At 62.6% G+C, this 115,343-nt stretch carries 94 protein-coding genes, 1 tRNA gene and 3 riboswitches; of the genes, 63 read left to right on the top strand and 32 right to left on the bottom strand.

From position 1 onward, the window contains the following. Positions 1–5: 5 nt before the first annotated feature. Genes ACIQH5_RS17740 through ACIQH5_RS17730 form a run of 3 tightly spaced genes read right to left on the bottom strand, consistent with a single transcriptional unit; the run spans position 6 to position 4,401 of the window. Positions 6–1,664, bottom strand: coding sequence for a DNA repair helicase XPB (locus ACIQH5_RS17740; RefSeq protein ID WP_400405898.1), 1,659 nt, complete (start codon positions 1,662–1,664; stop codon positions 6–8). Continuing rightward, a complete protein-coding gene (locus ACIQH5_RS17735; protein ID WP_400405897.1) occupies positions 1,661–4,132 on the bottom strand; it encodes a helicase-associated domain-containing protein in 2,472 nt (823 codons plus the stop codon). The genes ACIQH5_RS17740 and ACIQH5_RS17735 overlap by 4 nt, the downstream gene beginning before the upstream one ends. 53 nt (positions 4,133–4,185) lie before the next feature. Next, positions 4,186–4,401, bottom strand: a complete 216-nt coding sequence (locus tag ACIQH5_RS17730) for a hypothetical protein (RefSeq protein WP_400405896.1) — start codon at positions 4,399–4,401, stop codon at positions 4,186–4,188. A 217-nt stretch (positions 4,402–4,618) separates the two neighbouring features. On the opposite strand from ACIQH5_RS17730, the gene ACIQH5_RS17725 reads away from it, so the two are divergent. Genes ACIQH5_RS17725 through ACIQH5_RS17715 form a run of 3 tightly spaced genes read left to right on the top strand, consistent with a single transcriptional unit; the run spans position 4,619 to position 6,940 of the window. Further along, complete coding sequence (locus ACIQH5_RS17725) at positions 4,619–5,002, top strand: cold-shock protein (RefSeq protein ID WP_026543217.1); 384 nt, start codon at positions 4,619–4,621, stop codon at positions 5,000–5,002. Between the two features lie 8 nt (positions 5,003–5,010). After that, positions 5,011–5,589, top strand: coding sequence for a DUF3027 domain-containing protein (locus ACIQH5_RS17720; RefSeq protein ID WP_400405895.1), 579 nt, complete (start codon positions 5,011–5,013; stop codon positions 5,587–5,589). Positions 5,590–5,632: 43 nt separating this feature from the next. Further along, on the top strand, positions 5,633–6,940 hold the full coding sequence (locus tag ACIQH5_RS17715; protein ID WP_400405892.1) for an MFS transporter: 1,308 nt from the start codon (positions 5,633–5,635) through the stop codon (positions 6,938–6,940). 66 nt (positions 6,941–7,006) lie between these two features. Here ACIQH5_RS17715 and serC read toward each other — a convergent pair whose 3' ends face one another. Continuing rightward, entirely contained in the window at positions 7,007–8,137 is a 1,131-nt protein-coding gene (gene serC / locus ACIQH5_RS17710; RefSeq protein WP_400405889.1) for a phosphoserine transaminase, read from the bottom strand. A gap of 293 nt (positions 8,138–8,430) precedes the next feature. On the opposite strand from serC, the gene ACIQH5_RS17705 reads away from it, so the two are divergent. From ACIQH5_RS17705 to ACIQH5_RS17660, 10 genes are all read left to right on the top strand, one after another. Then, a complete protein-coding gene (locus ACIQH5_RS17705) occupies positions 8,431–9,126 on the top strand; it encodes a metal-dependent transcriptional regulator (protein WP_400405887.1) in 696 nt (231 codons plus the stop codon). A gap of 182 nt (positions 9,127–9,308) precedes the next feature. Then, positions 9,309–9,550: riboswitch (cyclic di-AMP (ydaO/yuaA leader) on the top strand. Positions 9,551–9,554: 4 nt separating this feature from the next. Then, positions 9,555–10,391: a M23 family metallopeptidase gene (locus tag ACIQH5_RS17700; protein WP_024819808.1), complete on the top strand. Its 837-nt coding sequence runs from the start codon at positions 9,555–9,557 to the stop codon at positions 10,389–10,391. Between the two features lie 138 nt (positions 10,392–10,529). Continuing rightward, a riboswitch (cyclic di-AMP (ydaO/yuaA leader) is annotated at positions 10,530–10,698 on the top strand. A 4-nt stretch (positions 10,699–10,702) separates the two neighbouring features. Further along, on the top strand, positions 10,703–11,446 hold the full coding sequence (locus ACIQH5_RS17695; RefSeq protein WP_400405885.1) for a C40 family peptidase: 744 nt from the start codon (positions 10,703–10,705) through the stop codon (positions 11,444–11,446). 97 nt (positions 11,447–11,543) lie between these two features. After that, a complete protein-coding gene (locus ACIQH5_RS17690; protein WP_400405883.1) occupies positions 11,544–12,341 on the top strand; it encodes an NlpC/P60 family protein in 798 nt (265 codons plus the stop codon). 216 nt (positions 12,342–12,557) lie between these two features. After that, positions 12,558–13,058: an HNH endonuclease gene (locus tag ACIQH5_RS17685; protein WP_011773756.1), complete on the top strand. Its 501-nt coding sequence runs from the start codon at positions 12,558–12,560 to the stop codon at positions 13,056–13,058. A gap of 42 nt (positions 13,059–13,100) precedes the next feature. Further along, on the top strand, positions 13,101–14,045 hold the full coding sequence (locus tag ACIQH5_RS17680) for a DUF6457 domain-containing protein (RefSeq protein WP_400405880.1): 945 nt from the start codon (positions 13,101–13,103) through the stop codon (positions 14,043–14,045). Then, complete coding sequence (locus ACIQH5_RS17675) at positions 14,042–15,400, top strand: molybdopterin molybdotransferase MoeA (protein WP_400405878.1); 1,359 nt, start codon at positions 14,042–14,044, stop codon at positions 15,398–15,400. The genes ACIQH5_RS17680 and ACIQH5_RS17675 overlap by 4 nt, the downstream gene beginning before the upstream one ends. A 51-nt stretch (positions 15,401–15,451) precedes the next feature. Further along, positions 15,452–17,758 carry an FdhF/YdeP family oxidoreductase gene (locus ACIQH5_RS17670; protein WP_400405875.1) on the top strand — a complete coding sequence of 769 codons (2,307 nt, stop codon included), beginning with the start codon at positions 15,452–15,454 and terminating at the stop codon, positions 17,756–17,758. A gap of 1 nt (position 17,759) precedes the next feature. Then, a complete protein-coding gene (gene fdhD, locus ACIQH5_RS17665) occupies positions 17,760–18,668 on the top strand; it encodes a formate dehydrogenase accessory sulfurtransferase FdhD (protein WP_400405873.1) in 909 nt (302 codons plus the stop codon). A gap of 131 nt (positions 18,669–18,799) precedes the next feature. Further along, positions 18,800–21,829, top strand: a complete 3,030-nt coding sequence (locus ACIQH5_RS17660; protein ID WP_400405870.1) for an alpha-mannosidase — start codon at positions 18,800–18,802, stop codon at positions 21,827–21,829. A gap of 18 nt (positions 21,830–21,847) precedes the next feature. Here ACIQH5_RS17660 and ACIQH5_RS17655 read toward each other — a convergent pair whose 3' ends face one another. From ACIQH5_RS17655 to ACIQH5_RS17625, 7 genes are all read right to left on the bottom strand, one after another. Next, positions 21,848–22,855 carry a hypothetical protein gene (locus ACIQH5_RS17655; protein WP_400405869.1) on the bottom strand — a complete coding sequence of 336 codons (1,008 nt, stop codon included), beginning with the start codon at positions 22,853–22,855 and terminating at the stop codon, positions 21,848–21,850. A gap of 2 nt (positions 22,856–22,857) precedes the next feature. Continuing rightward, positions 22,858–23,754 (bottom strand): hypothetical protein, encoded by an 897-nt coding sequence (locus tag ACIQH5_RS17650; protein WP_400405867.1) that lies wholly within the window; start codon positions 23,752–23,754, stop codon positions 22,858–22,860. Between the two features lie 64 nt (positions 23,755–23,818). Beyond that, entirely contained in the window at positions 23,819–24,625 is an 807-nt protein-coding gene (locus ACIQH5_RS17645) for an amino acid ABC transporter ATP-binding protein (RefSeq protein WP_400405865.1), read from the bottom strand. Then, positions 24,612–25,271 carry an amino acid ABC transporter permease gene (locus ACIQH5_RS17640; protein ID WP_400405862.1) on the bottom strand — a complete coding sequence of 220 codons (660 nt, stop codon included), beginning with the start codon at positions 25,269–25,271 and terminating at the stop codon, positions 24,612–24,614. Before ACIQH5_RS17640 ends, ACIQH5_RS17645 begins: the two co-directional genes overlap by 14 nt. Next, positions 25,272–26,087 (bottom strand): amino acid ABC transporter substrate-binding protein, encoded by an 816-nt coding sequence (locus ACIQH5_RS17635; protein WP_400405859.1) that lies wholly within the window; start codon positions 26,085–26,087, stop codon positions 25,272–25,274. A 230-nt stretch (positions 26,088–26,317) separates the two neighbouring features. Further along, positions 26,318–27,025 carry a hypothetical protein gene (locus ACIQH5_RS17630; protein ID WP_400405856.1) on the bottom strand — a complete coding sequence of 236 codons (708 nt, stop codon included), beginning with the start codon at positions 27,023–27,025 and terminating at the stop codon, positions 26,318–26,320. Beyond that, entirely contained in the window at positions 27,022–27,744 is a 723-nt protein-coding gene (locus ACIQH5_RS17625; protein WP_400405853.1) for a hypothetical protein, read from the bottom strand. Before ACIQH5_RS17625 ends, ACIQH5_RS17630 begins: the two co-directional genes overlap by 4 nt. Positions 27,745–27,953: 209 nt before the next feature. Between ACIQH5_RS17625 and ACIQH5_RS17620 the strand changes: the two genes are divergently transcribed. Both ACIQH5_RS17620 and ACIQH5_RS17615 read left to right on the top strand, forming a co-directional pair. After that, positions 27,954–29,615, top strand: a complete 1,662-nt coding sequence (locus ACIQH5_RS17620; RefSeq protein WP_400405850.1) for an ABC-F family ATP-binding cassette domain-containing protein — start codon at positions 27,954–27,956, stop codon at positions 29,613–29,615. Positions 29,616–29,617: 2 nt separating this feature from the next. Continuing rightward, positions 29,618–31,531 (top strand): ABC transporter ATP-binding protein, encoded by a 1,914-nt coding sequence (locus ACIQH5_RS17615; RefSeq protein ID WP_400405847.1) that lies wholly within the window; start codon positions 29,618–29,620, stop codon positions 31,529–31,531. A gap of 57 nt (positions 31,532–31,588) precedes the next feature. On the opposite strand, the gene ACIQH5_RS17610 is transcribed toward ACIQH5_RS17615, so the two are convergent. The 3 genes from ACIQH5_RS17610 to ACIQH5_RS17600 form a co-directional block, all read right to left on the bottom strand. After that, positions 31,589–32,002: an NUDIX domain-containing protein gene (locus tag ACIQH5_RS17610; RefSeq protein ID WP_400405844.1), complete on the bottom strand. Its 414-nt coding sequence runs from the start codon at positions 32,000–32,002 to the stop codon at positions 31,589–31,591. Further along, positions 31,999–32,457 (bottom strand): DUF6314 family protein, encoded by a 459-nt coding sequence (locus tag ACIQH5_RS17605; RefSeq protein ID WP_400405842.1) that lies wholly within the window; start codon positions 32,455–32,457, stop codon positions 31,999–32,001. Before ACIQH5_RS17605 ends, ACIQH5_RS17610 begins: the two co-directional genes overlap by 4 nt. Before the next feature lies 1 nt (position 32,458). Beyond that, a tRNA-Arg gene (locus tag ACIQH5_RS17600) sits at positions 32,459–32,531 on the bottom strand. 108 nt (positions 32,532–32,639) lie between these two features. Here ACIQH5_RS17600 and ACIQH5_RS17595 point away from each other — a divergent pair. Next, positions 32,640–33,425: a DUF998 domain-containing protein gene (locus tag ACIQH5_RS17595; protein WP_400405839.1), complete on the top strand. Its 786-nt coding sequence runs from the start codon at positions 32,640–32,642 to the stop codon at positions 33,423–33,425. 87 nt (positions 33,426–33,512) lie between these two features. Here the strand turns inward: ACIQH5_RS17595 and ACIQH5_RS17590 are convergent, their stop codons facing one another. After that, the gene (locus ACIQH5_RS17590) at positions 33,513–34,139 is read right to left on the bottom strand and encodes a hypothetical protein (RefSeq protein WP_400405836.1); all 627 of its coding nucleotides are present in this window, start codon (positions 34,137–34,139) and stop codon (positions 33,513–33,515) included. Positions 34,140–34,172: 33 nt separating this feature from the next. On the opposite strand from ACIQH5_RS17590, the gene ACIQH5_RS17585 reads away from it, so the two are divergent. The 7 genes from ACIQH5_RS17585 (at position 34,173) to ACIQH5_RS17555 (ending at position 41,256) form a co-directional block, all read left to right on the top strand. Continuing rightward, a complete protein-coding gene (locus ACIQH5_RS17585; protein ID WP_400405833.1) occupies positions 34,173–35,018 on the top strand; it encodes an inositol monophosphatase family protein in 846 nt (281 codons plus the stop codon). 171 nt (positions 35,019–35,189) lie between these two features. Continuing rightward, positions 35,190–36,479: a choice-of-anchor G family protein gene (locus ACIQH5_RS17580; RefSeq protein WP_400405831.1), complete on the top strand. Its 1,290-nt coding sequence runs from the start codon at positions 35,190–35,192 to the stop codon at positions 36,477–36,479. A 42-nt stretch (positions 36,480–36,521) separates the two neighbouring features. Further along, on the top strand, positions 36,522–36,704 hold the full coding sequence (locus tag ACIQH5_RS17575) for a peptidase (RefSeq protein WP_105691551.1): 183 nt from the start codon (positions 36,522–36,524) through the stop codon (positions 36,702–36,704). Positions 36,705–36,794: 90 nt separating this feature from the next. Continuing rightward, positions 36,795–38,156 carry a glycosyltransferase family 2 protein gene (locus tag ACIQH5_RS17570; RefSeq protein ID WP_400405828.1) on the top strand — a complete coding sequence of 454 codons (1,362 nt, stop codon included), beginning with the start codon at positions 36,795–36,797 and terminating at the stop codon, positions 38,154–38,156. A 5-nt stretch (positions 38,157–38,161) separates the two neighbouring features. Continuing rightward, positions 38,162–38,752 carry an exosortase S gene (xrtS, locus tag ACIQH5_RS17565; protein ID WP_400405826.1) on the top strand — a complete coding sequence of 197 codons (591 nt, stop codon included), beginning with the start codon at positions 38,162–38,164 and terminating at the stop codon, positions 38,750–38,752. Beyond that, positions 38,742–39,635: a septum formation family protein gene (locus ACIQH5_RS17560; protein ID WP_400405824.1), complete on the top strand. Its 894-nt coding sequence runs from the start codon at positions 38,742–38,744 to the stop codon at positions 39,633–39,635. The genes xrtS and ACIQH5_RS17560 overlap by 11 nt, the downstream gene beginning before the upstream one ends. Continuing rightward, a complete protein-coding gene (locus ACIQH5_RS17555; protein ID WP_400405822.1) occupies positions 39,628–41,256 on the top strand; it encodes a hypothetical protein in 1,629 nt (542 codons plus the stop codon). The genes ACIQH5_RS17560 and ACIQH5_RS17555 overlap by 8 nt, the downstream gene beginning before the upstream one ends. An 8-nt stretch (positions 41,257–41,264) precedes the next feature. Here the strand turns inward: ACIQH5_RS17555 and ACIQH5_RS17550 are convergent, their stop codons facing one another. The 3 genes from ACIQH5_RS17550 to ACIQH5_RS17540 are packed head-to-tail and all read right to left on the bottom strand — an operon-like array spanning position 41,265 to position 44,307. Then, complete coding sequence (locus tag ACIQH5_RS17550; RefSeq protein WP_400405819.1) at positions 41,265–41,933, bottom strand: LuxR C-terminal-related transcriptional regulator; 669 nt, start codon at positions 41,931–41,933, stop codon at positions 41,265–41,267. Further along, positions 41,927–43,075 (bottom strand): hypothetical protein, encoded by a 1,149-nt coding sequence (locus tag ACIQH5_RS17545; protein WP_400405816.1) that lies wholly within the window; start codon positions 43,073–43,075, stop codon positions 41,927–41,929. The genes ACIQH5_RS17550 and ACIQH5_RS17545 overlap by 7 nt, the downstream gene beginning before the upstream one ends. Further along, complete coding sequence (locus tag ACIQH5_RS17540) at positions 43,072–44,307, bottom strand: sensor histidine kinase (RefSeq protein WP_400405814.1); 1,236 nt, start codon at positions 44,305–44,307, stop codon at positions 43,072–43,074. The genes ACIQH5_RS17545 and ACIQH5_RS17540 overlap by 4 nt, the downstream gene beginning before the upstream one ends. Before the next feature lie 72 nt (positions 44,308–44,379). On the opposite strand from ACIQH5_RS17540, the gene ACIQH5_RS17535 reads away from it, so the two are divergent. The 6 genes from ACIQH5_RS17535 to sucD all read left to right on the top strand — a co-directional run bounded on the left by ACIQH5_RS17535 (position 44,380) and on the right by sucD (position 52,300). After that, on the top strand, positions 44,380–45,057 hold the full coding sequence (locus tag ACIQH5_RS17535; protein ID WP_400405811.1) for a response regulator: 678 nt from the start codon (positions 44,380–44,382) through the stop codon (positions 45,055–45,057). A 53-nt stretch (positions 45,058–45,110) separates the two neighbouring features. Then, on the top strand, positions 45,111–47,657 hold the full coding sequence (pcrA, locus tag ACIQH5_RS17530; RefSeq protein ID WP_400405808.1) for a DNA helicase PcrA: 2,547 nt from the start codon (positions 45,111–45,113) through the stop codon (positions 47,655–47,657). A 150-nt stretch (positions 47,658–47,807) separates the two neighbouring features. Then, positions 47,808–49,244 carry a putative Ig domain-containing protein gene (locus ACIQH5_RS17525; RefSeq protein ID WP_400405806.1) on the top strand — a complete coding sequence of 479 codons (1,437 nt, stop codon included), beginning with the start codon at positions 47,808–47,810 and terminating at the stop codon, positions 49,242–49,244. A gap of 8 nt (positions 49,245–49,252) precedes the next feature. Next, positions 49,253–49,942, top strand: a complete 690-nt coding sequence (locus ACIQH5_RS17520) for a hypothetical protein (protein WP_400405803.1) — start codon at positions 49,253–49,255, stop codon at positions 49,940–49,942. A 273-nt stretch (positions 49,943–50,215) separates the two neighbouring features. Beyond that, positions 50,216–51,385, top strand: coding sequence for an ADP-forming succinate--CoA ligase subunit beta (sucC, locus tag ACIQH5_RS17515; protein WP_062070670.1), 1,170 nt, complete (start codon positions 50,216–50,218; stop codon positions 51,383–51,385). 12 nt (positions 51,386–51,397) lie between these two features. Further along, positions 51,398–52,300 (top strand): succinate--CoA ligase subunit alpha, encoded by a 903-nt coding sequence (gene sucD / locus ACIQH5_RS17510; protein ID WP_091465756.1) that lies wholly within the window; start codon positions 51,398–51,400, stop codon positions 52,298–52,300. A 137-nt stretch (positions 52,301–52,437) separates the two neighbouring features. Here sucD and ACIQH5_RS17505 read toward each other — a convergent pair whose 3' ends face one another. Both ACIQH5_RS17505 and ACIQH5_RS17500 read right to left on the bottom strand, forming a co-directional pair. Beyond that, positions 52,438–55,371 (bottom strand): chitobiase/beta-hexosaminidase C-terminal domain-containing protein, encoded by a 2,934-nt coding sequence (locus ACIQH5_RS17505; RefSeq protein ID WP_400405799.1) that lies wholly within the window; start codon positions 55,369–55,371, stop codon positions 52,438–52,440. 137 nt (positions 55,372–55,508) lie between these two features. Continuing rightward, positions 55,509–56,300 carry a gamma-glutamyl-gamma-aminobutyrate hydrolase family protein gene (locus ACIQH5_RS17500; protein WP_400405796.1) on the bottom strand — a complete coding sequence of 264 codons (792 nt, stop codon included), beginning with the start codon at positions 56,298–56,300 and terminating at the stop codon, positions 55,509–55,511. 76 nt (positions 56,301–56,376) lie between these two features. Between ACIQH5_RS17500 and ACIQH5_RS17495 the strand changes: the two genes are divergently transcribed. After that, positions 56,377–57,510 (top strand): LOG family protein, encoded by a 1,134-nt coding sequence (locus ACIQH5_RS17495; protein ID WP_400405793.1) that lies wholly within the window; start codon positions 56,377–56,379, stop codon positions 57,508–57,510. A 19-nt stretch (positions 57,511–57,529) separates the two neighbouring features. On the opposite strand, the gene ACIQH5_RS17490 is transcribed toward ACIQH5_RS17495, so the two are convergent. The 3 genes from ACIQH5_RS17490 to ACIQH5_RS17480 form a co-directional block, all read right to left on the bottom strand. Then, the gene (locus ACIQH5_RS17490) at positions 57,530–58,465 is read right to left on the bottom strand and encodes a matrixin family metalloprotease (RefSeq protein WP_400405791.1); all 936 of its coding nucleotides are present in this window, start codon (positions 58,463–58,465) and stop codon (positions 57,530–57,532) included. A gap of 120 nt (positions 58,466–58,585) precedes the next feature. After that, positions 58,586–59,422: a matrixin family metalloprotease gene (locus tag ACIQH5_RS17485; protein ID WP_400405915.1), complete on the bottom strand. Its 837-nt coding sequence runs from the start codon at positions 59,420–59,422 to the stop codon at positions 58,586–58,588. Positions 59,423–59,580: 158 nt separating this feature from the next. Next, positions 59,581–60,747, bottom strand: a complete 1,167-nt coding sequence (locus ACIQH5_RS17480) for a VIT1/CCC1 transporter family protein (protein ID WP_400405914.1) — start codon at positions 60,745–60,747, stop codon at positions 59,581–59,583. A gap of 266 nt (positions 60,748–61,013) precedes the next feature. On the opposite strand from ACIQH5_RS17480, the gene ACIQH5_RS17475 reads away from it, so the two are divergent. Beyond that, positions 61,014–61,205: a hypothetical protein gene (locus tag ACIQH5_RS17475; RefSeq protein ID WP_400405789.1), complete on the top strand. Its 192-nt coding sequence runs from the start codon at positions 61,014–61,016 to the stop codon at positions 61,203–61,205. Here ACIQH5_RS17475 and ACIQH5_RS17470 read toward each other — a convergent pair. Both ACIQH5_RS17470 and ACIQH5_RS17465 read right to left on the bottom strand, forming a co-directional pair. After that, a complete protein-coding gene (locus ACIQH5_RS17470; protein WP_400405787.1) occupies positions 61,202–61,534 on the bottom strand; it encodes a hypothetical protein in 333 nt (110 codons plus the stop codon). The two genes, ACIQH5_RS17475 and ACIQH5_RS17470, sit on opposite strands and share 4 nt — an antisense overlap. 16 nt (positions 61,535–61,550) lie before the next feature. Then, a riboswitch (SAM riboswitch) is annotated at positions 61,551–61,670 on the bottom strand. Positions 61,671–61,855: 185 nt separating this feature from the next. Further along, positions 61,856–63,391 (bottom strand): sodium:solute symporter, encoded by a 1,536-nt coding sequence (locus ACIQH5_RS17465; protein WP_400405785.1) that lies wholly within the window; start codon positions 63,389–63,391, stop codon positions 61,856–61,858. 266 nt (positions 63,392–63,657) lie between these two features. On the opposite strand from ACIQH5_RS17465, the gene ACIQH5_RS17460 reads away from it, so the two are divergent. After that, positions 63,658–64,233 (top strand): helix-turn-helix domain-containing protein, encoded by a 576-nt coding sequence (locus ACIQH5_RS17460; protein WP_024819844.1) that lies wholly within the window; start codon positions 63,658–63,660, stop codon positions 64,231–64,233. Here ACIQH5_RS17460 and ACIQH5_RS17455 read toward each other — a convergent pair. Both ACIQH5_RS17455 and ACIQH5_RS17450 read right to left on the bottom strand, forming a co-directional pair. After that, on the bottom strand, positions 64,172–64,798 hold the full coding sequence (locus ACIQH5_RS17455; RefSeq protein WP_400405783.1) for an endonuclease domain-containing protein: 627 nt from the start codon (positions 64,796–64,798) through the stop codon (positions 64,172–64,174). The two genes, ACIQH5_RS17460 and ACIQH5_RS17455, sit on opposite strands and share 62 nt — an antisense overlap. 575 nt (positions 64,799–65,373) lie before the next feature. Then, positions 65,374–67,347 (bottom strand): APC family permease, encoded by a 1,974-nt coding sequence (locus ACIQH5_RS17450; RefSeq protein WP_400405781.1) that lies wholly within the window; start codon positions 67,345–67,347, stop codon positions 65,374–65,376. Positions 67,348–67,575: 228 nt separating this feature from the next. On the opposite strand from ACIQH5_RS17450, the gene speB reads away from it, so the two are divergent. Beyond that, positions 67,576–68,631 (top strand): agmatinase, encoded by a 1,056-nt coding sequence (gene speB / locus ACIQH5_RS17445; protein WP_400405779.1) that lies wholly within the window; start codon positions 67,576–67,578, stop codon positions 68,629–68,631. Next, positions 68,628–70,331 carry a thiamine pyrophosphate-binding protein gene (locus tag ACIQH5_RS17440; protein ID WP_400405776.1) on the top strand — a complete coding sequence of 568 codons (1,704 nt, stop codon included), beginning with the start codon at positions 68,628–68,630 and terminating at the stop codon, positions 70,329–70,331. Before speB ends, ACIQH5_RS17440 begins: the two co-directional genes overlap by 4 nt. A 67-nt stretch (positions 70,332–70,398) precedes the next feature. Here the strand turns inward: ACIQH5_RS17440 and ACIQH5_RS17435 are convergent, their stop codons facing one another. Then, positions 70,399–71,733, bottom strand: a complete 1,335-nt coding sequence (locus ACIQH5_RS17435; protein ID WP_400405773.1) for an MFS transporter — start codon at positions 71,731–71,733, stop codon at positions 70,399–70,401. A gap of 34 nt (positions 71,734–71,767) precedes the next feature. Continuing rightward, a complete protein-coding gene (locus ACIQH5_RS17430; RefSeq protein ID WP_400405771.1) occupies positions 71,768–72,796 on the bottom strand; it encodes an MBL fold metallo-hydrolase in 1,029 nt (342 codons plus the stop codon). Positions 72,797–72,890: 94 nt separating this feature from the next. Here ACIQH5_RS17430 and ACIQH5_RS17425 point away from each other — a divergent pair, with 94 nt between their 5' ends. The 15 genes from ACIQH5_RS17425 to ACIQH5_RS17355 all read left to right on the top strand — a co-directional run bounded on the left by ACIQH5_RS17425 (position 72,891) and on the right by ACIQH5_RS17355 (position 96,928). Beyond that, entirely contained in the window at positions 72,891–73,790 is a 900-nt protein-coding gene (locus ACIQH5_RS17425; protein ID WP_400405769.1) for a LysR family transcriptional regulator, read from the top strand. Positions 73,791–73,963: 173 nt separating this feature from the next. Beyond that, entirely contained in the window at positions 73,964–74,446 is a 483-nt protein-coding gene (locus tag ACIQH5_RS17420; RefSeq protein ID WP_400405766.1) for a MarR family winged helix-turn-helix transcriptional regulator, read from the top strand. A 10-nt stretch (positions 74,447–74,456) separates the two neighbouring features. Beyond that, positions 74,457–76,529, top strand: coding sequence for an MFS transporter (locus tag ACIQH5_RS17415; RefSeq protein WP_400405763.1), 2,073 nt, complete (start codon positions 74,457–74,459; stop codon positions 76,527–76,529). Between the two features lie 227 nt (positions 76,530–76,756). Next, the gene (locus ACIQH5_RS17410) at positions 76,757–78,490 is read left to right on the top strand and encodes an ABC transporter ATP-binding protein (protein WP_400405760.1); all 1,734 of its coding nucleotides are present in this window, start codon (positions 76,757–76,759) and stop codon (positions 78,488–78,490) included. Continuing rightward, positions 78,487–80,565 (top strand): ABC transporter ATP-binding protein, encoded by a 2,079-nt coding sequence (locus tag ACIQH5_RS17405; RefSeq protein ID WP_400405757.1) that lies wholly within the window; start codon positions 78,487–78,489, stop codon positions 80,563–80,565. The genes ACIQH5_RS17410 and ACIQH5_RS17405 overlap by 4 nt, the downstream gene beginning before the upstream one ends. Before the next feature lie 73 nt (positions 80,566–80,638). Continuing rightward, complete coding sequence (locus ACIQH5_RS17400; RefSeq protein WP_400405754.1) at positions 80,639–81,055, top strand: acyl-CoA thioesterase; 417 nt, start codon at positions 80,639–80,641, stop codon at positions 81,053–81,055. Positions 81,056–81,135: 80 nt separating this feature from the next. Continuing rightward, positions 81,136–81,900, top strand: coding sequence for a copper homeostasis protein CutC (locus ACIQH5_RS17395; protein WP_400405751.1), 765 nt, complete (start codon positions 81,136–81,138; stop codon positions 81,898–81,900). A 144-nt stretch (positions 81,901–82,044) separates the two neighbouring features. Then, positions 82,045–85,119 carry a glycoside hydrolase domain-containing protein gene (locus ACIQH5_RS17390; RefSeq protein ID WP_400405748.1) on the top strand — a complete coding sequence of 1,025 codons (3,075 nt, stop codon included), beginning with the start codon at positions 82,045–82,047 and terminating at the stop codon, positions 85,117–85,119. 1 nt (position 85,120) lies between these two features. Next, positions 85,121–87,058, top strand: a complete 1,938-nt coding sequence (locus ACIQH5_RS17385) for a DUF5107 domain-containing protein (protein ID WP_400405745.1) — start codon at positions 85,121–85,123, stop codon at positions 87,056–87,058. A gap of 186 nt (positions 87,059–87,244) precedes the next feature. Beyond that, a complete protein-coding gene (locus tag ACIQH5_RS17380) occupies positions 87,245–91,534 on the top strand; it encodes a family 43 glycosylhydrolase (protein WP_400405742.1) in 4,290 nt (1,429 codons plus the stop codon). A 96-nt stretch (positions 91,535–91,630) separates the two neighbouring features. Continuing rightward, a complete protein-coding gene (locus ACIQH5_RS17375) occupies positions 91,631–92,254 on the top strand; it encodes a hypothetical protein (RefSeq protein ID WP_400405739.1) in 624 nt (207 codons plus the stop codon). Positions 92,255–92,278: 24 nt separating this feature from the next. Further along, positions 92,279–93,352 (top strand): WxL protein peptidoglycan domain-containing protein, encoded by a 1,074-nt coding sequence (locus ACIQH5_RS17370; protein ID WP_400405736.1) that lies wholly within the window; start codon positions 92,279–92,281, stop codon positions 93,350–93,352. A gap of 233 nt (positions 93,353–93,585) precedes the next feature. Continuing rightward, a complete protein-coding gene (locus ACIQH5_RS17365; RefSeq protein ID WP_400405733.1) occupies positions 93,586–94,902 on the top strand; it encodes an ABC transporter substrate-binding protein in 1,317 nt (438 codons plus the stop codon). Between the two features lie 116 nt (positions 94,903–95,018). Continuing rightward, positions 95,019–96,029: a carbohydrate ABC transporter permease gene (locus ACIQH5_RS17360; RefSeq protein WP_400405730.1), complete on the top strand. Its 1,011-nt coding sequence runs from the start codon at positions 95,019–95,021 to the stop codon at positions 96,027–96,029. Further along, positions 96,026–96,928, top strand: a complete 903-nt coding sequence (locus tag ACIQH5_RS17355) for a carbohydrate ABC transporter permease (RefSeq protein WP_400405728.1) — start codon at positions 96,026–96,028, stop codon at positions 96,926–96,928. Before ACIQH5_RS17360 ends, ACIQH5_RS17355 begins: the two co-directional genes overlap by 4 nt. 31 nt (positions 96,929–96,959) lie before the next feature. Here the strand turns inward: ACIQH5_RS17355 and ACIQH5_RS17350 are convergent, their stop codons facing one another. Beyond that, on the bottom strand, positions 96,960–98,090 hold the full coding sequence (locus tag ACIQH5_RS17350; protein ID WP_400405913.1) for a LacI family DNA-binding transcriptional regulator: 1,131 nt from the start codon (positions 98,088–98,090) through the stop codon (positions 96,960–96,962). Between the two features lie 90 nt (positions 98,091–98,180). After that, the gene (locus ACIQH5_RS17345; RefSeq protein WP_400405911.1) at positions 98,181–99,167 is read right to left on the bottom strand and encodes a LacI family DNA-binding transcriptional regulator; all 987 of its coding nucleotides are present in this window, start codon (positions 99,165–99,167) and stop codon (positions 98,181–98,183) included. Between the two features lie 169 nt (positions 99,168–99,336). Here ACIQH5_RS17345 and ACIQH5_RS17340 point away from each other — a divergent pair, with 169 nt between their 5' ends. The 13 genes from ACIQH5_RS17340 to ACIQH5_RS17280 all read left to right on the top strand — a co-directional run bounded on the left by ACIQH5_RS17340 (position 99,337) and on the right by ACIQH5_RS17280 (position 112,696). Beyond that, positions 99,337–100,254: a carbohydrate ABC transporter permease gene (locus tag ACIQH5_RS17340; protein WP_400405725.1), complete on the top strand. Its 918-nt coding sequence runs from the start codon at positions 99,337–99,339 to the stop codon at positions 100,252–100,254. A gap of 3 nt (positions 100,255–100,257) precedes the next feature. Next, on the top strand, positions 100,258–101,214 hold the full coding sequence (locus ACIQH5_RS17335; RefSeq protein WP_400405722.1) for a carbohydrate ABC transporter permease: 957 nt from the start codon (positions 100,258–100,260) through the stop codon (positions 101,212–101,214). A gap of 69 nt (positions 101,215–101,283) precedes the next feature. Then, the gene (locus ACIQH5_RS17330) at positions 101,284–102,639 is read left to right on the top strand and encodes an ABC transporter substrate-binding protein (protein ID WP_400405720.1); all 1,356 of its coding nucleotides are present in this window, start codon (positions 101,284–101,286) and stop codon (positions 102,637–102,639) included. 72 nt (positions 102,640–102,711) lie between these two features. Further along, complete coding sequence (locus ACIQH5_RS17325; RefSeq protein ID WP_400405718.1) at positions 102,712–104,481, top strand: beta-galactosidase; 1,770 nt, start codon at positions 102,712–102,714, stop codon at positions 104,479–104,481. 1 nt (position 104,482) lies between these two features. Next, positions 104,483–105,478, top strand: coding sequence for an aldose 1-epimerase family protein (locus ACIQH5_RS17320; protein WP_400405716.1), 996 nt, complete (start codon positions 104,483–104,485; stop codon positions 105,476–105,478). 2 nt (positions 105,479–105,480) lie between these two features. Further along, entirely contained in the window at positions 105,481–106,455 is a 975-nt protein-coding gene (gene galE / locus ACIQH5_RS17315) for a UDP-glucose 4-epimerase GalE (RefSeq protein ID WP_400405714.1), read from the top strand. Between the two features lie 30 nt (positions 106,456–106,485). Beyond that, positions 106,486–106,701, top strand: coding sequence for a hypothetical protein (locus ACIQH5_RS17310; protein WP_400405712.1), 216 nt, complete (start codon positions 106,486–106,488; stop codon positions 106,699–106,701). Positions 106,702–106,792: 91 nt separating this feature from the next. Then, positions 106,793–107,179: a hypothetical protein gene (locus ACIQH5_RS17305; protein ID WP_400405710.1), complete on the top strand. Its 387-nt coding sequence runs from the start codon at positions 106,793–106,795 to the stop codon at positions 107,177–107,179. Between the two features lie 269 nt (positions 107,180–107,448). Then, on the top strand, positions 107,449–108,072 hold the full coding sequence (locus ACIQH5_RS17300; protein WP_400405707.1) for a hypothetical protein: 624 nt from the start codon (positions 107,449–107,451) through the stop codon (positions 108,070–108,072). Between the two features lie 133 nt (positions 108,073–108,205). Further along, on the top strand, positions 108,206–108,808 hold the full coding sequence (locus tag ACIQH5_RS17295; RefSeq protein ID WP_400405705.1) for a DUF1349 domain-containing protein: 603 nt from the start codon (positions 108,206–108,208) through the stop codon (positions 108,806–108,808). 86 nt (positions 108,809–108,894) lie between these two features. After that, a complete protein-coding gene (locus ACIQH5_RS17290) occupies positions 108,895–111,129 on the top strand; it encodes an McrB family protein (RefSeq protein WP_400405703.1) in 2,235 nt (744 codons plus the stop codon). A 79-nt stretch (positions 111,130–111,208) separates the two neighbouring features. Further along, on the top strand, positions 111,209–112,417 hold the full coding sequence (locus ACIQH5_RS17285) for a restriction endonuclease (RefSeq protein WP_400405910.1): 1,209 nt from the start codon (positions 111,209–111,211) through the stop codon (positions 112,415–112,417). A gap of 33 nt (positions 112,418–112,450) precedes the next feature. Further along, entirely contained in the window at positions 112,451–112,696 is a 246-nt protein-coding gene (locus ACIQH5_RS17280) for a PLDc N-terminal domain-containing protein (protein ID WP_400405700.1), read from the top strand. 3 nt (positions 112,697–112,699) lie between these two features. Here ACIQH5_RS17280 and ACIQH5_RS17275 read toward each other — a convergent pair whose 3' ends face one another. Beyond that, positions 112,700–114,370, bottom strand: a complete 1,671-nt coding sequence (locus ACIQH5_RS17275; RefSeq protein ID WP_400405697.1) for a sensor histidine kinase — start codon at positions 114,368–114,370, stop codon at positions 112,700–112,702. A gap of 99 nt (positions 114,371–114,469) precedes the next feature. Between ACIQH5_RS17275 and ACIQH5_RS17270 the strand changes: the two genes are divergently transcribed. After that, positions 114,470–115,210, top strand: a complete 741-nt coding sequence (locus ACIQH5_RS17270) for a response regulator transcription factor (RefSeq protein WP_400405694.1) — start codon at positions 114,470–114,472, stop codon at positions 115,208–115,210. Positions 115,211–115,343: the final 133 nt, after the last annotated feature.

Genomic DNA, 115,343 nt, shown 5'->3' with positions numbered 1-115,343 from the left:
GCTTCCTACTGCTCCTGCCCAACGTCCTTGCCCACGTCCTTGGCGTCCATGATCCGGTAGGCGTAGCCCTGCTCAGCCAGGAACCTTTGACGTTTCGCCGCGAAGTCCTGGTCCAGAGTGTCCCGCGCCACCAGGGAGTAAAAACGGGCTGCGCGGCCGTCCTGCTTGGGGCGGAGGAGGCGTCCCAAGCGCTGGGCCTCTTCCTGCCGTGAGCCAAAGGAACCTGAGACCTGGATGGCGACTGACGCTTCGGGGAGGTCGATGGAGAAGTTGGCTACCTTGGACACCACCAACGTGTGAATCTCGCCTTTGCGGAACGCATCGAAGAGTTTCTGCCGTGCCTTGACGCTGGTTTCGCCCTTGATGAGGGGAGCGTCCAACCGTTCGGCGATCTCATCCAGTTGATCGATGTATTGACCGATGACCAGCAGCTGCTCACCTTTGTGGACTGCCACAAGCTCTTCCACCAGGTTGGTCTTTGTCTCCGACGTGGCGCAGAGCCGGTACTTGTCTGCGTCTTCAGCCATGGCGTAGGCAACCCGTTCGTCCCTGGGGAGGTCAACCCGGACCTCAACACAGTCGGCAGGTGCAATGTAGCCCTGCGCCTCAATGTCCTTCCACGGTGCGTCGTAGCGCTTGGGCCCGATCAGGCTGAACACCTCGCCTTCACGTCCGTCCTCACGCACCAGCGTTGCCGTGAGCCCCAGCCGGCGCCGGGCTTGGAGGTCGGCGGTCATCCGGAAGATGGGTGCGGGCAGCAGGTGGACTTCGTCGTAGATGATGAGGCCCCAGTCGTGCCCGTCCACGAGTTCCAGGTGTGGGTAGAGCCCTCCGCGCTTGGTGGTGAGGACCTGATAGGTGGCGATGGTGACGGGCCGGACCTCTTTGACGGCGCCGGAGTACTCGCCGATCTCGTCTTCGGTCAGCGACGTCCGCTTGAGCAGTTCGTCCTTCCACTGCCGGGCGGAGACGGTATTGGTGACCAGGATGAGCGTGGTGGTGGACGACGTAGCCATCGCTGCCGCACCCACCAGTGTTTTCCCCGCACCACAAGGAAGCACGACGACGCCGCTGCCGCCGGCCCAGAAGTTCTCCGTGGCCAGCTTTTGGTACGGACGCAGCTGCCAGCCGATTTCGTTCAACATGATGAGGTGCGGTTGCCCGTTCACATAGCCGGCAAGGTCCTCCGCTGGCCACCCCAGTTTGAGGAGCAGCTGCTTCAACTGTCCGCGCTGGGAGGAGTGCACCACCACGGTTTCGCCGTCGATCCGCGGCCCCAGCAGGGGAGCAATCTTCTTGGCACGGATGACTTCCTCCAGCACGGGGTAGTCATCGGTCCGCATCACCAGTCCGTGCTGGGGGTCCTTCTCAAGCCTCAGCCGGCCGTAGCGGGACATGGTCTCTTCAATATCGATCAGCAGGGAATGCGGTACTGGGAAACGGGAGTACTTCAGGAGGGTATCGAGCACCTGCTCCGCATCCAGCCCTGCAGCCCGGGCGTTCCATAGGCCCAGGGGAGTCAGCCTGTAGCTGTGCATATGTTCGGGGGCGCGCTCCAGTTCGGCGAAGGCGGCGATTGCGTGCCGGGCCTCGGTGGCCAGCTCGTGGTCCACTTCCAGGAGGATGGTCTTGTCACTTTGTACGATCAGCGGACCGTCGGTCACTGTTGAATCCTCACTTCTCCTGCGGGTTCCACATCGATGATCCGGTGGATGGACAACACTCGTTCGGTGTCCTTGGCAGGATCGAACACCCTGACGCGCCCACCGGAGACGGATACAGGAACAACGGTTTCAGTGTTGGCATTCCCCAGGCTGTCCACCACATTCATGGTCACCGCCTGTTTGAGCCGGATGGCCGTTTGCAGTGTCTCCAAGCCGAGCTGGGTGGACGCCTCGCCCGTCGCTTCAGCCGGGACTGCGCGGTGTTGCCGCAGGACCGAAAGCTGGGCCTCGACGTCGTCGTCCGGCGGAGCCGTTCGGGGCGCCGTATAAACCGGGCGGGCGCTCCCGGGCAGGGCCGTTGTCCGTTTGAAACGCACGACGGCGGTTTCGGCCTCCTGCACTGCAGGCGAAAGTCCCAGCTCGCGAAGGACGCGTGCAGTTTCGCGCGGGCTGGCAGAGGAGGTCAGAACAGTGGGTGCGATGCGCACCAAGCTCAGAGCCGACGTCCGTGCCTCGAGAAGAAGATCGGTAATGGCGGTTTCATCGTCGCTCTGGATGAAGCTGGCACTCGTGCCGATTCGAAGGCGGCCATGCCGGGAAGCGGTGTCCTGGATCAGGTACTCCAACGGTTGGGGCACGTCCGTGGCCGAATGCTCACGGAGGAACGCCAACAGCGATTCCGCATCCTGTCCGGCGTCGAGCGCCCTCCGGATGGAGGTGGCCGAGAACCGGTAGATGGACGCCGGACCCTGGCCCTCGGCGTCGGCCATCAACACCAGCGTTTCGCTCAATTCCGGGGCCAGGTATCCGGGTGCCACAGCCGTGAGATCGGCCTGGAGGAGGATGTGGTTTAAGGCAGCCGGCAAGTGCTCACCAAGGATGGTCATGGCCTTTTCCGGCTGGCCGTCAGCCATGGCCGAACCAAGCTGCGTTAACGCTCCGGATCCCATCAGCCCCAGGAGCGTGGCTTCCTCAAGGATGCCGCGAACCAAGGAACTGAACCGGCGGGACATTCGCGGCTGGGCCCACTCGGCCCGCTGCAGCACAGCTCGCGCATCCAAAACGGGCGCTTTGCCATCAGGTGCCGCAGCCTCCGCCGTGAGCTCATTCAAAATTTCCAGGACCCGACGACGCACCACCGGGGCGTCGGGCCGTTGCGCTTCCGCGGACAAGGCGTTGATGGTGGTACCGGCCGCGCCCTGATGGGCTGGCGATGAGGACGATCCGGTGAGGGGCTGCCCCACGAGTGAAGGTGCCCGCTCGCTGGCCAGCCAGGCATTGACCAACCACAGCCATTGTTCTTGCCGGGGCAGGTTGAGCCATTCGAGGGAGGGCGGTTGAACCCAGGTGGAACTGTCCACATCCAAGCGGAGCAGCCCGGCCATGGCGCACAACTCAAGGAGCACCGCTGTCTCGTGGACGCCTAATCGGATGGATTCGGCCAGACGCCTCAGCTCGCGCACGCCCACACCGCCGCTCCGAAGCGTGGCCAGGGGTTGTTCCCGGATTGCGAACAGCAGCTCCGCGGCCAGCCGCAGGAGCTCGGCGATAGCTCCCATGGCCGCGTTGCGCCGCAAGGCAGCACTCGTGTGGCCGAGTTCCGGAACAGGCGGAGTCAGCGTGAAATCATCCACGATCGCACCCCCGCGCAGGGCGAGGCCCACACTGTGGGGCAGCTCCACATGGCCGGCATCCAAGGGGACCAGCAAACCGCGCGCCAACAGCCAGTCAATAGGGCCGACGTCGTGACTTTCGTGGGTGACCGAAGCGCGGCGCTGAGCTTGAGGTACTGCACCCATGGCCCAGCTGCCGAACTTGTCCAACAATCCCACCGTCCGGTCCGGGGCTGAGGCGAGGATGGCGCGCAGACTTTCCGGGGTAGAGGTCCACCGTTGAAGGGCGAGGGCTGCATCCATCGGTGTACTGGCGGGGTGGATGCCGGCACCGCTGTGATGAAGCTCGGCCACCAACTGCACTACCCGCTGGGCAAACGCCGGCTGAAGCCGCACAAGTTCCGTGTAGCTCCGGCCGAGGCCCGCCGGGTAGATTCCGATGACGTCCTTAAGGCTGCCCACCGGAAGGTAAAAGCGCTGACGGGACGAGGTTGCCGGTGATCCCGCCGGCGGTTCCGCCCTATGGACCAGCGCCAACTCCTGCAGCTTTGCGAGGATGGGATCCAGTGCCGAAAGAGTGGAACCGGCGATGACCTTCTTCAGCCCGGCCGCCGAAATACTGTGGCCGGTATCGGCATTGGTGCACAGATGAAGTGTTTCCAGGACCTGCATCTCAGGCTTGTTCAGCCGTTCCAAGGCCCGCTGTACGCTGACCCGCGCGCCCGCCCTCGCAGCAAGGGCTGCAAAGTCGGGAGCCATGGGGGAGATGAGGTCCGGCCGCGCGGCAAACAAGGCCCGCAGCGAATTGTCGCTGCGCGCTTCAAGTTCCTTGCTGAGCGCGCGTATAAGGGACATCAATCCAACGTTACCGCCCCGGGGCCGCTGGTGCCCGTCGGTGGAGCCGGAGGTTAGTGCCGGCGGCGCTGGCGAACTGCGTCAAGGACCAGGAAGATGGCCAGCATGAAGGCCACCGGCAGTCCGTAAAGGGCCGTCCAAGTCACCCATACCGGCGGCACGTCCTCGTTCAAAGCCACAGCCATGACCGTGCCAACGGCTGCCAGGGAGATGACGGCAATGACGGCGGCGATGATTATGAGGGGGCGGCGGTAACCCGGGGAAGTCATGGTCACAACGCTAGCAGCAGCCCGTGGCGCCGCCATCGTGATCTCTGGTTCCGGTACTGCATGATCGCGGCAAAGCGGGAATAGGGGGTCCGGCAGGATAACCTTGAAGCAACAGACCAACACGGACCGGGCTGTCACCCTCGATCCCGCAGATCCCTGCGGATGCGGTGATGGGCCCGACGTGTCTCCCACAGCAAGAACGAAGAAGGTTGATTACGTGCCTACCGGCAAGGTCAAGTGGTATGACAAGGAAAAAGGCTTCGGATTCCTCGCAGCTGAAGACGGCCAGGAAGTATTCCTGCCCAAAACGTCCCTGCCCGCGGGCGTAACGGAGCTCAAAGCCGGAACCCGGGTTGAGTTCGGTGTGGCTGACGGCCGCCGTGGAGCACAGGCGCTGGGACTGCGTGTCTTGGAGAAGACGCCCTCCATTGCCAAGGCCAAGCGCATGAACGCCAAGGACCTCGCACCCATGGTGCAGGACCTGGTGACGGTGCTGGACAACCTCTCCGGCTCCTTGTCCTCAGGTAAGTACCCGGACGGCAACAAGGCCAAGGCCATTAGCCTGGCCTTGCGCAAGGTTGCCGACGAGCTGGAAGCTTAGGACCGGCCATGACATCGGAATCCGCACAGGACACCACGGCCGGCCCTGAAGCTGCCCAGGCTCCTGGAAACGGGGACGCCCCCGCGCGGAAACCCGGCGCGGACAAATCCCGCACCGGTTTACCCGTGTGGCGCACCGGCAAGCCGGACGCGTTCCTGGCCGCCGCCGTCGATGCTGCTCGTGTTGCAGTGGAAGGCATCGCCAACCCGGGTGAAGTCGGGTCGCACCTCGGCGCCAAGTCTGAGGGCGACCGCGTGGTGACCCACCTGTTCGAGTCCCGCCTGGCCGGCTACGGCGGCTGGCAGTGGTACGCAGTGGTGACCCGCAACTCGCGCTCCAAGATCGTGACGGTGAGCGAGCTCGGTTTGCTGCCTTCCGAGGATTCCATCCTGGCCCCCGAGTGGGTGCCGTGGGCCAAGCGCGTCCGTCCCGAGGATGAGACGCCGTTGGTGGAAGAGACCGTTGAGGACGTCACGGAAGAGTCCGTGCAGGCGGCCGAAGACGAGGCCACCGAAACCGCTGATTCGGTTGCGGATACCGATGAAGCTGACGACGACGCTGACCACGACGAAGCCGGGGCTGAATAGGCATTGCGGAAACCCGGGGTGACCACAGTGAAGGCGGACGCTGATGTCCACGTTTAGGTCACTCGGAATCCTCAACTACCGCATCTGGTTCTTCGGTGCGCTGATCTCCAACATCGGCACCTGGATGCAGCGGACGGCGCAGGACTGGTTGGTCTTTGACCACTTGACCGCGCACGACGCCGGGGCCATGGGCATCACCCTGGCACTCCAACTCGGTCCCCAACTTTTCCTCGCTCCGTGGGCGGGGCTGCTGGCCGACCGTTACAGCAGGCGCAGGCTCCTGCTCATCACCTTGGTGGCAATGGCCCTCCTCAGCACGGGGCTTGGCGTGTTGGTACTGCTGGGTATCGCTGAACTCTGGCACGTTTATCTTTTTGCCCTCATGCTCGGAATTGTTACCGCCGTGGACGCGCCCGTGCGCCAGACCTTCGTCTCCGAACTGGTCACCGACGATTACCTGCCCAACGCGGTTGCTCTCAACAGCGCCTCCTTCAACGTGGCCCGGATGATCGGCCCCGCCGTCTCCGGTGTGTTGACGGTGGTGGTGGGCCCCGGCTGGGTGTTCCTCATCAACACCCTGTCATTCGTCGCCATGCTCTGGGCCCTGAAACTCATTCCCACTTCTTCACTCCGCATCCAACCCAAGGCACCCGCGGGCAAGGGACGCATCCGGGAGGGTTTACGGTACGTCCGGAACAGGCCGGACATCCAAGTGGTGTTGGTGGCGGTCTTCATTGTGGGAACGTTCGGACTCAACTTTCCCTTGTTCATTGCCGCGATGGTGGGGACCCAATTCGGCATGGACGCAGGCGCATTCGGAGCGTTGAACTCGGTCATGGCCATTGGCTCGGTGACAGGTGCCCTGTTGGCTGCCAGACGCGGAAGACCGCGGCTCAGGCTGATCTTCGGGGCTGCCGGGGGTTTCGGCGTGGCAAGCGCACTGGCCGCAATGGCACCGAACGCCGTGCTTTTCGGGCTGGCCCTGATTCCTTGCGGGCTCTTCGCGCTCACCCTGATCACCAGCGCCAACGGCTACGTACAGTCCACCACCGAGGCGGTCATGCGCGGGCGGGTCATGTCCCTCTACATGGCCATCTTCATGGGCGGCACCCCCATCGGGGCGCCATTGGTGGGTTGGGTGGCCAACGTCGGTGGCCCACGCTGGGCCGTTGGCGTCGCAGCGGCTGCCGGCGTCAGCACCGCCGTCGTGGGTTTGCTGTGGATCATCCGCGCGAAGCAGCTGCGGCTGCGTTTTGACCGGCGGGCCCGCGGACTGAAGCACTTCCGGGTGGAGTCGCTGAATGCGCGTCCGGAAACTGACGACGGCGATGCCCGCCGGCAGGGCGCGTAACGCACCTTAAACGGCGGCGGCGCCGTCCGGGAACTACCCGAACGACGCCGACGACAGCCAGTGGTGCTACTTCTTCAGTTCGCCCACTACGTAGTCGATGCTGGCGAGCAGTGCGGAAACGTCGTCCGGCTCGATGGCGACGAATGTGGCAATGCGGAGCTGGTTGCGGCCGAGCTTGCGGTACGGCTCGGTGTCCACCACGCCGTTGGCGCGCAGGACCTTGGCAATGGCCGCGGCGTCAATGGAGTCGTCGAAGTCGATGGTGGCAATGACGTTGGAGCGGTCTTCGGCCTTGGCGACGAAAGGCGTTGCGTACTCCGAGGCCTCAGCCCAGGAGTAGATGCGGTTGGCGGAATCTGCCGTGCGCTTGCTGGCGAAGTCCAAGCCGCCGTTGCTGTTAAGCCACTGCACCTGGGCATCCAGGGTCACCAAGGTGGAGAGCGACGGGGTGTTGTACGTCTGGTTCAGCTTGGAGTTGTCAATGGCGGTCTGCAGGTCCAGGAAGTCCGGGATCCAGCGGCCGCTGGCTTTGATACGGGCGGCGCGCTCCAAGGCGGCGGGGGAGAAGAGACCCAGCCATAGTCCACCGTCGGAGGCGAAGTTCTTTTGCGGGGCGAAGTAGTAGACGTCCGACTCGGCAACGTCAACGTCCAGTCCACCGGCCGCTGAGGTGGCGTCCACCAGGACGAGGGAGCCTTCGTCAGCACCCTGGACCCGCTTCACGGGAGCGGCTACGCCCGTTGACGTTTCGTTCTGGGGCCAGGCGTAGACATCAACACCGGCTTCGGCCTGTGACACGGGGCGGGTTCCGGGTTCGGCTTTGATGATGGAAGAAGCTTCAAGGAAGGGTGCCTTGTTGGTGGCGGCGGCGAACTTGGAACCGAACTCACCGAAGGAGAGGTGCTGTGCCTTCTTCTCCACCAAGCCAAACGCAGCCACATCCCAAAATGCCGTTGAACCGCCCACTCCGAGGACCACTTCATAGCCTTCCGGAGCGCGGAAGAACTGGCTGAGTCCTTCACGGACCGAACCAACCAGGTTCTTGACGGGAGCCTGGCGGTGGGAAGTGCCGAGAATGGTGGACGATGCTGCAGACAGCGCCTCGATCTGTTCCGGGCGAACCTTGGACGGTCCAGCGCCGAAGCGTCCGTCCTTGGGCAGCAGGTCGGCGGGAATGGTGATGCTGTTGTCGCTCACGTGGCGCTCCAATGGGTGTCGGCTAGAGATGGGAGGTGGCATAGGGCAGCAACTGCCCCTTCGACACCCCAATTCTGCCTGACACGGCCCGCGCGCAGGAACCTGCGGCCGTCATAGTCCGCTACGTGGAATGCGGGCTCACCGAATGCGACCGGAATTATCCAGAGTAATTCCAAATAAGCTAGGCTGGGGGTTGGCGTTCAGGGGGCGGCGGTGTACACCGTCCGCCCTGGCAAGGGACGCGGTACGGTGGAGATTACGCAAGAAACTGCGTTCGAGGAGAGCTGAGCTGGATGACGGATCTGATCGATACCACTGAGATGTATCTTCGGACCATTTTGGAGCTTGAAGAAGAAAACATTGTGGCTCTCCGGGCCCGCATCGCCGAGCGCCTGCGCCACTCCGGACCCACTGTTTCCCAGACCATCGGACGCATGGAGCGCGATGGCCTGGTGATTGTGTCCAACGACCGCCACCTTGAACTGACGGAAGTGGGCCGGAAGCGCGCCACCGAAGTCATGCGCAAGCACCGCTTGGCGGAGCGCCTGCTGGCTGATGTGATCGGGTTGGATTGGGCTTACGTTCACGATGAAGCGTGTCGCTGGGAGCATGTCATGAGCGAGCGCGTGGAGCGCCGCCTCTACGAGCTTCTGGAGCATCCCACGGAATCGCCTTACGGCAACCCCATCCCCGGACTTGAGGCGCTCGGTGGCCTTGCCAGCCAGCCCTTCCCGCGGCTCGACGTCAACCTGCTTCAGGCCATGGACGGATATGCCCCCGACTCGCGCGTGGCGGTCACCCGGCTCGCCGAACCCATCCAGGTGGAGCCGGAGCTCCTGACCCAGCTGGACGAAGGCGGAATCCGCCCGGGCGCAAGTGTCTCGCTGGAACGCGTTGGCGAGTACATTTCGGTCCGGGTCCCCGGTATTGAAGGCGCTTTGGAATTGCCTCCCGAGGTGGCTGCGCACGTTTTCGTCTCCGTCAGCTGACCGGAGCCGGAAGGCGCCGTGCCAAACCTCACTTCTGCGCCTGTTCTGCGCGTGTGACCTGCGGTTTTCTGAAAAAGATGATAAAGGCCTTCCGCGCTGAGTGCGTTCCTGTTGATAACGAATTTATTACCGAAGGCCTTAATCCCCTATAGTTATCTACTAGCGCCGATACCAAAGCGTTACCTGATCCGGAGCCGAGCTCTGCCAGCGGATCAGGTGTGTCACCCACCACTGGCAGAGGCGGGGGAACCACAAGCGGCTGTCTAAAGAAGCAGCCTTGGGGTGAAGTCCGCAGCAGAAGTGCCCACGTATGCAAGTCCCTCTTGGGATACCTGTGTGCCGTGAGCGCCTCGTGCGGACCGGGTCTTTGTACTCTCTGACCCGAATCCGACAGCTAACTTCGCAGGCTTTTGAGAGAGGAACAGAGTTTGACATCGCAGAACGTCAGGGGCCGCCGCCGTGCGTCCGGCCCCGCTGCTGAGCTGCGGCCAGCCACCGTCGTAACGGAGATCCGGCCCCGCGACACCGAGCGTCAGGTGCGCCGCCGTAAGAGCCCCTTGCGCCAGGTTGCCGACTTCGCCGCTGCCAGCGGCGTCGGGCAGAAGGCCGGTGTTGCGCTTGCCGCCACCGGACTCGCCCTGACTGTCGGACTGCCGGCCACCAGCCCGGTCATGGCCACCTCGGAATCAGGCCAGACCGAATCCGCCCTTGCCGTCGCAGCCCCCGCCGGCAGCCAGCCGGAGGTCTCCGCCGCCGCTTCGGCCAAGATCGACTTCAGCCGCGCCGCCGTCGCCACTGCAGCTGACCCCGATGGGAAGCTGAAGCAACTGCTCAGCGCCCAGTCGGCCGGAAGCATCCAGCGCGCCTCATCCGTTGGCACCATGGCCAGCCCGCTTGATTCGCTCGCCACGGCATCCCCCTTCGGCTACCGTGTCAGCCCCCTCACGGGCGGCGCCGGCGATTTCCACCGGGGCCAGGACTTCGTAGCCCAGTGCGGCACCGCTGTGCACGCAGCAGCCACCGGCAAGGTCACCTTCGCTGGATGGCACGAGTACGGCGGAGGCAACCGCGTGGTCATTGACCACGGCAACGGCCTCGAAACCACGTACAACCACCTGTCGTCATTCACCGTCCAGGTGGGCCAGACCGTCAACCGTGGCGATACCGTCGCGCTGAGCGGCACCACGGGCGCTTCCACCGGCTGCCACCTCCACTTCGAGGTCCAGGTCAACGGAGAAGTAGTAGACCCCATGGGCTGGCTCTAAGCCAGCTGATGGTCGCCTCTCGCATATGCGGGACGCCCCGTGACCTGAATGTGACATTCGCGTTCAACTGTTGTAGCGTACAGAGCGCATCGGCTTTTTAGGGGGCCGGTGCACTTGAGTGGATTGCCTAGCTCTGCCACCGCTCAAGGTCCGTTCGCATAAATCGTCTGGCAGGGGCGGGGGAACCACTTCTGGTCTTCGAGAGAAGGCCTTGGGGTTAAGTCGCAAAACTTCTTTGGAAGCAGAGCGGCCGGATGACTCCCATCCGAATCCGACAGCTCACCTCGCAGGCATTGGGAGAGGCTACCTACGTGTCATCACGCACTACCCCTGCGCGCCATCGCGCCCAAACGGTTCGTACGAACCCGTTGAACACGCTTTCCAAGGCTGTTTCCTCCAACGCCGGAACTGTGGGCCGCCAGGCCGCCGTTCTCGCAGCAGCCTCAGGCCTCGTCCTCACTGTCGGATTGCCCGCACACGCAGCAGACGCCGACGTTTCCAAAACCGAAGCCTCCAGCACCCAACAGCTGGTTGTTACGGCAGTGGTCACAGCAGAGCCAACAGCCACCGTTTCCTTCGAGAGCCCCACCGTGGCCACCAAGGAAGCCCCCAAGGTAGTCCAGCGCGCAGCCCAGGTTACTGAGCGTGCAGCGGCCACCACCGAAGATGCGTCTGAAGCCGTGACGGCGAAGTCCTCCGAAGCCAAGGACCCGGCTGCCAGCGCAGCTGCCTCCGGCTTGGCCGCCATCGCCTACACCGGAATCGGTTCTCCCTACGTTTGGGGCGGCACAACGCCCAACGGTTGGGATTGCTCCGGCTTCACCCAGTGGGTTTACGCACAGGCGGGCATCAGCATCCCCCGCGTGAATGCCTGGACGGCCATGACCCCCACCAGCACTCCTTCTCCCGGCGACCTCGTCATGCAGAACGGCGGAGCCCACGTGGGCATCTACGTCGGCAACGGCATGATGATCAGCGCTTTGAACCCCGGTCAGGGAACGCTGCTGCACTCAGTAGCTTCCACCGGCACTTCCTCGTTCTACACCCTCCGCTAAAACAATCCGGTTCGGGGTCGGCCGGCATGCCCACAGTGCCTGCCAACCCACTACCCGTGTGCACCCCAACTGCACTCGGATACGAAAAGAGAAAATCATGACCAGTGCAAACAAGCTTGCACGGCACCGCGCCGAGGCCCCTAAGACCAGCTCGATTGCCGTCATCGCCAAGGCTGTCAGCTCCAACGCCGGCGGCGTTGGCCGCCAGGCAGCAGTGATCGCCGCAGCTTCAGGCCTGGTCCTGACCAGTGGCATCGCTGCCAACGCTGCAGACACCAATGTGGACCGCGAGTCGACCTCCACGTCCACTCTGGACGTTCAGTCGGTAGTTCAGGCCACCATCGCAGCGGACTCCACCGTGGCCATCTCCTACGAGCGCCCCGTGGTCACCACCGTGGAAGCCCCTGCTCCCGTAGTGGTGGAAGAAGCCCCGGCCAAGGTTGAAGCAAAGGTCGAAGCCAAGGAAGCAACTGCGGTTGCCGCCAAGGCCGCTCCGGCTGCCAACGCTACTGTGGCTGTCAGCAATGCAACCCCTGCACCGGCAGCTCCGGCCGCTTCCAGCGGACTCGGCGCAGCCATCGCAGCAGCTGCTTACGCCCAGCTCGGCGTCACCCAGGACTGCACCATGCTGGTCACCAACTCCCTTGCAGCCGTGGGCATCAACTTCCACGACTGGCCTGCAGGCTACCTCTCCTTGGGCCGCACGGTCAGTGCAGCAGAAGCCCAGCCCGGCGACCTCGCCTACTACGCCAACGGTGGTTTGGCTGGACAGGCCCACATCGCTGTCTACGTGGGCAACGGTCAGGCGGTTCACGGTGGATGGAACGGATCCACCACGGCACTGTTCAGCGTCAACGTGGGCTCCGGCCCGGTTTTCATCCGCGTCAACGGCTGATACACCCTCTTCTGAACACCCCGCAGGCTTCGGCCGGCGGGGTGTTCTGCTTTAACCGCGCGTGAATTCTTGCCGACACTGTGAGCGAAACGACAGAAAAATTCGTTGATACGGCATATAAGTGCTTACCCTTATGGTGTCGATCCACAGCCCGTACAAGCAGAGGGCAGCCGGCCCTCGTGCCCCTGACGGGTGCGGCCGTGAAGAGGTACGTGCATGCGCACACTCGTTCTGAATGCTGGATATGAACCGCTGGCGGTAATAACATTCCGCCGGGCGCTGGTCCTTGTGTTGACGGGGAAAGCTAGCGTAGTGGCCGAAGGCGACGAGCCTGTCGTCGGGCCACAGGAAGTTCTCGGACGTCCATCCGTGATTCTTCTCAACCGCTACATCCGCCCCCGGTACAACAGGATTACCGCCGTGAGTCGTCGTGGAGTTCTTCGCCGCGACGGACACCGCTGTGCCTATTGCGGGAAAACAGCCCACACCATAGACCACGTCCACCCCAAGTCCAGGGGCGGCGCGGATTCCTGGGAAAACCTGGTTGCGGCGTGCTTGAAATGCAACAACGCCAAGAGCGACCACACGCTGGCTGAGATGGGCTGGAAGCTCCGTTTCAAACCCGGTGTGCCCCAGGGAACCATGTGGCAGATCAAAGAACTCGAGAAACCTGCGCCGGACTGGGACCCGTTCCTGTTGCCGGAATCCGCTGCCTGATCGATTTCTGCTGAGCCCCGAACGCCCGGGTAATCTGGGCGGATGGAGTTCAATGCCGTGATTTTGGCGGGTGGGAGGGCCACCCGCCTCGGTGGCGTGCCCAAGCCAACCTTGAAGTACGACGGCGACACCCTCCTTCAGCATGCACTGCACGCTGCCCGGGGTGCTTCGGCGGTGGTTGTGGTGGGGCCGGATGTACCCGGTTCAGGAGGCGGTGGCGAGGCTGTAATCAGTGGACGGGCGGGCGCCGGCGGACAGCTCCCGGGCAGGATCCTGCTGGCACGTGAGGAGCCGGTGTTTGCCGGACCTGCGGCAGCCATTGCAGCAGGCCTGGCTGCGCTGACGAAAAATGGTGAAAGCAGTCCGTGGACGCTGGTTCTGGCTTGCGACATGCCGCATGCCTCCCGCGGAGTTGGTCTTCTGTGGGCCGCGCTGGAGTCCAGTCCTGGGGCGGAAGGCGCCATGGCTGTCTCTGTGGACGGGCGAAAGCAACCACTCCTGGGGGCCTACAGTACGGCCGCCCTGGAAAGGGAAGTGGGCGTAGCTTCAGAAGGTTCGGGGTTAACGAACTCTTCAGTGTTCCGGCTGCTTGCTAGGCTGAACGTGCTGGACGTTGAGGTCCCTGCGGGGTCCACGGATGACGTGGATACGTGGGAGGACGCGGCGGCCTTGGGCATTGACTACGAGTTGGAGGCGGACGTGAAGAGCCAGGAAGAGACGCTCGAGGAATGGTGCCGGACACTGCTTCAGGCTTTCGAGCTGGAGGGCGTGGAGGTGGACATCAACGAGGTCCTAGCGGTGGCAGGTGTTGCAGCGCACTCAGTGGTGCGCCCCGCCGCGCCCTTGACAACGTTCATTGCCGGATATGCGGCTGGCATGGCCCGCGGGATCGGCCAGGCCAGCGATGACGCGTCCATGAACGCTGCCTTGGAACTTGCCCGCAAAATTGCCAAGGAGTACTCGGAGTCCGGGACCGGCACGGAATGACGGTGGCCCCCAACGAGGGCCATCACGCGGCACACACATGGCATGAAGCCCGGCAGCGCGCGTTTGATGTCGCCGCTCCCATTCCGTCAGGCCCTGTCCCGCTTGGTACAGCCCTTGGGCGCACCTTGGCCTCGGATGCCGTGGCCGTGCAGGACATGCCCCACTATGCCTCGTCCGCCATGGACGGGTGGGCCGTCAACGGCAGTGGTCCATGGATACTCAACGAGCCGGGGCAGCGGCTGACGCCGCACCAAGCCAGTCCCATAGTCACGGGCGGGCTGATTCCGCCCGGGGCCAAGGCAGTCCTGCGCAGCGAGAGCGGTGTGATAACCACCGACGACGACGGCCTGCCGGTGCTTGCGCTCGGCGGCAGCGCCAAACCGGGGGAGCCCCGCAACGGCCAACACATCCGTAAAGCCGCTGGAGAAGCCGCCGAGGGTGACATCCTGCTCAACGCCGGGACGGTTCTGAATCCGGCACACATTGCCTTGGCAGCGCTTGCTGGGCTGGATCACCTCGAGGTTCTCGGAAAACCGCTGGTCCGGTTCCTCCTGACGGGTTCGGAAGTGGTCACCCGGGGTGTTCCGCTTCCTGGCCAGGTCCGGGATACCTTCGGTCCGCAGCTGGGCGCCGTGGTTGAGCTTTTGGGCGGCATCGCAGGGGAACAACTCAGGGTGGGCGACAACTATGAGGAGTGGATCGACGCACTCCAGGATACCGAGCCAACGCTGGACGAACTGACCCCCGACGAACCGTTCGTTGAAGCGGAGCCGCCTGCCGACGTCGTGATTACTACGGGCGGGACGGGACGCTCGGGGACCGACCACCTGCGGAAAGCCGTAGCTGAACTGGGTGGCAGTCTGCTGATTGATGGCATCGCCATGCGCCCGGGACATCCGGCAGTGTTGGCGGAACTGCCCGACGGCCGGTTTGTGTTGGGCCTGCCGGGAAATCCCCTGGCTGCCATGATGGCTTTGTTTACCGTAGGCGCACCCTTGCTGGCGGCTTTGGGTCACGGCCGTCTGGAAGAGGTGGGTGAGGTTCCCTGCGGCACCACCATCGATCCCGAGCTTGGACGCACCCGCTTGATGCCGTTCAAGCTGGTGTATGGACTGGCGTCTCCAACCCAACATGCCGGCCCTGGAATGATGCGTGGCCTGGCCGGCGCGGATGGGGTGATGGTGGTGCCACCACACGGAGTCCAGCTGGGTGAGATGGTGCCTGCGTTCGCACTGCCTTGGGGCAAAGCACTGCCCGTGCCCAAGGCCCCGGAAGAGAAGGCCCGGAAAGCGGCGCCGCGGCAACAAAGAAAGGCTCCTTCCGGTCCCGTGGACTGGAGCGCGCTGGACGCTTGAGGCGTGTCATAAGGGGCTTTGGGTCTGGTGACAAAGTGCAATGATGGACTCATGAACAGGCATGCTCCAGAACAGGACATCAACGAAGATGACCTGCAGATCCACCCGCCCAAACAAGCAGCGGCCGGCCTCAAAGCTGTCACGGTTGCCCTCGAACGCGGTTATGCCCAAGCCGGCGTGAGCCGTACGGTCCGTTCCATGCTCAGGGTCAACCAGCATGACGGTTTCGATTGTCCGGGATGCGCATGGCCGGAATCAATCACGGGCAGGCGGAGTCCCGCAGAGTTCTGCGAGAACGGTGCAAAAGCGATCGCCGAGGAGAGCACCACCCGTACGGTGGGCGCCGAATTCTGGGCCAAGCATTCCCTCGCGGACCTTGAGGATAAGACCGAGTACTGGTTGGGAAGCCAAGGTCGACTTTCCGAGCCTGTGGTCATCAAACCGGGGGACACCCACTATTCGCCCATCACGTGGGCCGACGCTTTCGCCCTGATCGGGGAGCACATCAACGCCTCCACTCCGGACAAGTGTGTGTTCTACACGTCCGGCAGGACGGCCAACGAGACCGCCTTCATGTACCAGTTGTTTGCCCGGAGCCTCGGCACCAACAACCTTCCCGATTGCTCCAACATGTGCCATGAGTCTTCCGGCAGTGCCCTCAACCCCACCATCGGAATCGGAAAAGGCACCGTCTCACTGGAGGACATCCACCACGCGCAGTTGGTCCTGGTGGTGGGCCAAAATCCCGGAACCAATCACCCACGCATGCTGTCCGCCCTCCGTGACTGCAAGAACAACGGCGGCAAAATCATCGCCGTCAACCCGCTTCCCGAAGCGGGTCTCCTGAACTTCAAGGATCCCCAGTCCCTGAACGGTGTCATCGGTGGCGGCACCACCATCGCTGATGAGTTCTTGCAGATCAAAGTAGGCGGCGACCTCGCCCTGTTCCAGGCTCTGGGCCACCTGCTCCTGGAGGAAGAGAAGCGCAACCCGGGCACGGTAGTCGACCATTCCTTTATTGATGAGCAGACCGAAGGGTTCGCTGCCTACAAGGAAGCCCGTTCGGTGCTGGATTGGGCCGCAACGGAGCGGGCAACAGGGCTGAGCCGTGAAGAGATTACCCAGGCGGCGGCGATGATGGCTGCGTCGAAGGCAACCATCATCTGCTGGGCTCTCGGTCTGACCCAGCAGCCCCACTCGGTGGATACGCTCCGCGAGATCATCAACCTTTTGCTGCTTCAGGGTAACTTCGGCAAACGTGGTGCCGGTGCCTGCCCTGTCAGGGGGCACTCCAATGTCCAAGGCGACCGCACCATGGGCATCTGGGAGAAACCCAAGGAACCGTTCCTCGCCGCGCTGGATGCGGAGTTCGGCTTCCACATGCCCCGGGATCACGGCTACGACTCCGTGGAAACCCAGCACGCCTTGGAAAAGGGCGAGGTGGATGTTTTCGTCTCCATGGGCGGAAACTTCGCAGCGGCGGGATCGGACACCGCAGCCTTGGAGGAAGGCTTGAAGAAGGCCGGACTGACTGTCCATATTTCCACCAAGCCCAACCGCGCCCACGTGGTACACGGCAAAACGTCCCTGGTCCTGCCCACGCTGGGCCGGACGGACACTGATGACAAACACCCCAAGGGCAAGCAGTTCCTTTCCGTGGAGGACTCCATGTCCGTCATCCACAAAACGCAAGGGCGCTTGGAGCCGGTGTCCGAGCACCTGCTGAGCGAACCGGTGATCGTGGCCCGCATGGCGCAAGCGACGCTGGGGGACAACCACAGTGTGGACTGGCGCGCCATGGCCGAGGACTACGACGTCATCCGGGACCACATCTCGCGGGTCATTCCCGGCTTCGAGGACTTCAACGCCAGGGTTCGAACCAAGAACGGCTTCGTCCTGCCCAATCCGCCCAGGGATACCCGGACCTTCGCCACGGACATCGGCAAGGGACGTTTCTCCGTGCGGCCGCTTGAGTACCTTGAGGCACCGGCGGGCCACCTGATCCTGCAGACGGTTCGCAGCCACGATCAGTACAACACCACGTTCTATGGTTTGGATGACCGGTACCGTGGCGTCTCGGAGGGCCGCCGTGTGATCCTGGTCCACCCGGAGGACCTGAAGGAACTGGGCTTCGAAGACCGTGACCTGGTGGATGTCATCTCCACCTTCGCGGGAACGGAACGGCGGGCCGACAAGTTCCGGCTCATCGGATACCCCACAGCCAAGGGCTGCGCCGCAGCATACTTCCCGGAAGCCAACGCGCTGGTCCACCGCGAACTGGTGGCACGGGAATCCAACACCCCCGGCTACAAAGCCATGACGGTACGCTTCGTCAAGCATGAGGAGAACGGATCCTGATATGGGACGTGTAACCCAGCGCCGCAAGGTGCACAAATTTGTCTTGGACGGTTCGCCTCAGGCATTGGAACATCCCGTACGGTTCAAGGAAGACGTCCTGGCGGTGGAGGAGCCACTTGAGATCCGCTTGGGCGAGATGTCGTTCTCCGTGACCATGCGGACCCCCGGAGACGACTTCGACCTCGTCGCGGGATTCCTGGTGTCGGAAGGAATCATCTGGGAGCCGGGACAGCTGGTCTCCGAACGGTTCTGCTCCGGAGAGGACGAAAACGGCGTACAGACCTTCAACGTGGTGGACGCGCAGCTTCGGCCGGACGTGGAACGGCCGGACACCGGCCGCAACGTCTACACCTCCAGCTCCTGTGGAATCTGCGGCACGGACTCGATCGAGGCTGTCCGCAAGTCCTCACACCACAGTCCGCGGGAGGACAACGTCACGGTCCCGGTCCGGGCCCTCGCCGCACTGCCGGACCGCCTCCGCGAGGCGCAGGCGGTCTTTGACAAAACCGGTGGCGTGCACGCTGCCGGACTCTTCAGGATCCACGACGACGGCAGCACGGAGCTGCTGTGCCTGCGGGAAGACGTAGGCAGGCACAACGCCGTGGACAAGGTGGTGGGCTGGGCCCTGCGCGCCGGTATGCTCCCGCTGAAGGGCACGGTGCTTCAGGTATCCGGCCGGGCATCGTTCGAGCTCGTTCAGAAAGCAGCCATGGCGGGCATTCCTGTGCTGGCTGCCGTGAGCGCGCCGTCCAGCCTTGCCGCGGAACTGGCGGAGGAAACGGGGATCACGCTGGCTGGCTTCAGCCGCGGGCTCAGCCTTAACGTGTACGCCGGCCGGGACAGGATTGTTGCGGACGCCCCTGCTGCAGAACTGGAGTCCGTTGGCGATAGTGGTCAGTCACTTGGCTAATAAGATGGAACAACGTAGATTTTATCCATCGATTGGAAGCGCGGCGATGCCACCTTCGCCCTCCGCGCCCGGCACTTAAGGGCCGCGGTTAACGAGACTTGCCACCCAGCGAACGCCCAAAGGGGAACTCATTGCACGACGACCGCCGGATCACTGAAGAGCGTCTGGACCGATTTGTTCGGGAACGCATTCTTCCGGCTATTTATGGCCGGGCGATCCCGCTTCAGCTGAGCAGTTGGGACGCGCCCGGCGAGCCCGTGCCGGCCGCCGAAGCGCTACGCCAGGTCTATGCACAGCAGGAGCCCGGAGCTCCATGGGGCAAGGCTTGGAGCACCAAATGGCTGCGCCTGCAGGGCGAGGTGCCGGAGGACTGGGGCATGGCTGAGTCCACCACAGTGGAGATCATTGTTGATCTTGGCTTCAACAGCGAAGTCCCCGGTTTCCAGTGTGAAGGCACCGCCTGGCGCTCCGATGGAAGCATCATCAAGGCGATTTCGCCCCGGAATTACCACGTGCCGCTCAAACTTCTGGGCGGAGGCCACTCCGTGGACTTCTATGTGGAGGCCGCAGCCAATCCTGATGTCGCACAGGGTTGGTCGTTCGCGCCCACGCCTTTGGGTGATAAGGCGACCTCCGGCGAAGAGCCCCAGTACAGACTGGGCCGCATCGCCATCGCTGAAATGAACGAAACTGTGTGGGAACTCAACCAGGACGTCTGGACCCTCAGCGGCTTGATGCACGAACTTCCCATCGAAATGCCACGACGCCACGAGATCCTGCGTGCGCTTGAGCGCATGCTGGACGTCATGGACCCGGACGACGTTGCCGGAACCGCCGCCGCCGGCCGCGCAGAGCTGACACAGGTCCTCAGCCGACCCGCTTACGCCTCGGCCCACGAACTGCTGGCTACCGGCCATGCGCACATCGACTCGGCCTGGCTGTGGCCCGTACGCGAAACCATCCGCAAGTGTGCCCGCACCTTCTCCAATGTGGTGGCCTTGATGGATGAAGACCCCGATTTTGTGTTCTCTTGTTCTTCGGCACAGCAGATGGCGTGGATGAAAGAGTTCTTCCCTGAGCTCTTTGTGCGCATCCGGGAAAAGGTGAAGGCCGGCCAGTTCGTTCCAGTGGGTGGCATGTGGGTGGAATCGGACACCAATATGCCAGGCGGCGAGGCCATGGCCCGCCAATTCGTGGAAGGGAAGAGCTTCTTCCTGAACGAGTTCGACATCGAATGCCAGGAGGCTTGGCTCCCCGATTCGTTTGGTTACTCCGGAGCCATCCCGCAGATCGTCAAGGAAGCCGGTTCGCGGTGGTTCCTCACCCAAAAGATCTCCTGGAACAAGGTCAACCGGATGCCTCACCACACCTTCGCCTGGGAAGGCATAGACGGCACCCGCCTGTTTACGCATTTCCCGCCGGTGGACACGTACAACGCTGAGCTGCACGGACGCGAACTGGCCCACGCAGAGCGCAATTACCGTGATCACGGCCGCGGGACCATGTCACTGGTGCCTTTCGGCTATGGCGACGGCGGTGGCGGACCTACGCGCGAAATGGTTGCCGCTGCGCACCGCACGGCAGATTTGGAAGGCTCCCCGAAGGTCCGCATGGGCACAGCCAAGGACTTCTTCATGAAGGCCGAAGCCGAGTACACCAAGCTGCCCGTATGGGTGGGTGAGATGTACCTGGAAATGCACCGTGGAACGTACACCAGCCAGGCGAAGACCAAGCGCGGCAACCGTCGGAGTGAACACCTTCTGCGCGAAGCGGAGCTGTGGTGCGCCACTGCCGCCGTCCGCTTGGGCGGAGCCTACGCGTATCCCGCAGGCGAGCTCAAACGACTCTGGCGGCTGGTTCTCCTCCAGCAATTCCACGACATCCTGCCTGGCAGCTCCATTGCCTGGGTCCATCAGGACGCCGAACGGAACTATGAAGCCATAGCCAGGGACCTTGAGGCGATCATCAGCCATGCAGCCCAAGCACTGGTAGGCGAAGGCGTTCAGCAGTTCCTGCTGAACGCCGCCCCGCATCAGCGTAACGGCGTCCCCGCGCTGGGGGCGGCCGAGGCAACGGAGCCCGGGCCCGGAGTCACGGTGGACGAGCTGGAGGACGGCTACGTTCTGGATAACGGCATCATCCGGGCCGTCCTGAACCATGACGGCCTGCTGACCTCGCTAGTGGACCATGCCAGTGGCCGCGACGCGATCGCCCCCGGGCATACCGGCAACCTGCTGGAGCTGTTCCGCGATACCCCGAACGAGTGGGACGCCTGGGACATCGAAGAGTTCTACCGCCGCAACGTCACTCCCTTGACCCAAGCGGATGCGCTTGATGTTGAGCGGTCGCCGTCTGCCGTCGTCGTGGTGGTCAAGCGCAAGGTGGGTGCCTCCACCATTTCGCAACGCCTGACTCTCGACGCCGGTGCGGCGTCGCTGGGGATCAGCACCACGGTGGACTGGCAGGAACGCGAAAAGATGCTCAAGATCGCCTTCCCCCTGGACGTCAGGGCGGACCGGTCAGCGTCCGAGACCCAATTTGGCCATGTCTTCCGCCCGACGCACACCAACACATCCTGGGAAGCAGCCAAGTTCGAAATCTGCGCCCACCGCTGGATCCATGTGGCCGAGCCCGGCTACGGCGTGGCCGTGAGCAACTCCTCCAGCTACGGTCACGACGTCACCAGGGCGGTCCGAGCCGATGGCGGAACCACGACGACGGTCCGCACCTCGCTGCTGCGCTCCGCCCGGTTCCCGGACCCCGAGGCAGACCGGGGCGAACACACGCTGGAGTTGTCCATCCGGCCCGGCGCTGCGATCGCTGATGCCGTGGAAGAGGGTTACCGCACCAACCTGCAGCCGAGGTTCATCACTGGCGGACGGCCTGTGGAGCCGCTGCTGTCCGTGACCAACCCCGCGATTGTGGTGGAGGCGGTGAAGCTGGCAGAGGATGGCTCAGGCGATGTGATTGTCCGGCTCTATGAATCGCTGGGGGAGCGTTCAACAGGAATCCTGAGTGCCAACTTTGAGTGCTCAGATGTGATTGCCACGGATCTGCTGGAACGCCCCGCCGAAGCTCCCGGCGTGACCGTGGAGAAGGGCTCCGACGCCAAGCTGGTGCTCCGGCCCTTCCAATTGGTCACGCTGAGGTTGATTCGCTGATAGAAGTGGTTCGCTGAGTTACTCCGCCAGTTCGGCGTCGATGGCATCTTTGAGCACCTGGACCCGAAGGGGGATCACGGTGTCGTGGTGTTTGATCTGGGCGGCCACGTTCTTGGAGAACACTTCCTCAACCAAAGTGGGCATTTCCTTCACGCCGTTCAGGTAGCGTTTGGCCGCAAAGTCGAACTCTGACCTGTTGTTCTTTATCCGGGTGTTGAACGCCTTGACTTCGTCCGCGATCTTGAGAAGTTCCTCTTCTGAGGCATTCCGGGCGGCGGCGTCATCAGCTTTCTTGACGAACTCATCCTTCAGCCGAACAAATTCGTTGTAGTTCTCCTCGGACTTTGCGGTTGTTTCCGCGTGCGATTCCAGCTGTGCAATCTCGTTGTCCAAGGTGCGGGCAAACTCCACGTAGGAGATGTTCTTGGACTGCTTGAGTTGGTTGACGGCTTCACGGCAAGGGACAGCGGCCTGTCCAAGGAGTGTTTGGCGTTCCCGGAGGTTGGCTGCTTTGGATCCCACAAAGAGTCCGCTGCACCCTGCGTCCTCCCTGAAGAGGCCTTCGAACTGAGCGTATGACTCCACGAGGCCTTCCATGGAATCGAGGTATGCCTGGTAGGAGTCGCCAAGGAGGTCTACGGCCCCAGTGACCGTGACTGCTTCTGCACCGGCGGTGTTGCTGGCCTGCACCTCGGCCAAGGCCGTGCGGGCGGAGTTGATGGTCTGCTGGAACTCGTCCCGCTCCGTGGCGGAGCTCTTCTCAGCCTCCTCGCGTGATGCGGGGGCGTTGCGGGCCTTCTTGTACGCGGCCAAGTACTTGTTTACTGCGGGCTGGACTTTGCCTCTAGCATCAACGAGTGCCGTCAGGCGCTCATCCTTGAGGAGGGCCAGGCTTTCCCTGCGCTGCTGAGCGGCCATGGTGGTCAAGGAAATCACCACTACCGAGGCAACCACCGCCAGCACAACGGCAATGGCAAGGGCAATAAGGACTGGGCGGCGCTTACTGCGAACGGGCTCCATGGTCATCGCTATTTCCCCTCACCGGATGCTGCATCAAACTTTTCCAGGCTCTTCTTGAGGACGCCTTCGAAGTCGGAATTCGAGCTGTTGGCACTCTCGATGATCTTTGAGTATTTGTCCTTGGTGGCCGTCTCATATGTTGTTTGCGCCTTGGCGAAAGCATCATTGATATCCAACAGAGCAAGTCCGGCAAGCATGCTCTTGCTCAGGCGCTCAAAGTTGTCCTTGCTATTGAGTACTTCCTGTTGCTTGTCCCGCTGCCCGCGGATGACTGCCTCAACCTCTGTGAGCAGGGTGGTGGTCTCGGCGTCAGCACCGTCCTTGGCGGTGACCAGCGCGGCCAGGCACTCATCAGCACTCTTGACGTAGTCCTGGGCGTAGGACTCGCTCGAAACGTTCAGGGATGAATGCAGGGCTGCACAGGGCCCGCCCACAGACCGGTAGATGTTGGTGGTGTTGATCAACAGTTGATCGTTGTAGGCGATCACCGCACCGTACTGATCCTTGAAGCGGTTGAAAGACTCGGCGACTTCCTGGTCCTTGAGTACCGGCGATTCCGCCATGTGTTGCAGGCGGTCGCGATTTGCCTGGGACTCGCGCACTATGCGCTCACGGTCCTGGCTCAGGACTTTCTCCTCTTCCGATTGTCCCGCTTTCCCGGAAATGGCGTTCGAGTACCGTCCCGAAAACTGTTCCACCAGGGGATCGTAGAGGTTCATCGAGTTGTCCACCATCATGCGGTGCTTATCCAAGCGGACAACGTCGGCACGGCCTGTTTCGGCAGGCCGGGAGAGGGCAAACCAGGTGCCAAGCCCGGCGGCCACCAAGGCCGCTACGACGGCAACAACAATGATGACCGTGCGTCGGGAGCGGGCCCTGGGGGGCGCGCTGATTGTCTCTTCCAAGGATTTATCCCCCATATTTGTGTACTACCTGGATCCTGCGAACCACTCACATCCTGCGAACCACTTAGACGTCGTGCTGGAGCCGCTTCACAAAGAGCTTGGTCCGCTCCTGACGCGGTTCCCGCAACACCTCAGCTGCCGGCCCGCGTTCCACCACGACGCCGCCGTCCATGAAAATTACCTCGTCTGCCACATGCTGGGCAAAGGCCAGCTCATGGGTCACGATCACCATGGTCCACCCCTCTTCGGCGAGTTCCTTGATGACGCCGAGGACGTCGCCAACGAGCTCGGGATCCAACGCCGAGGTTGGCTCGTCGAACAGGAGCAGTTGGGGCTTGAGCGCCAAAGCCCGGACGATTCCCACGCGCTGCTGCTGTCCGCCGGAGAGCTCAAAGGGGTAGGCATCGCGCTTGTCCGCGAGGCCAACGCGCTCCAGCAGGCGTTCGGCGTCGGCAATTGCCTCTGCCCGTGGCCGCTTTTGGACCTGGACGGGCCCTTCAATGATGTTCTTCAGGACCGTCATGTGAGGGAACAGGTTGTAATGCTGGAAAACCATGGCGCTGCGGTCCCGGAGGGCAGCCACCTCTTTCTTCCCCACCTTGGCGCCGAAGTCGATGGCGAGCTCGGCTGAGGCATCGCCGCTACCAAAGGTGACAGTGCCGGCGTCGGGAATTTCCAGGCCGTTCAGGGACCGCAGGACCGTGGTCTTGCCGGAGCCTGAAGGCCCGATCAGGGCCACCACCTGGCCGCGCCGGATATCGATGTCGATGTCCCGCAGAACAACGTTGCTTCCGAAGGCCTTAGCCAGGTTCCGCGCCACCAGGACCGAGGCGACGCGGGGTTCCTGTGCGGATTCGTTAGTGGGCGACATAGCGGTCCAATCTCTTTTCCACGGCGGATTGCGCTGTGGAAAGGACCAGGCAAATGACCCAGTAAACCAGGGCTGCCTGCAGGTAGAGGGCCATGAACTCCTGGCTGAACGCCGCGATTTGCTGGGCGTTGCGGAACAGTTCGGTGACCAGGATGAGCGAGGCGAGGGACGTGTCCTTCACCAGCGAAATGAAGGTGTTGGACAACGGTGGAACGGACACCCGTGCTGCTTGGGGAAGGATGATGCGCACCAGCGCCTGCGGCCGGGACATACCGATGGTGTGACCGGCTTCCCACTGGCCCTTGGGGACGGACAGGATGGCCGCACGGATGATTTCCGCGGCGTACCCGCCCACGTTCAGTGAGAAGGCAATGATGGCGCTGGGCCAGGGGTCAAGCCGGATGCCGATGCTGGGCAGTCCAAAGAAGATCACAAAGAGCTGCACCAGCAGGGGAGTGCCGCGGATGACCGAGACGTAAAAGCGGCCAATGCCTGACAGGAACCAGTTGGGGCTCAGGCGCATCAGGGCAACCACCAGTGCCAGAACCAGGCCGAAGGCAAAGGACGCGAGCGTCAGCGGAATGGTCCCGGTGACGGCGCCGGTGATCAGCGGCCCGAAGGAACTCCAGATGAGGTCCCAGTTCATCTATTTGGTGACGTCCGCACCGAAGTACTTTTCCGAAATTTTGGCCAGTGTGCCGTCAGCCTGGAGGTCGGCCAGGGCCTTGTCCACGGCTGCTGTGAGCTCCGTGGAGCCCTTGCGGAACACCATGGCGCTCTCGGTCTTCTCGGGTGCCTCGGCGGCCACCTTCAGGCCGGAGTCGGGAGTGTTCTTGGCGTAATCCAAATACGTGAGTTTGTCGTTCACGGTGGCGTCCACGCGTCCTTGCTGCACCAGCGTGGCGGACTGGGCCCAGCCTTCCACTGCCTGGACGTTGGCGCCTGCTTCTACGGCCATCTTGTAGAAGTTGCTGGTCAGTGACTGGGCGGTGGTCTTGCCCTTGAGGTCCGCGAAGCTGTTGATGCTGTTGTTGTCCGATTTGGTGACTACCACGCCGGTGGAGATGGTGTACGGCGTGGAGAAATCGTACTTGGCCTTGCGCTCGTCGTTGATGGAGATCTGGTTGGCGATGGTGTCGAATCGCTTGGATTCCAGGCCGGCAAAGATGCCGTCGAACTGGGTCTCCTGGAAGGTAGCCTTCACGCCGAGTTTCCCGGCCACAGCCTGGGCGATCTCGACGTCGAACCCGGTGAGCTCCCCGGCGCCGTCAGCGTGGAAGCTGAAGGGGCGGTAGGTGCCTTCGGTGGCGATAATGAGTTCACCCTTCGATTTCACGTCTGAAAGGGACGTATCACCGCCGGACTGGGCGGGCGCAGATCCTCCGCCGCACGCGGAAAGCGCAAGGGCGGCCGCGGCCACAGTAGCTGCAAGGACAGAGCGGCGGGTACGAAGGCTGTTCATGGAGCCATCTTAGTCACCGCGCAGGCCAGGCTTGGTGGGCGGCGTGCGAAAGTGCCCTTAAAAAGGCTGAGTGGGGGCGGTCCCCAACAGCCCGCCACCACTCATCCCCCCAATTGTGATCACGTGGGCGCCACATCCACCGGAAACCCGTTCTCTGATTCCGGTGTCAGGCTGCAAGCCGCGTTCACACATTCATGATTGTGCCACGATCTAATGGTTTTGTGAAAGTCTTACGCCGAGAGACGTTGCTTTCTTCGCGCAAATGACTTGGAGAACCAGATGCCGGCCAGTCCGAGGCACGTGAAGAGAGCCGCCGAATAGTTGATGAGGACCCGCAACCAGGCCTCCGAAAAGGGAATGAGGGGAAAGAGCTGGGAGGACAACAGCAGCGATAGTCCCAGGAGGAGAAACGCCGAGGCGACACGGAGCAGGACAGGGGCAGTGCTCACCACCGTCCGCCAGATGGCGGGCACCAGACAGGCGGCCACGAATCCCGGATACAGGCGGCCCATGGCCGCGTAGCCGTCCAAAGAAGGTCCCCATTTCAGCCCGCTCATTCCGGCCGAGGATCCCTGCGTGTCCGTGATGACGAAGAAATAGATGGTCAGGGCGCCGATAATTACCGCGGCGGTAATCCCCAGCGGTCCCCGAATGGCACGCACAGCAGAGGGTGAGCCGAAAGCCGTGGCGATCTTGATGCCCATGAAGAAGAAGGTGCCGTAGAGCAGGAAGCGGAGAATCAGATTGCCGATATTCATCCCGCCCAGCCAGCCATCGATCACCAGGTAGGGCGCTTCGATACTGATGAAGATGCTCAATGAGATCAGGGCGAAAATGTAAAAAACTTCGCGGTTCTCCCCTCGGAGTGCGCTTGGAACCCGGGCGAGGGTGATCGCCAGGCACACCACCAGCGTGATCCAGGGCAGGACAGCCGTCATCCGAGGTTCTCCCAAATTCGTTCAGTTCGTTCGTGGTCTTGTTCCTGGCGCTTCAACGTCTTGCCCAACGCCAGAAGCCGCTCACCGGCGAGGGTGGCCAAGGCACTTTGGGACATCCTGTCCAGCGCTTCCTGCCGGGCATTGGGCGGCCATCCCGCTTCAGCCTCCGTAATCAGCCCACCGGCCACCAGCCCTCCGGCCGGCCCCACCCCGGCAGCGCGGGAGGTGGCGATGGCCAGTTCCGGCGGGAGCCTGTTGGCCGTCAGATGTGCGGAGAAATTCTGCGGCGCAATCCCGGTGGTGTGGCTGACCCGGTGCCGCAACTCGCCGTCGTCGATCGCGTCCACCCAGTTCCGCACGGACGTAGGGTGCGGTGGCTCCGAAAGGCGCGGGGCGGGAGTGGAACCGGGTTCGCTGCGGTCCACCACTGCTCGCAGCAAGTCGATGGTGGCCACCTGGCTGACGAGTTCGCAGGACGTGGGCGGAATGGGGGCGCCCTGAAGGTCGGCGTAAAGATCAAAAGTGGAGAGGGCCTGTACGGGATTGATGTTGAAACCGCGGCTGATACTCACCAACGTGGACTCGGCAACCTTGCCGCGGACCAGCTGCTGGGCCAAGGTGGTTCGCTTGATGCCCGCGATCCTGCAGACGTCAGCGGTGCTGGCCTCGGGTGCAACACCGTGAAGCCAGCGCTGGAACGCCTTGGACTGTAAGGGCATGGAGAACTTTCCTGGAGGGGCCGCGAAGGCGAAACAAGCTGGGGACCTAAGTGGGAGTACGAAACGATTTTACGCTGACGCCACATTGAATTATGCTTGATGATTGAACCCGCTGGTCCGTACACCCCCCAAGTCCGGACCAGCGGGTTTTTCCATGCCCGCGGGAATCGCGGCCTGAAATTCTGCGTTCCCTTGGTGGAGGATAGACAATGACTGCAACTTTGGTTGCCAAGGATCTTGCCGGTGGTCATGGCCATCGCACACTTTTCTCGGACCTTTCCCTGACCGTTGCGCCCGGCGATGTTGTGGGCGTGGTGGGAGCCAACGGCGCCGGTAAATCCACGCTGCTGCGCATCCTCGCCGGAGTGGACCAGCCACAAGCGGGGAACGTCAGATTTGCTCCTTCGGATGCCTTTGTGGGCTGGTTGCCGCAGGAACACGAGCGCACCGCCGGCGAAACAATCGCGGCGTACATTGCCCGGCGAACCGGCTGCGCCCGGGCAACACATGAGATGGAATCCACGGCCGAAGCTCTCGGCTCGGGAGCTCCCGGATCCGATGACGCGTATTCCCTGGCGTTCGATCGCTGGATGGCCTCCGGTGCAGCGGATCTGGAGGACCGGGTCCCTGCTGTCTTGGCAGACCTCGGCCTGGAGCTCGGCGCCGACGCCCTGATGACCAGCCTTTCCGGAGGGCAAGCTGCACGCGTAGCCTTGGCCGCGTTGCTGCTCAGCCGTTTCGACGTGGTCCTCCTCGACGAACCCACCAACGATCTTGACCTTGACGGGCTCGCCCGGCTGGAGTCCTTCGTCCAAGGCCTGCGCGGTGGTGTGGTCCTGGTATCGCACGACCGCGAATTCCTGGCCCGCTGCGTCACCACCGTGGTGGAACTGGACCTCGCCCAGAACTCCGTTGCCGTCTACGACGGCGGCTATGAAGCCTTCCTCGAAGAACGCGACGTAGCCAAGCGCCACGCAAGGGAGCGTTACGAAGAGTTCGCCAACACCAAAGCTGACCTCGTCTCCCGGGCACGCACCCAGCGTGAGTGGAGCTCCCAGGGCGTCCGGAACGCGATGAAGAAAAACCCGGACAATGACAAGATCCGGCGCGCCGCGAGCAGCGAATCGTCCGAGAAGCAGGCCCAGAAAGTCCGCCAGATGGAGTCCCGCATTGCCCGGCTCACCGAGGTGGAAGAACCCCGCAAGGAATGGCAGCTGCAATTCAGCATCGGCCAGGCACCCCGCTCAAGTGCCGTCGTCGCCACCTTGCGCAACGTCGTCGCCCGCCAAGGTGACTTCACGCTGGGTCCTGTGAACCTTCAACTCAACGGCGGCGAGCGCATAGGCATCACCGGGCCGAACGGGGCGGGGAAGTCGACGCTTTTGCGCTTGTTGTTGGGGACGCAGGAACCTGACGACGGCGATGCCTCCATGGGTGCTTCGGTTGCCATCGGCGAGATTGACCAGGCGCGTGGACTGCTCGACGGCGGTCTGCCGCTCGGTGACGCTGTTGAAGCTGTGTTGATGGATTGGAACAGCGCGGATGTCCGCACCCTTCTGGCCAAGTTCGGCCTCAAAGCCGATCACACCTCCCGCACCGTGGACTCGTTGTCCCCGGGGGAGCGGACCCGTGCTGCGCTTGCGTTGCTGCAGGCCCGCGGCGTGAATCTGCTGGTGCTGGACGAGCCCACCAACCATTTGGATCTTCCGGCCATTGAGCAACTGGAGGAGGCGCTGGAAAGCTACGAGGGCGCGCTCCTGCTGGTCACCCATGACCGACGGTTGCTGGAAAACGTTCGGCTCGATTCGCGTTGGCACTTGGACAACGGTCAAGTGCAAGAGCTTCATCACACCCCAAGCCAGGAGAAGTAACCATGAGCATGGACCGCGTGGCCTGGAGCTCGCTGTACAACATCACTACTGCCAAGAGCGGTTCGAAGCCGTTCTCCAAGGAAACCCTGAAAAGGGTCATGGCTTTTGCTGCGCCGCATAAAGGCAAGCTCATTGCGTTCGTGATCGCTTCGATTGCGGGTGCTTTCCTGGCTGTGGCTACTCCTGTGCTGGCTGGCCAGGTGGTGGATGCCATCATTGCCAACGCCGGCGTGGGCACGGTGATCTGGTTGGCGGTCCTGATTGCCATCGTCGCCGTTGGCGAGGCCGGTGTTGGCTTGGTGACCCGTTGGTTGTCTTCGATCATCGGCGAGGGCGTCATTGTTGACCTTCGCACGCGGGTATTCGATCACGTACAGCGCATGCCCATCGCGTTCTTCACCCGAACGCGGACCGGAGCCTTGGTCAGCCGCCTGAACAATGACGTCATTGGGGCTCAGTCGGCTTTCGCGGGCACACTGTCCGGGGTGGTCAGCAATGTGGTGGCTTTGGTCCTGACACTCGCCGTCATGCTGAATACGTCCTGGCTCGTGACCGTGCTGGCCATGGTGTTGCTCCCCATCTTCCTGATCCCGGCCCGGCGGATGGGTTCTAAACTGGCGGACCTCCGCCGTGAGGCTGCTGCGCACAACGCTGCCATGGGCACGCAGATGACCGAAAGGTTCTCTGCCCCGGGCGCCACGCTGGTGAAGTTGTTCGGCCGCCCGGACGAGGAATCCCGTGAGTTCGCGGCACGTGCGGGCAGGGTCCGGGACATCGGAATCCGGACTGCCATGCTGCAGTTCACGTTCGTCACGGCCCTGACTTTGGTGTCGGCTTTGGCCTTGGCCTTGGTGTATGGCTTGGGCGGTTGGCTGGCGATCGGCGGGCAGCTCGCACCCGGTGACGTGGTGGTTCTCGCGCTTCTTCTGACAAGGCTCTACGCTCCGTTGACTGCGCTGTCCAATGCCCGTGTGGAAATCATGAGTGCTTTGGTCAGTTTTGAGCGGGTCTTTGAAATCCTTGACCTGAAGCCGCTGATTACCCAGAAGCCTGACGCCGTGGACGTTCCGGCGGGCCCGGTTGCCGTGGAATTCGACGACGTCCGTTTCTCCTACCCCTCCGCCGAGAAGGTGTCACTGGCGTCCCTTGAGGATGTTGCCACCTTGGACACCCGGGGCGGGGAGGAAGTCCTGCACGGGGTAAGTTTCAGGGTTGAACCCGGGCAGACTGTTGCCCTGGTGGGCTCCTCTGGCGCCGGCAAGTCCACGGTGGCCCAGCTGCTCTCGCGCTTGTACGACGTCGACTCCGGTGCCGTGCGCCTGGGCGGGCAAAAACCTGGAACGGGCGTGGACGTCCGTGATCTCAGCTTCGATTCCCTCCGCGACACCATGGGCATGGTGACCCAGGACGGCCACCTCTTCCACGAAACCATCGCCTCCAACCTGCGCCTTGCCCGGCCGGAGGCCACCGAAGACGACATGTGGGATGTGCTCAGGCGCGCACGCCTGGAACCGATGATCCGGTCCCTGCCCGATGGCTTGGAAACCGTGGTGGGGGAGCGCGGCTACCGGCTCTCCGGTGGTGAACGCCAACGGCTCACCATTGCACGGCTCCTCATCAAGCAGCCCCGCGTTGTGATCCTCGACGAAGCTACTGCTGCGTTGGACTCCACCAATGAAGCCGCCGTCCAGGCGGCCTTGGGCGAGGCACTTGCGGGGCGTACCGCCGTCGTGATTGCGCACCGCTTGTCCACCATCCGTGCCGCAGACGCCATTTTGGTGGTTGAGGACGGCAGGATCGTGGAGCGTGGCACGCACACCGAGCTGCTTGCTGCCGATGGACGCTACGCGGAGCTCTACCAAACCCAGTTCGCTGAAGCCACCGCCGTGGCGCAGGAAGCGGTCCCGGAGCTGTAGCCCAACTGGGTAGCAGATCAGGCCGTTCTGAGCGCTCAGAACGGCCTGATCTGCTACCTACTTGGGCGGGGTCAACAGCGGGATGACGTGGTCCGTCAGCAACGGTGCCAGGTCAGTGGGAAGCGGGGCGTCCAGGTCCAGCCAGCGGATCTCCGCTATCTCTGCGGAGGGGTGCGCCTCCCACGTTCCGGGGGCAGTGAAAACGGTGGCTTCGATGGTGGTGGCTGCCTCGTTGGCGGCCACAGCAAACCACACGCCGAACGGCTCGAGGAGGTTTGGCGCTACCTCGATCCCGACCTCCTCGAAGAGCTCCCGGGAAGCAGCCTCGGCAGCGGTTTCGCCGGGCTCGGGCTTGCCGCCCGGGTGCATGAACTTGTCCGTCCCGCGCTTGCGGACGGTCAGCAGGTGACCTTGCTGGTTGTAGACGCAGACCGCGCTCACAATGATCAGGTCCGTGCCGGTTCCACTCATGCTTGCCTCCCGGCATCGATACGAACCAGATGCGATTCCAGCAGCAAATCCTTTGCGGGCCCGCGGACATCCCAGGTGAAACTGAACGAGTCAGGTCCCTCACGGACGTACTCCACACGGTAATCGTCGGGATCGCACCAGTGCTTATCCTGGTTGCCGTCGTCGGCGAAGCTCATCACATGGAACGGCCGGCCGTCGGGAAAGAAAACGTCCATCGAATCCGGCCCGGCGCCCGGTTTCAGAAGGTACTCGCGGAAGGCCGGCCCCGAATGGGTAGGCCAGTGCATGGTTCCGTCTTCGCGGTAGTCCAGGCCGCCGTCGGGGTTCCGGGTATAGCGCACGACGCCGGTAAAGGTTCCGTTGGTGCCGGACGTCCGGTCCAGGAGGGTCCGCTCCACGCGCCAGCTGCCGGCCAGGTAGGCCTGCAAGTCCGGGGTGGGCTGCTGGTAATTCAAGTGCCCTCGATTGGAATCGAACCAACGACACCGGCTTTAGGAGAGCCGTGCTCTATCCACTGAGCTACGAGGGCCTGTGTGTCCATGGCTCTAAATCCCACTGCTGGAGCTCAAGGGCCCGGACACGACTACAAGCATACAAGCTGCCGGGGCGCTGCCCGAACACCGCTAGGCTGACGTTCATGAAAGGGCACGCGACTGCACCGGCAACAGCTGGATCCTTCCTTCCGGATACCCGTAGCATCAGGGCGAATATCGGAGGCTGGGCGCAATTAAGCGTGGTCCAATACTTCGTGGCCGAGGCTGCCGTGATCGCGGCGTGGGCAGGCCCGGAACCCTACAGCAGGGCCACCGGATTCATCAGCGACCTTGGTGCGGTTTCCTGCGGCATCTACGAGGACAGGGCAGTTTGTTCGCCGCTGCATCTGCTGATGAATGCCTCGTTCGTGGTGCAGGGCCTGGCCTTGGTCCTCGGCGCGCTGTTCCTGACGGCCGGGCTGTTGAGCGTTGCGGCGCGGCCCGGTGTGCAAGCCCGGCGTTTTCGGGCCGTTGCCGGAGGATCCGCTCAGACCCGCGTGTTGACCGTGCCGTGGATCCTGGCTGTCACCATCCGGATCCTCACCGGTATTGCCGGGGTGGGAACGGTGATTGTGGGGCTGGTGCCCGAAGACCTGGGCTCACCCTGGCATTTTGCGGGGGCCTTGATGTTCTTCATCGGCGGCGGTTTTGCCCTCCTGCTGCTGGGAGTCCTGTGGTGGCGGCAGACGCCGGTGAGCTGGTTCCTCGGTGCCTGCGGGCTGATCTGCATCGGGGCACTCGTCATCGGCGCCATGACAGGGATGGAAGTACCGCAGCCGGGATTGCTGGAACGATTTATGGGCTACCCCGTGACCGTGGGCCTCGCAACCGCCGGCCTGGTGATTGCCCAGCGTGTTCACACGGAAAGGCGAGGGCTCCGGGCTCTGTGAGTTTTGCGCACCCGTAGCCGCCGTCCGCGCCCGTAACCACTGGTGCGCCGGGCGGGTAGGGGTGCGGCGCCGCGTAGGGGCGGAGCGTCAGGAGGCTTTGGAGGTCTTCCTGCCCAGGAACACGGCAAGCACCCCGCACAGGAGACTGATCAGGAACAGTACCCAGGACGCAACGGTGACTGCTGACGCCAAGGCCACCGAACCGGCGTCGGGCGCTTCGGATGCCAGCACCGAGTCGATGGCCACGTTGGACCACAGATGAGCCACCGCGAACAGCAGGGGAGCGGCCCACAGTGCCCAACGCCACGACTTTCGCGCCACGTTGGTGCCGATCAGCAGGAGCCAGCTGAAACCGAAGATCAGCGGAAACAGGGTGCCGGCGGTCTTGTGGACGTAGTTGAGCTGGCCGCGGGCTGACTCGTCCATGGCATCGCGAAGCTGGACGATGTAATCCTGCGAGAAGCCGCCGATCAACGAATCAGGCATGGCCAGGCCGCCCGAGAGCTGCGTCATCTGGTTGAGGGTGAGCAGGTGCAGGTACCAGAACAGGAACAGGCTCGCCACCACGCCCGCGATCACAATGAGCTTGGAGTTGCTCTGCGCCTTTTGCGGGGTGCGCTGTGTGGTGGTGTTGATCACGGGCGGCAGCGAGTGATCGGGGACCACTGCCTTGGCTCCGTGCTTCTTGATGCGCTGGGCTGGTGTCTTGGCCATGTCATTCATTATCCCGCCACATAAGGTGGAACCATGACCACTGGCAGGCACACAGCAACTGAACTCGATCCATCACTGGATGACTACCAACTGGCCAGCGCCCTGGTCCGAGAGGCGGGCCAGCTGGCGCTGCTCATGCGGATGGGCGGACTGCAGGGTGAACGCAAGACCTCAGTGTCCGACGTCGTCACTGCGGCCGATCACGCAGCAGAGGCTTACGTCCTGGAACAGTTGCGGCGGTGCCGTCCTGACGACGGGATCTTGGGCGAGGAAGGTGCCTCCGTTGCCGGGACCAGCGGACGGACCTGGGTGATCGACCCCGTTGATGGCACCTACAACTTCCTGCACGGTTCCACGTACTGGTGCTCGGCCATTGCCCTTAAACGCGACGATTCAAGCCACGGCGGCAAGCCGGTAGCCGATCCGGAAGTGCTGCTCGGGGCCATCTACCAACCGGAACTGGACAAGCTCTGGCTGGGCGGCCAGGATCGCCCGTCCACCCTGAATGGCGAATCGATCTCCGGTTTCGGCGACCTCCCCGTGAGCCAAATCTCCGCCGCCACCTACATTCATCCCACTTGGCTGGCAGACCCCCGGGCAGCCATGCCGTGGCACGCGGCTGCAGTTTCCGCGGCATCACTGCGGATGTTCGGTTCCGGTTCCTGCGACCTTGGCCGCGTGGCCGACGGCGAGCTTGGCTGCTGGTTCCAGCACAGCTGCCCGGAATGGGACTGGCTGCCGGGAAAGGCGATCGTCCGCGCGGCCGGTGGGGACACCGCCGTCGTGCAGGTCAACGGACTGAACTGGTTCGTGGCTGGAGGCCCGACGGCGGTGCGCGAGTTGAGCGCCGCCCTCACCTCTGTTCCCCAATTTGCCTAGCTCTTTGCCAGCCTGTTGAGGCCCTGAAACGGGGCGGTTAACTCCTTCGGGTACCTCCGCATGGGTGGGCCCTTTCCCCTTGTTATTTTGCACCGGGGAGGCGATTGCCTCCACGGTCTCAGCTGCAGGCCTGCTCTGTCTTGTCCTGCAGCGTTCGCAAGGGGGAAGTACTTGAACAGCAAGAGCAAGTTGTGGCCCGCCGCTGTCGGCGTCACCGCCGTCTCGGCCTTGGCCATTGGCCTGGTGGCCGCACCGGCTGCCAACGCAGCACCCACTGACGTGATTTCCATCGGCAGTGGCCAGATCATTGATGGCACAGTCCTCGCCATCCCGAACTTCGCCGGACTCGCTGCCAACGGTGCAGCAACTGCCCAGCAGATCGGGACGCCGCCGGCTGGACCGGCCGTCATCGAAAACACCACCCCGCTGGACCTCAGCGCCGTCTTCGGCGTGGTCAACGTGGGCGCGGGCAACATCCCGTTGCTGCAGAACAACGGCATCATCCAGGTGGGTGCAGTCAGCCAGTATGGCAAGGCTGTTAACGACGGCTCCTCGGAAGCATTCTCCGGTACCGTGAGCGGCGCTCCCGGCCTGGTGACCCTGCCCGGCGGCCTTCCCAGCAACGGCGATCCGGCCATCCCGGCAGCCCGCGTCAGCGTCGGCACCGCCTCGATTCTTGGCGGCGCCGACCTGGTGAACGTCAACCTCCAGGTCACCACCCTCGCGGCAGCAGCCAAGAAGGACCAGGGTGCAGCACCGCAGGGCGCCTACGCCCTTGCCGGTGTTTCGGCTGAGGTTGGCGGCACGGTTGTTGGAGGCGTTGCAGGCACCATCAGCACTGCCATCAACACGGCCAACGCTGTCCTCACGCCGCTGGGCGTAACGGTGGCCAACCCGGTAGCCGGCGGCACCATCGCCATCACCGAAGCCGACCTCCTGGCTGTTGCCGGGGTTGCAGACCTGAACTCCCTGCCGGCCGGAACGGACCTGATTTCCTTCCTGCCGCAGGCTGTTGCCAACAAGATCACCTCCGTGGTCAGCAGCACCCTGGCAAGTGCCACGGCAGCTGTGAACAACCTCGGCCCGCTCGCCCAGCTCGTAGCAGGTCCTGCCTTGGCAGTCCTGTCCACCACCCTTAACGGTGTGACCGGTGCAGTGGCTTCCACTGTGGTGGCTCCTTTGAGCAACGCCCTCACCGCCCTGGTTTCGGCCAAGGTCAACGTTCAGGAAACCGCTCCGTCGGGCGCCTTCACCCAGCGCGCCCTGCAGGTGGCCATTGCCGGCGGCTCCATCGCCACCGTCAACCTGGCCAACGCAACTGTTGGTCCCAACCTTGATGCAGCGGCGATCCCGCTGGTCAACGCTGACACCATGGCCATCACCGGTGGTGTGGCGCTCCTGGCACTGCTCAGCTGGCTGTTCGTTCGCTCGCGCCGCCGGACTGCAGTAGCTGCTGCCTGATCGCCTTGCGCGAATCAAGCATCAGCGAAAGGAGAACCCCTCATGTACGGCAATAACTGGACTGCCGGCGGCACAGCTGCAGGCGGTACCACGCTCGCTGTCACCGGCGCCCCAACCCTTGGTTGGGTCATCCTGGTGGGGATCGCCCTGCTGATCACCGGTTTTGTGGTCCTGCGCAACAGCAGGCTCAAAGCGGCAAAGCGGGGAGCAGACCCCAACTCGTAATACCATCGGCGGGGCGGCTCCTTCGGGGGCCGTCCCGCCACACCAATTTTTCCCACGGCCACTCCGGCCTTGCACAAGCATCGGAATTAAATGTCGGTACTCGAATCCGCACAGGCGCTGGCTTTTGTGCTCCTGGTGGTTTTTTTGTCGTACATCCTTGTGATTCTGGTGCCCTTCCTGCGGCGTAAACCCGATCCCGAGGGCGATCCGGACGCTTTCTCCTGGCATGTGTTCATCCCGTGCCGGGACGAGGAAGTAGTCATCGCCAACACCTTGGACCTGCTCCGCGCCCGGTTTCCGCAGGCGCACGTCTGGGTGGTCGATGACGACAGCGACGACTCCACCGCCGGGATCGTGGAGGCCGCCTCGGACCGCGACAGCATGATCCACCTGGTGCGCCGCCGCCGTCCGCTGGCCCGCACCGGCAAGGGAGATGCGCTCAACGCCGCTTACCGCACCCTGGACGGGTGGCTGCCTGCCGGCGTCGACCGTTCTTCTGTGATCGTCCTGGTGGTCGACGCCGACGGTCACCTCGCGGACAATGCCTTCCGCCAGGCGGCCGGTCCCCTCGCATTCGGTGACGCTGAGGTGGGTGCCGCCCAGACGGCTGTCTGGATGTCCAACCTTGATGACCCCGATCTCAAGGGCGGCACGGGCCTCGCCCGCCTCAAAAAGTCCTTCGGACGGTACCTGGTGCTCATGCAGGACATGGAATTCCGCACCACCATCGCGGCCATGCAGTCATTGCGACGCCACACCCTGACCGTTGGCTTGGGCGGCAATGGCCAATTCACCCGGTTGTCCGCACTGGACGCCATCGCCAAGACGTCAGGCCAGCCATGGCATGGCGCCCTGCTGGAAGACTACGAGCTCGCCATCCACATCATGCTGGGCGGCTACAAAACCGTGTACATGCATGACACCCACGTGGCCCAGGAAGCACTCCCGGACCTTCGCCGCCTCCTCACCCAGCGGACCCGCTGGTGCCACGGCGGTATGCAGTGCAGCGTCTACTTGAAGAGGATCTTTGAATCGCCCTACTTCAGCAACGTGGGCGCGATCGAATCCAGCTACTTCCTGATCCAGCCCTTCATCCAGATTGTTGGCCTGGTCCTGTGGCCAACCCTGTTCATCACCATGGTGGCCCAAGGTGCCCTCACCATGGGTAGTTTCGGGGCTTGGATCAGTGCGGCCTGGTTCATCATTCCCCTGATCATTGCAACGGGTGTGCTGCCCTTTGCCTTGTGGGGACTGGTGTACAGGCGGCAGGTCACCCCGGAAAAGAACTTCATGCTGGGCGTGGTGTGGGGCCTGGGCTACTGGCTCTACATGTACCAGAACTACGTCACCGTGCTGCGGGCAACCTACCGTCTGATCACAGGCCGGCAAGGGTGGGCCAAGACCCGGCGCAACCAGGAAACAGACGTCAAACTCCTAGCGAAGGAAGCCTAGTGGCGATGAGTGCCGAGATCAGCGACGTCCCTGTCCCGCACGGACCACGGGCCATTCCGGTAAGGAAAGCACGCGGCGGTGGGCTCGTCGGGCTGGTCTTCCTCGCGGCGGCCGCTGCTGCAATGATGCAGCAAGAGCAGATCCGGGCCGTGGAAGCCTGGCTCATGGCAGCTGTGTTCGACGGAATCCTCGGCGGCGCCTCCTACAGCGTGGGCGACATCATCTTCCATAACGTGGGAGGGGGACAGCCGTTCGCCCTCCAAGTCACCGGGCTCTGTTCCAGCGCCGTGCTCCTGGCCCCGATCGCCGGACTGGCCGGGATTCTGTTCCTGATGGGGCGAATCCCGGTGTCCCGGCTGATGCCGGCCGCCATTATTGCGCTGGTGATTGTGAGCGTCAGCAACGCCACCCGATACTTCATGATTGCCGCAGCCCAACAAAGCTGGGGTCAGCAGGGCTTTGACCTCATGCACCACTTCCTGGGGTCCTTCGTGGTGATCTTCGGCTTTGTTGCCGCCATCATCGTCCTGGTGCGTGCCGCCGTCGTCCGTAAAGGCCGTTCCGGCTCCCGGCACAAGGGCCGGCGTGCGTCGTAATCCGCCTGTACCCCGCATCCCAAGGCTTGGCATCGCAGTTGCGTCTCTGGCCTTTGTCCTCGCCCTGACCGGCTGCGGTAGTGCCGGTCCAACCACGCTCGACGCCGCGAAAGTCTCCGAAAAGACCTCTGCCGAGGTGGACAGCTGCCACATCATCACAACACCGGAAGAATTCGGGGCACCGAGCGATGCGAGGCCGCCCGTGGACTGCGCAGAGCCGCACAGCACGCAAACGTTCCTCGTGACCAGCTTCCCGCAGCCGTTGGCGAACCAGAAAGAGCGGCCCCTGCAGGAACAACTTCACAACGCCACCAACCGCCTGTGCCCCGCTGATGAACTGCGCAAATACCTTGACGGCACCCCTCGTGACGCCACAGCCGGCATGGAGATCGCTGCGTACTATCCCAGCCGCGCGGAATGGGCTGCGGGAAGCCGCACCGTGCGCTGCGATGTCCTCTTGACCGCGAACTCCGGAGGCCCGCAGCAAACCACCCTCAATCTCAAGGGAGCGCTGGCGGGCCCGGACTCGGCGCAGATCCGGCTCTGCTATTCACAAGACATCAAGGACGGTGTCCTGAGCGGCGAGGGAGCGGACACACTGTGCTCCGAACCGCACACGGCAGAAGACGTCAGCGCCTGGATTGGTCAGGACGCTTCCTTAGTCAGCCTCGCCGCACAACAGGAGCGCTGCTTGCCGTTCGTTCTGGAGTTCCTCAAAGCCGACGTCCTTCCGGAAGACCGGGAAGTCCGTCCCGTCCTCAGAATCGACGGCGGCTCAAGGGCCATCCGCTGTGCCGTTGCGCCCAGGCAAGACGTCCCGGCTGAGTGGACCGGTACCTTGGCGCCGGCACGTGCCGTCAATGATGGAGCAGTAAGTGGTTGAGACCAAGCCGGAGAGTTCGGCACCAGCGGAGGAATTCGAACCCACGCCCGTGCGGTCCGGCAAGAATCCCAGGCCTGGCCCGCTTCGCAGAACGGGTAAGTTCCTTGCCCGCGTGTTTGGTCCCGGCGACCTCACCACCGGGGGCCTGCTTCTGCCTGCCCTGATCACCGGTGCAGTCTCAGCAGTCGCCGTGATCGTCCGCTTGTTTGTTCCCGGGCCTGTAGGCATGGGAGACCAAGGCGACGGCCACGCGCTGGTCTGTTCGCTGGGAGTAAGCAACGACCGTCCATGGGACTACGGCGAGTTCACCCGCTTCATCTACCCAAGCTGGGTACCGCATGAATTCGTGGGCGAAGCATGCGGCGCTGCGGGCTCCGGTGAACCTGTCTACTCTTCCCAGCTGGCCTTCCTGTGGTTGGGCAAACTGATCACCCCGCTCCTGGGCTGGGGCCCCGGCTTGGACACACGGGCCGTGGGCATCGTGTGCTGCCTTGTCTTTGGGGCGCTGATGGCTGCACTGGTTGCCGTCCTCCCGGGCCGTGCCAGCTTCCGGATCCTGATAGCAGCTTTGGTCACGGTGGTGATGGCCGACGGGATCTTCGCTGATTTCTTTATCTCGCCTTACCCTGAAGCCGCAGCTTTCCTGGGAACCATGGCCTTGATGGTGGCACTCCTGCATTATTGGAACGGCCGCGGCAACCGCTGGCTCGCGCTTGTGTTCGTGCTGGGAGCCGGAGCTTTTACCCTTGCTGCCAAACCTGAGATGGTGTCCTGGCTGCCCCTGATTGCCTTCGCCCTCCTCTGGCTGCCGGAGAGCCCGTCACGGCGTTCCGGGCGCCGCTTGCCGCCGAAGACGTGGTGGCGGAAGCGCATTCTGCCTCTCACGGCAGTGGTGGCCATTGCCGTCATATCGGTAGCGGTCCTGTCGTTCCAGCCCAAACGCACAGTCGACGTGAACCTGTACAACGCTGTTTTTGCCGAACTTTTGCCACACAGCCCTGTCCCGGAAGAAGACCTCGCCTGGCTGGGGCTGGACCCCGGATTCCTCGCCTCAAGCGGCACCACGGTGGCGTCACCGAAATCAGCCGTCCTGAACCCGAAGTTCCACGAGTTCCAGGAAAAGCTTGGACCGGCCAAGCTGGCTGGTTTCTACGCCAGTCATCCCGAGCGCCTGATTGGAATGGGTGAACGGGGGATCACAGCCATGTTGACACCTGAACTGGGCTACATTGGCTCCTTCATGGAAGGCCAGGGACAGGAGCCATTCGGCAAGGACCGCAGGTTCCCCGTGGTGCTGGGGCTCTACACCGCGATGAAGGCCGTGCCCGTAGCCCTGGTAGCCATGCAGCTGCTGACCCTCATGCTTGGGCTGGCCGTTGCCTTCCGCAAGAGGGCTGCAGTAGGGCGCTTGGCTGTGGTGGTTGTCCTGGCCGGGTGGCTGCAGTTCTGGGTGGTGATGGTGGTGTCCGGACAACCGGAGATCTACAGGCAACTGGTCATTTCAGGGTTCCTGGGGGCTTTGTGTGTACCCCTGTTAGTGGCCTTGATCAGTATCCTTGCGTCGAATCCGGCCGCCCACAAACTAAGTGATCCAGCAGCTACGGGACCAGCAGCCAGGTGATCCGGCAGTTACGTGATCCAGCCGTCAGCGCTTAGCTGCCGGCGCAGGCTGATCACATTGCCGAGCTTGATTCCGGCGGCTGCATAACGCTGACGGATCCTGTGCAGGTGGGCTTTGACGGTCTGTTCGCTGATCCCCATGGCGTCCGCTACTCCGCGCACGGACATGGCGTGGTTTCCGAGGTAGAGCTCCGCGAGCCGTTGTTCCCGCGATGACAGCTTGACGCGTACCGGCGCAGTGTCCACCACCACTGCGGCGGCGTCAGGGTGAAGGTATTCCTGTCCTGCGGCGGCTGCGCGGACGGCGAGTTCGGTGTGCTGGGGACCAGCAGATTTCGGTACATATCCCAGAGCGCCGGCGGCCCGGGCAGCCCCGGCTTCCCAACCGTCCAAGCGGGTGGCGAGGACCACCACGCGCAGGCCGCAGTCCACCAGCCGATGAACTGCCGGGATCAGCTCCGTGTGCAGATCCAGGGTGCCCAGGACTGCGACAGTAATTCCTTGCTCTGCCCAGGCCGACACTGCCCCTGACGGCTCAGGGCGAAGCTCGGAGTGAGGTTCGGGGACAACGTTGAGCCCGGCCGCCACCACCAGGTCCGGGGCACTGCAACGGAACCATGCAGCAAGGGTGTCGATCATCAGCTGGTGATGATCCACAACAAGTAAACGGGTCACCATGGCCTGGGCGCCTTTACATGCACCATAATGCTGGCTCCTCCGGGATCGGTCTGGACACGGGGCCCACCCAGCGATTCAAGCTCGCTCCATAATGCCGGCGTGCAACGTTGGGGGTTGAGGTTGGTGACCCGCCACGTGATGAGCACCATGTCCTCCACATGAGGTTCAACGTAGACGTGGAGTTTGCCTGCCGGCGCGGACCCCGGGGCTCCTGGGGAACTGACAGGGGTGGACGCCAGCAGCATGGTGCTGGCCAAAACAGCGGAGCGGGACGCCTGTGGGAGATGTTCAACGAGGTCCGGCTGCGCCACCACAACCACCGTGGACTCAAGCCCGGCCAAGGCCAAGGACTCAGTAAACCAGTTGGTGGAGTGGCACACCATCAGCTGGGCCCGGAGTTGCCTGGCCAATTCCTGCGCCTGCTCGGCCAACTCGGGGTGGAGGGGAAGGTCGCGGGTTTCTGCCACTTTGGCGAACAGTTCCTGGATGTGGTGATGCGTCACCGCCAGCCCTCCAGACCTGGCTGAGGCCCGTGATTCAGCGTGTTCCGTGAGCGTTTGCAGGGCCTTGATTGTCTGCCGCGCTTCCTGTCCCTCCGCCATGCTGCGAAGAATGAAAACGGTCAGTCCGCCAACGAGTCCCGGGAAAAGTGTGATGAAGAAAATGAGGAGCCCGTCTCCGGAGCCGAAGCGTGGAGTGGTGGCGTAGTAGAGGCCACTGAGGACGGAGTTGGCAGAGATCAGCACCAGGAAGCCCAACAGGTCCCAGCGCAGGGCAACCAGGAACACCAATGAAGTTCCGAGCAGGACGTTCAAAGCCAGGGCAGGGAAGCCGGACGTGGCCGTCATCATTTCGGCTGTCATGACGCCGGAAGCGATGGAGGAGGCAAGCCAGATCAGCCTCAAGCCTGGGAGCTGGCCGCGTGGGGTTTGCGGATGCGAGGCAATGACGGCCACCACAAGGCCAAGGAGATCGAACCCCAGGGCAACAAACGTCAGTTGCCGGGAGCCGCCTTCGTCCGGGGACAGCACAGCAATAACGATCGAGACCATCCATAAGGTCACGCTCGAAATCAGAAGGATGCTGCGGGAGATGAAGAGCGGCCCGGTTGTCGTCGCCGTCTGGAGAGGCGCCAGGCTCATGGGGCCTCTATTTCAAGGACCTCGGTTTCAAGAACTACGGTGGTTCCGCGCCCGGGGGCGGACAACACCCTCGCCCTGCCACCCACCTCGTCCATGCGGTTGACCACGGACTGCCTGACACCAAACCGCTCCCCGGGGATCGCCTCAGGATGGAACCCGCAGCCGGCATCGCTGATCAGGACCGACACCAGGGAACCGGTGCGTGAAACCAACACGTCCACCCTGTCGGTTCCCGCATGCCGGGCGGCGTTGACCATGCACTCCTCCGCAGCGTCCACCATGGCCGCCTGCGTGGCCTCCGGAAGCGTTCCGGCTTCGCCAAAGACAGAGATGGAGAACCCCTGCCGGCTATGGCGGACGGCACGCTCGGTCAGCAGGGAGGCCAGATCCTGTGCACTGGAACGTTCGACGACGGCCAGGGCTCTGTGGGTCGGTTCGGAAACGTCGGCGTCCACCGCGGCGGGGAAGAGTGAGGAAGTCCTGGAACCCAACGCGCCGCCGTCGACGTTCCTGACGGTGAGCACTTCCCGCAACTGGCCAGGATCGGCTCCCGCTCCGCCATGGGCTACGACTGCCAGGGATCGCAGGACGGTGTCATGCAGGAGCCTGGCGTCTGCCTGGTTCGCACTGATGGTGTTCCGGGCCACGGCCTGGGCGGCATTCGATACAGCCTTGACCTCTTGGTCGCTCCACAGGGCATCCAGCGCTTTGGGCGCGGTGTGCCGGATAGCCAGCAGGATCAACCAGAAGCCCGTGACGATCAACAGGGTGGTTGGGCCCAGGCCATGGACCATGGATGAAGCATGGGTGTGTCCAAGGACCAGTGCACCGAGCAGGGCAGTGAAAGCGGCAGATTTCCAGGTTCGGCGCAGGGACAGGGCCACCACTGAGCTGGCGCCCATGGCCAGGCTATGCGCAAGGAGCAGGGAGTCGGATTCCTGACGGTAGGTCACACCCGCGATGAACTCGGAGAAGGTGATCAGGCCGATCACCAGAACCAACCGCAGGGGCCAGATATCCGTCCACAACATCGCAGCGAGGCACACGACCAGGAGAATCACCAGCACTGAAGCCGCTGCCCGCTGCCACAGCGGACCGCCCATGCTTGGCCTGACATAGAGCCACGAACACGCGATGAAAACAAAGCCCACCAAGGCGCCGCCCCGAACCACCAGATCTGAACGATCCAAGTTCAGGCAGCGGGTTTTCAGCCCGTTGATCTCTGCCCCCACTAATGTCTCCCCCGAAACGTGCCAACTACTATGATGACAACTTAGTAAAAATCATATGTGGGGAGGCCGGAAATGTTGCGATATCCGGTGTCCCGGCCCACCGTCGAAGTTGACATCGTGGAAGACCACGCAGTGTTGCGTGAAGGCCTGGCCGAATGGCTGCAGGCGAATGCACCCGAAATCAGCGTGGTGGGACGGTACTCGTCCTGGGCCGAAGCGGCCGCAAACCTGGGCGCGTTGTCCGACGTCGTGATTCTTGATGTCCTGCTGGGGGACCAGATTCCCCTGCGCGCCAAAATCCAGGCAATCCTGTCCTCCGGCCCACAGGTGGTGGTCTGCAGCTCAGTTGTTGACCCCGCCGTCATTCGGCAAGCGATCACTGCAGGTGCCTTGGCCTACATACCCAAGACGGCGGCGGCCGCAGTGGTGGAGACTGCGGTCCGAAAGGCAGCGCAAGGGCAGCAGTATGTGACGGCGGAAGTCGCCTCAGCCATGGAAGCAGGGACGTCGGAACCTCAGTTGTCCGCCAGGGAACACCAAGTGGTTGCCGTTTATCTGGGTGGCGTTGCCGGGACCATGGCAGAGACCGCGCGTGTCCTGGGGATATCCGTCGATGGTGTGAAGAAGCACCTTGCCTCCGTCCGGCGGAAGTTCCAGGAAGGCCAGGAGCCGCTGACGAGGCTGGCGCTCAGGGAACGGCTGGTCTCAGGCGGGTGGCTGCTCGAGGACCCGAGCCACCCGGAAACCTGATCCAGGTCCGGTGCCTTTGAGTGTCAGAGGCACCGCCTAGACTGGTAGGCACCATGGATATGTTGTTTGACCCCTACGCAGACGGACCCTTCAAAGCAGGCACCAAAGCCGCAGTCAAGGCTGCCCCGGAGCTTTCGCCTTCCGGCGGAGGAGCCACCGGGCCCCGCCTTCAGGAGGGGACCGGCGGGTCTGGGAACCCGCCCCGGCAGCCTTCCCAGGGAGGGTGGGACAACCACGGCGCCCACGGGTTGCCCACTGCTGACGCCCTGCTCCAAGGCCTGAATCCACAGCAGGAAGAGGCCGTGAAGCACGCCGGAAGCCCCCTGCTGATTGTTGCAGGCGCGGGCTCCGGCAAGACCCGCGTACTCAGTAACAGGATCGGCTACCTCATTGCCACCAAGCGTGCGCATCACGGTGAAATCCTGGCCATCACCTTCACCAACAAAGCGGCGGCCGAAATGCGGGAACGCATCGAAGCTTTGGTGGGACCCCGGGCCAAGGGCATGTGGATCTCCACCTTCCACTCGTCCTGCGTGCGTATCTTGCGCCGGGAAGCGGCCAACGTGGGCCTGAATTCCAACTTCTCCATTTACGACTCCGCTGATTCACTGCGCCTGATCACGCTGGTGGCCAAGAATCTGGACCTCGATCCCAAGAAGTTCGCGCCAAAGGCCATCCAGCACAAGATTTCCGCGCTCAAGAACGAACTCATTGATGCCGACTCCTACGTATCCTCGGCAAACCACAATGACCCCTTTGAGCAAGCCGTGGCCGAGGTGTTCAAGGGCTACACGCAGCGTCTCCGGCAAGCCAACGCGATGGACTTCGATGACCTCATCGCCGAGACCGTCTATATGTTCCGGGCCTTCCCGGCGCTCGCGGAATCCTACCGGCGTCGCTTCCGGCACGTCTTGGTTGATGAGTACCAGGACACCAACCACGCCCAGTACGCACTGGTCAGGGAAATCGTGGGTGTGGGAACGGCCACGGACGTAGCACCCAGCGAACTGACTGTGGTGGGCGATTCCGATCAGTCCATTTATGCCTTCCGCGGTGCGGACATCCGCAACATTGTGGAATTCGAAGCCGACTACCCCAATGCCCGCACCATCAAACTCGAGCAGAATTACCGCTCCACGCAGAACATTCTCAGCGCCGCCAACTCGGTGATTTCGCGGAACCCGAACCGCCAGGAAAAGCGTTTGTGGACTGCGGAGGGCGACGGCGAGAAAATCGTCGGCTACGTGGGGGAGAACGAGCACGATGAAGCCCAGTTCATCGCCAAGGAAATCGACCGTTTGCAGGACGAAGAGAACTTGCGTCCGGGCGATGTAGCCATCTTCTACCGCACCAACGCCCAGTCCCGTTCCATTGAAGACGTCCTGGTCCGGGTGGGCTTGCCGTACAAAGTGGTAGGCGGTACGCGCTTTTATGAGCGCAAGGAAATCAAGGACGCCCTGGCGTACCTTCGCGTCCTGGTGAATCCGGACGACGACGTCAACCTCCGCCGGGTGCTGAATGAACCCAAACGCGGGATCGGGGATCGTGCCGAAGGGGCAGTTGCCGCTTTGGCCGAGCGGGAGCGTACGTCCTTCATGACCGCTGCCCGCCGTGCCGATCAAGCGCCGGGTATGGCCACGCGTTCGGTGAACGCCGTGCTGGGCTTCGTGAAGCTGCTGGATGACCTCGCCGAGGTGGCTTCCGGCTCCGGTGCCGCTGCTGCCCTGGAAGCCGTCCTTGAACAGACTGGTTACCTGGCAGGCCTGCGCGCCAGCAACGACCCCCAGGACGAATCCCGGGTGGAGAACCTGGCCGAACTGGTGGCAGTGGTCCGGGAGTACGAGCGCGACAACCCGGACGGCTCCCTCGGGGAGTTCTTGGAACAGGTCTCCCTGGTGGCCGACGCCGACCAGATCCCCGATGCCCCGGGTGCGGACATCGACGCCGCCGTGGCTGAGGCCAAGCGGATGGGCGTTGTCACACTCATGACGTTGCACACCGCCAAGGGCTTGGAGTTCCCGGTGGTCTTCCTCACCGGCATGGAGCATGGCATCTTCCCGCACCAGCGCTCAGCGACGGATCCCAAGGAACTCGCGGAAGAGCGACGCCTGGCCTACGTGGGGCTCACCCGGGCACGCAAACGCCTGTACGTCACACGCTCGGAAGTCCGCAGCATGTGGGGCCAGAGCCAATACAACCCCGCAAGCCAGTTCCTGGAAGAGATCCCCTCCGAACTGGTGGAGTGGAAGCGCGAAGGAATGAGCCGTCAGGCCGCTGGCGGGTGGGGGAGCGCCCCCATCGGCTCCAACCGCTACGGTGGTTCCTTCTGGGGTGCAGGCACATCGCGCGGCGCTGCCGCCAGTCCTACCGCAGGGTTCGACGCCGACGTTCCCGCCGCCGTCGTACGCAACAGGGTCCAGCCGCAAAAGGAAGTCATTTCCGTGGTGGCGGGAGACAAGGTCAACCACACCAGCTTCGGCAACGGAGTGGTAGTGGGCATCGAAGGCGCGGGGGACAAGACGGTGGCGAAGGTGAAGTTCGACATCGGCGAGAAGCGCCTGCTGTTGCGGTACGCGCCCCTGACCAAGTTGGATGCCTAGACTTTCCCGGCTGCGCCCTCGCCGGAACGGGCTATTGCCATGAATGCTTGGCGCCCCTAGACTGACGGGGCGTTGCGCTGGGGCCGCTGCGACTCTGACCCCAACCGTGCGGCGCCGGAAAAGTTGCATTCCTGTGGGGGAAGGACGCGCATGGGCGCCATGGTGGGGGTATACGGATTTGCCGGCAAGGCCGTAAGGATGACGCTGGCGGGAGTCCTGGCCGCTGCTCTGACGCTCCAGCTCGCCCCGGCCGGGGTCGCGGATGCCGATGCGTCCCCGCCTCCCACTGAGCCCGGTGCTTCCGCGAGTCCGGCCCCGACGGAAGCTCCGCCGACCACGGAACTCCCCGCCGTCGTGCCAACGCCGACTGCCACCGCGACGGAGCCGGAGGCCGCGTCCGAACCCAAACCGGAGCCGTCAGAATCGACGCTGCCGACGGAAACGCCTCGGCCCGATGCCTTGGCTCAGGCCGCAGAGCCCATCACCGTGGCACCCGGCAATCTGCGTGCCTTTTCCGGCAAAAGCTTCGAAGAATCGTTGACGATTACGGGCGGGACAGCACCTTACACAGCGTCAACCACAGATCTTCCCCAAGGATTGTCTTTCGATCCGGCAACTCTGACGTTCTCGGGCATCCCCACGGCTTCAGGGTCCTTGGTGACGGTAAAGGTGACTGATTCCTCGCAACCCCAGCAGACGGTGGAGGCGTACGTTTACGTCGATGTTGCTACCTACTGGGAACCCTCGGTGTACCCGGCTTACGGTGAGTTGCCACCCGGCTACGCGGGCTTCCCTGACGGAGTGGTGGGAAGGCATTACGAGGTTCCACTCGGCTACACCGGGTCCGATCGTGAGAACATCACCGTTGGAGTGGTCTCCGGGCAACTCCCGCCCGGGCTGAGCTTGGCCCAAGAGAGGGTTCACAGCGTACCCACCTCTGCAGGTACCTACCATTTCACGCTCCGGGTCCAGGACCGGTACGGCTTCAGAGATAAGAGTTTCAGCATCATTGTTCACGAACTGGGCATGGAGACGGCAGGATATCCCGTGCCACCCGCAGTGCTCGGGGAGCCGTACTCGGCAAAGATTGCCTCCGCCACAGGCGGCGTGGCTCCCTATGTCTTCGGCTATGCCACGCGACGGCACTTCGCCGGCGGCCTCAGTTCGAGCGACCCTGGGCCGGACGGGTTGTTTATGGACGCACATGGGTATCTCACAGGCACGCCAACGCGGGCCGGTTCATTTTGGATACGTGTCTATGTCCGCGACGGGGATGCACTGACCCAGGACATCTTCTGGACCACAGTGACCGTTCTTGAAACTCGGCCTCCGGACACGGAACAGCCTATCGAGGTGAACCCGCCCGTAGATGCGGCACCTCCAGCACCTCCAACAGCGGTGCTTCCCGCTGGGACCATTGAGTCGTCGTCGGGCGCTGGACTTACCGACGTCGAACTGGCGGCCACCGGCGTGCAATCCGGAAGGCTCACCATTACCTTGTGGTCCATCGCGGGGCTCCTGACATTGGGATTCGTGGCGGCCGCAGCGGGCGGCCGGCGGCACAGGGGCGGGCGGAGCAGCGCCTGACCGGGATAATGGGGGGCATGCGACGGACGATAATGGGAATTCTTGCCGCCTTGCTGCTGCTGGTGGCCTCGGGGTGCTCGTTCGCCACCGAGGATCCGGACTATGTTCCGCCTGCACCGTTGGCGCCGCTGGAACAGCTGCAACAGGTTCCCGTCACCGAGCAGACCACTCTGTCCGCGGGCGAGGAAGTGACCGCGTTCGTCACGGCTGATAAAAACATTGTGTGCGCCCTGACTTCCTCCCGGGGCGGTCATCTGAATCTGCCCTATGAGGCCAACTCCTACTCGGACGCCGCCAACAACAAGTTCGCTGTTGTCCCGGTGGCCCATTGTGAATTGGCGAAGTACGCCGCACCGGAACCGGACGACATCGCTGACGACTGCGCGGGAATCGGTCTCGGATACCTGGGCGGGACAGCCCTCCTGACTCCGGAGAAGGCCGTCTACGGCTCATGTCGTTCCGGCGTAACACAAATGGAGTCGGAGTTCGGGCCGAAGGGAAGCCGTGAGGGTCCCATCTCCAAGCTGCGTGAGCTGGCAGAAGGTCAGAACATAGAGCGCAATGGTCTTCGGTGTTCGGCATATAACGGCGGCGTTGCTTGCGGAAATGTGTCCGGTGGCGTGGCATTCTTCGTGAGCCGCGAGGGATACCAGTTGATTTCCGACGGCGGCAAAACGGTGGCAGGGAACCTTAAGTAAGCGTCGTGATCGCCGCCGGACAGCCGGTGAACAGCCCAAAAACCGCGTCATTCTGCGGGTTTTCTACAGCCGATAGAAGTGTAAGGTTACTCACTTAACAGGTAGTGTGTAGCTGGCGGGACTCCTCAAAGGGCTAAAGTTCCGAGAGGACCTTACGCAATGTGACCGGCTTCAATCCTGGTTGTTACCGCGTACTCTCCGCAGCTGGCTATCGCGGTCATCGCGGTTCCCGGCTGAACAGAAAACTACTTCGACGTAGAAGGACACTAAACCGTGGACCTGTTTGAATATCAGGCGCGCGATATGTTCGAGGCGCACGGTGTACCCGTGCTCGCCGGCATCGTGGCGCACACTCCTGAAGAAGCAAAGGCAGCTGCCGAGAAGATCGGCGGCGTAACTGTCGTCAAGGCACAGGTTAAGGTTGGTGGCCGCGGCAAGGCTGGCGGCGTCAAGGTTGCCAAGACTGCCGAAGAGGCACTTGAGCACTCCACCAACATCCTGGGCATGGACATCAAGGGCCACACCGTCAACAAGGTGATGATCGCCCAGGGTGCTGACATCGCCGAGGAATTCTACTTCTCGGTCCTTTTGGACCGCGCCAACCGCAACTACCTGGCCATGTGCTCGGTAGAGGGTGGCATGGAAATCGAACAGCTTGCCGTGGAGCGTCCCGAGGCCCTGGCCAAGATCGCCATCGACCCCGCTGTGGGCATCGACCAGGCCAAGGCTGACGAGATCGTCGCAGCTGCAGGTTTTGCTGAAGAACTGCGCGGCAAAGTGGCCGACGTCATTCTGAAGCTCTGGGATGTCTTCAAGAAGGAAGACGCAACCCTGGTTGAGGTCAACCCGCTGGTCCGCACCGGCGCAGGCGAGATCGTTGCCCTCGACGGCAAGGTTTCCCTGGATGAGAACGCTGACTTCCGCCACGTGCACCACTCCACGCTGGAAGACAAGGATGCAGCTGACCCGTTGGAGGCCAAGGCCAAGGCCCAGGACCTCAACTACGTCAAGCTGGACGGCGAAGTAGGCATCATCGGCAACGGCGCCGGTCTTGTGATGTCCACCCTCGACGTCGTTGCTTACGCCGGAGAGAACCACGGCAACGTGAAGCCCGCCAACTTCCTGGACATCGGCGGTGGAGCTTCCGCCGAGGTCATGGCCAACGGCCTCGACGTCATCCTGGGCGACTCCCAGGTCAAGAGCGTGTTCGTGAACGTCTTCGGTGGCATCACCGCGTGTGACGCTGTTGCCAAGGGCATCGTAGGTGCACTGGCTGAGCTCGGTTCCTCCGCGAACAAGCCGCTGGTAGTTCGCCTCGACGGCAACAACGTTGAGGAAGGCCGCCGCATCCTGACCGAGGCCAACCACCCGCTGGTTACCCTGGCCGCCACCATGGACGAGGGCGCCGACAAGGCCGCCGAGCTCGCCAACGCAGCTAAGTAAAGGGACGCGACAATGTCTATCTACCTCAACAAGGACTCCAAAGTCATCGTTCAGGGCATCACCGGCGGCGAGGGCACCAAGCACACCGCCCTCATGCTCAAGGCCGGCACCAACATTGTTGGTGGCGTCAACGCCCGCAAAGCCGGCACCACGGTTCTGCACGGCGACAAGGAAATCAACGTCTTCGGCACCGTCAAGGAAGCCATCGCTGAAACTGGCGCCGACGTCTCCATCGTCTTCGTTCCGCCGGCATTCACCAAGGACGCCGTTGTTGAAGCCATCGAAGCCGGAATCGGCCTCGTTGTAGTCATCACCGAAGGCGTTCCGGTTCAGGACTCCGCTGAGTTCTGGGCACTCGCCCAGTCCAAGGTGGACGCTGACGGCAAGCAGATCACCCGCATCATCGGACCGAACTGCCCCGGCATCATCACCCCCGGCGAAGCCCTGGTTGGCATCACCCCGGCGAACATCACGGGCAAGGGCCCCATCGGCCTGGTGTCCAAGTCCGGTACCTTGACCTACCAGATGATGTACGAACTCCGCGACCTCGGCTTCTCCACGGCGATCGGCATTGGTGGCGACCCCGTCATCGGTACCACGCACATCGACGCCCTGGCTGCGTTCGAAGCTGACCCCGAGACCAAGGCAATCGTCATGATCGGTGAAATCGGTGGCGACGCTGAAGAGCGCGCAGCCGACTTCATCAAGGCCAACGTCACCAAGCCGGTTGTTGGCTACGTTGCCGGCTTCACCGCTCCCGAGGGCAAGACCATGGGCCACGCCGGCGCCATCGTCTCCGGCTCCGCGGGTACGGCCCAGGCCAAGAAGGAAGCTCTCGAAGCCGCAGGCGTGAAGGTCGGCAAGACGCCGTCCGAAACCGCCAAGCTGCTGCGCGAAGTTTACGCAACGCTCTAGCTTTCACAGCTAACTCACGACGACGGCCCGGTGCCTTCCCCACGGAAGGCACCGGGCCGTCGTCGTTCTTTAAGCAGCTGACGCGAGCCGAAGAGTCTGGGGGAAAACTCCGACCCGCGCCAGGTCCATGGGGTCGGCTAGGCGATGATCTTCAACGCCTGCCAACCGGTGCCGAGGCTGATGGGTGGTGCGGTGCTGAACGCTCCGCTGCCTGTGCCCGGGTACAGCCACAGGGTGTCGCCGATGCGGCCTATGACGTCGTTGCTGCCATCGCCGTTGAGGTCGCGGGGCCCGGCTATCGATGTTCGGTTGTCCCAGCCCGTGGAGATCTGCGTCCACTGGAGCCATCCGCGGGTCCCATTTCCGGGGTAGAGCCAGAGGGCACCTGTGTCCGAGCGTCGCGCCAGCACGTCTGCCTTTCCATCTCCATTAAAGTCCCCCGTGCTGAAGATTGCATTCATAATGTTCCAGCCGGTTCCAATGGTGGTGGGTGTCCGCTGACCGCCTGTCCCGTTGCCTTCATACAGCCGCAGTTCGCCGTTGCTTCGGCGGCCGATGAAATCGGGGATGCCATCGCCGCTGAAGTCGCCGGGGGAGAACAGCTGGCTCATGGTGCTCCATCCAGTGCTGACCTGTACCCGGGACCCGAAGCTTCCTGCACCGTCGCCCGGGTAGAACCACACGATGTCCCCGGCGCGGGCCAGCAGGTCCGGTTTGCCATCCTTGTTGAAGTCACCGGGAGTGATGGTTTCATTGACGGTGGACCACGCCGGAGCCGCCAAGGCTACCTGCCGTGTCAGGAGGCCACCGGCACCGTCGCCCGGGTATAGGTACAGGTTGCCGGCGGTGTCGGAGGCCAGGACATCGGCTTTGCCGTCACCGTTGAAGTCATGGGCCGACGGCGGTCCGGCTGCGGGCACGGTGTACGTCTGGGTGCCCACGGCGGAGGTGTTGCCCGCAGTATCTACGCCGATGTACTTCAGTACCAGGGCAGTGCTGCCCATGATGATCGGGTTCGCGGAGTTGTACTTGATGTTGGCGGCTGACTCCGTGGCCGTGGGTGTGCTGCCGTTGGTGGTGTAGTAGATGGCACCGGGCTCGTTGACGGACAGTGCGATGGTGGCGCCGCTGGCCAGGGCCCGTCCGGTGGGGTTGGCTGTGACGGTCGGGGCGGTGGTGTCCGGCGGTACTGTGTACGTTTGCGTTGCTACGTCGGACGTATTCCCGGCCGTATCCTTCGCGAAATACTTCAACGTCATGGAGCCCGGACCGTTGAAGGGTATGGCCGTGCTGTAAAGAAGACCGGCCGTGAGTGGATCGGTGCCATCCGTGGTGTAGCGGATTTCAGCGGGTTCATTGGCGGACAATGTGATGTTGGTTCCGGGTGCGTATGCTCCACTGAGTGGGTTGGCCGTCACTACTGGCTTGGTCACATCCGGACCCGTGGAGTACGTCTGCGTGACGACGGCGGATGAGTTGTTCGTGCTGTCCACGGCGAAATACTTGAGGGTCAGGGCCCCGTTCAGGGTCAGCGGTGCAGTGTACTTGCTGCTGGCCGTGGTGGGGGTACTGCCATCGGTGGTGTAGTAGATCGTCGAGGTCTCATTGGCGGTGAGGGTGATGCTCTGTCCCGGGGCGTATGTACCGCCTCCAGGCGCCGCGGTGACTACCGGGGCCACGTTGTCTGTTCCGAGGTACGCTTCAAACTCAGCCAACCCGGCGTTGGTGGTGCTGGAGCTGACGGAGCTGATATTGAAGCGGACCGAGCTGACAGTCTTGGCGGGGAAGTTGATGGTGAGTCCGGACCCGTTGTTGGGAAGCGCGGGGACAGGAACAGTACTTCCGTCCGAGAACAACAAGTTTCCACCTGTGACCTGGTCAGTGAGCACCGGCCGGTCTGCCAGGGTGACTGCGGAGATGGTCTTTGTGGGCGAGAAATTGTATTGGATCCAGCTTCCAGCCTTTTCAGCAGCCGTGACCCATTCACGCGACGCGTCCATCGGGGCACCCCAGGCGTAACCATCGCGGGCTTTCTCCGGGCTCTGGGCTGCCGCCTTTTGGGAGGACGCAGTCACGGTGGTGCCGGCCGACTTCACGGCGTTGCCAGTCCACTCTATGGCGGTGATGTACTGCCGCTTGAGCCATTCGTCATAGGGCGAATCAGGGCATCCTTCGCCCGGGCTGCTGCAGATATACATGTCGAAGTCGGCGAACCGCACAAAGGTGTCTACCTTCGCAGTGAGTTCGGCACCCGTCACGTTCTGGGCGTACTCGTCGATGACATACGCGTCGTAAGCCAGGGACGTGTGGGGGCCGGTGTAACTGCGTGTGGCGAGCTGCGCGAACTTGGCCGTTGCCCAATGGTCGCTGTGGTCATAGGGGCTGTTGAAGTTTCCCGTCCAGTCCTGGGTGCGGAAGGTGGTGGGCTGGAAGTTGGCCACCAGGCGATTCAGGGCGGTCTGGAACTGCGCCTTGCTGAACGTGGCCGCATTGTCCACTGGCCGGATGGAGGAAAGCCTTCCGTCCCAGAGCTTCAGGATGCTTTGGCCGTTATACGCTGTGCTGCCGGCGCCGTTCGGGAAACCGTCCGGGAGCCGCATGAAGACGACGGAAATGTTCGGCGCTCCATTGAGCGTCTGCAGGGTCAGCGGACGGTTGGGCACACCGGCGTCCGAGGTTGTCCACGAGTCCGCCACACCCGCCATTTTTGAATAGCTGGCCCGGATACCTGCTTCAAGACCCCTCCAATACGACGCTCCCTCGCCTGCCTCGCCGGCCGTGGTGAACACGGTCTGGACGCAGCGTTTGGCTTGGATGTCCCTCATGAAGTCGGGGCTCAGAAAGAGGAGATCGTCATCGGTATGGGCCACGATCTGCATCGCTCCGCCCGTCCCTGCGCACGGCGGAACAGCGGCCACTGCGGGTACTGCTGAAGAAACTACCAGCCCACTTGCGGCCAGGACGGATCCAAGAAATATGCCGAGGATGCGTTTGGAGAAGGAAAGAGTGCTGGAGAGGGGTGAGCGGGAATCACGAAAAGTATGACGACGAACGTATTTTGGACGGTCCACAACTATGCTCCTCGAGCAGATGTTGGGCCCCCCAGCCGGCGAATTTACGACGCCCCCAGGACGTCATGTCGAATTAAGTTATTTACTGCTCCGACTATCCTCCGACTTTTAGCGGAGCGAAGGCGATGCAGTGAGCGCTACTGTACTCCCTCGGGAGGACCGTGGGTAGGGTTCCGGCAAACATCCACGAATTCCTTGAAGGCCAGCAAACGCTCGGCGTCGGGCAACTGGGAGGCCTCCGGATGCCATTGAACCGACACTACCCACCGGGAAGGGTCTTCCAGGGCTTCCACGGTTCCATCGTCCGCGATGGCAGTGACCAAGAGGCCTTCACCTACCCGGGAAACGGCCTGGTGGTGTCCGGAAGCGATCTTGATGGTGCTCCCCTCGGGGGATCTGTACAGCCCTGCAGTCTTCGAGCCAGGCGTCAGGACCACGTCATGCCAAGCCCACTCGCCGGCCTCGGGATGGTGCGGATTCAAGCCGCTGTGATTCACTGCCGACGGCGCCATGTCCTGGATCAGCGTCCCGCCGTAGAGTACGTTCAGCAGTTGGTGGCCGCGGCAGACGCCCAACAGCGGCAGGCCGGCGTCGATGGTTGCCCGGGCAACGTCCATGTCCAGGTGGTCCTGCTCAGGGTTCACATCGTAAAGGGACTCGTCAGGGTCCTGCCCATAGAGGCGTGGGTTGATGTCGCCGCCTCCCGGCAGCAGCACGCCGTCGAGCGTTTGCATCTCGACGGCCAACCGTCCGGCGCTGTCAGCGGAAACCGGAGTCAGCAGCACCGGTTGTGCCCCGGCCTCACGCAACAGGTCCACGATGCAGGTAAAGAGCCGGTTGGCTTCACCCACGCGGGAATCAGGTGTGTCAGAACTGCTCAGACGTACCGGAACGCCGATACGCGGACGAACAACTTCTGAACTCTTCATCCTTCATGATGCACCGTGCTGCTGCCGCGCACCCAAACACCCGGACGCGGGGCCGACGCACCACTACGCTGAAAACATGAATCGCTCCGGAGCTTTGAGCCCGAGTCCGCGAACGCTCGAGGTGGAAAGCGTCGCCCACTTCCGCCATCTGGTCACCGCTGGTGCCGGCTCCATGCACGGATGGCACGCGCAGTCGTTGGACCTGCGGGGCCACTCACGGGACCTCAAAGCCCTGGACCCCGCAGGAGCAATCTTCCTGGGCTGCACCTTCGACGCCGGGGTGGAGGAAAGCCTCCGACGGCGGGGAGCGCTCATTTTCCCCAAACTTCACAATGTGCCGTTCAACCCCTACCGAAGCGGTGTGTACACCGCCGAGGAACTGTACCCGGACATTTCCTCCACAGAATACGAATCCACCCTCGACGCCCGCGTCTACCAATGGAGCATCCTGCCCGGGCAGCGGGGCAGCCTGGACGCCACACTCGCTGCAGCCCTTCACGATCATGCAATCGGCGATGCCCTTGACGAATTGCTGGAGCAGGGCGCACTTTTCGGCAACAAACTGGTGGGGGTGATGGGCGGGCACGCAGCACAGCGGGGCACCAAGGAATTCGCCGACGCCGCGCTGCTGGGACGCTTGCTGGCCCGGGCAGGCTTTACGGTCGCCACGGGCGGGGGTCCCGGCGCCATGGAAGCGGCCAACCTTGGGGCCTACTTGAGCGGACTGCCCGACGCCGACGCTACTGCCGCGCTTGAGGCGCTCGCCGCGGTGCCGGGGTTCAGGCCCTCGGTGACGGCCTGGGCGCGGCGAGCAGCCGCCGTCGTCGAACGTTATCCGGACGGTACCCCGACCCTCGGTATTCCCACCTGGTTTTACGGCCACGAGCCGCCCAACCTGTTCGCCACCCACATCGCCAAGTACTTCGCCAACGCCGTGCGGGAAGCCATCCTCCTGGAGCTTTGTACCGGCGGGATCGTGTTCCTCCCGGGTGCGGCGGGAACAGTGCAGGAGATCTTCCAGGATGCCTGCGAGAACTACTACGGGGCCCCGGAGACCATCACGCCCATGGTGCTGGTGGGACGCGAACACTGGGAACGGACTTTCCCTGCCTGGTCCATGCTGCAGAGCCTCGCAGCCGGAAAGCCGATGGCGGAGAAGATCTTCCTGGTTGACACCGTGAAGGATGCGCTCGCAGTGATTGCGGGATAGGTGGTTGCCGGCTAAGACCTCAGAAGTCCTTGCTGCAAGGACCCGTGCCCAGCTGGGCCAATCCGGTGAGGTCGCCGGCAGCGTATCCGCGCACCCAGGAAGCTTGATCGAACATGAGCTGCCGGGGATCGTCCACATGGTCCAGGCCCAGGAGGTGCCCGAGCTCGTGCATGATCACAGCTATGCCGATTTCCTCTCCGCTGGGGGCGTTCACGATCTCAGCGAACTGTGGAGCATCCAAGGACACCGTCCCGGTGACATAGGCTTTGTAGCCGTTGCTGAGGCCAACGGAGGAACTACCGCCAAGGCCCACGGTCTGCCCGGTCAGGCGTGGCACCTGCTCAGGGGTGCTCCACGCAATGAGGACAGGGGCCCAACGGTCCCCGTACCTTTCGGGCTGGTATCCGGACCGGGTGGGGGAGGGAACCTCGGAACTCGGGCCGTCGTAGATGAACCTCAATCCCGTGGCTGCTCCGGCCTGTTCCACGGCCTCTTCCACCAAGGGCTGCCAGGAGGCCGGCGCGAGGTCCGAGTTCACCACGTAATGGATGGGCCTGCACGGTGAGTAGGTCAGCGGGGTTCCGTCTTCCTTGAGGGCCAGGAATTTGTACGAGGAACTGGTGCGGTTCAGTGGTGCCGGCGTCCCGAGCGGCGCGTCCGCTTCCTCCAGCCCCGGTACAGGGTCCTGGCGCTGGCCGAACGGAACCAGCCCGGGACCGGGTGCTTGGCTTTGTGAAGAGGACGAGCCATACAGCAACGGCCGGAGTTCGCCGCTGAAGTAGGCTCCCGCGCACACCAGCGCGAGAACGCCGAAAAGGAACATGATGGCCACAACGCTGCTGTGCTTGATCGGCGGCCTGACCGGGGGAGGCTCCGGCGGGCGTTGGGAATGCGGGAGGTAGTGAGGGCGAGCGGGATCGGGGTCCGGCCACTTGGGCGACCCGTAAGGTTCCATGGAACCCCCTGACGTGAAGGCTGCGACGGGAGGTGGGGCGCCGCCGTCGGCCGTATTGGCCAGCATAAGTCCCGCTCCGCCGGGAGTCCATGGCGGAGCTGCTCCATCAGCGAAAGGCGCCTAGATGTCCTTGCGGCAGGGCGCCGAGGCAAGAAGATGCAGGCCATTCAGGTCGCCCGCCGCGAGTCCGTCCGGAGCTCCGATTTCCGGGTACATCAGTTGGATCGGATCATCCACATGATCCAAACCCATCACGTGCCCCAGCTCGTGTTGCATGACGGCCAGGACGTAATCGGCCCCGCCTGGACTGGCAAGGAGTTCCGCTACCTGCGGCGTATCGAGCTCCAGGCTCCCGGTGATGTAGCTTTTGGGACCCTTGTTGAGGGAGTACATGGTGCTGCCGCCGGTCCCTATGACGTTGTCGGCCAGCGCAGGGGCTTCCACGGGCGTGGTCCAGGAGATCAGCAGGGGAGCCCACCGGTCGCCGTATTTGGAAGGCTGATATGGCTCGCGTCGGTCAACGGGCAGCTCGTCCGTGGTGCCGTCGTTGATGAACTGAATGCCGGACGCTGCTGAGATATTAGCCAAGGCGGTGGCCAGCAAATCATCGGAACCAGCGGGTGCGGTGGCATTGTTGACGACGTAATGAAGCGGACGGCACGGCGAATAACCTACCGGCGTGCCGTCGTCGTTGGTGGCCAGGAACTTATACGAATCGTTGGTGGTGCCGGGCGCTGACGGCGAGGCCAGTGGGGCGTCCGCCTCCTCAAGTCCTGGCGGCGGCGTCTTCGGGTCACGCGGTGTTTCGGCAACACCGGGCGCGTTCTGCGGGGCGCCCGGAATGCTCAGGCCCGGGAACAGGGCGGTAATGCGGGGATCGCCCTGCAGGTACCCACTCACCAGAACAGCCACGACGGCGGCAATTGCGGCCATGAGGACGCCGCGGAGAACCCGCACCACTGCGCCACTGCGCCGGTGTTTTGGCGCGCGCGTTGTTTCCCGCTCCGGTCCACGGTTCTCCATTCCTGATGCCCTGGTCACGCGGGGCAGCGAGGAGGACGAACCCACATTACGGTCTGCGGCCCGAGCCGTCCAAACTTATGGGCAGTCCAAACTTAAATGATGGTTGCTCCGAACACCAGGCCCAGTCCATAGGTGGCGGCGGCCGCTCCCAAGCCAATGGCCAGCTGCCGCAGCCCGCGGCTCAACGGTGACGTTCCGGACAGCAAGCCGACCACGGCGCCGGTGGCCAGGAGCGCCAGGCCCACCAAAACCCCGGCCACCATCAAGGCCGCAATGCCCGTCATTCCGAAGATGAACGGGAGGATGGGCACGATGGCGCCCGAGGCGAAGAAGCAGAAGCTGGACAGCGCAGCGCCCCACGCCGAGCCAACGGATTCGTGCTCATCCGCGGGCGGTTTTTCAGGCTGCAAGGACAGGCTCGGATCGCAGTCGCAGCTGAACAATCCCATACGCTCGGCGGCGCGGTGTTCCGCGGCCTCGTGGGTCATGCCCCTGGCCAGGTACACCAGGACCAGCTCGTTGTGTTCGATGTCCAACGACGGCGCGGCCGTCAAGGTTGCCTGCGTGGGCAACGTGGCGTTAAGGAGTTCCCGCTGGGAGCGGACCGAAACGTACTCGCCCGCGCCCATGGACAGTGCACCGGCCAACAAACCTGCCACGCCACTCATCAGGACCACGGGGCTGGGCACACCGGTTGCTGCCATGCCCATCACCAACGAAAGGTTGCTGACCAGGCCGTCGTTGGCGCCAAAAACGGCGGCGCGGAATGTCCCGGAGAGCCTGTTGCGCCCACGCGTGGCCAGGCCCCGGACTACTTCTTCGTGAATTTGTTCATCGGCCACCATGGCAGGTGTTGCTGCAGGCTCCGTGCCATAGGGGGAACGGCCTTCGGCACGCTGGGCCAAGGCAAGCACAAAGACGGAGCCGAAGTTACGGGCAAGGAATCCCAGGAACTGGCTTCGGGTGGATGCTGCTTTGGGCATTCCGGCGTGCTCACCAAGGAGCTTGAGCCAGTGGGCCTCGTGCCGGCCTTCGGCTTCGGCCAAGGCGAGCAGAATTTGGCGTTCCTCACCGTCACGCCGCTGGGCAAGTTCGCGGTACACGGCGGCCTCGGCACGCTCGTCAGCCAGGTACTGGCGCCAGCGGCGGATGTCCGCGTGCGACGGCGGCGGGGGTTGGGTACCAGTGTTTTCGGCGGCTGCTGATTCGGGGGTGGGGTCCGGAGCGGGGCTCGACGAACTATGGGATTCCTGGTGCATCTGCACTTTGTCTCCTGTGCTGGGTGGGGTAGGTGCGGCCCCATTGCACGCCCCACACTACCGCTTATCCGCGCGGATTTTTGGCTGGTATTCCTTAACCGGAATGTTCGGTGCACCGTAATTTTCGGCGCTCCTTGACCCTTGCCTATGCCGGTGCTCAGATGGAAGGACAGGGGATTGGGGTCCTCCCACTCCTGGATTCCTGCATTCGGGTCAACGGGCTGAGCCGGCCCGTGAACACCGGCCCACGAGACGGAGGTTGCACCATGAACACCACCGAATCACACGCCAACTACCAGGAACGGACCACCATTGAGTCCGACCCCGCCTACGACTACGCCGAGGACCAGGAAGTGGACCAGCCCTGGGTTGAGGAAGTAGACGCCCCCGACGACGACGAACGCGTGGTCCCCATCGACGAAACCGAAGAGTTCCGTGCGGAGGACGAGGAAAGCTAGGCCGGATCTTCGTGGCTAAGTGTGAAGTGCCGCTGCACACCGCCGCGCCGGCCCGCCGCGGCGACAGTCACCGTTAGCGTCCTTGACACTTCACACCAACGCGTTGGCCGGACCGCGTGGGCCAACGCCTGCGCGATCAATTGCGGGTGGGGATGCCCGAAGCGCCCGGTTCGGGCCGTGGCGCCGTTCCCGGCCAGGATGGTCACCGTGCCCAGGAAGAGGTCGACGGCGGGAATCACCGCGACCGTGGTGGTGGCTGTTGTGTCTGGGGTGCTCACAATTGCTGGGGTGCTGGCTGCTGCCGGGGTGATATCGCCTTGGTACGGCAAGGGACTGCTCCTTGGTGGAGTGCTCTTGCCCGCTCGGTTGTCTCTGGTCCGGGACGGGCCGCTTCCTCATCCGAACCACCCGTGAACATGGGGTTGGTGCGTGGCAAGTCGGAGCTTGGCGCCACATCTCTTGAAGCTGGGACCACCCTACCCCATTGCTAGGGATACCCGTTGTGGGGCCTGGTGTGCGTGTTTGGGTGGGGTTTTGGGGCGCAGAGTGGGCCCCGCAACGCACCTGCCGGGTGGACGTTTCTCCTGGGGACAAAACAACGGCGGCGCCACCCCGGAAAGGGGAGGCGCCGCCGTCGTACTTGTCTCTTTTTACTTGTGGCTGCTGACCGGGTGGGCCTCAGGAGGAAGCTCTTCCGAGACGGCACCAGCCACTCGCTTGTCCCAGGCCTCGCGAACCGCGGGATCGGTGGGCGGGGTGAGCAGCGAAATCACTACGTAGGCGACGAACGAGGCTGCCAGGCCGAAGTAGATCGGCTCGTTGGCGTAGACGCCGTCCGCGCTCGGGATCGCTCCTACGGCGAAGAGGATCAGCAACGCGAGGGTCAGGACCGACCCGATGGCCATGGACCACGCCGCGGCGATTCCGGTTCCGCGCTTCCACACGAGGCCGCCGAGAATGGCTACCAGGAGGCCACCCACCAGGATGTCGTAGGCGATGGTCAGGGCAACCACCACGTCCTGCGCTGCCATGGAGATCAGCACGGCAACGATGCCGAGTCCCAGGACCCAGTAGCGGTTGGCCTTGACGTCGTGCTCGGGGTTTTCGGTGTCATCAGTGTTGATGGTCTTGCCGAACCAGCTGGCCACGAACGGGACGACGTCGGCGCGGGCCACCGTTGCCGCGGCGATCAGGGCGCCGGAAGCCGTGGACATCATTGCTGCAACAGCTGCAGCCATGACCAGGCCGCCGATGCCGACAGGCAGGATGTGGGTTGCGACCTCTGCGTACACCACGTCCTTGCCGAGGTTGGCGACGTCAATGTCCGGCAAGGCAACGCGGGCGGCCAGGCCGATCAGGGCGCCGGCGATGCCGTAAAGGATGCAGTAAACGCCGGCAGTTGCGCCGCCCCAACGGGCAACGGTGGGGGTCTTGGCAGTGAAGACGCGCTGCCAGATGTCCTGGCCGATCAGGAGACCCAGTGTGTAGACCACGAAGTACGTGATGATGGTCTGGATGCCGATGCCGTCAATCTGGAAGAAGCTTGCGTCGAGGCGCTCACGGATGCCGTCCATGCCGCCGGCTGCGTTCAGGACGAACGGGAGCATCAGGAAGAAGATACCCACGGTCTTGATGATGAACTGGACCTGGTCGGCCAACGTGATGGACCACATGCCGCCAATGGTCGAGTAGACAAGGACGATCGCGCCGCCAACGGCGATAGCCAGCCAACGCTCCCAGTCGAACAGCACCACGAAGATGGTGGCGTACGCGCCGGTGGACGTGGCACACAGCATCAGCGTGTAGGCGAGCATGACGATGCCGGAGGTCTGCGTGGCTTTGCTGCCGTAGCGGAGGCTCAGCATTTGGGAGACCGTGTAGATTTTCAGCCGCTGGATGGTCCCGGCAAACAGGAGGCTGAGCAGCAGCACGCCTGAGCCGATTGCCACCACAAGCCACATGCCAGAGATGCCGAACTTGTAGCCGAGGCCGACGCCGCCCACGGTGGATGCGCCACCAAGGACCACTGCAGCCATGGTGCCGGTGTAAAGGAAGGGTCCCAGGCGGCGGCCGGCCACCAGGAAGTCGCTGTTGTTCTTGGTGCGGGACTTGCCCCACCAGCCGAATGCCAGCATGGCGAGCAGGTACACCACCACGATTGCGATGTTTATAGCCGATGATTCCATGAACGGTCCTTGGAGCTGATGCACAGAGGTTGGGGTTTTCGACGATACTCCTGCGAAGCGACGAAGTCTCTGTGCTGACGATTGGAGATTGAGGAGGTGTTGTGTGCCTCACAGACAACACTTGTTGCCTATGAGGATATGTTGTGATGGGAGTAACAGTCAAGATCCTTTGGTCATGCTTCCGCGTATTCTGGCGTTCTTGGCCTGTCTCCCGGCTACTATTGCTCCAATGACAGGGCCACATGACAGGCCTGAAAGGTTCGTGAATGAAGGCTCTACCCGTTGAACCGAGCAATGTTCCAGTTGCCATCGGTTCCAGAATCCGCGCAGCCCGGCAAGCGCAGCGCCTCACTATTGAGCAAGTGGCGGACGCCACCGGACTGACCAAGGGCTTCCTCAGCCGTGTGGAGCGGGACCTGACATCGCCGTCGGTCGCTTCCTTGGTGACTCTGTGCCAAGTGTTGTCCGTGTCCGTGGGCGATTTGTTCGCGGCGCCGGAGACTCACCTAACCAAGCGCGATGACGGCCCCCGCATCTCCCTGGGTGGCCAGGGCATTGTGGAGCGCTTGTTGACCGCCCGCTCCGAGCGTCGCCTCCAGATCCTGCAGGCAACCATCGAGCCACGTGGCCGCGGAGAAAATGAGCTCTACGCCGTGGACTGCGACGTAGATGTACTCCATGTGGTCAAGGGCCGGATCAAGCTCATTCTGACCAACGAGGAGTACGACCTCGAAGAAGGGGACACGCTCTCCTTCCCGGGCCGTGAACCCCACACCTGGATCAACCCCACGGATGAAACCGTCGAGGTGTTGTGGGTACTGGTGCCGGCAGCCAGCCGCTAGCTTTGGCGCCACCCGCTGCGCTCCCTCCCGGGTACCTCTCGGTTTGGATCCGGGGGAGTGGGTTGAACCCTGGAAACCCGGGGCTCAGAGGTGCAAGGTTGCCCACCAACTGGGCGGGAGCGTCGCGACGCAACGCGAGAACCGCCTGAATCTCCGCAATCACCCTCTCCGGCTCGAACCAAATCACCTCCGGCGGGTACCTCAGGACGGAATAGCCGTTGACGGTAGAGGCGTTGTTTCGTGCCAAGTCGTTCCGCAGAGCCTTTCTGTTGGAGTGAAACGCGAAGCCATCCACTTCAACGATGAGGAATTCTTCGAGAAGAAAGTCCACGCGACCGATTCCAGGTACGGCTACCTGCGCCTCGAAAGCGATTCCATGTGTGCGAAGTAAGTGCTGCGCGTCGACCTCAACGATCGACTCTGCACGGAGATCGAGCTCATGGAGTGCCGTCAGTACCGGACTGGATCTGTCCCCGCGGAGCTGCTCCTTGAGCAGTGCCAGTGGCACACCGTGCAGGCGAATGGCCGATGTGGCCATGGCTGTGGTGCCGGGGGTTCCAGGCATGTCATCGCGTGAAGCACTACGTCCTCCAGCGCCGCCACTGGCAGGGTGGGGTGTGCCTCGAACCGGGCTGTCCTGTGCCGGATAAACCCGCTGCCGTGCCCATGATTGCAGGCCAGATGATGTTGGCTTGGAGCGGTTCTTAGCCAAAGCCCGAAGTGTTTTGCAGCGCTTGCACAGGACACAAGCGCGTTGAACCGGATGGCCGCGGCGAACTCCGGCTTGTGATCCTTGAGCATGTACACGCCCCGCCGCGGGCGGCTAGCTCCCCGGGATAACAAAGAAGCGACGTCTGATCGGGAGAAGCCTGCGCTGCGGAGTTGTTCGGTCCGGGCTACGCCGCCCACCTCTTGAAGGTATAGATAGATGTCCATGTGGCCAGTTCACCGACACTGGGCAGCTGGAGGAACGGCCCATTTCCCTTATGTGGGTAAGTGGCAATTGCGGTCCTCCCCAGTTGCTGACCCTTCCGTGAGCAGCCTGGGCTCGCTGGCCCCGGAAATCCGTGGGCTGACGATGCTCGGTGGTCACAAGGTAGGTCACCAACTGGGGAGGAGCGCGGCGAACGGATCAGGCGGTCAGCCCACGTGCACCCACGGCCGGCGTGTGATGTCCGGCTCGGCTTCCCTCAGCACTTCGCGGGTTACCGGTGCGATCTCTCCCTCGCCGAAGAACAGGAACTTGCTGAGATTGGAGATCGGGTTGCCCTCGGTCCACCGGAAGTAGATGTGGGGCATGAACCCCGTGACGTCCCGGATGTGGAGGAGCACTGCGGCCACGGTGTTGGGCACGTTGTTGCTGTGCACCTCCAGGATTTTGAACCCATGCCTGAGTTTGCCCACAACCTGGAGCTCCTGCTCGAAGTCCGAGCTGTCGTCCACAATGACCTCGATGAAGACGGCGTCGCAGTCAACGGGCAGGTGGCTGGCTTGCTGGGCGTGCTGGAGCTTCTCCCGGTATCGGCTGGCACTGAGGTGCTTGGGCTCGTGGGCGATGATGCGAACGGGTCCATCGGAAGCGTTTGCGGCGAATTCGAGGGCTTTCTCGTCCATCTTGATATGAGTGGCCCGGAGCTCGAAAGCGCGCCGCATGCGGGAGATGAAACTGACAACCATGATGGCCAGGATGAAGAGCGCGGCAATCTTCAGGCCGTCGGGGCGTTCGATCGAGTTGACCACTGTGGTGTAGACGAAGACGAGGGAGATCAGGCCGAAGCCAATGACCTGGGCGCGCTGTTTCCGGCGCCGCGCAGAGAGGGTCACCGCGATGGAGGCTGAGGTAATGAGGACCAGGACGCCAGTGGCATAGGCGCCGCCCTGGGCGTTGACGTCGGCCTGGAAAATGATGGTCACAATGAACGCGATAACCGTGAAGACCAGGACCAGGGGGCGGAGCGCCCGTGCCCACGCAGGTGCCATGCCGTATCGGGGCAGGTAGCGGGGGACGAGGTTCAGCAGGCCGGCCATGGCGGAGGCGCCGGCAAACCAGAGGATGGCGATGGTGCTGACGTCATAGATGGTTCCGAAGCCGTCGCCGAGGAATTTGTGCGCAAGGTAGGCGAGTGCACGGCCTTCGGCTTTGCCGCCATCCTGGAATTCGGCGGCGGGGATCAGCATGACGGTGGTGAAGCTGGACGTGATGAGGAACGAACTCATGATGATGGCCGCGGTGGTGAGGAGCTTGTGGGCTCCTTTGATCCGGCCTGTGGGTTTGGCGTCGGTGTCTGTGGCGTGGCCCTTGATTTGGGGCATGACCGCGACGCCGGTTTCGAATCCGGAGAGTCCAAGTGCCAAACGGGGGAAGACGAGAAGTGCCAGGGCGATCATCATGATGGGGTCGCCGTGGGAGGTGGTGAGTGCGGTCCACCAGTCAGTAATGACACCGGCTTCGGTGAAGAGATGGGTCATGGAGACGGCGATCACCACAAGGTTTAGCGCGAGGAACGCTGCCACCAGTACTACTGCCACGTTGATGGCTTCCTTGAATCCGCGCAGGAAGACGATGCCGAGTCCTGCGATCAACGCGATGGTGATGACCACTTGCTGGCCTTCGAGGAAGTGCGGGGCGAAGGGGTTCTCGATGAGGTGGGCGGTGGCGTCGGCGGCCGAGAGCGTGATGGTGATCATGAAGTCCGTGGCTGCGAACCCGAGGAGGGCCAGGACGAACAGCTTGCCGCCCCATCGCGGCAGCAGGCGTTCCAGCATGGCGATTGATCCTTCGCCGCGCGGGCTTTCCTTGGCAACGCGCCGGTACACGGGCAGCGCGCCGGCCAGGGTAGCGAACACGAGGAGCAACGTGGCCAGGGGCGACAACAGGCCTGCGGCGAGTGCGGCAATGGCCGGCTGGTAGCCAAGGGTGGAGAAGTAGTCCAGGCCGGTGAGGCACATGACCTTCCACCAAGCCTGCGGTTTGTGGGAGTCTGTCGGTTTCCCGTGGGGGCCCTGCCGCTTGCCTGAGGTGTCCGGCATTCCTTCGAGCAGCCACGACTTGAGGTTGAAGGAGTGCTTTGGCCGGTCGGCCGGGTCGGCCGGAGGCCTCGTCAGGGTGGTCACGTTGTCCTTTCGCGCAGCACGGTGCTGCTTCCGTTAGGAGCGTATGGCCGCCTTCGACGCCGGGACCCCGGTTTTTATGGAATCTTTACGCCTGCTGTGACCGGCATCTCATGCCCCTTTCAGTAATCTGATTTGTAAACAGGTGATGCATATTAGGAAACTTCGAGTGTATGATGGGTGTCACAGCTAGTGATTCGATCGCCCCATGATTACAAGGAGTGGCATATTTTGGAAGAGCTCCGTATTGAAGCCAACGGGAACCTCGGCCCCATCGATTCGTCCCGCATCCCGCGCTACGCCGGTGCCGCCACCTACGCCCGACTGCCCCGCCTGGATCAGGTCGCCAAGGCGGACGTCACGGTTGTCGGCGTCCCCTTCGACTCGGGCGTTTCCTACCGTCCCGGCGCGCGCTTCGGTGCCAACCATGTGCGTGAGGCCAGCCGCTTGCTGCGCCCGTACAACCCTGCCTGGGACGTAAGCCCGTTCGAGAACATTCAGGTTGCCGATGCCGGCGACATGGCCGTGAACCCGTTCAACATCAACGAGGCCATTGAGACCATCCAGCAGAACGCCTTGGACCTGACGGCCAACGGCAGCAAACTGGTAACCCTTGGTGGCGACCACACCATTGCGCTCCCGCTCCTCCGCGCAGCAGCCGAACGAGCCGGCGAGCCCATTGCCATGCTCCACTTCGACGCCCACTTGGATACCTGGGACACCTACTTCGGTGCCGAGTACACGCACGGCACCCCCTTCCGCCGCGCCGTGGAAGAGGGCATCTTGGACACCGAGGCCATCAGCCACGTGGGTACCCGCGGCCCGCTGTACGGCAAGAAGGACCTCGACGACGACCATCGCTTCGGCTTCGGAATTGTCACCTCCGCAGACGTCTACTACCAAGGCGTCCTGGAGACGGTGGCTAAGATCCGGGATCGCATCGGCAATCGTCCGCTGTACATCTCCGTGGACATTGACGTCCTGGATCCGGCGCACGCACCCGGCACCGGCACTCCCGAAGCCGGCGGCATCAGCAGCCGCGAACTCCTCGAAATCATCCGCGGCTTCCGCGGCATGAATCTCGTTGGTGCGGACATCGTTGAGGTTGCTCCGGCCTACGACCACGCAGAGATCACTGGCGTCGCAGGTAGCCATGTAGCCTACGAGCTCGTGACCCTCATGGCGGACAACGCGGTCGAGGGCGACCGCCAAGGTGCCCCGAACGGTTACGCGCAGCAGGCACTCGGCGCTCGCATCGCGGAGCTCGCAACGGGTGACCAGCGATGATCGACTTCGATCCCGGCACAGCAGCTCCCACGAAGGGGACTAACCAGCGCAACGGTGGGGACCTCGTCGTCGAGACCCTTGAAGCGCTGGGCGCGAAGACTGTTTTCGGCATCCCGGGCCAGCACGCGTTGGGTTTGTTCGACGCCATGGGCCGCGGCAACCTGCACTTCGTTTCTTCCCGCGTGGAGAACAACTCGGCGTTCGCAGCTGACGGCTACTCCCGTGCCACGGGCGAGGTGGGTGTGCTGTTCCTGTCCACCGGTCCCGGCGCGCTGACGTCCCTGGCCGGTTTGCAGGAGGCTTACGCCACCGGTGTCCCCATGGTGGTTGTTGCCAGCCAGATCCCGCTTGATGGCCTGGGCGCGCGTCGCAAGGGCATGCTGCACCAGCTCGATGACCAGAAGGCTTCGGCGGCGAACGTCACCAAGAGCCAGCGACTGATCCAGCACGCCTCGGGTATCCCGTCGGCCATCCAGGACGCGTGGACCGAAGCGATCTCCTCGCCGCAGGGCCCGGTCTGGATCGAAATCCCACAGAACGTCCTGCTGGATCCCATCATGGTGCCCCCGGTGGAGGATGCGCTGGCCGAGGCGTTCGACAACCCGCCGCGCGTTGAGTTGATCCGCGAAGCCGTGAAGTGGCTTTCGACGGCGGAACGTCCGGCGATCATCGCAGGCGGCGGTACGCGCCGTGGCCGGGCTGAGAAGTCGTTGCTCTCGATTGCCGAGCAGCTGCGCGCTCCGGTCATTTGTACTCCCGGTGGCAATGGTGCGTTCCCGTGGACCCACGAACTTTCGTTGCAGTCGTGGATCGAGGACAGGTACATGACCGATGTCCTGGAAGACGCGGACGTCCTGATCGTGATTGGCTCGTCGCTGGGTGAAGTGACCTCGAACTACTTCACCTTCGAACCCCGCGGCCGCATCATCCAGATCGACGCAGAACCCCGCGTCCTGGAATCCAACAGGCCTGGCCTGGGCATCCGCGCCGACGCCGGCCAAGCCCTTGCAGCATTGGATGAAGCCCTCGCCGCGGCAGGGGCAGCGGACGCAACCAAGCGTGATTGGCACGGCACCAGCCCGGAAGATGTGGTCAAGGACTCCCTGGCCAAGGTCACCGCACGCCTGGAATCCCAGGACCTGGCCAAGGAACTGAAGTTCATGGCCGACATCCGCGAGGCTGTTCCGGCTGACATGCAGACGTTCTGGGACATGACCATCTCCGCGTACTGGGGCTGGAGCTGCTGGGACGCCCGTCAGGGCCAGTTCCACTCCGCCCAGGGCGCCGGCGGCTTGGGCTACGGTTTCCCGGCAGCCATCGGCGGAGCCGTCGGGTTGGAGACCACGGGCAAACCGAGCCGTGTGCTCGCTGTGTCCGGTGACGGTTCCTCCATGTACTCCATCTCCGAGCTCGCCACGGCCAAGCAGCACAACGTCCCGGTCACCTGGCTGATCGTGGACGACGGCGGCTACGGCATCCTGCGCGAATACATGGTGGGTGCCTTCGGCCAGGCCACGGCCACCGAACTCGCCCGCCCCGACTTCGTCAAGCTTGCCGAGTCCTTCGGCGTCCCGGCCCGCCGGGTTGCCCCGGAGGACGTGGGGGACGCGCTCAAGGCGTCCTTCGAAGCGGACGGACCCAACGTCGTCGTGGTTGAAACGCTTTTGAAGATGTTCGGCCCCACTCACCTGGACGACTAAGCGCGCCAACTCAAGCAGCCCCCGCACGGTACTCCGTGCGGGGGCTGCTTGCTTTGCAACACAGCGACTAGTCGAGATCCCGCTGTGTGCCTTCGGGCGTGAGCTTCACGGCAACAACCGCGGCCAGCATCGCGGCGATCCAGAACGCTGCGATGAGCCACAAGCCACCGCCGGCCGCGAGGCTGAGTCCAGCGACGATCATCGGTGTGAAACCGGCGCCGATCATCGATGCACCTTGATACGACAGCGAAGCGCCCGTATAGCGGTTGCGGGTGGGAAACTGTTCGGCCACGTAAGCCGCAATGGGACCGTAGAGGAAGCCTTGTACGAGGCCATTACCGAGCACGATCGCCAAGGCAAACGCCCATAGCTCGCCGTTGTTGATCAGCAGCAGGATGGGGTACGCGAGGACGGCGCCCAGCAAAGATGCGCCGATGAGCACCCGGCGTCGGCCGATCCTATCGCTGAGGCGGGCGGAGTAGAAACAGATGATCAAGGTCAGCAATGCCGCGAAAGCCTTGATGTTGAGCACGCCGTTCTTATCTGCCCCGTTCTCCACGGCCACGGATACGCCCCAAACCGTTGTCATCGATTGGCATACGTAGAAAGCTGTGGTGGCGAGCAGCCCCAGCACCACCGCGCGGCGATTGTTCTTGAGGACATCGAGAAGCGGCACCCGCCGTTTGGATCCCTCTGCTTCAAGCCGTTGGAAAGCCGGTGTCTCAGACACTTTGAGGCGGATGACCATTCCCACAGCGATCAATGCGGCGCTGAGAAGGAAAGGAATACGCCACCCCCATGCCAGGAAATCTTCGCCGGACAGGGCTGCGAACAGGGAGAGTGCCAGTGTGCCCAGAATCGCTCCCGCAGGTCCGCCGGCGTTGGCGAAAGCTGCAGCGAATCCCCGGTGCTTTTTGGGGGCATGCTCTATGGCCATGAGGGCGGCGCCGCCCCATTCCCCGCCAACCGCCACACCCTGAACCAGCCTGAGGACAACCAGCGCGATGGGCGCGGCGATCCCAATCTGGGCTGTGGTGGGCAGCAAACCGATCATGGTGGTCCCGAAGCCCATGATGAGCATTGAGAGGACCAACATTTTCTTGCGGCCCACTTTGTCCCCGAAGTGCCCGAAGATCAGGCCACCCAAGGGGCGCGCAACATACCCCACCGCGAGCGTTACGAAGGATGCGAAAAGGGCGAAGCCGGGGCCAAGGTTGGCGAAGAACACCTTGTTGAAAACAAGGCTGGCGGCAGTGGCGTACAGCATGAAGTCGTAGTACTCGATGGCACTGCCGATGAAACTGGACGCAAGGATACGGCGCATGTCCTTGGACTTCATGGAGTGTTCCGGGGCGTTGCCGGTGGCTTCAGGGAGAGTGTCCTGGGATGGTGCTGAGCTCATGTGCTTCCTCAGTTCCGGTGGTGGGGTTCGCGCATCAGCGCTGGCGTGCGAACGGGATGACGTCAAGATCGTTGGGAACGGTGAACTCTCCGCTGAAGTGATCTTCGGCTTCGAGCCACACAGACGTGGACGCGTGCCCGGGCACCAGGTGATGAAGGGCAAGGTGCCGTGCGCCGGCAGCGTCGGCCAGCTTGGCTGCTTCCCGGACACTCGTATGTGACTTGTAGTGGTGGTCGCGTGCGGCCCGGCTGCTGTCATCCGTTTTGTCTGCGTAGAGGGATTCCACCCAGTCGAAGTCGATGGCCTCGTGCAGCAATAAGTCCGTGCCCGTGGCCAGCGTGATCATGTTTTCTGTATACGCAGTGTCGCCGGAGATGGTGACGGAACCTTCAGCGGTATCGAAGCGGAAGGCGAAAGCCGGTGCCACCGGAGGATGTTCCACCAGGATGGCGGTCACCGTCACCAATTCGTCGCGATAGATCTCGAACGGTTCCATGTCCGGCGTCGGGTTGTTGTTGGGGTGGTAACCGGCTTGTGCAGGGATCCGAATGTCTTCGGCCGCGAAGATGTCCAGGGGACTGGGCTTCAGGCTGTCCAGGATGCGGTCATTGAGGTCCGTAGCGTGGGCGGCCATCAGCTGTTCGAACATCTGGCGGGTGCCAGGCGTCGGGTTCTCCGGGGCCAGCGGAAGAGGATCGACGACGGCGCGGGGCGACACCGGCGGCAGCTCACCACGGTTACCGGGTCCAATAATCCTCACCGGGTTGGTGGAACGGTCTGCGAGCGCGTACAGGCCGAAGATGCCAAGCCCGGCGAGATCGTAGACGTGGTCCGAGTGCAGGTGCGTGATGAAGAGTGCCCTCAAGTCCTTGAGCTCCAAGCCTGACTGGCTAAGCCGTCGTCCGGCGCCTTGGCCGAAATCCACCAGGTAGAAGGAGTCTCCCACCACCACTGCGGTGGCTATTCCTGTGCGCTCGCCGGAGTCGGCGGCCGCCCACCACCGGGGACCGCCGGCGGTGCCCAGGGTGACGATGTGTGGTTTCAGGGATGACGTCAATGTCACGGGTGTCTCCTTCGACTTTGGCTTTCCTCCATAGTGGCCCGGCTCACTTCACTTGTATAATCAATCAATTCAAAGAAGTTCATAAGGAGAACTGATGGCCGAGTTCACGCTGCGCCAGCTCGAGTATTTCGTGGCGGTGCTCGATCACGGATCACTCACCAAAGCCGCCAGTGAAAGCAACATCTCCCAAGCCGCCGCCTCCATGGCGATTGCCCAGCTGGAAAAGAGCCTTGGCCTGGACCTGCTGATCCGCACCCGGGCCAAGAGGGTTGAGCCCACAGCTGCCGGGCTTGAACTCGGCGTGCGTGCCCGGCGGATCCTCAGGGAAACCGCCGACCTGCACGGTGGGGCACTCATGGGTTCCCATGAAGAGATGCGCGGCCGAGTCTCCATTGGCTGCATGGTGGCCATCTCGCCCCGGGTGATCCCGGAACTCATCGGCTATTTCGCCGAGAAATGGCCAGAGGTAGAGCTCGACTTTGTGGAGGGCGCCGCCGAAGACCTGCAGAAGGGGGTAGGGGAGGGGGAGCTGGACCTTGCCTTCGTCTATTCCCCTCAGGTGGTTCCGGGCGTCGACGTCGTCAAAGTGGTGGAATCGCGTCCCCAGTTCATGCTGGCCGCGGGACACCCCCTGGCCGGAAGAGCATCACTGAGCTTCGCCGACCTCGCGGGCGAGGACGTGATCCTCTTCAATGTGCCACCCAGCGCGGAACGGGTAACGGCCATGTTCCTCGCAGCGGGCATCGAGCCGAACGTCCGCTGGAAAAGCGTGGTGGCGCAGACCATACGCGGAGTTGTGGCCAGTGGACGGGCTATCTCGGTGACTCATGCATGGCCGGGGGTCGCTCCTGTATATGCAGACGCCAAAGTTGTTCTGGTGCCCATCAAGGATGACCTTCCTGAGAGCTGGCTCGTGGCTGCCGTGCCGCCGGGGATCGATCGGCCTCGCCGGGTGAACGAGGTCATTCGGGCGGCTATTCACTTGGCCGGATAAGGCTGGATCTGCACCGGGTTCGCGGGAAACTGTCGAATTCGCCGGAGTTCTCCGGCGGTCTGACACTCTTCCCGCGTTTTCGCGGCGGACGCTTGAACCCTCATCTTTAGTTTCCCAAAGCAATCACTTTGAGTTATAGTTGCTTTAGGCAAACAAAAAGAGGGGTGTCTTCCATGTCCGTTGGTTCTGCCACGGCAACCGATCTTGTGCATCAAATCTTCGATCTCCAGCGCACTCTGCGCTGTGTGGTGACCGCCCACATGTCCCGCGTTCCCGACGTCGGAATGGCGGTGCAAGGGGTGATGCGCTTCATCGGCGAGGGGGAGACCCGCGCAACGCATCTGGCCACGCGGCTCGGTGTCAGCGCGCCGGTCCTCAGCCGGCACATCAGCGAACTCGAGGAACTCGGCTTCGTGGTCAGGCGGCCGGATCCAGCGGACGGCAGGGCCCAACTCCTCGCGCTGACGGAGAAAGGCTCCGCGAAACTGCGCGAATTTGAAGAACAACGCAGCGTGAGACTGCGGGATTACCTGGCGGATTGGAGCGAGGCAGACGCCCTCGAGGCCTCCCAGGTCATCAACAAACTCACGGAGTCCCTCAAGGACTCAATCCGGGCAACGGCGGCCGGCTCCATCACAACAAACCAGACAGCTTAGGAGCCCACGCATGGCTACACCAGTACAAAACTCCAAGGCGGTGGACGCCTCAGTCACCGCGCACAAGGCCGCCGCGCCCATGACGCACCGGCAGATCATGGAAGCCCTCACCGGGCTCCTCGCGGCGTTCTTTACGGCGATCCTCAGCAGCACCATCGTCGCCAACGCGCTGCCAACCATCATGTCCGAGCTCAAGGGCACGCAAACCGACTTCGCGTGGGTCATCACGGCTGCGTTGTTGGCGAACGCTGCAACCACGCCCATCTGGGGCAAGCTCGCTGACCTCTTCGACAAGAAACTTCTTGTCCAGCTGAGCATCATCATCTTCGTGGCCGGTTCCGTCATGGCCGGCCTGTCCGAAACCATTCCGCTGCTGCTGACCGCCCGCGTCATCCAGGGTGTGGCCATGGGTGGCCTCACCGCCCTGGCGCAAGCGATCATCGGCTCCATGATTCCGCCGCGCGACCGCGGCAAGTACTCGGGCTACATGGGCGCTGTCATGGCTGTAGGTACCGCCGGCGGCCCGCTGCTGGGCGGCTTCATCGTTGACAGCCCGCTGGGGTGGCGTTGGACGTTCTTCGTCTGCGTGCCGCTGGCCGTCGTCGCGCTCATCCTGCTCCAGGTGACCCTCAAGATCGAACACATCAAGCGCCCCGCCAAGATTGACTGGCTCGGTTCCATCCTTCTGACGTCCGGCGTGAGCCTGCTCCTCATTTGGGTTTCCTTCGCCGGCAACCCTGACTACTACGACTGGTTCTCCTGGCAGTCCGCCCTGATGGTGGGCGGCGGCGTGGCACTGCTTGCGGTATTGGTCTACGTGGAAACCAAGGTGGCCCAGCCCATCATCCCGCTCAAGATCATCTCCGAGCGCACCACGGCCCTGGCCATCATTGCATCGGTTGCTGTCGGTATCGCCATGTTCGGCTCCTCAACCTTCCTGGGTCAGTACTTCCAGGTTGCCCGCGGCGCCACTCCCACCGAGGCCGGCCTGCTGACTCTGCCCATGATTGCGGGCAACCTGATCGGCTCCGTGGCCTCCGGTATCCTCATCAGCCGTTTCGGTAAATGGAAGAGGTTCCTGATTGCAGGCTCCGTGCTTCTCATTGGCGGCCTGGCCTTCGCAGGAACCATGGATCACACCACTGAACTGTGGATCGTGGCCATCTACACCGGTGTGTTCGGCCTTGGCCTGGGCATGCTCATGCAGAACCTCGTGCTGGCCGTGCAGAACACGGTCCAGGCCAAGGACATCGGTACGGCAAGTGCTTCGGTGGCGTTCTTCCGCTCGGTGGGTGGCGCGATTGGCGTCTCCGTGCTGGGTGCCATCATGTCCACGCATGTGAAGGACCTCGCCGTTGAAGGCATGGCCGCTGCCGGGATTCCCGTCCAGGGCGGTGCATCCGGGGCCAGCATGGACCTTGCCGATATGCCCGCTCCCGTCGCCGAGATCATGCGTGCTGCCTACGGCGACGCGACTGCCCAGATCTTCCTGATCTCCGCGATCATCAGCGTGGTGGCCCTCTTGTCAGTGCTGTTCATCAAGGAGCGTCCACTGCGCCGCACGGTTGATGCTGCTCCCGAAAAGGAGCTCATTGCCACGGCCTCGGGAGACGCCGGAATGTCGCTGGATACCTCGTCCTTGGACACTGTAAAAGCGGACGACGACGGCGCACGCCGCCTTGGTGCCCACGCTCCCGTTTCGGCGGGCGGACGGCAGGTGCCGGCGGGGGAGCGTCAGGTTCCCAACCCGGAGTCCGGATCCGATCTTGACCTCGAGTTCGCTCGGATCCTTACCCAGGAACGGCCTCACGGCACCTCGGATGTGAAGGAAGTCCAAGAGCAGTTGTCCCGAACCCAGTACGTTCTGGCGGAACAGCAGCTACAGCTGAGCCGCGCCAACGTGGAACTGCAGGCAAGGTTGCGGGAGCAGCAAACCATTGCCGAGCAGCAGGCCCATACCGCGGAAGAGTTGGCCGCCCTTCGCAAGGAACTCAAGCGCGAACGCAGGCAGCAGGAACGCATGGCGCTGCTGCTCCTCCAAGGCGTTGAAGCACGCTCGGACCACGGAAAACACGCAGGCTAAGTCCACGTACGGTGAAGCGCCGGTTGGGAAACCAGCCGGCGCTTTGCTGTGCTGCCTGCCGCGACGGGAGCATCCACGGCACATGAACTACTCCGCTGGGATGATCTTTTGCGTAAGTTGTTTCGCCGGGGCAACGGATTTCGTAGAGTAGGGAGGCTAATACTGTCAGCCCCGGCTGCGACACTTCTCTTATCTCATTCACGCACTCTTTCTAAGGACCCGTGGGCATGCTTGTCACCCTTATACGGCGCTACTCCAAGCCGTATTTGCCGCAGATTGTGGCCGTGCTGATTTTTCAGCTGGCGTCCACCATCGCCACGCTCTACCTCCCCAGCCTCAACGCCAAGATCATTGATGAGGGAGTTTCCCGTGGAGACACCGACTTCATCTGGCAGACCGGTGCGCTCATGCTCGCTGTTGCCCTTGGACAGGTGCTCACTGCCATCATCGCCGTGTACTTCGGCTCCCGGGTCGCAATGGCCATTGGCCGGGACCTGCGCCGCAGCGTCTTCAGGCAGGTCAGCAGCTTTTCCGCCCAGGACGTCAACACTTTCGGCGCTCCCACTCTGATCACCCGCGGAACCAATGACGTCCAGCAGGTACAGATGCTGGTCCTCATGGGCCTGAACTTCATGGTTTCAACGCCCATCATGTGTGTTGGCGGCATCATCATGGCGCTCCGTGAGGACCTCAGCCTTTCCTGGCTGGTCTGGGTCTCGGTCCCTGTCCTGGTGGCCGTCGTGGGCTACCTTGTAGTCCGTCTCATGCCTCTGTTCCGATCCATGCAGACCAAGATCGACGCCATCAACGGCGTGCTGCGCGAGCAGATCATCGGTATCCGCGTGGTCCGCGCGTTCGTACGTGAGCCCCACGAGGCCAGGCGCTTCGGGGCCGCCAATGAAGATCTCACCGCCGTATCGGTAAAGATCGGCAACCTGTTCGTCCTGATGTTCCCTGCCATCGGCATGATCCTGCACCTGTCCACTGCAGCCGTCCTGTGGTTCGGCGGCCAGCGGGTGGACTCCGGCGAGATGCAGGTGGGCGCGCTCACTGCCTTCCTTCAGTACCTGCTGCAGATCCTGATGGCCGTCATGATGGGCACGTTCATGGCCATGATGATTCCCCGCGCGTCGGTCTGTGCAGACCGCATCGGCGAAGTCCTCGACGTCGAACCTTCCATCCACAACCCCACCTCACCGGTGGTGCCGGCCGAGAAGAAGGGACGCGTGGAGTTCCGCGACGTCACGTTCAAGTACCCCGGTGCCGAGGCACCGGTGCTGAGTAACATCTCCTTCACCGCCGAGCCCGGCAAGACCCTGGCCATCATTGGCTCCACGGGTGCCGGCAAGACCACCTTGGTCTCTCTGCTGCCGCGGCTTTACGACGTCGCCTCCGGTGACGTACTGCTCGACGGCGTTCCGGTCACCAAGATGGACGCGTCGGAGATCACCAGCCGGGTATCTGCGGTTCCGCAGAAGCCGTACTTGTTCTCCGGGACCATCGAGCACAACCTGCGTTTCGGCAAGCCCGACGCAACTGACGAAGAACTATGGGATGCATTGGAGACTGCGCAGGCCAAGGGCTTCGTGGAAGAAAAGTCATCCGGCTTGAACCGGCGCATCGCCCAGGGCGGTACCAACGTCTCCGGCGGCCAGCGCCAAAGGTTGTCCATTGCCAGGGCGTTGGTGACCAAACCGAACGTGTACCTGTTTGATGACTCCTTCTCCGCGTTGGATGTCGCTACCGATGCCAGGCTCCGCAAGGCCTTGAAGGCCAAAACCCGGGACGCCACGGTCATCATCGTGGCCCAGCGCGTATCAACCATCGCTGACGCGGACGAGATCCTGGTGCTGGATAACGGCAGGATCGTTGACCGCGGAACTCACGACGAACTCCTGGAGACATCACCCACCTACCAGGAAATCGTTGAATCCCAGCTGAGCGTGGAGGAAGTGGCATGAGCGAGCAGAACCAGCAGAAGAAGCGTGGCTGGGCTGCCAAGGCTCAAGCCGCAAAGGACGCCAAGGCAACAGCCGAGGCTGAGGTAGCAACCGAAGCGCTCGAGGACGAGGACTTCGTCGAAGAGGAATACGTCCCCTCCGAAGCTGATGGCGGCATGTTCGGTGACGTCCCGGCAAAGAAGGCCAAGGAGTTCTGGCCGTCCGCCAAGCGACTCATGGGCCTGCTGAAGCCCGAGGCCGTGGGCGTGTACATCGTGATCGGCCTCGTTATTGTCTCGGTGGTCCTGAACGTCATCGCTCCCAAGGTTCTGGGCAGCGCCATGGACGTGATCTTCGGCGGCGTTATGGGCAAGCAGATCCCGGAAGGGGTTTCCCAGGAACAGTTCGTGGAGCTCATGCGCCAGCAAGGCCAGGGCAACTTTGCCGACATGGTGTCCAAGATGGAACTCACCAACGGAATCGACTTTCCCAAGTTGACGTTCCTGATTTCCATCGTGCTCCTCATGTACTTTGTGGCCAACATCTTCCTGTGGGCACAGGGTTGGTTGCTCAACAGGATCGTCATGCGGGTCATCAAGCAGCTCCGCAATGACGTCCAGGCCAAGCTCAACCGGCTCCCGTTGAACTACTTCGATACCCGCCAACGTGGCGACATCCTGTCCCGCGTGACCAACGACGTCGACAACGTCCAGCAAGGCCTCCAGCAGGCGTTCTCCCAACTGGTCAGCTCAGTGCTCACAGTCCTGGGCATCACCGTCATGATGTTCATCGTGTCCTGGGAGTTGGCGCTGATTGCCTTGATCGCCCTGCCGTTGTCCGGCATTGTGGCGGGCGTCATCGGTGCCCGCAGCCAGAAGCTCTTCGCAGCACAGTGGAAGAACACCGGCGCACTGAATGGCCAGATCGAGGAATCGTTCTCCGGCCACGACCTCGTGAAGGTCTTCGGGCGCGATGCCGACATGCTGGAGCGTTTCGACGAGAAGAACGAGGAACTCTACAAGGCCTCCTTCGGTGCGCAGTTCGTGTCCGGCGTGATCTTCCCGGCCATGAACTTCGTGTCCTACCTTTCGTACGTCGGCATTGCCGTGGTGGGTGGCCTGCGTGTTGCCTCGGGCTCCATGAGCCTGGGCGATGCCACCGCCTTCATCCAGTACTCGCGTGAATTCACCCAGCCGCTGGGTCAGATTGCCGGCATGGCCAACATGCTGCAGTCCGGCGTTGCTTCAGCAGAGCGCGTCTTCGAGTTCCTGGACGCTGATGAAGAAGTTGAAGAGACCGGTACGCGCCACCTGCCCTCCAAGACCGACGGCCATGTTGAGTTTGACCACGTCTCGTTCAGCTACGTGGAGGACAAGCCGCTCATCGAGGACCTGTCCTTTGCTGCACAACCCGGTCACACCGTGGCGATTGTTGGCCCCACCGGTGCAGGCAAGACCACCTTGGTGAACCTCGTGATGCGTTTCTACGAGCTCAACTCCGGCCGGATCACCTTGGACGGTGTAGACATCAAGGACCTCAGCCGCGCAGAACTGCGGTCCAAGGTGGGCATGGTGTTGCAGGATGCGTGGCTCTTTGGCGGGACCATCTACGACAACATCAAGTACGGCAACCTGGACGCCACCGAGGATCAGATCATGGAGGCGGCCAAGGCCACTTACGTGGACCGCTTCGTGCGGGCGCTCCCGGACGGTTACCAGACCATCATCGACGAAGAAGGCAACAACGTCAGTGCCGGTGAAAAGCAGCTCATCACCATCGCCCGTGCGTTCGTGTCAGATCCGTCGCTGCTGATCCTGGACGAAGCCACGAGCTCCGTGGATACCCGTACCGAGCTGTTGCTGCAGAAGGCCATGGCTGCGCTCCGTACGGACCGGACGAGCTTCGTTATCGCGCACCGCTTGTCCACCATTCGCGACGCCGACACCATTTTGGTGATGGAGAACGGCAAGATCGTGGAACAGGGCAACCACAACCACCTGCTCACCCTGCAGGGTGCGTACTACCGGTTGTACATGTCCCAGTTTGCTGGTGAGGAAGAGACCGCAGTGGACGACTCGACGGCGGTGCACAGCTGAGCACGGATTCACTGAGCACTGGAGTGAACACCCGGGATTCCTTGTACCCCGGCGCATTGAGGTCCTTGTGCCCATGCGCTGGGGTGACATGGACGCCTACGGACACATCAACAACGTGCAGATTGTCCGCATGCTTGAGGAAGCCCGCATCGCAGCCTTCGGGCCACCGCGCGGTGCGGGCCTTCCCGGCGTGGAACCACCGGCTGCCCTGTTCAACGACGTTGAGGAGGGCACCATGACCCTCGTAGTGGAGCATAAGGTCCGGTACGTCCGGACGCTTGAATACCGCAACATCCCGGCCGTCGTGGAGATTTGGGTCGGTGCCATCAAGGGCGCCAGCTTTGATCTCCACTACGTCATCAAGGACCCGGTCACCCGTGAGGACTGCGTCAAAGCCAGCACGCACCTGGCCTTCGTCGCCGAGGCCACGGGACGGGTCCTGAGGCTCACACCGGAGCAAAAAGAAAAGCTGGGGCACTACCAAGCCTGACGAGTTTTTGAACAGATGATGCCCTTAAGGAGCCTTCTTAGGGGCATTAGCTGTACAAGAACTCCGCGTAGAGTTTCAGCATGAAACTTGAAATTGCCGTGGTCAGCGCTGCGGGTGCAGGTACGGCCGCCGCCGAAGGAGCCCACCGGGTGGAGCTCTGCAGCAGCCTTGAACTGGGAGGTATTACGCCCAGTCAAGGTCTCATGGAAGCCAGCATGGAGCATGTGGACGGGCGTTTGGAGATCCATCCGCTGATCCGCTCCAGGCCGGGTGATTTCCAGTACTCCGCATCGGACGTGGACACCATGGTGCATGAAATCCGGCACCTGCTGGCCCAGGGAGCGCGCGGAGTTGTGGTGGGGGCACTCACTGCTTCAGGTGACGTGGATGTTCCGGCACTGCAGCGCCTGGTGGCCTCCGCCAAGGACGCCAACCCGGACGCCGAGCTCACCTTCCACAGAGCCATTGACCAGTCACGAGACCCCTTCGCAACCTTGGATGAATTGCTGAATCTGGGCTTCACCAGGGTCCTCACCTCGGGGCATCAGGCAACGGCGGGCGCTGGCTTGGAAACGTTGACGGCCATGGTGGAACGTGCCGGGAGCGCCCTGCAGATCATGGCTGGTGGCGGACTCACCTTGGACGACATTCCCGCCATGCACAGGGCAGGCCTGTCCGCCGTTCATCTCTCGGCCAAGAAGACGGTCTCCACTCTCGGAGAGGGCGCCATCTCCCTCGGTGCACAGGACGGCAGCGATCCCACGGCGTACACCGTCACCGATCGCGAAGTAGTTCGGGCGGCGAAGGCGATGGTGAACGCACTTAATCTCGCAATGCCCCGTTAGCCCCTGCCGTCCAGCTTTTGGACGGGCAAATTCCAGTGATCGCGGATCGTAATGACTCTTTACGATTCCGCGGAACGCCGGGATGATGTAAGGATTCACCAACTCGGTGAAAAGCCCCGGAAGCTACCTTCAGGAGTCCCAGCGATGCCGCTGCCCTCGCCGGTTTTACCGGCCGTCATTTCCCGTCCCACGACAAGCGCAAACAGCACCCCAGCCAAGGGCCACCCGGAGGTGGAATGCGGCGTCGGAACATGGGACAAACTTCTCTACGGGAATCACCGGTTCGTCATTGACGTCCAGACGGACGAAGCGGGAGGCCGGTCCAAGGGAACGGCTCACGCCCACAGGGTGGTCCTTCCCTGGCGCCGGCAGGACACGGAGCCGGCAACCGTGGATGTCATCGTAGTCTCCCAGAGCACCGGAACCAGGGTCCGGAACGTGATCGTTGAAGAGGCCACGAGGGAGTCCGGATCCCTCGTCTTCGAGGCCATCGACGGCCCCGGCACCTACTTCGTCTACTACCTGCCGTACGCCATGTTGGGGAAACCCCACTATCCGCAAGCGCAGTACCTCCCGCATCGTCCTGCCGCAGACCCGGCCTGGGCCGCCGTCGTGGTGCGTTCTGCCTGGGCAAGCGGAGCGCAGGCCGAGCTGCCCACCGCAAGAGTCCTCCGCTATGAGGCCGCAAGTGAACGCGACTCCTTCGCTCCAATGAACTTCACTGCCCGCGCGGAGGAGCTGGAACACTTCCGTTCGCTTCACGCAGGCGAGGCGTTCTTGGTGTTCCCCGAGGACCGGCTGAACCCTGTCTCGATGCATTCGGAGTTGCCGGCGCACTGGGTGATCGACGGGCCCTCGAACAGCTTCCACGGGACTGCACTTGCCGGCGAGGACTATGTGGTCCAGCTGGGGCTTTACGCGCAGAAGGAGCTCGAGGGCGTCTCCGTCGATGTGGCCTCCCCGGCCGGCGGGCACTGCGTCAATACTGATGGCGTGGATCGCCGGGGCAAGCCGTGGCGCAGAGCACTGAACGTCCCGGCCGGCACGGTACAGGGCCTGTTCGTGGTCCTTCCCATTCCTGTGGAAGCTGCGGGAACCGCACACTCTGCGACCATCACCATCCGTGCAGCGGGGGAGTCGCCGCGGAACATCGAGGTCACCCTGGAGGTGGCGGCGGAAACAGATCCGGCAATCCTTGCCGGTGGTTTCGGCGATCCACGATTCCTTCGGCGCCTGGCATGGCTGGATTCGGAGGTTGCCCAGGACGCGGAGCTGGTGGAGCCCTACACCGCCGTCTCAGTGGATGAATCGAGCACCACGTTGGGCATCCTGGGCAGGTCGCTGCGGCTCGCGGAATCGGGGCTTCCGGCGCAGGTGACGTCCACCTTCACTGCCGCTGTGACCGCCACTGGTGGTCCCGCCGTCGAGCTTCTGGACGTCCCGGTGCGCCTGGACATTGCCGGCATCGACTGGCATTACTCGCCGGTCGTCTTCACAGTTCAGGGCCCGGCACGCGTCCAGTGGCGTTGTCAGTGGACGGGCACTAAAGACGGAAAGTCGGCTCTGGCCCTGGACCTGGACGGTGTCCTCGACGCCGATGGAGCAGTGAGCTACCGGCTTCGGCTGAGTCCGGAGCAAAACCTGGACGTGCCCGACGTCGGCCTTCACCTTGGGTTCCGAAAGGCTGCGGTCCCGTTCGCCATGGGTTTGGGGGTTCCGGGTGGACGGCGACCGGAAACCGTCGACTGGACCTGGGACGTTGCCACCAAGAACCAGGATGCACTCTGGCTGGGTGGGGTGAACGCCGGGATGCAGCTGTCCTTGCGGGATGAGCGGTACGAGAGGCCACTGAATACCAACTTTTACCGGGAGAAGCCGCTGGTGGAACCGGGATCGTGGGCCAACCGTCAGGAGGACGGCGGCCAGTCCACCGTCCGGGGCGGTGTTGCGCTGCGGACAACGGAGAATACGGTGACGCTGCATGCCTTCAGCGGTGCCCGTTCCCTCACCGCGGGCCAGCAGCTCGACTTTAATGTCCGTCTCCTGCTGACGCCTTTCAAACCGATCGAACCCGGCAAGCACCTGTCCAAGCGCTACTTCCACGAGCCGGCCGACCCGGACAGCATCGCCGCCGCGGGAGCCACCGTGGTCAACGTCCATCACGCAACAGCTCCTGCGCCGTACATCAACGACCCCCTTCTCACGGAAGGCTCGTTGAGGGAGTACGTGGCAGGGTGCCATCGAAACGGACTCAAAGCCAAGATCTACAACACTGTCCGGGAGCTTACTTTCCACAGTCCGGAGCTGCTGCCGCTACTGCAACTGGACCACGAGATTTTCAGTGACGGTCCCGGGGCGGGCCACATCTGGTTGCAGGAACATGCCGGGAGCGGCTACGTGTCTGCATGGTTTGCGCCGAACGTCGAGGACATCGCAGTGGTGACCACAGGCGAGTCGCGGTGGGAGAACTTCTACGTCCGGAGCCTCCAGGAGCTGGCCAGAGGTGAGGACGGGATCGATGGCATCTATCTGGATGACATCGCCTATGACCGTCATGCCATGGTGCGGGTCCGCAAGGTCCTTGAGCGGGCTTGCTCGGCTCGCGGAGTGGACGGCCCTGAGATCGACCTTCACTCGGCAAACCAGTTCACGGCCCACGACGGGTACGCGTCATCGGCAAATTTGTACATGGAGCAACTGCCCTATGTGGACAGGCTGTGGCTGGGGGAGTACTTCGACTACGACACCACCGATCCCGACTATTGGTTGGTGGAGTTGTCCGGCATCCCCTTCGGACTGATGGGCGAAATGCTGGAAGGCGGAGGCAACCCATGGCGCGGCATGGTGTTCGGCATGACCGGCAGGGCGCCCGCCGTGGACAACCGCCCGCTCTGGGATTTCTGGGCAGAAACCGGCTTGGAGCACGCACCGATGCAGGGGTTCTGGGACCCGCAGGCGCCCGTGCGGACCAGCCACCCGGAGGTCCTGGCAACCACGTGGCTTACAGAGCACGGAATGGTTGTAGCGCTGGCGTCATGGGCCGAGCACACTGAGGAAGTGACGTTGATCTTCGACGACGCTGCCGCCACCGGCGCCCGCAAGGACGCCTCAATATCAGCCCCCGCTATCCGCGGCTTCCAATCAGCTGCGAGCTACGCGCCGGGCGAGGCAATACCCATCGAGCCGCAGCGCGGCCTCCTTCTTGTGATCGGAAACTGACGTGGCAGAAACAACAACCTCCAACCTCACCGTCACCACCATCTCCTTGACCATGGCGGAGCTCGGCTCCTTGAACCCGCTGCCGGTAGTCGCGGCCGAGCTCGACCAGCCCTACACGGTGGGCGAAGGTGTCCCGGAGGAACTCCAGGCATCGGCCCGGTACGGGGTGGTTCCCAATGTGTACCCGTATCTGATGCAGGACGGCTACAGCCGCGATGCGGCACCCCGGGAATTTCCCGCCGTCGTGCTGGAAAACAGCAAACTCAGGGTGACGGTCATCCCGTCGTTGGGTGGGCGCATCTGGGAACTGTTCGACAAAGCGACCGGCAAGCAACTGCTCCACACCCACGATGCCCCGCAACTGGCCAACATTGCCCTGCGCAAGGCGTGGTTCGCGGGCGGGCTGGAGTGGAACATCGGGACCCGCGGGCACTCACCCACCAGCTGCGACCCGCTGCACACGGCGATCGTGCACACGCCGGACGGAAAGCACATCCTGCGTATGTGGGAATTCGAGCGGCTGCGCGAGGTGGTTTTCCAGGTGGACGTGTGGCTTCCTGAGGACTCGCCCGTGGTGTTCGCGGCTGTGCGGATCCGCAACCCGAATGACCACGACGTCCCCATGTACTGGTGGAGCAACGCGGCGATCCCCGAGACCGAGCGGACGCGGGTGATCGCCCCGGCAGAGGAGGCCTTTGGAAGCGACTACACAACGGACATCACCCGTGTCCGGCCCACCAGCCACGAAGGCTATGACGGCACCTGGCCGGTCAACAGCCCGCACGCGGCCGACTTCTTCTTCGACATCGACCCCTCGGAACGGCGCTGGGTTGTGGCAGCGGACGACGACGGCGACGGGCTGGCGATGCTGTCCACGGGACTCCTGCGGGGAAAGAAACTCTTCGTGTGGGGCCAGGGCCAGGGCGGTAAACGGTGGCAGGAATGGCTGAGTCCCGGAGCTGGCCCGTACGCCGAGATTCAGGCAGGCCTCGCGCAGACGCAGTTTGAACACCTGGTGATGCCCGCTGGCGCAGAATGGGCGTGGGTTGAGGCCTACGGCAACGGGCACCTGGACCCGGACGCCTCGCACGGGACCGACTGGGATGCTGCTGTAGCCCACGCCGGTGAGCGCCTGGAACAGCTCCTGCCGCACGATGAACTCGAGTCCATGCTGTCCGCAGCCATCACCGACGCCGACGTCCCGCCGTCGAAAATGTTGGTGGACGGCAGCGGCTGGGGCGTTCTTGAGCGTGCCCGGCGGCAGAAAAACGGGAAGGCCTGGGTGGACGAGAGCGGAACCCCGTTTGTAGACGAGAGCGTCACCGCGGAACAGGAACCATGGCTCGCGCTGCTGCAGGGAAAAGCGTTCGACGGCGCGTCCAGCTTCTTAGCGGGGGCGGACTGGGAGGACGTGCTGGCGGGGCAGGAAAGCCCGGAGGCGCACTTCCACCTGGCCACCATGAAGCACGCCCGGCAGGACCTGGAGGGCGCGAAGTCCGGATATCGGCACGTGCTGGCCGATCCGGAAGCGACGCCTGGCATCAAGGCTTTGGCACATCGCGGGCTGGGCCTTGCCTTGCTTGCGGCCGGGCGGGATGCCGATGGCCTCGCGGAACTCCGGAAGGGTGTGGAGGCTGACCCGGCCAATGCAGCTTTGCTCATGGAGGCCATCACGCTCAGCATCCGGCACGGGGACCCGGCCATGGCGCTGGAACTGAACGGCGCGGCACCCAAGGCGGGGACCGGCGTCGGACGCTTGACGTTCCTTAAGGCGTTGGCGCTCGCAAGGACCGGGAACCCCGCTGCAGCGGCAGCGATCCTGCGCGAGGGCGTGGAAATTCCGGACCTCCGCGAGGGGGAGGACGCGATATCAGCGCTGTGGCAGGAAGTGTGCCCGGGAGAGCCGGTGCCGGCGGCGTACCAGTTCGGGATGCATTAGTCCTTTCGCAGGACTAAATTCGCCGGGGATAGCGCATTTCGATGGGAATGCGCTATCCCCATGCGCGGCGGTGAGGTCATCTTTAGACCAGCGGAAATCATTACTTGACGGGTGACGTGGGTCACTGTATGTTTACGTAAACCTCTTCTATGTTCACGTAAACATGAACGGATTGGATTTAAGACAATGTTGTCGAGTACGAACGCATCGTCGCGTCATCGCATCGCAGCGGCAATCGCCGCATCCTCCCTCGCATTAGCAACACTTCCCCTCCTACCCTCGGCCGCAATCGCTGCAGAGGAACCGCTTGTCCTCACCCCCAACCCGGCACAGGCCGGACCATCGTTCAAAGGCTGGGGCACCAGCCTCGTCTGGATGGCCAACGCCACCGGCCAGTATCCGGAAGCCATCCGGAATGATCTGATCGATAAGGTCTTCGGTGACGACGGCCTGAACCTGAACATCGCCCGCTACAACGTGGGTGGCGGCAACGCCACCGACATCCCCGACTACCTCCGTCCCGGCGGCGCAGTTCCTGGCTGGTGGAACCCCACCACGGGCCTCTCTGACGCAGCCGGGCCGATCACCACCAACTACGCTGACCGGGACCGTTTCCTGGCCGCCTGGACCGGCGAGAACGACTCGGACTACAACCTCGACGCCGATGCCTCCCAGCGGGCCTGGATCGCGGCCATCAAGGACAAAGTCACCACCTGGGAGGCCTTCAGTAACTCGCCGCCCTACTTCATGACCGAAAGTGGCTATGTCAGTGGCGGTACCGACCCCAACGCCGACCAGATCAAGCCGGCCGCCGTCGATAAGTTCGTCAATTACGTCAAGAAGGTAGCCGAGCACGTCGAGGAAACTGAAGGAATCAGCTTCGACACGATCAACCCCCTCAACGAACCCAACACGAACTACTGGAAGACCACTTTTGGTGGCAACGGCTTGCCCAACGGTGGAGGCCAGGAGGGCGCCCACGCAGGCCCCGCCCTGCAGTCCCAGGTACTGACCGCCATGGCTGCCGAGCTCGCCGAGCCCGGCACCACCACTGAGGCCAAGGTCTCCGGCCCGGATGAGACATCGCCGAGCCGCTTCCTGGAAGACTGGAATGGTTGGACTCCGGAAACCAAAGAGGCTGTCAGCCAGCTGAACGTCCACACCTACTCCACCGGCGACCGCCTCGCAGTTCGCGACATCGCCAAGGCAACGGACAAGCCGCTGTCCATGAGCGAAGTGGAAGGCAACTGGGGCGGTGACTCCTGGAACCCGGACAGCATCGAAAACGGTCTGGGCATGGCCACCCGCATCACCGATGACCTCCGTGAACTAGATCCTGAGTCCTGGGTGCTGTGGCAGCCGGTTGAAGACCTCTACAACATGGAACTTGGCGAGAAGAAGAACTGGGGATCCGTCTTCATTGACTTCGACTGCAACGCCGATGGCAACTCCGTCCGGCGCCTGGCTGACGGTGCCGCTGATCCTTCGTGCCGCACAGCGGTGAACTCGAAGTACAACACCATCCGCAACTTCACCCACTACATTGCACCGGGTGACCGGATCATTCCCACCAGCGACGGCAAAACCACATCTGCGCTGAAAGCCGATGGCTCCGGCCTGGCCATGGTGCACACGAACGACTCCGATCAGGCCAAGACCGTGAAGGTGGACTTGTCCAAATTCGCAACCATCGCCGCCGGTGCCACGGTTACCCCGGTGGTGACCACCCAGTCTCCGTCCGGTGACCCTACGGCCAACGCGCTGGTCAGCGGCGCTGCCGTGGCCGTCGACGCCGGAACGCGCTCGGCGACGCTCACCGTGCCTGCCAAGTCCGTCACCACCTTCGTGGTCAACGGAGCATCCGGGGTGGCAGCGGACGCGCCGGCAGTGCAGGACGGACAGTCCTACAGCTTTGTTGGAGTTCAGAGTGGCCGGGCCGTGACGGCTTCGGATGGCTCGCCGAAAACAGTGCTGAGTGATTCGATCGCAGGCGGGAACCAAGTGTGGAAGGCAACCCTCATTGCCGATGAAGACGGCACCACCCGTGACCGTTTCGTCCTGAGGCTCGCCGATGGCCGTGCTTTGGCTGCCGATGCCAACGGCACCACGCTGCGCACCATCACCGACGAAGAAGCCCGTACAGACAGCTCGGCCCAGTGGCTGTTCAGCACCACTGACGGTACCTCCTTCAGCCTCCTGAACGCCGGCCTTCACCAAGTCCTGGACGTCTCAAACCAGTCCACCCATGAAGGTGCCTGGATAGGGCTGTGGACCTCCAACGGTGGGGCCAACCAGGCCTTCACCCTCCGGAACGCCAGTGAGGGCACCGGTTACACCAGCTTCCGTCCCGGCCAGGATTGGCGGGATAACAACGGAAACCTCATCCAGGCACACGGTGGTCAGGTGGTGACGTCCAAGGATTCCGAAGGCAAGACCATCTACTACCTGTACGGCGAAGACCGGACCAACGGTTACCACTCAGCACCGGGCGTTCACGGCTACAGCTCCTACGATCTGTATAACTGGAAGGACGAGGGCGTCGCCCTGAAGACGTTGTCCTCACGCGGGCAAATCGACTCGGACCCGTACTTCCAGAACCTGTACTCGGGCTACACCACGGAGCAGAAGGACGCCGTCTACCGTGACCTCGGAACAGTGCCTGTCGATGGCCAGACCCCGCCGATCCTTGAGCGGCCCAAGGTCATCTACAACGCAGCCACCAACAAGTGGGTCATGTGGGTCCACGCTGACGGACCGTCGTCGTGGTCTACCGCTCAGTACGCCAAGGCGAATGCCGGTGTGGCAGTTTCTGATTCACCGTTCGGGCCATTCAGGTACATCGACAGCTACCGCCTCCACAAAGCAACCGCCGGCGATCCCACCAACTGGGCTCCGAACAACCCGGGCATGGCCAGGGACATGAATCTCTTTGTGGATGACGATGGTACGGGCTACATCATCTACTCCAGCGAAGAGAACAGGACCATGTTCATCTCCAAACTCAACGCTGACTACACCCAACTTTCCGCCTCTCCGGACACGGCAGTGGAGGGAGTCGACTTCCGACGGGCCTTTGTCAACCAGTCCCGTGAATCACCGGCCATCATGAAATACCAGGGCCGCTACTTCATCATTACCTCGGGAACCACTGGTTGGTCACCGAACCCGTCCCGGTACGGCACGGCCACCAGCATTCTGGGGGAGTGGACTGACATGGGAGATCCGTTCAGCAGCGATGTGTCCTGGAACTCCAACAACTCCCAGCCGTCCTCGGTGATCCCCGTGGACCCGGCCAACGGCAAGTTCATCTACATGGGTGACCGCTGGAACGGCGGATCGGACCAAGCCCTGGCCACCGCACCCATGGTGTGGATGCCTATCCAGATGGGCGAAGGCGGCAAGACCCTGGCCGTGAAGGCCCCGTCCGAGTGGAAACTCGAGGACCTTGACGCGAACGCTGCCTGGGACGTCACCGGTGTTCCTGCCAGCCTGGCTGTGGGGTCAACCTTCAGTGTGAACTCCGTGACGGTCACCCAGAACGGGCAGAGCTCCACCCAACCCGTGACCTGGCAGGTCAGCGGCAACACGAACACCGTGGGTGTCATTACCGCTACGGGCACGCTGCCTGGCTTCGGTAACCGGACATTCACCCGGACCATCCCGGTGGTCCCGGACGGTGTCCAGTACGCGGTCAACGCCGGTGGGCAGAAGACAGCCGACTGGACCGCGTTGATGGCAGCAGCAGCCCAGGACGGCCCCGTCCTGAACAGCGCGGCAGACCAGCCCTTCGGTGCTGACCCCGTGACGGGTAAAACCTGGGGTTACGAAAGTCAGGACAGCGGAGTGAATGGCACTGATATTGGTGACATGTTCTCCACGCTCCGTTACGCCAAGGCTGGCCGGGACCTGAGCTACAAGTTCAACAATCTGGCCCCGGGTACCTACACGGTCTACGCCGGGTACTACGATCCGTGGGCCCAGTGGGATGACCGCGGAGCGAAGGTCACCGTCAACGGTGCAGTAGTGGAAGCTGACCACGACTACAGCGGCGAGTACCAGTCCGCGGCCTACCAGAACGTCACGGTGGGCACGGACGGGAAACTGACCTTCTCACTGAGCCCCACCCGGGGCCCGGATGTGCAGCTCAGCTGGCTGATGATCGCCAACCCGGTCCCGGCAGCTCCGCAGCTGAACGTCAGCGCAGTGGCCAACACCAAGTGCGTTGCCGGTAAGGTCACCGTGACCGCGCAGCTGACCAACAACGACACCAAGTCGGTCCAGGCCACCTTCACCTCGGCTTACGGAACCAAGACCTTCGCCGAGGTCAAGCCGGGCAAGAACGCGATCCACGCCTTCACCACCCGTGCCGCTTCGGTACCGGCAGGCACCGTAGCCGTTGAAGCCAAAGCCACCGTGAACGGCCAACCCGTCACGGTGACAGTAAACGCCGCCTACAACGCAGCATCCTGCAACTAACCTGACGCTGGTGGCCCGCCCGATGGCGGGCCACCAGCTTCTTTTACCCCTCTCTTACCGGCTGGTTTGCCGGACCTACGTGAAAGAAGCAAGAACGTGAACCGACATAAATTCCTGGCCCGCGGTGCAGCCATTTCCACTGCCACGGCGCTGTTGTTGGGTGTCGCCGGCATGGCGATAGCCGATCAGAACCACGGCGACCAGGACGTGGATGTCAACGTCGGCATTACCGAAATCGTCGACGGCGGCGTGCTGGCCATGAGCGTCGCAGGCACGGCCACGGCACTGACCGAGGACGGTTCCACGCCTACGGTGCGCCAGTTCAAGGGCACCCTGCCTACCGTGACGGTGACCGATACCCGGTCCCCGGATGAGGTCCCTGCTGGTGCCGGCTGGTATGTGCTGGGCACCTCAACGGATTTCGTCGGCGGTGCGGGACAACCGGCCATCGGCGCATCACACTTGGGGTGGGCACCGAAGGTGATCGACGGCGGCGCGTCCGGTCAGGTGGCCGAAGGCGACCAGGTAGACACCGTCATGGACCAGGGGCCGACTGCTGTAGGCCTGGTGGATCAGGAACTGCTCGCGCTGGCCCTGGACTCGGGAGCGATTGCCTCCGAAGGACAATGGACAGCCAATGCGGACCTCTTCATGAAAACCCCCGCAACAGTGGCCCCCGGTAACTACACCGCCAAGCTCACGCTCTCCCTGTTCGAATAGATGCACCAGAGGTATCTTCATCCCATGAGGCTCCCATTCCTCGGGCAGACCGGTCATGGTCACCTGCGGCGAGTTGTTGTTGCCATGTACCTGGTGGCGTCCGTAATCTTTGCAACCGTCGCTTTTGCGCCGGCCGGCTTTGCTGCCACCGGTGATGCCACGGACAGTCCGGTCACCTGGGCTGTGACGCCCGCAGACGCAGAGGGCCCGGACGGTCGCTCGTGGCTGGAACTTGAACTTGACTCGGGAGCCAGTGCAAACGAACATCTGGCAGTAAGAAACCTCAGCGATCGCGACGTTACGTTTGCGCTGACGGCTGCTGATGGATATTTCACTCCAACAGGCCGTTTCAACATGCTCCCCGGTGACAAACAGTCGGTTGCTGCAGGGACGTGGATCTCCATGGACAAAACGGTCACCGTAGCGGCGGGAGGTACCGCCGTCGTGCCGTTCAAGGTGACGGTCCCGGACAACGCGACACCGGGCGATCATGCAGCGGGAATAGCTGCCTCTATCTACTCGCAGGGCGGCTCGGACGGGACGCAACTGGGCGTGGAAAGCCGCGTTGGGTTCCGTGTGATGACCCGGGTGAAGGGAGAGGTCAAAGCTGCACTGAGCGTGAAGGCAACCGCGAGCTACGATACGTCGTGGAATCCCCTGGAACCGGGATCCGCGGACCTTACCGTTGACCTGGAGAATACGGGCAATGTCCGCCTGTCGGTGGACCCCCGCGCAATGGTCAACGACGCCCAGTGGCCGGCTGCCGGGACCGAAGAAGCCAGAACTCTCGAGTTGCTGCCCGGGGACCGTCGAACCGTCAGCATCCACGTGCCTGGTGTGTGGCCGCTGGGCATCATGACTTTGCCGGTGACGGTTTCACAAGGGGTGATTGCCCCTGACGGTTCCACCCAAGCGCTGGATCCGGTGCAGGAAAGCGTGACTCTATGGGCGATTCCCTGGCCGCAGCTAGCCATCCTGGTTGCTTTGTTGCTTCTGTTTGCGGGCCTTTTCTGGGGGCGCAGGCGGCGGAAGAAGGAACTGGTCCGGCTGCTTGAAGAGGCCCGCGAGGCCGGGCGTAGGGAAGTGGGAACGCCCTGATTTCAAAGTGCGTCCATGCTCGGAAAAAAGAGCGGGAATGCAGCAAAATACCCTTGTCAAACCACTCATGTTTACGTAAACTTCTTGCAGTTCAATGTTTACGTGAACATTCACAGGAATATTGACCAAATCCGGCGACTTCCTGCTTCCACAAGCCCACACTTGAGCTATCTCAGAGTGCGCAGGCGGATGTTGGACAGTCACACGAAGAACCACGATCCAAAGGAGTAATCATGGCTATGAATCTTGGCCCGTTCCAGGCGGCGGAAGGCGCCGGTCCAGGACGGCGAACCTTCCTGAAGACTCTGGGAGTCGGGGCAGTCGCTGCAGCGGGCATCCCCATGTTGTCAGCCTGTACCGGCGGTTCAGCACCCACGTCCGGATCCACATCCAAGAGCCTCACCTTTGGCTCGGGTTCATCGGACGAAGTTCCCCGCGCTGCCTACAAGGCGGTAACGGACGCCTTCACGAAGAAGTCGGGCTTCGACGTGGTAACCAACGTGGTTCCCCACAACGACTTCCAGAACAAGATCAACTCCTACCTGCAGGGCAGCCCGGACGATTCCTTCACCTGGTTTGCCGGTTATCGGATGCAGTACTACGCAGAGAAGGGCCTGCTGGCTCCCGTCGACGACGTCTGGGAGAAGATCGGCGGCAATTTCTCCGACGCCATCAAGAAGGCTTCCACCGGACCTGACGGAAAAATGTACTTGGTCCCTAACTACAACTACCCGTGGGGCTTCTTCTACCGGAAGAGCTTCTGGGCCGAAAAGGGCTACGCAGTTCCGGCCACTTTCGACGAGCTGACCACCCTGGCTGCCAAGATGAAGGCCGATGGAATCAATCCGATCGGCTTCGCCGACAAGGACGGCTGGCCGGCCATGGGAACCTTCGACTACATCAACATGCGGCTCAACGGGTACCAGTTCCACGTCGACCTCACCGCGCACAAGGAAAGCTGGGATCAGAAGAAGGTCAGCGACGTCTTCGATACCTGGAAGGAACTCCTGCCGTTCCAGGACCCTGCGGCCCTGGGGCAGACCTGGCAGGATGCAGCCAAAGCCCTCGAAGCCAAGAAGACCGGTATGTATCTCCTGGGTTCATTCGTGACGCAGCAGTTCACGGATCCCACGGTACTGGCGGACATCGACTTCTTCCCGTTCCCGGAGATCGCCGTTGAAGGAACTGACGCCGTTGAGGCTCCGATCGATGGCCTGTTGCTGTCGAAGAAGGGTGGCGAGAATCAGGCGGCCCGTGACTTCCTTGCCTTTATGGGGAGTCCGGAAGGTCAGGACGCTTACGCGGCCGTAGATACTTCCAACATCGCAACAGTAAAGGGCGCTGACACGTCCAAGTACTCTGCCCTGAACAAGAAGTGTGCGGACACCATTGCGAACGCGAAGTACATCAGCCAGTTCCTGGACCGCGATGCGTTGCCGGCGATGGCCAATAACGTCATGATTCCGGCGCTTCAGTCCTTCATCAAGGATGGAAGCGTCGATGTGAAAAACCTGGAAGCGCAGGCAAAGTCGCTCTACGCGGCCCAGTAGCTTAAGGCTGCCCTGGCCATACGGTTGCTGGTCAAGCGGCCAGGCTTCCCGAGCAAGGGTCGGCCGCGGATCACACCGCGGCCGGCCAGTGCGCGACGAATACCAAAGGAATTCCCATGAGTACCACAGCCGAAAAACCGGCCTCCCCGAACAGCGGACCCCCCACAGGCGGTGCCCGCACAGGGACAGCACACGCCTCGCCGGCAAATGCCGGACGAAAGCGCAAGAAGTCCGGGCGGGTTCGTCGCCTAAGCCGTCGGGACAAAATCGTCCTTGGCATCATGGTCGGCCTTCCAACGCTCATTCAGCTGCTGTTCGTTTGGTTGCCCACTCTGGCCTCCATTGCACTGAGCTTCACGCGATGGAACGGTCTGGACGTGGCAGACATCAAGTCAGCCGGGACGGATAACTATGAGTTCATTAGCCAGAACTACCCCCCGTTCTGGCCGGCCATGCAGCACAACGTGCTGTGGCTGGCTTTCCTGGCGTTGATTGCAACGCCGCTGGGCCTTCTGCTCGCGGTGCTCCTGGACCAGAAGATCCGGGGGAGCAAAATTTACCAGAGCATCTTCTTCACGCCTGTCATGCTCTCCCTCGCATTGATCGGTATCATTTGGCAGCTCTTCTACAACCGCGACAGTGGTCTGCTGAACTTCCTGCTCGGGACGGCCGGCACACCCCAGGCAGTGGACTGGTTCGGCGACTCGAACGTCAACATCTGGGCTGCCATGATCGCAGCAACGTGGCGCCACGCGGGCTACGTCATGATCCTTTACTTAGCCGGCCTGAAGGGTGTGGACCCCGCGCTCAGGGAAGCTGCGTCGATTGACGGCGCCAACGCGGTTCAGACCTTCTTCCGCGTAGTCTTCCCCGCCATGCGCCCGGTCAACATCGTGATCGTGGTCATCACCATCATTGAGTCCCTCCGCGCCTTTGACATTGTCTACGTCATCAACCGCGGCACCAACGGTCTTGAACTGCTGAGCGCCTTGGTGATCCAAAACCTGATCGGTGAAGGACAAGTGATCGGCGTCGGTTCAGCGCTGGCCGTGGTACTTCTGGTGATTTCCTTGGTACCGATTGTCTTCTACCTCATCCGCACCTTCGGCAAGGAGAAAGAGGCATGAGCACCATCGCCCGCACCCTTCCTGTCCAGACCGGCAGGACCGGCAAGACCCGCAAACGCCACTATGGCACGCACATCTTCCTCATAGTTATGGCCGCGATTTGGCTGATACCGCTGCTCTGGTCGCTCTTTACGGCGCTCCGTCCCAAAGAGGACACCGACAAATACGGCTACTTCAGCTTCGGGGGCAGCTTCGGTTTCGAAAACTTCGTCCAGGCCTGGAACCAGGGAGGATTCTCGAAGTACTTCCTGAACTCGGTCCTGATCACGGTTCCCACCGTCCTGCTGACGCTTCTCTTCGCGTCCATGATGGCTTTCGCAGTATCGCGGGTGAGCTGGAAGTTCAACATCACGCTGCTGATCATGTTCACCGCAGGTAACCTTCTGCCACCGCAGGTCCTTGCAGCGCCGTTGTTTGAGATGTTCAAGCATGTTTCCTTGCCGTACTCAATCAGCGACTCCGGGAACCTGCTCAATACCTACATAGCCGTCATCATCGTGGACACTGCTTTCCAGATCGGCTTCTGCACCTTCGTGCTCTCCAATTACATGAAGGCCCTTCCGCAAGACCTGACCGAAGCTGCTTTGGTGGATGGCGCTGGTATCTGGCGGCAGTACTGGAACATCATCATGCCACTCTGCCGTCCGGCACTCGCGGCTTTGGGTACATTGCAAGTCATCTTTATCTACAACGACTTCTTCTGGCCGTTGCTATTCATCCAGAGCGGTGACAGGCTGCCGATCACCACCGCCATCAACAACCTTCAGGGGCAGTTCTTGAGCAACTACAACCTGATTGCGGCTGGTGCCATGATCACCCTGATTCCCACCATGATCATCTACCTGGTCCTGCAACGACAGTTCGTGGCTGGGCTTACCTTGGGAGCCAGCAAGGGGTAGCAGTAATGAACGGCGTAGCTGCGGGGGAGGGTCAGCCCTTGTCCGCAGCTACTCGCTTTTTCCGGGCTGACGGACGCGCACTGACCGCGGGAGCCGCAGTGCTTTTGCGCACCACCATGCTGGTGGGCACAATGGTGAAATTATCTACCGAACGTGTGCCCGCAATTTGCTGAAGCAGGTTTTCGATGCTGAGGCGGCCCACTGCGTAGAAGTCCTGATGGATGGTGGTCAGAGGCGGCCAGAAGGACGTGGACTCGTCCAGGTCGTCGAATCCCACAACGCTGACATCTTCCGGAATGCTCCGGCCCTGTTCATGCAAGGCGCGCATGGCACCCAGGGCCATTTGGTCATTGGCGGCAAAGATGGCGGTCACATCCGGGTTGCCTGCGAGCTCCCGGCCGATTTGGTAGCCGGATTCGGTGGACCAGTCGCCATGGAGGACCGGAGGGGCCTCAATACCGGCTTCTTCCAATGTGCGCTTCCACGATTCTTCCCGGTGCGTGGCCGAGAAGGACGTTGTGGGTCCACCAATATGCCACACCTGTTGGTGGCCAAGGTCAAGCAGGTGCTGCGTGGCGAACCGTGCACCCTGGGCCTGGTCGGTATCCACCATGGGATAGCCGAAACCGGCGTTGGAATCGATCACCACGGCCGGGAGGTCCTCAGGGAGGGTTATGTCAGCTTCGTCCAAGAGATGGGCCTCGAAGATAACGACGACGCCGTCCACTTGCTGTTCCCGCAGCCTTTCGTAGGCTCCGGATACGGTTCCGGTGGTGGGATCCTGGACGGGAATGAGCGTCACGGAATAGCCAGCCTGCGAGGCAGCCGTGGCGATGGCGTCCAGGGTACGCATGTTCCCGAAGCTGGAAAGAGTGAACATGATGACGCCGATGGATTTGAACTGGCCGCTCTTGAGCGCACGCGCGGCCCTGTTGGGTCGGTAGCCGAGTTCCTTCATGGCGTCGAGGACCCTGTTCTTAGTGGATTCTTCGACGTTGGTGAGTCCGTTGGAAACCCGGGAAACGGTCTGGGCGGAGACGCCGGCGGCCTTTGCCACGTCCCCGATGGACGGTCCCCTGGTGGCGCGCTTCTTGGGCGCAGGCTTCACGGATTCCTCGGGCGGGACCGCCTGAGCCTTGATGGTTGTGTTCTCCTGATCCATGTTCACCTCAACAGGTTACTTGCAATCGCTGCCTATTAGCGTGAGTAACAGCCCGAACGACGGAGGTGTCCAGTGGCCGTCGACGTGTGGTTAACCGGCCGGTGCGGCCGTGCTTTTGCGCACGACGAGGCTCGTTGGCACGGTTGTGACGCCGCTCGCCGGACTGTTTCCGGCGATCTGCTGAAGCAGCTTTTCTATGCTGAGCCGACCCACCGAATGGAAGTCTTGACGGATGGTGGTCAGGGGAGGCCAGAAGGACGTAGATTCCTCGAGGTCATCGAATCCAACGATGCTGACATCGTCCGGAATGCGGCGTCCAAGTTCATGAAGAGCTCGCATTGCCCCAAGGGCCATCTGATCATTCGCAGCGAAGATTGCCGTGACTTCGCGATTTCGGCCCATTTCCATTCCCACCCGATAGCCGGATTCGGTGGACCAATCGCCATGGAAGACAGAGGGCGCTTGGATGCCTGCCTCGTCCAGTGTCCGTCTCCAGGACTTTTCCCTATGCATGGCCGAAAAGGACGATACTGGCCCCCCGATGTGCCAGACCTGCTGGTGGCCAAGATCCAAGAGGTGCCTGGTAGCAATCCGGGCGCCTTCAGCCTGGTCCGTGTCAACCATCGGATACCCGGACCCGGGCGTGGAGTCGATGACAACGGCGGGAAGGTCCTCTGGCAAGGTCATGTCCTCGCGATCGAACAGGTGTGCTTCGAAGATGATGACCACCCCATCCACCTCCTGCTCGCGGAGCCGGTTGTAGGCACCTGTCACTGTTCCTGTGGTGGGATCGTGGAGGGGTATCAGGGTCACCGAGTAGCCCGCCTGTGACGCGGCAGTGGCAATGGCATCCAAAGTACGCCGGTTGCCATTGGTCGAGAGATTGAACAGGATGACGCCGATGGATTTGAATTGGCCGCTCTTGAGTGCCCGGGCGGCCCTATTGGGCCGGTAGCCCAGTTGCTTCATGGCATCAAGGACCCGCTGCTTGGTCTTTTCTTCAACATTCGTCAATCCGTTTGATACGCGGGACACAGTCTGGGCGGAGACGCCGGCTGCCCGCGCTACATCTGCTATTGACGGGCCACGAAGGGCTCGGGAGTTTCTGAGCGGAGGCGGACCGCTACTCTTCGTCCTGTCGACCGGCCTCTTATTCTCCGTTGCATCCCCTTGTATGTTCACCTAAACATGCTAATCTTCTTTCAAGAATGTTTGCGTAAACATAGCGAGAAGAGAAGAAACTATCATGACAACGACGTCGCCCGTGGCCGACGCCCTACCCTTGGTCCGAACCCGGAAACGCGCAGGACGATGGATGGGGTGGGCCTTCGTTGGCCCGTTCATGGCTGTCTTCCTGCTGGTATTCGTGGCGCCCGTGCTCTACGCGTTCTATTTGAGCCTCTTCCAGAACCAAATGGTGGGCGGCGACAAGTTCGTTGGGGGAGCCAACTATCTTCAGGCGCTCGCGGATCCTCAATTCTGGGACTCCGTGATCAGGGTGGCCGTCTTCCTGGTGGTCCAGGTCCCCATCATGCTGTTCCTGGCCCTGTTCGCAGCGCTGGCCCTGGACAGCGGCCGTCTCCGCGCGTCGTCGTTCTTCCGTATCTCGGTGTTCCTCCCATACGCAGTCCCGGCAGTAGTGGCCACGTTGATGTGGGGATTCATCTACGGCCCGCGGTTTGGCCTGTTCGGCAGCATCAACGACTTCTTAGGTTTGAACCTTGCCGAGCCCCTTTCCTCGAGTTGGATCCTCGCCTCGATCGGAAACATCAACACCTGGGAGTTCACCGGGTACAACATGCTGATCTTCTATTCGGCCCTGAAGGTCATCCCTGCGGAACTGTACGAAGCAGCAAACCTTGACGGAGCAGGCACGTTCCGGGTGATCCGGAGCATCAAGCTTCCCTCCATCCGCGGCGCAATCGGCATAGCGAGCATCTTCTCGGTCATTGGCAGCTTCCAGTTGTTCAACGAGCCGAACATCCTCAAGGCGCTGGCGCCGAACTCCATCAGCTCCTACTTCACGCCCAATATGTATGCCTTCAACCTCTCGTTCGCAGGCCAGCAGTTCAATTACGCCGCGGCGATCTCCATCATCATGGGCGTCCTCACCGTGGTGGTCGCCTACGTCGTCCAAATTTCCGGCTCGCGAAAGGATGCCTAGCCCATGTCCGTACGTTTGAGCCCAGCCCATTCCAGCGAAACCTCGCCCGAACCGTCACCGGTTGCGAGGCCTCGGCGATCACCTGCACCCAGGTTGAACACCCGCCGGCACGGCGTCACCCGGAAGCGCTCGTCCGTTCTGCTCACCATCCTGATGGGGGTCATGGCGGTGTATGCACTGCTTCCCTTGTTCTGGCTCGTGGTCAATTCCACCAAGACACAGACTTCCCTTTTCGGCTCGTTCGGCCTGTGGTTCTCCGGGGACTTCGCTCTGTGGGACAACATTGTGGGCACCCTGACCTACAACGACGGCGAATTCCTGCGCTGGCTTGCCAACACCGTTCTCTACGTGGTGGTGGGCGCTGGCGGTGCAACATTTCTTGCCACCCTGGCAGGTTATGGACTGGCCAAATTCGAGTTCCCCGGCAAGCGTGGCGTCTTTGCGGTTGTCCTCGGCGCAGTGGCCATCCCCGGAACTGCCTTGGCTGTCCCCACCTTCCTGATGTTCAGCCAACTGGGACTCACCAACACCCCGTGGTCCGTCATCATCCCGTCCCTGATCAGTCCGTTCGGGCTCTACCTCGTGTGGATCTACGCAATCGAGTCCGTGCCAACGGAAGTACTGGAGGCAGCCCGCATGGACGGGGCGGGGGAGTTCAGGACCTTCTTCACCATCTCGCTAAGAATGCTGGCACCGGGCTTCATCACCGTCCTCCTGTTCACCGTGGTGGCCACGTGGAACAACTACTTCCTCCCCTTGATCATGTTGAGCCAATCAACCTGGTACCCGCTCACCGTGGGGCTCAACAGCTGGAACGCCCAAGCGACCACGGCCGGAGGCGAGGCCATCTACAACCTCGTTATCACCGGATCACTGCTCACCATCGTGCCCATCGTGGGGGCGTTCCTCTTCCTCCAGCGCTTCTGGCAGTCGGGACTGTCTGCCGGAAGCGTCAAGTAATAAGGCCCGACGACGGCGACCTCCCGCCGTCGTGCATCTCCCACATCGCATCTGAAAGGCACTCATTCAATGAAGAACAACCATCGCTTCCGGCGGGTGGCCACTGCCGCCCTGGCGGCCAGCCTCCTGGTAGGCGGCCTCGCCGCCTGCAGTAGCTCCGGAACCACCGCAAACGCCGGGGCCGAAGGCGCCAGTGCCAAGGACATCGCCAAGGCGCTGGACACGGAGACCACCCTCACGGTGTGGGGCTGGGCTCCGCAGCTCGAGCCGATCGTAGAGGCCTTCGAGGCCAAGTACCCCAAGGTCCACGTCAACCTGGAAAACGTGGGAACGGGCAACGCCCACTACACCAAGCTGCAGAACGCGGTTAAGGCCGGAAGCGGTGCTCCGGACGTTGCACAGATCGAATACAACGCCCTGCCCCAGTTCGCGCTGTCCGACGCTTTGGTGGACCTGAAGGAATTCGGCGCCGAGGAACTCAAGGACAACTACACCGAGTCCACGTGGGGGTCCGTGAACCTCAACGGTGGCGTCTACGCCCTCCCGCAGGACTCCGGCCCCATGGCCATGTTCTACCGTGCGGACGTCTTCGAAAAGCACGGCATCAGCATCCCCACCACCTGGGATGAGTACATTGAAGCCGGCAAGAAGCTCCACGCCGCGGATCCCAAGGCTTACATCACCAGTGACAACGGCGATGCCGGCTTCACCACCAGCATGATCTGGCAGGCCGGCGGCAAGCCCTACACGCTGGACGGAAGCACCAAAGTAGCCGTTGATCTCCAGGATGAAGGCGCCAAGAAGTGGACCGGCACCTGGAACCAGCTGCTCAAGAACGATCTCCTCTCGCCCGTCACCAGCTGGAGCGACGAATGGTACAAGGGCCTCTCGGACGGAAGCATCGCCACGCTGATCATCGGCGCATGGATGCCCGCAAACCTCGAATCGGGTGCGGCAGGCGCCAGCGGTCAGTGGCGGGTAGCCCCAATGCCGACCTACGAGAAGGGCGCAGCCGCAACGGCTGAGAACGGCGGCGGTGGCGACGCCGTACTGAAGCAGAGCAAGAACAAAGCTGCTGCCTACGGCTTCCTCCAGTTCGCCAACGGCCCTGAAGGATCCAAGATCCACGCTGCAAACGGTGGCTTCCCCTCCACCAAGGCTGATCTTGAGAGCGAATCGTTCCTGAACGCTGAAAACGCCTACTTCGGTGGCCAGAAGATCAACGAGGTCCTGGTCCAGGCTTCCAAGGACGTGGTTCCGGGGTGGAGCTACCTTCCGTTCCAGACCTACGCCAACAGCATCTACAGCGACACCGTTGGCCAGGCCTACGGTTCCAAGGGCGATCTAAATGATGGCCTCAAAGCCTGGCAGGATGCCACGGCCAAGTACGGCCAGCAGCAAGGCTTCACCGTTACCACCAAGTAAGACGTGGCGCGGGTCCAGGGTCACCCCCTAGGCCCTGGACCCCGCTCCACCATTCCAGATTGGATTTCCCCTATGCCAACCTTCACCATCGGCGAGCAGGACTTCATGCTCGACGGTCAGCCCCATCGGATTCTCTCCGGCGCTTTGCACTACTTCCGCGTCCATCCGGATCAGTGGGCGGATCGGATCCGGAAGGCCCGGCAAATGGGGCTCAACACCATCGAGACTTACATTCCGTGGAACGCCCACGCTCCGTCCCCGGAGGTCTTCGACACCTCGGATGGCTTGGACCTTGGCCGTTTCCTGGACCTGGTGGCCGCTGAAGGGATGCACGCGATTGTTCGCCCTGGGCCATACATTTGTGCGGAGTGGGACAACGGGGGCCTTCCCGCCTGGCTGTTTGACCGCGGCGCTGCGGCCATCCGAGCCGATGATCCCGTGTATATGGCAGCCCTCACCGAGTATCTCGAGAAACTCGCACCCATCCTGGTTCCGCGTCAGATAGATGCCGGCGGCCCGATCATTCTGATCCAGATCGAGAACGAATACGGAGCTTACGGCGCCGACCGGTTCTATCTGGAGAAGCTCGTGAAGGTCAACCGTGAAATCGGTCTGACCGTTCCGTTCACCACGGTTGACCAACCCCAGGACGACATGCTGGCCAACGGCAGCCTGCCGGAATTGCACAAGACAGGGTCTTTCGGTTCCCGTTCAGCAGAGCGGCTTGAAACACTTCGCCGCCACCAACTCACCGGGCCCCTCATGTGCTCGGAATTCTGGGTGGGCTGGTTCGATCACTGGGGCGCCCACCACCACACCACCACCGTGGAGCAGTCCGCCAACGATCTGGATGTGCTGCTGGAGCTTGGCGCGTCGGTCAATATCTACATGTTCCACGGTGGCACCAACTTTGGATTCACCAACGGCGCAAATGACAAGGGCGTCTACCAGCCGATCGTCACCAGCTACGACTACGACGCTCCGTTGGACGAAGCCGGAAACCCGACGCCGAAGTACTGGGCCTTCCGCGAGGTCATTTCCAAATACACACACCTCGACGACGACGACGTTCCGGCGCCGCCCCAGCTTGGCTCGGCACTGTCCGTAAATCTGAGGCAATCACTGCCGCTGTGGGATTGCCTGGACCGGCTCGGGAAGTGGACCTCGCACGAGGGAATCCGCTCCCACGACGAGCTGGGCCACTACTCCGGTTTCACTCTCTATCGCAGAGGAATCGAAGTGTCCGGTCCCGCTGTGCTGGAGTTCGACGAAGTACGTGACAGGGCGCAGGTCTTCCTGAACAGGGTGCCGGTGGGAATCCTCTCCCGGGATCACCATGAAAGGTCCCTGGCGCTGCCCCATGACGCGGTTGGCACTCTGGAAATCCTCGTGGAGGACCAAGGACGCGTGAACTACGGTCCCCGTTTGGGGGAGTCGAAGGGCCTGATCGGAAATGCCCGGATCAACGGAGAAACTCTGTGGAACTGGGACATCCTTCCCTTGGAACTCGACGACGCAGTCCCGGTCTCAGCGGCGTTGGAGGAACAACCCTCCCTTGCTGACATGCCGGTGTCCGGGCCGGTCTTTGCCCACGGGACTTTTGACCTCCCCGGGGGTGGCGATACCTTCCTTTCCACCAAGGGCTGGACCAAAGGAGTGGTGTGGATCAACGGCTTCTGCCTGGGGCGGTACTGGTCCCGAGGACCGCAGGCCACGCTTTACGTTCCAGGCTCCCTCCTGCGGAAGCACGGCAACACCATCACCGTGCTCGAACTCCAAGCAGCCACCCACAGCTCCGTTTCCTTCGTGGCCAGCCACGATCTTGGCCACACGGAGTTCTGAGATGCCACTGACTCAAGCAACAAGGACTGGCATTGCCGCTCCGACCGGCCGGCAGTTCCGGATTTCCGCGGAGCCGGGGACGGATGGCCGCGTGGTCTCGGCAGTCATCACTGAGCTCGGCGGCACCATCCGCAGCCTCACAGTGGACGGCGAGCCGTTGATCGAGGAGTTTCCCGAGCTCGGTCTCCCCAAACATTGCGAGGGGGAGATTCTCATTCCATGGCCCAACAGGGTCCGGGATGGGCGCTGGTCGCATGACGGGAAAGACCTCCAGCTGGCCATCAGCGAACCCGAGCGCGGGAACGCCATTCATGGCCTGGTCAGGTTGCGTCCCCACACGTTGGTTTGCCGGTCCGCCAGCGAGCTGACGCTACAGGTTCGGATTTACCCGAGCGAAGGCTACCCGTTCGCTGTGGACGTGGAGACCACGTATTCGGTATCCCTGCAGGGGCTGACGGTCACCCACGCGCTGACCAACAAGTCAGCCACGCCCGCCCCTGCGGCCATTGGTTCACACCCTTACATGCGGCTTGGTGCTACACCCACGCAGGACGTTTCCTTGACCATCAACGCTGCCTCTTATGTGGTGGTGGATGAGCGTCTGAATCCCGTGGGCACGTCCGCTGTTTCCGGGACGCCCATGGATCTGTCCGCAGGGCCCAAGGTGGGTTGGCTGCAACTGGACACAGCATTCCTCGATCTCACCCCGGCGCCGGACGGAAAGTACCGGCACCTCCTTGAGGCACCGAATGGAGACGCCGTGGAGGTCTGGGGCGATGCCAACTATCAGTACGCGCAGGTGTACACCACCACGAGCTATCCAGCGGGAGGTCACCGGACCGCTGTAGCGGTGGAACCCATGACGGCGCTCCCCAATGCATTCAACTCCGGGGCCGGCCTGCGCTGGCTTGAACCGGGGGAGGAGTGGATCTCAACCTGGGGTATTTCACACCGGATCGGACGCGCACAGGGCAACCACCACAGAGGAGAGAACTGACCATGGCATGGCTAGTAACAGGAGGAGCCGGCTACATCGGCTCCCACGTAGCCCAAGCACTCATGGACGACGGCCACGATGTGGTTGTCATCGATGACCTGTCCAGCGGCAAGCGCGGATTTATTCAGGAAGGCGCAACGTTCGAGCAGGGATCACTGCTGGATACCGAATTCCTCAAAGAAGTATTTGAACGCCACGACGTATCAGGCGTAATCCACTTGGCGGGTTTCAAGTACGCCGGGGTATCGGTTGAATGGCCGCTTCACACCTATTTCCAGAACGTCACCGGTACGGGAAACCTTTTGGCTGCCATGGAAACGGCCTCTGTGCGGGCGATCGTCTTCTCCTCCAGCGCCGCCGTTTATGGAAACACCGACGTGGATTTGGTGACTGAATCCACGCCCACCAGGCCGGAATCTCCCTACGGCGAATCCAAGCTCATTGGTGAATGGCTCATCGCAGACCAATCGCGGGCAACGGGTCTGCGGCATACATCGCTCCGGTACTTCAATGTGGTGGGTTCCGGGATCCCGGAAGTGGTGGATGTCAGCCCGCACAACCTGTTCCCCTTGGTCTTCCAAGCGTTGAAGGATGGCGCAACGCCAAGGATCTTTGGTACGGCATACGCCACGCCGGACGGCAGCTGCGTCAGGGACTACGTCCACGTTGCCGACGTGGCCGCGGCCCACGTGGAAGCTGCCCGGAAACTGCAAGAGGGCGTTGACCTGGAGCCCGTCTACAACCTGGGCAGCGGTACCGGGGTATCCGTTCGCCAGATCATGACTGAAATGGCCTCTGTCACCGGGATTCAGTTTGCTCCACAAATTTGCGCAGCCCGGCCCGGCGATCCTGCCCGGATCGTCGCTTCCGGCGAGCTGGCACGCCGCGACATCGCTTGGGAACCGAGGCATACGCTCCGGGACATGATCTCCAGCGCCTGGGCGGCAGCCGGGAACCAGAAGTTATCCACCCACTAGCACTGCAACGCACTATCTCAAAGGAACATCATGATCGAGGCGCCTGAACTTTTGGCCACCATCACGGCTACCAGCAAGTCCACCATGGAGAACAACCTCAACGCCGCCATCCAGGCTGCGGAGCAGCGTGCTCGCGTTGAGGGCCGCTGCGGGATCCTGGTCACGCGGCTGGATTATGGGTCCTACACGGTGGAGCTCTCACCGGATGTGCCCTACGGCTACACCTATGAGAAGCAGAAAGCCTGAGCCTCTGACATCGGGGCGTAACCACGGTTTTTTACGTAGAACTGCCGCATGTGCACAGGGACATGGGGCATCTTCAGAGGATGGAATAAGAGTGACGACACGTGGGACGGGCCTCCACAGGGCCGTGCGGCAAAGCATGCGCAGCGAAGCCCGCTCCGCGGGGGTCCGCCGACCCTTTGCCCGTTTTCGAACGGCGGACTCGGCCAGGATCCTGTTGTCCTGCGTCCTCGTGGCTTTTAGTTTCGCGCTCGGCTTCACGCCGAGTTGGGCTTCCGAGATCAACGGCTCCGATATCCAGCTGAACGTTGAGATGGCGCCGCGCGCTCAATGCGGCGGTCAGTGCGGTACTGGCGGACTCCCCGTCACCGGCATAGATCCCCTTGGAGCCCTCATTGCTGCCGGGCTCTGCGGAGGGGTCGGCATGGCCCTCCTGCTCATCGGTCGGGAGCGCCCCGCCACCCGGCAGAAGCGTGCTTAGACTCTTGTCGAACGGCCTGAATACGTGTAAGTTTACGTAAACATTCCGGATAATAATGCATAGATTCGCCCGCACCAGTTGCTTGCATGCGCACAGCCGCGCGTCGATCAGCTTGCTCGCCCAACCTCGAGGCAACCGACTTTCGGGCGGGGAGGGCGAAGTTACGCCGAACTGGATTCCGTATTACGAGCACGGAGTCCGCCCTGGCGCTTTCCTTTACCGACACCTGGATATGAATCTCCCGCATCCCCGTACCAAGGAGCAGGACGATGAGCAAGGCGAGTTTGATCGCAAGAATCTCGGCAGCAGCCGCAGGCACTGCCCTGCTGGCTGGCGTGGCCGGAGCCGCCATGGCTGAGGAAAACCATGGCGACCAAGACGTCGACGTGAACGTAGCAATTGCCCAGATCGATGAGCCTGGAATCCTGGCCATGAGCGTGGCGGGCACCACGGCCACGCTGACTGAAACCGGCTCCACTCCCACCGTCCGCCAGTTCACGGGGTCACTGCCGACCGTAACGGTAACTGATACGCGATTGCCGGATCAGATCCCGGCCGGGGCAGGCTGGTATGTCATCGGTACATCAACCGACTTCACGGGAGCCGCGGGCCAGCCGGCGATCGGAGCCGGACACCTGGGTTGGTCTCCCTCGCTGATTGACGGTGGTGAATCGGGACAGGTCGCCGAGGGCGACGTTGTGGAGACGGTGATGGATTCGGGCCCTGATGCGGTTGGCCTGGTGGACCAGGAATTGCTCGCCCTTGCCCTGGACTCCGCCGCGATTGCGCCTGAAGGTCAGTGGACCGCAACAGCGGGCCTGTTCCTGCGGACGTCGGCTACCGTCGCGCCAGGCGATTACACCGCTAACCTGACATTGTCGCTGTTCGAATAGACGCGTTGTTGGTCCGGCTCCTTGGTGGAGCCGGACCATTGTGCGTCCAGCCCCTTATCTCAGTGTCGCTGCGTGGGGTGAGTATGCAAAAGTTGCAGGGAAATGTCCTGTCTGACGAGTAAAGGAGCACGAATTGATTCCCGAAATAGCTGGACTTCCACCCGTCGAATGGACCTCATCGCCCAGCCACGCGAGCTACGACGAAGCCGAGGGAACACTTACCCTTACGGCCGCGCCCGGCGTGGACTGGTCCAACGATTCGCTCGGGGGAGAACAGCAGCACAGGGCCTCAGCCCTGGCATTCACGGCGCCTACGTCCTTCTCGCTGTCGGCAAGGGTCTTGGTTGCCTCGCCGCGGACAACGTTCGACGCCGGTGTGCTGGCTTTGTGGGCGGACAACGACCACTGGGCCAAGCTCTGCTTCGAATACTCTCCGCAAGGGGAGGCCATGGTGGTCAGCGTAGTGACCAACACCTACTCGGACGACTCGAACGGTCCCGTGGTGACCAGCCCCTGGGTCTACTTGCGGGTCAGCCGGGTGGGACCCGCCTGGGCGTTCCACTCGTCAACTGACGGGCAGGACTGGTCCTTTGTCCGGTTGTTCCGGCTGGATACGGACAAAGCAATCCGTGTTGGGTTCATGTCTCAGGCGCCCATGGGGGACAGTTGCGAAGCACGATTCGACAGCATCGAATTGAAGGAAGAACCTCCGGCTGACCTACGGGACGGGAGCTAGAGCGGGCAACACGCCAGCAGCTCGGGGCGATACGGAGGGCCTGTGGATATCCAGATGCTTGGATAAACCAAACAAGGTAGGTTGGCATGGTGATTTCCTCCGTAAAAACTGCCATTGACCGCGCCCCCGGAGTCTCCAAGGAGATCGAGGACGCGGCGTGGTATGTGCTGGGTCCGGCGCTTCACGGAAGACCCTCGGCGCTGGACGGCAGGACGTTGACGTGGACCGCAGATGCGGCGGGCGAGCTTCTGGAAAGGCTCGAACGCGGGGTGGAGGACTCCAAAGCCCCCATGATGACCAACCTGCGGCAGAACCTCGAAGGCGCGTCCCGGGAGGCCAAGCTGCTGGCCGTGGAACTGCTGTTCCTGCAGTCATTGCCGCTCGCGCATGAGGTCAAGTCACTCAGGGTCAAGCGCGCCCGAGTCGCTGAGGCTGCCTCCTGGGTTGGGCCAGCCATCGAGCTGCCGGAAGAGCTATACCAAGGCATGACGGACCACGGTGTGATTCGTGACCGCACCGCAGAGTTCAACTGGACCATTTGGGATCACCTGAAATGGCTGTGCCGCTTTGTGGCCCACGTGGACAGCCAAAGCACAGCCACCATCAACCAGGCGCTCGCGGATCCGCTGAAGTTCCACGAACTCGCCGTCGCCACACCTGAGGATCAGCCTGCCCTGCGCCGCAGCATCGAGTACTTGGTGTGGCCGAGCTACTTCGAGCCCGTGGTGGCGGATGTTGAACGCCAGGAGATCCGGGACGCCTTTGCTTCTCTCGTGGGCGGCGCCAAAGGTGATACGGATGAGGACATCACCGCGGACATCCACCGGATCCGCCTGCACTTGGACGAGCAAGCGGGACAGCGCATCGATTGGTACGCCCGCCAACTGGTGAGCCAGTGGCGCAAGGTGGGAGATCCGGGCCGCCGGTCCTGGCTCCTGCGAACCCATCATGACAATGCGGACCTCCTTGCCGCCTGGGTGGCTGAAGAGAAGGCCACCTTGGACGTGGAACACCTGCGCTCCCTCACCGCAGGCGTCACGGCAGGCGTGGTTCAGCATGCAGTTGATGAGGATTACAAACACCTCGGCTACGTGGAACGCGAAGACACCAAAACGGCTGTTTTCGCCTTCCTGACAGTCATGAAGCCAGGCGACCTCACGCTGTACCAGCATGCCGGCCGGGTCAGGGTTGGTGTGGTCCTTGGTGAACCCGAACACCATGAGGACAACAGGCGGATCCGTCGCAAGGTCCGCTGGTTCGATGACAGCTACGCCATCCCGGAACTTCCCCGCCATGCCCAGCGGCAGCTGTCCACCCCTGGCATCCTCGTGGACGTCACCAGGGTCATTCAGGCATTGCAGGAACTGCTCCCGGTCGAAGCCGAAACCGATGGCGAGGACGAAGCGCCGCCCACCACCGTCGTCGAGGTTGTCCAGCAAGGTTTCCGGCCCCTGACGGAAGAGTTCGCGGCGTCCTTGCACATGGACCTTGAACCGCTCAAGGAAATCTCCGAACTGCTGGAGGAGAACCGCCAACTGGTTCTTTACGGTCCGCCGGGAACCGGCAAGACCTACCTGGCCAAGCACCTGGCCGCCGAGCTGGCCGGTGACCACACTGACGAGCGGGTGAAGCTGGTGCAGTTCCACCCGTCCTACGCCTACGAGGACTTCTTCGAGGGCTACCGGCCGGACAAGACTGATGACGGCCAGGTGTCCTTCAAACTCGTGGCCGGCCCGCTGCGGCGGCTCGCGGAGGAAGCAGCCAAGCCGGAGAATGCGCACAAACCGTACTTCCTGATCATCGACGAAATGAACCGCGCCAATCTGGCCAAGGTCTTCGGCGAGCTCTACTTCCTCCTGGAGTACCGGGATGACCGCATCTACCTCCAGTACAGCCCCAACGAACCCTTCAGTTTGCCGGATAACCTCTACATCATCGGCACCATGAACACTGCGGACCGCTCCATTGCCATGATGGACGCAGCCATCCGCCGCCGTTTCGCGTTCATCGAGCTGCACCCCAAAGAAGAGCCAATCCGCGGCACACTGCGCCGCTTCCTCGAAGCCCGGGGGCTGGACACCCTTAATGCAGATCTCCTGGACGCGCTCAACGACGCCATTGACGACTGGGACCGGGACCTGATGATCGGGCCGTCCTATTTCATGAAGAATGCGGCCCAGAACCCCACTGGATTGCGCCGCATCTGGAAGTACGAGCTCATGCCTTTGCTGGAGGAGCACTACCACGGGCAGCTGAACCGGGCGCAGTTGGAGGAACGCTTCGGCCTGGAACAGTTGCTGGGACGACTTGCAGCCCGCTAAAGCCATCCCGCCCAGGCCGGGCCGGGCGCCCGCCAGTGCCCGCACGGGACCGGTGAACATGGGACCGCGGCACCTTGTCATGGACGAGCTCTCCCGCGGGGTGGTGGAAAAACTTGATCCAGCCTCTGCCGCGTTCATTAACACCAGCGGGCTTGCCAAGGCCTCGCCCATGGGGATGGGCCTCTACCGGATCGAACCCGTGGGCAAGGTGGGCTCAGTGCGGACCAGTACTGTGCAGCTCGAAGTCCGGCCCAAGGACCGTCTGGGCCTCAACCGGCTCCTCTTCCTGCTCAGCTACGCCGGAGAGCAGGGCTTCCGTGATCACTCGGTGGAGGCCGTGGAGCACCCGGATCTGTGGAGCGCACTGGCCGAATCCCTCGCTCAGTTGGCAGATAAGGCGCTGAGCCGTGGCGTCCTGCAGGGCTATCTCACCGTGGAAGAATCCCTGCGGACCGTCAAGGGGCGCATTCGGATCTCGGACCAGATTTCCCGACGCCCGGGGATGATGGTGCCGCTGGAAGTCTCCTACGACGAATTCACGGAGGACATTGCTGAGAACCGCATCCTCCGCGCGGCCTTGGAGCGGATGGGCCAGGTTCCCGGCGTCCGGCCGGATGTCCTGAGCCGCTTGCGGCAGCTCAAGGGAAAGCTCGACGCCGTCACCCGGCTCCAGTCCGGAGCGCCCCTGCCGCCGTGGCGGGCCAGCAGGATGAACCTCAGGTACCACCCCGTGCTGCGCCTGGCCGAGGTGATCCTTCGCAACGCCTCCGCCGAGGCCGGCGAGGGCAAGCAGCAAACCGCGTCCTTCGTGGTGGACATGGGCCAGGTGTTCGAGGAATTCGTTGGGACCGCGTTGCGCAGCGCCATGAGTGCCCACCCGGGAGAGATGCGCCTCCAATATGGCGCGCACCTCAATGAGGCAGTCCGGGACTCCGATCGCCTGACCGTTCGTCCGGATGCCGTGCATTTCCTGGGTGGGCGTCCCGTGGTGGTCTATGACTCCAAATACCAGGCGGCCTCCGACGCCGGCGCGTCCTTGAGCGCCGACCATTACCAGTTGCTGGCGTACTGCACAGCCCTTCGGGTACCCACCGCCTGGCTTGTCTACGCTGGTCCGGGTGAAGTAAAGCTGCGCCGGATTCTCAACACGGACATCGACATTGTGGAGTACCCGCTGGACCTGTCCCTGCCGCCGTCGGAAATCCTGGCCGCGGTGGCTGACCTGGCCGAGCAGTCCTGGGGCGAAGTAGTACGCCAGGCTGTGGCGGGTCGCCCGACGTCGGACTAGCCTGATACGTAAATCGTCACTGGAGGAGGCACTATGGGCCGCAAGAAATCATGGCGCGATATGACCAAAGGCCAACGGATCATGCTGTTGGTCAGCGGTGCCATCAACCTGGCCTTGTTGGGCGCTGCGCAGCGAAGCCTCGGCAAGACTCCTGACGATCAGATCAGGGGCAAGAAGGCGATCTGGCGTGCTGTTTCCTTCATCAACTTCTTCGGGCCGGTGAGCTACTTCCTGTTCGGCCGCCGTCGGGACGCGGAAATGGGCGCAACTAAACGCTGACGTTCACGAGGGCATCTTCACCGTGAACGTGGTGCCCCGGCCTGGTTCGCTTTCCAAGGTGATGGTTCCGCCATGCGCTTCAACAATGGCTTTGCTGATGGGCAGCCCAAGCCCGACGCCGGGGATGGCGCTTTTGCGTACGCCGCCGGCGCGGAAGAACTTGGTGAAAGCCTCGGCCTGTTCTTCCTCGTTCATGCCCATACCGGTATCGGTGACCCGGCAGAAAATGAAGTCCTGATCCTCCCAGGCCGCTACTTCCACATCCCCGCCGTCGGGGGAGTATTTGATCGCGTTGGACACCAAGTTGTCCAGCACCTGGGCAATCCGTGATGAGTCGAGGTGGGCTTCGAGGGCGTCGGGAAGATCCACGGAGAGCCGGATGCCGGCCTTGGCCGCGCGGGGCTCTGCGGAGTTGACGCTGCCCCGCACCAGCTCGGCTACGTCCACGGTATGTGGCTGGATGACGATCTGCCCTGACCGCACGGCCAGCAGGTCCGAGACGAGGGTCAACAGCCTCTCGGCGTTGCGTCTGACGATATCCAGCTGTTGACGCGCTCTGGCGTCGAGGGCGTTCGGATCATCCAAGATCAGCTCGACGTAGCCAAGGATGGACGTCAGCGGGGTACGGAATTCATGGGAGACGTTGGCAACGAAGTCGTCTTTTGCAGCCAACGCGTTCACCAAGTCAGTGACGTCACTGAAGACCACCACCGAGCCGGCAAACTTCCCGGCTTCGGCCACCATGGGGCGTGCGCTGGCGGTGAAGGCGCGTTGATCGCTTCCTGTGCCCAACCACACCAGTTGGTCGGTGAACCTTTCGCCGAGGACTGCACGACGCACCGGCCTGCGGTCCGCATCCAGTGGGGTGGTCCTGTCGACGTCGAAGATCAGCAGCTGGGATTCGTTGGGGTCCTGGTTGTCCGGGGGAGTTGCCAGGGCGTGCGTTTGGCGTTGGCGGCGGTTCATGAGGATGTCATGGCCATCGCCATCAACCGCCACCACGCCCAGAGGCAGGGCTTCCATGACGGCGTTGAGGAGCCGTTCCTGCTTGGTGCTGACGCTCAGGGCTTCCTTGAGTGCCTCGTCTTTCTGCTCCAAGGCACGTTGCTGGCGCACCATGCTCAAGGTCAGGACGCTGACGGAAACACCGATGCCCAGCATGAGGATGGGGAAGAGGAGTGGCTTGGTGAAGTCTTGTTCGCTGAGGGTTCCCCTCACGAACAGGGGAACCCAGACGATCCCCAACGGTCCCACGAAGGACATGGCAATGGCGAGCTTCGGGTACAACCCCGAGGCGCATAGCCAGATGACCGGCAGCACCACCAGGACACTGAGGCCCGTGATGGACTCCACTGCACCCTCACGGGCGAAGCCGATGGAGACCATGTCCAGTACGGGGATGATGAGGAAGGAGGCGAAGGGGAGCCTGTGCCACGGCACAATGATGCACGCTGCCAGGAGGAAAGCCTGGCTCAGCAGGAAAATGAGGAACAGCGGATTCTGAAGTGTGGCCGGGAAATACAGCCAGACCAGGATGGCTGAAATGCAGACACAGACAGATAACGGCAATTGGCTGAGGACAACACGCATACGCAGGGTATGTTCGTGGAAAGAGCGCCTAAAAACCAACAATTGCTTCTTTTCACCAATGTCCCACGTCGAAGGCTGGGTCATGGCACATCCACCAAAGACGCGGAAGAAAGTCGGTTCATGAGATCAGCCTAACCATAATGGATATACTTCTGAGGTTATCGAAGGGGCTGAGGGGCAGCGATGAGTGAAGCACGTGTGGGGCTGGTCATTGAAGATGACCAGGATATCCGCGAATTGGTACGCGTAGTTCTATCCCAGGCGGGATTTGATGTGCATGTAGCGTCCACCGGATCCGCAGGTGTGACGTCGGCCCGTGAGCTGAATCCGGACGTTATTACGTTGGATCTGGGCCTCCCCGATATTGATGGTTTTGAGGTTGCTCGCCAGATCCGGAAATCCTCGGACGCCTACATCATCATGTTGACGGCCCGCGCTGAAGAGCTGGACACCCTGATGGGTCTGGAAGCGGGCGGCGATGATTACCTCACCAAGCCGTTCCGGCCCCGGGAACTGCGCGCCCGTGTTGAAGCGATGATGCGAAGGCCGCGCGCGTCGTCGGACTCCAAGAGCGTTCCGGAAGCAGCGGACCCCGAGGTGAGCCACAACGGCTTGGCCGTCTCGGCCGGCTCCCGCACCGCCGTCCTGAACGGCACCGAGCTCAAGCTGACCCGGACGGAGTTCGATCTCCTGCTTGCGCTGTTGGAGACCGGACGGATTGTGCGGACCAAGGCAGATCTCGCGCGTCGCCTCCGCAACGAACCGTACGACGTCGGCAGTTACGTCAGCGACGCCGACGAACGCGCCGTTGAGGTACATATGGGAAATCTTCGCAAGAAGCTCGGCGACAGCATTCAGGCGCCGCGCTGGCTCGAGACGGTCCGCGGTGTGGGCTACCGGCTCGCACCGGCCTCAAGCAACTAAACCGACCCAACTGGGTAGCAGTTCAGGTCGTTCTGAGCGCGCTGAATCATGCGGTGATCGCAACACCTGAATATTGAAGGGTGTCGATTGCCATGGTGAAGTTCACGAATCGTTTGGTCGCTGAGGTTGTTCA

It is taken from the genome of Paenarthrobacter sp. NPDC091711 (assembly GCF_044756605.1).
Taxonomy (GTDB): Bacteria; Actinomycetota; Actinomycetes; order Actinomycetales; family Micrococcaceae; genus Arthrobacter.
Note: the sequence above shows the minus strand (reverse complement) of the source record. Positions and strands in the feature narration are given on the sequence as shown.

What these genes read in the sequence shown, in the direction of transcription:
- ACIQH5_RS17730 (WP_400405896.1), bottom strand. Translation starts at nt 4,401, where the DNA reads ATGACTTCCCCGGGTTACCGCCGCCCCCTCATAATCATCGCCGCCGTC.
- ACIQH5_RS17335 (WP_400405722.1), top strand. Translation starts at nt 100,258, where the DNA reads ATGTCCGTACGTTTGAGCCCAGCCCATTCCAGCGAAACCTCGCCCGAA.
- ACIQH5_RS17490 (WP_400405791.1), bottom strand. Translation starts at nt 58,465, where the DNA reads ATGGAACCTTACGGGTCGCCCAAGTGGCCGGACCCCGATCCCGCTCGC.
- ACIQH5_RS17365 (WP_400405733.1), top strand. Translation starts at nt 93,586, where the DNA reads ATGGCTATGAATCTTGGCCCGTTCCAGGCGGCGGAAGGCGCCGGTCCA.
- ACIQH5_RS17415 (WP_400405763.1), top strand. Translation starts at nt 74,457, where the DNA reads ATGGCTACACCAGTACAAAACTCCAAGGCGGTGGACGCCTCAGTCACC.
- ACIQH5_RS17535 (WP_400405811.1), top strand. Translation starts at nt 44,380, where the DNA reads ATGTTGCGATATCCGGTGTCCCGGCCCACCGTCGAAGTTGACATCGTG.
- ACIQH5_RS17360 (WP_400405730.1), top strand. Translation starts at nt 95,019, where the DNA reads ATGAGTACCACAGCCGAAAAACCGGCCTCCCCGAACAGCGGACCCCCC.
- fdhD (WP_400405873.1), top strand. Translation starts at nt 17,760, where the DNA reads ATGGGACGTGTAACCCAGCGCCGCAAGGTGCACAAATTTGTCTTGGAC.
- ACIQH5_RS17435 (WP_400405773.1), bottom strand. Translation starts at nt 71,733, where the DNA reads ATGAGCTCAGCACCATCCCAGGACACTCTCCCTGAAGCCACCGGCAAC.
- ACIQH5_RS17455 (WP_400405783.1), bottom strand. Translation starts at nt 64,798, where the DNA reads ATGCCTGGAACCCCCGGCACCACAGCCATGGCCACATCGGCCATTCGC.
- ACIQH5_RS17715 (WP_400405892.1), top strand. Translation starts at nt 5,633, where the DNA reads ATGTCCACGTTTAGGTCACTCGGAATCCTCAACTACCGCATCTGGTTC.
- ACIQH5_RS17320 (WP_400405716.1), top strand. Translation starts at nt 104,483, where the DNA reads ATGCCACTGACTCAAGCAACAAGGACTGGCATTGCCGCTCCGACCGGC.
- ACIQH5_RS17310 (WP_400405712.1), top strand. Translation starts at nt 106,486, where the DNA reads ATGATCGAGGCGCCTGAACTTTTGGCCACCATCACGGCTACCAGCAAG.
- ACIQH5_RS17610 (WP_400405844.1), bottom strand. Translation starts at nt 32,002, where the DNA reads ATGAGTGGAACCGGCACGGACCTGATCATTGTGAGCGCGGTCTGCGTC.
- ACIQH5_RS17325 (WP_400405718.1), top strand. Translation starts at nt 102,712, where the DNA reads ATGCCAACCTTCACCATCGGCGAGCAGGACTTCATGCTCGACGGTCAG.
- ACIQH5_RS17645 (WP_400405865.1), bottom strand. Translation starts at nt 24,625, where the DNA reads ATGTCGCCCACTAACGAATCCGCACAGGAACCCCGCGTCGCCTCGGTC.
- ACIQH5_RS17495 (WP_400405793.1), top strand. Translation starts at nt 56,377, where the DNA reads ATGAATCGCTCCGGAGCTTTGAGCCCGAGTCCGCGAACGCTCGAGGTG.
- ACIQH5_RS17550 (WP_400405819.1), bottom strand. Translation starts at nt 41,933, where the DNA reads ATGGTGACCCGTTTACTTGTTGTGGATCATCACCAGCTGATGATCGAC.
- ACIQH5_RS17425 (WP_400405769.1), top strand. Translation starts at nt 72,891, where the DNA reads ATGGCCGAGTTCACGCTGCGCCAGCTCGAGTATTTCGTGGCGGTGCTC.
- ACIQH5_RS17390 (WP_400405748.1), top strand. Translation starts at nt 82,045, where the DNA reads ATGCCGCTGCCCTCGCCGGTTTTACCGGCCGTCATTTCCCGTCCCACG.
- ACIQH5_RS17680 (WP_400405880.1), top strand. Translation starts at nt 13,101, where the DNA reads ATGGAGTTCAATGCCGTGATTTTGGCGGGTGGGAGGGCCACCCGCCTC.
- galE (WP_400405714.1), top strand. Translation starts at nt 105,481, where the DNA reads ATGGCATGGCTAGTAACAGGAGGAGCCGGCTACATCGGCTCCCACGTA.
- ACIQH5_RS17370 (WP_400405736.1), top strand. Translation starts at nt 92,279, where the DNA reads ATGAGGCTCCCATTCCTCGGGCAGACCGGTCATGGTCACCTGCGGCGA.
- ACIQH5_RS17440 (WP_400405776.1), top strand. Translation starts at nt 68,628, where the DNA reads ATGATCGACTTCGATCCCGGCACAGCAGCTCCCACGAAGGGGACTAAC.
- ACIQH5_RS17640 (WP_400405862.1), bottom strand. Translation starts at nt 25,271, where the DNA reads ATGAACTGGGACCTCATCTGGAGTTCCTTCGGGCCGCTGATCACCGGC.
- pcrA (WP_400405808.1), top strand. Translation starts at nt 45,111, where the DNA reads ATGGATATGTTGTTTGACCCCTACGCAGACGGACCCTTCAAAGCAGGC.
- ACIQH5_RS17280 (WP_400405700.1), top strand. Translation starts at nt 112,451, where the DNA reads ATGGGCCGCAAGAAATCATGGCGCGATATGACCAAAGGCCAACGGATC.
- ACIQH5_RS17340 (WP_400405725.1), top strand. Translation starts at nt 99,337, where the DNA reads ATGACAACGACGTCGCCCGTGGCCGACGCCCTACCCTTGGTCCGAACC.
- ACIQH5_RS17405 (WP_400405757.1), top strand. Translation starts at nt 78,487, where the DNA reads ATGAGCGAGCAGAACCAGCAGAAGAAGCGTGGCTGGGCTGCCAAGGCT.
- ACIQH5_RS17625 (WP_400405853.1), bottom strand. Translation starts at nt 27,744, where the DNA reads ATGCCCTTACAGTCCAAGGCGTTCCAGCGCTGGCTTCACGGTGTTGCA.
- ACIQH5_RS17590 (WP_400405836.1), bottom strand. Translation starts at nt 34,139, where the DNA reads ATGGCCAAGACACCAGCCCAGCGCATCAAGAAGCACGGAGCCAAGGCA.
- ACIQH5_RS17300 (WP_400405707.1), top strand. Translation starts at nt 107,449, where the DNA reads ATGAGCAAGGCGAGTTTGATCGCAAGAATCTCGGCAGCAGCCGCAGGC.
- xrtS (WP_400405826.1), top strand. Translation starts at nt 38,162, where the DNA reads ATGAGTGCCGAGATCAGCGACGTCCCTGTCCCGCACGGACCACGGGCC.
- ACIQH5_RS17500 (WP_400405796.1), bottom strand. Translation starts at nt 56,300, where the DNA reads ATGAAGAGTTCAGAAGTTGTTCGTCCGCGTATCGGCGTTCCGGTACGT.
- ACIQH5_RS17705 (WP_400405887.1), top strand. Translation starts at nt 8,431, where the DNA reads ATGACGGATCTGATCGATACCACTGAGATGTATCTTCGGACCATTTTG.
- ACIQH5_RS17670 (WP_400405875.1), top strand. Translation starts at nt 15,452, where the DNA reads ATGAACAGGCATGCTCCAGAACAGGACATCAACGAAGATGACCTGCAG.
- ACIQH5_RS17420 (WP_400405766.1), top strand. Translation starts at nt 73,964, where the DNA reads ATGTCCGTTGGTTCTGCCACGGCAACCGATCTTGTGCATCAAATCTTC.
- ACIQH5_RS17735 (WP_400405897.1), bottom strand. Translation starts at nt 4,132, where the DNA reads ATGTCCCTTATACGCGCGCTCAGCAAGGAACTTGAAGCGCGCAGCGAC.
- ACIQH5_RS17690 (WP_400405883.1), top strand. Translation starts at nt 11,544, where the DNA reads ATGACCAGTGCAAACAAGCTTGCACGGCACCGCGCCGAGGCCCCTAAG.
- ACIQH5_RS17525 (WP_400405806.1), top strand. Translation starts at nt 47,808, where the DNA reads ATGGGCGCCATGGTGGGGGTATACGGATTTGCCGGCAAGGCCGTAAGG.
- sucD (WP_091465756.1), top strand. Translation starts at nt 51,398, where the DNA reads ATGTCTATCTACCTCAACAAGGACTCCAAAGTCATCGTTCAGGGCATC.
- ACIQH5_RS17410 (WP_400405760.1), top strand. Translation starts at nt 76,757, where the DNA reads ATGCTTGTCACCCTTATACGGCGCTACTCCAAGCCGTATTTGCCGCAG.
- ACIQH5_RS17270 (WP_400405694.1), top strand. Translation starts at nt 114,470, where the DNA reads ATGAGTGAAGCACGTGTGGGGCTGGTCATTGAAGATGACCAGGATATC.
- ACIQH5_RS17465 (WP_400405785.1), bottom strand. Translation starts at nt 63,391, where the DNA reads ATGGAATCATCGGCTATAAACATCGCAATCGTGGTGGTGTACCTGCTC.
- ACIQH5_RS17380 (WP_400405742.1), top strand. Translation starts at nt 87,245, where the DNA reads ATGTTGTCGAGTACGAACGCATCGTCGCGTCATCGCATCGCAGCGGCA.
- ACIQH5_RS17595 (WP_400405839.1), top strand. Translation starts at nt 32,640, where the DNA reads ATGAAAGGGCACGCGACTGCACCGGCAACAGCTGGATCCTTCCTTCCG.
- ACIQH5_RS17460 (WP_024819844.1), top strand. Translation starts at nt 63,658, where the DNA reads ATGAAGGCTCTACCCGTTGAACCGAGCAATGTTCCAGTTGCCATCGGT.
- ACIQH5_RS17285 (WP_400405910.1), top strand. Translation starts at nt 111,209, where the DNA reads ATGGACGAGCTCTCCCGCGGGGTGGTGGAAAAACTTGATCCAGCCTCT.
- ACIQH5_RS17585 (WP_400405833.1), top strand. Translation starts at nt 34,173, where the DNA reads ATGACCACTGGCAGGCACACAGCAACTGAACTCGATCCATCACTGGAT.
- ACIQH5_RS17545 (WP_400405816.1), bottom strand. Translation starts at nt 43,075, where the DNA reads ATGAGCCTGGCGCCTCTCCAGACGGCGACGACAACCGGGCCGCTCTTC.
- ACIQH5_RS17395 (WP_400405751.1), top strand. Translation starts at nt 81,136, where the DNA reads ATGAAACTTGAAATTGCCGTGGTCAGCGCTGCGGGTGCAGGTACGGCC.
- ACIQH5_RS17520 (WP_400405803.1), top strand. Translation starts at nt 49,253, where the DNA reads ATGGGGGGCATGCGACGGACGATAATGGGAATTCTTGCCGCCTTGCTG.
- ACIQH5_RS17620 (WP_400405850.1), top strand. Translation starts at nt 27,954, where the DNA reads ATGACTGCAACTTTGGTTGCCAAGGATCTTGCCGGTGGTCATGGCCAT.
- ACIQH5_RS17675 (WP_400405878.1), top strand. Translation starts at nt 14,042, where the DNA reads ATGACGGTGGCCCCCAACGAGGGCCATCACGCGGCACACACATGGCAT.
- ACIQH5_RS17630 (WP_400405856.1), bottom strand. Translation starts at nt 27,025, where the DNA reads ATGACGGCTGTCCTGCCCTGGATCACGCTGGTGGTGTGCCTGGCGATC.
- ACIQH5_RS17290 (WP_400405703.1), top strand. Translation starts at nt 108,895, where the DNA reads ATGGTGATTTCCTCCGTAAAAACTGCCATTGACCGCGCCCCCGGAGTC.
- ACIQH5_RS17655 (WP_400405869.1), bottom strand. Translation starts at nt 22,855, where the DNA reads ATGACCATGGAGCCCGTTCGCAGTAAGCGCCGCCCAGTCCTTATTGCC.
- ACIQH5_RS17570 (WP_400405828.1), top strand. Translation starts at nt 36,795, where the DNA reads ATGTCGGTACTCGAATCCGCACAGGCGCTGGCTTTTGTGCTCCTGGTG.
- ACIQH5_RS17330 (WP_400405720.1), top strand. Translation starts at nt 101,284, where the DNA reads ATGAAGAACAACCATCGCTTCCGGCGGGTGGCCACTGCCGCCCTGGCG.
- ACIQH5_RS17475 (WP_400405789.1), top strand. Translation starts at nt 61,014, where the DNA reads ATGAACACCACCGAATCACACGCCAACTACCAGGAACGGACCACCATT.
- ACIQH5_RS17480 (WP_400405914.1), bottom strand. Translation starts at nt 60,747, where the DNA reads ATGCACCAGGAATCCCATAGTTCGTCGAGCCCCGCTCCGGACCCCACC.
- ACIQH5_RS17350 (WP_400405913.1), bottom strand. Translation starts at nt 98,090, where the DNA reads ATGGATCAGGAGAACACAACCATCAAGGCTCAGGCGGTCCCGCCCGAG.
- ACIQH5_RS17615 (WP_400405847.1), top strand. Translation starts at nt 29,618, where the DNA reads ATGAGCATGGACCGCGTGGCCTGGAGCTCGCTGTACAACATCACTACT.
- ACIQH5_RS17685 (WP_011773756.1), top strand. Translation starts at nt 12,558, where the DNA reads ATGCGCACACTCGTTCTGAATGCTGGATATGAACCGCTGGCGGTAATA.
- ACIQH5_RS17635 (WP_400405859.1), bottom strand. Translation starts at nt 26,087, where the DNA reads ATGAACAGCCTTCGTACCCGCCGCTCTGTCCTTGCAGCTACTGTGGCC.
- ACIQH5_RS17400 (WP_400405754.1), top strand. Translation starts at nt 80,639, where the DNA reads ATGCGCTGGGGTGACATGGACGCCTACGGACACATCAACAACGTGCAG.
- ACIQH5_RS17575 (WP_105691551.1), top strand. Translation starts at nt 36,522, where the DNA reads ATGTACGGCAATAACTGGACTGCCGGCGGCACAGCTGCAGGCGGTACC.
- ACIQH5_RS17275 (WP_400405697.1), bottom strand. Translation starts at nt 114,370, where the DNA reads ATGACCCAGCCTTCGACGTGGGACATTGGTGAAAAGAAGCAATTGTTG.
- ACIQH5_RS17720 (WP_400405895.1), top strand. Translation starts at nt 5,011, where the DNA reads ATGACATCGGAATCCGCACAGGACACCACGGCCGGCCCTGAAGCTGCC.
- ACIQH5_RS17355 (WP_400405728.1), top strand. Translation starts at nt 96,026, where the DNA reads ATGAGCACCATCGCCCGCACCCTTCCTGTCCAGACCGGCAGGACCGGC.